This is a genomic window from Streptomyces sp. NPDC052023 (assembly GCF_044548465.1).
Classification (GTDB): Bacteria; Actinomycetota; Actinomycetes; order Streptomycetales; family Streptomycetaceae; genus Streptomyces.
This window is the reverse complement of sequence record NZ_JBIUBW010000017.1, coordinates 1-115343: the sequence shown is the minus strand read 5'-3', so window position 1 is coordinate 115343 and position 115343 is coordinate 1. Positions and strand designations below refer to the sequence as shown.

At 72.0% G+C, this 115343-nt stretch carries 91 protein-coding genes, 1 pseudogene and 1 riboswitch (1 of these 93 running past the window's edge); of the genes and pseudogenes, 61 read left to right on the top strand and 31 right to left on the bottom strand.

The window, feature by feature from the left end:
* The 12 genes from ACIHCM_RS28145 to ACIHCM_RS28090 all read left to right on the top strand — a co-directional run.
* Positions 1 to 1007, top strand: the 3' portion of a protein-coding gene (locus tag ACIHCM_RS28145) for a dihydroorotase (protein WP_399901510.1). 280 nt of this gene lie to the left of the window's left edge; the window shows 1007 of its 1287 coding nt (coding positions 281-1287); its start codon lies beyond the left edge, outside the window; the stop codon is at positions 1005 to 1007.
* Complete coding sequence (locus ACIHCM_RS28140) at positions 1004 to 1573, top strand: hypothetical protein (RefSeq protein WP_399901507.1); 570 nt, start codon at positions 1004 to 1006, stop codon at positions 1571 to 1573. The genes ACIHCM_RS28145 and ACIHCM_RS28140 overlap by 4 nt, the downstream gene beginning before the upstream one ends.
* Positions 1570 to 2712 carry a glutamine-hydrolyzing carbamoyl-phosphate synthase small subunit gene (carA, locus tag ACIHCM_RS28135; RefSeq protein WP_399901504.1) on the top strand — a complete coding sequence of 381 codons (1143 nt, stop codon included), beginning with the start codon at positions 1570 to 1572 and terminating at the stop codon, positions 2710 to 2712. The genes ACIHCM_RS28140 and carA overlap by 4 nt, the downstream gene beginning before the upstream one ends.
* A complete protein-coding gene (gene carB / locus ACIHCM_RS28130) occupies positions 2705 to 6013 on the top strand; it encodes a carbamoyl-phosphate synthase large subunit (protein WP_399901501.1) in 3309 nt (1102 codons plus the stop codon). The genes carA and carB overlap by 8 nt, the downstream gene beginning before the upstream one ends.
* Before the next feature lie 81 nt (positions 6014 to 6094).
* On the top strand, positions 6095 to 7201 hold the full coding sequence (locus ACIHCM_RS28125) for a quinone-dependent dihydroorotate dehydrogenase (RefSeq protein ID WP_399901498.1): 1107 nt from the start codon (positions 6095 to 6097) through the stop codon (positions 7199 to 7201).
* Positions 7198 to 8040, top strand: a complete 843-nt coding sequence (pyrF, locus tag ACIHCM_RS28120; RefSeq protein ID WP_399901494.1) for an orotidine-5'-phosphate decarboxylase — start codon at positions 7198 to 7200, stop codon at positions 8038 to 8040. Before ACIHCM_RS28125 ends, pyrF begins: the two co-directional genes overlap by 4 nt.
* Before the next feature lie 288 nt (positions 8041 to 8328).
* On the top strand, positions 8329 to 8652 hold the full coding sequence (locus tag ACIHCM_RS28115) for an integration host factor (RefSeq protein WP_003977346.1): 324 nt from the start codon (positions 8329 to 8331) through the stop codon (positions 8650 to 8652).
* A gap of 59 nt (positions 8653 to 8711) precedes the next feature.
* Positions 8712 to 9269 carry a guanylate kinase gene (gene gmk / locus ACIHCM_RS28110; protein ID WP_399901491.1) on the top strand — a complete coding sequence of 186 codons (558 nt, stop codon included), beginning with the start codon at positions 8712 to 8714 and terminating at the stop codon, positions 9267 to 9269.
* A gap of 51 nt (positions 9270 to 9320) precedes the next feature.
* Positions 9321 to 9593: a DNA-directed RNA polymerase subunit omega gene (gene rpoZ / locus ACIHCM_RS28105; RefSeq protein ID WP_003988945.1), complete on the top strand. Its 273-nt coding sequence runs from the start codon at positions 9321 to 9323 to the stop codon at positions 9591 to 9593.
* A 107-nt stretch (positions 9594 to 9700) separates the two neighbouring features.
* Positions 9701 to 10906, top strand: coding sequence for a bifunctional phosphopantothenoylcysteine decarboxylase/phosphopantothenate--cysteine ligase CoaBC (gene coaBC / locus ACIHCM_RS28100; protein WP_399901488.1), 1206 nt, complete (start codon positions 9701 to 9703; stop codon positions 10904 to 10906).
* Positions 10907 to 11157: 251 nt separating this feature from the next.
* Positions 11158 to 12366, top strand: a complete 1209-nt coding sequence (metK, locus tag ACIHCM_RS28095; RefSeq protein ID WP_399901485.1) for a methionine adenosyltransferase — start codon at positions 11158 to 11160, stop codon at positions 12364 to 12366.
* Positions 12367 to 12491: 125 nt separating this feature from the next.
* Entirely contained in the window at positions 12492 to 14648 is a 2157-nt protein-coding gene (locus ACIHCM_RS28090) for a primosomal protein N' (RefSeq protein ID WP_399901482.1), read from the top strand.
* A 409-nt stretch (positions 14649 to 15057) separates the two neighbouring features.
* On the opposite strand, the gene ACIHCM_RS28085 is transcribed toward ACIHCM_RS28090, so the two are convergent.
* Positions 15058 to 15600, bottom strand: coding sequence for a hypothetical protein (locus ACIHCM_RS28085; protein ID WP_399901479.1), 543 nt, complete (start codon positions 15598 to 15600; stop codon positions 15058 to 15060).
* Between the two features lie 283 nt (positions 15601 to 15883).
* On the opposite strand from ACIHCM_RS28085, the gene fmt reads away from it, so the two are divergent.
* From fmt to ACIHCM_RS28030, 11 genes are all read left to right on the top strand, one after another.
* Positions 15884 to 16816, top strand: a complete 933-nt coding sequence (fmt, locus tag ACIHCM_RS28080; RefSeq protein WP_399901476.1) for a methionyl-tRNA formyltransferase — start codon at positions 15884 to 15886, stop codon at positions 16814 to 16816.
* A gap of 69 nt (positions 16817 to 16885) precedes the next feature.
* Positions 16886 to 18304 carry an RsmB/NOP family class I SAM-dependent RNA methyltransferase gene (locus ACIHCM_RS28075; RefSeq protein WP_399901473.1) on the top strand — a complete coding sequence of 473 codons (1419 nt, stop codon included), beginning with the start codon at positions 16886 to 16888 and terminating at the stop codon, positions 18302 to 18304.
* A gap of 88 nt (positions 18305 to 18392) precedes the next feature.
* A complete protein-coding gene (gene rpe / locus ACIHCM_RS28070) occupies positions 18393 to 19079 on the top strand; it encodes a ribulose-phosphate 3-epimerase (protein WP_399901470.1) in 687 nt (228 codons plus the stop codon).
* An 89-nt stretch (positions 19080 to 19168) separates the two neighbouring features.
* Entirely contained in the window at positions 19169 to 20212 is a 1044-nt protein-coding gene (locus tag ACIHCM_RS28065) for a sugar-binding transcriptional regulator (protein ID WP_399901466.1), read from the top strand.
* 76 nt (positions 20213 to 20288) lie between these two features.
* The gene (locus ACIHCM_RS28060) at positions 20289 to 20603 is read left to right on the top strand and encodes a barstar family protein (protein ID WP_399901463.1); all 315 of its coding nucleotides are present in this window, start codon (positions 20289 to 20291) and stop codon (positions 20601 to 20603) included.
* Positions 20604 to 20735: 132 nt separating this feature from the next.
* Positions 20736 to 22181 (top strand): GuaB1 family IMP dehydrogenase-related protein, encoded by a 1446-nt coding sequence (locus ACIHCM_RS28055; RefSeq protein WP_399901684.1) that lies wholly within the window; start codon positions 20736 to 20738, stop codon positions 22179 to 22181.
* 493 nt (positions 22182 to 22674) lie between these two features.
* Positions 22675 to 24144: an amino acid permease gene (locus tag ACIHCM_RS28050; RefSeq protein WP_399901460.1), complete on the top strand. Its 1470-nt coding sequence runs from the start codon at positions 22675 to 22677 to the stop codon at positions 24142 to 24144.
* A gap of 10 nt (positions 24145 to 24154) precedes the next feature.
* A complete protein-coding gene (locus ACIHCM_RS28045) occupies positions 24155 to 24607 on the top strand; it encodes an Lrp/AsnC family transcriptional regulator (protein ID WP_399901457.1) in 453 nt (150 codons plus the stop codon).
* Positions 24608 to 24686: 79 nt separating this feature from the next.
* Positions 24687 to 25826, top strand: coding sequence for an MFS transporter (locus ACIHCM_RS28040; RefSeq protein WP_399901682.1), 1140 nt, complete (start codon positions 24687 to 24689; stop codon positions 25824 to 25826).
* A gap of 789 nt (positions 25827 to 26615) precedes the next feature.
* A complete protein-coding gene (locus tag ACIHCM_RS28035; RefSeq protein ID WP_399901454.1) occupies positions 26616 to 27404 on the top strand; it encodes a carbon-nitrogen hydrolase family protein in 789 nt (262 codons plus the stop codon).
* Positions 27405 to 27457: 53 nt separating this feature from the next.
* The gene (locus ACIHCM_RS28030) at positions 27458 to 29155 is read left to right on the top strand and encodes a flavin monoamine oxidase family protein (RefSeq protein WP_399901451.1); all 1698 of its coding nucleotides are present in this window, start codon (positions 27458 to 27460) and stop codon (positions 29153 to 29155) included.
* A 6-nt stretch (positions 29156 to 29161) separates the two neighbouring features.
* Here ACIHCM_RS28030 and ACIHCM_RS28025 read toward each other — a convergent pair whose 3' ends face one another.
* From ACIHCM_RS28025 to ACIHCM_RS28010, 4 genes are all read right to left on the bottom strand, one after another.
* A complete protein-coding gene (locus ACIHCM_RS28025) occupies positions 29162 to 30091 on the bottom strand; it encodes an LLM class F420-dependent oxidoreductase (protein WP_399901448.1) in 930 nt (309 codons plus the stop codon).
* 99 nt (positions 30092 to 30190) lie between these two features.
* Positions 30191 to 30877, bottom strand: coding sequence for a DUF5995 family protein (locus ACIHCM_RS28020; RefSeq protein ID WP_399901445.1), 687 nt, complete (start codon positions 30875 to 30877; stop codon positions 30191 to 30193).
* A 178-nt stretch (positions 30878 to 31055) separates the two neighbouring features.
* The gene (locus ACIHCM_RS28015) at positions 31056 to 32435 is read right to left on the bottom strand and encodes a uracil-xanthine permease family protein (protein ID WP_399901442.1); all 1380 of its coding nucleotides are present in this window, start codon (positions 32433 to 32435) and stop codon (positions 31056 to 31058) included.
* A gap of 42 nt (positions 32436 to 32477) precedes the next feature.
* Positions 32478 to 33695: an MFS transporter gene (locus ACIHCM_RS28010; protein WP_399901439.1), complete on the bottom strand. Its 1218-nt coding sequence runs from the start codon at positions 33693 to 33695 to the stop codon at positions 32478 to 32480.
* 112 nt (positions 33696 to 33807) lie between these two features.
* Between ACIHCM_RS28010 and ACIHCM_RS28005 the strand changes: the two genes are divergently transcribed.
* Positions 33808 to 35052, top strand: coding sequence for an ROK family transcriptional regulator (locus tag ACIHCM_RS28005; RefSeq protein WP_399901436.1), 1245 nt, complete (start codon positions 33808 to 33810; stop codon positions 35050 to 35052).
* Between the two features lie 65 nt (positions 35053 to 35117).
* Here ACIHCM_RS28005 and ACIHCM_RS28000 read toward each other — a convergent pair whose 3' ends face one another.
* The gene (locus ACIHCM_RS28000; RefSeq protein WP_399901433.1) at positions 35118 to 35873 is read right to left on the bottom strand and encodes an SDR family oxidoreductase; all 756 of its coding nucleotides are present in this window, start codon (positions 35871 to 35873) and stop codon (positions 35118 to 35120) included.
* A 300-nt stretch (positions 35874 to 36173) separates the two neighbouring features.
* Complete coding sequence (locus tag ACIHCM_RS27995; RefSeq protein ID WP_399901430.1) at positions 36174 to 38531, bottom strand: chitinase C-terminal domain-containing protein; 2358 nt, start codon at positions 38529 to 38531, stop codon at positions 36174 to 36176.
* Between the two features lie 215 nt (positions 38532 to 38746).
* Positions 38747 to 38877: riboswitch (FMN riboswitch) on the top strand.
* 145 nt (positions 38878 to 39022) lie between these two features.
* Here ACIHCM_RS27995 and ACIHCM_RS27990 point away from each other — a divergent pair.
* The 9 genes from ACIHCM_RS27990 (at position 39023) to ACIHCM_RS27950 (ending at position 46325) form a co-directional block, all read left to right on the top strand.
* On the top strand, positions 39023 to 39625 hold the full coding sequence (locus ACIHCM_RS27990) for a riboflavin synthase (protein ID WP_399901427.1): 603 nt from the start codon (positions 39023 to 39025) through the stop codon (positions 39623 to 39625).
* Positions 39622 to 40266 (top strand): nicotinamide riboside transporter PnuC, encoded by a 645-nt coding sequence (locus tag ACIHCM_RS27985; RefSeq protein WP_399901424.1) that lies wholly within the window; start codon positions 39622 to 39624, stop codon positions 40264 to 40266. Before ACIHCM_RS27990 ends, ACIHCM_RS27985 begins: the two co-directional genes overlap by 4 nt.
* Positions 40263 to 41549 (top strand): bifunctional 3,4-dihydroxy-2-butanone-4-phosphate synthase/GTP cyclohydrolase II, encoded by a 1287-nt coding sequence (locus ACIHCM_RS27980; RefSeq protein ID WP_399901421.1) that lies wholly within the window; start codon positions 40263 to 40265, stop codon positions 41547 to 41549. The genes ACIHCM_RS27985 and ACIHCM_RS27980 overlap by 4 nt, the downstream gene beginning before the upstream one ends.
* 20 nt (positions 41550 to 41569) lie before the next feature.
* Positions 41570 to 42055 carry a 6,7-dimethyl-8-ribityllumazine synthase gene (gene ribH, locus ACIHCM_RS27975; protein ID WP_399901418.1) on the top strand — a complete coding sequence of 162 codons (486 nt, stop codon included), beginning with the start codon at positions 41570 to 41572 and terminating at the stop codon, positions 42053 to 42055.
* Between the two features lie 34 nt (positions 42056 to 42089).
* Complete coding sequence (locus ACIHCM_RS27970; RefSeq protein WP_004990764.1) at positions 42090 to 42362, top strand: phosphoribosyl-ATP diphosphatase; 273 nt, start codon at positions 42090 to 42092, stop codon at positions 42360 to 42362.
* Positions 42363 to 42410: 48 nt separating this feature from the next.
* The gene (gene hisG, locus ACIHCM_RS27965) at positions 42411 to 43259 is read left to right on the top strand and encodes an ATP phosphoribosyltransferase (protein WP_399901415.1); all 849 of its coding nucleotides are present in this window, start codon (positions 42411 to 42413) and stop codon (positions 43257 to 43259) included.
* Between the two features lie 14 nt (positions 43260 to 43273).
* Entirely contained in the window at positions 43274 to 43717 is a 444-nt protein-coding gene (locus ACIHCM_RS27960) for a PH domain-containing protein (RefSeq protein WP_399901412.1), read from the top strand.
* A 206-nt stretch (positions 43718 to 43923) separates the two neighbouring features.
* Positions 43924 to 45249 (top strand): hemolysin family protein, encoded by a 1326-nt coding sequence (locus ACIHCM_RS27955; protein WP_399901408.1) that lies wholly within the window; start codon positions 43924 to 43926, stop codon positions 45247 to 45249.
* A complete protein-coding gene (locus ACIHCM_RS27950; protein WP_399901405.1) occupies positions 45246 to 46325 on the top strand; it encodes a hemolysin family protein in 1080 nt (359 codons plus the stop codon). The genes ACIHCM_RS27955 and ACIHCM_RS27950 overlap by 4 nt, the downstream gene beginning before the upstream one ends.
* 36 nt (positions 46326 to 46361) lie before the next feature.
* Here ACIHCM_RS27950 and ACIHCM_RS27945 read toward each other — a convergent pair whose 3' ends face one another.
* A complete protein-coding gene (locus tag ACIHCM_RS27945) occupies positions 46362 to 48224 on the bottom strand; it encodes an AAA family ATPase (RefSeq protein ID WP_399901679.1) in 1863 nt (620 codons plus the stop codon).
* Positions 48225 to 48657: 433 nt separating this feature from the next.
* Positions 48658 to 49323 carry a uridine kinase gene (locus ACIHCM_RS27940; protein ID WP_399901676.1) on the bottom strand — a complete coding sequence of 222 codons (666 nt, stop codon included), beginning with the start codon at positions 49321 to 49323 and terminating at the stop codon, positions 48658 to 48660.
* 151 nt (positions 49324 to 49474) lie between these two features.
* On the opposite strand from ACIHCM_RS27940, the gene ACIHCM_RS27935 reads away from it, so the two are divergent.
* From ACIHCM_RS27935 to ACIHCM_RS27925, 3 genes are all read left to right on the top strand, one after another.
* A complete protein-coding gene (locus ACIHCM_RS27935) occupies positions 49475 to 50851 on the top strand; it encodes a peptidase C39 family protein (RefSeq protein ID WP_399901402.1) in 1377 nt (458 codons plus the stop codon).
* Positions 50852 to 51013: 162 nt separating this feature from the next.
* The gene (locus ACIHCM_RS27930) at positions 51014 to 51154 is read left to right on the top strand and encodes an SCO1431 family membrane protein (RefSeq protein ID WP_399901399.1); all 141 of its coding nucleotides are present in this window, start codon (positions 51014 to 51016) and stop codon (positions 51152 to 51154) included.
* Positions 51155 to 51219: 65 nt separating this feature from the next.
* Positions 51220 to 51879, top strand: a complete 660-nt coding sequence (locus ACIHCM_RS27925) for a TetR/AcrR family transcriptional regulator (protein WP_399901396.1) — start codon at positions 51220 to 51222, stop codon at positions 51877 to 51879.
* A 50-nt stretch (positions 51880 to 51929) separates the two neighbouring features.
* Here the strand turns inward: ACIHCM_RS27925 and ACIHCM_RS27920 are convergent, their stop codons facing one another.
* Positions 51930 to 53162 (bottom strand): glycoside hydrolase family 18 protein, encoded by a 1233-nt coding sequence (locus tag ACIHCM_RS27920; RefSeq protein ID WP_399901393.1) that lies wholly within the window; start codon positions 53160 to 53162, stop codon positions 51930 to 51932.
* Positions 53163 to 53483: 321 nt separating this feature from the next.
* Here ACIHCM_RS27920 and ACIHCM_RS27915 point away from each other — a divergent pair, with 321 nt between their 5' ends.
* The 3 genes from ACIHCM_RS27915 to ACIHCM_RS27905 all read left to right on the top strand — a co-directional run bounded on the left by ACIHCM_RS27915 (position 53484) and on the right by ACIHCM_RS27905 (position 57363).
* Entirely contained in the window at positions 53484 to 54656 is a 1173-nt protein-coding gene (locus ACIHCM_RS27915; protein ID WP_399901390.1) for an acyl-CoA dehydrogenase family protein, read from the top strand.
* 468 nt (positions 54657 to 55124) lie between these two features.
* The gene (locus tag ACIHCM_RS27910; protein ID WP_399901387.1) at positions 55125 to 56246 is read left to right on the top strand and encodes a hypothetical protein; all 1122 of its coding nucleotides are present in this window, start codon (positions 55125 to 55127) and stop codon (positions 56244 to 56246) included.
* A 28-nt stretch (positions 56247 to 56274) separates the two neighbouring features.
* Positions 56275 to 57363, top strand: coding sequence for a phosphotransferase family protein (locus ACIHCM_RS27905; RefSeq protein ID WP_399901384.1), 1089 nt, complete (start codon positions 56275 to 56277; stop codon positions 57361 to 57363).
* Between the two features lie 16 nt (positions 57364 to 57379).
* On the opposite strand, the gene ACIHCM_RS27900 is transcribed toward ACIHCM_RS27905, so the two are convergent.
* Positions 57380 to 57826 (bottom strand): hypothetical protein, encoded by a 447-nt coding sequence (locus ACIHCM_RS27900; protein WP_399901381.1) that lies wholly within the window; start codon positions 57824 to 57826, stop codon positions 57380 to 57382.
* 269 nt (positions 57827 to 58095) lie between these two features.
* Here ACIHCM_RS27900 and ACIHCM_RS27895 point away from each other — a divergent pair, with 269 nt between their 5' ends.
* From ACIHCM_RS27895 to fxsA, 4 genes are all read left to right on the top strand, one after another.
* On the top strand, positions 58096 to 58536 hold the full coding sequence (locus tag ACIHCM_RS27895) for an Lrp/AsnC family transcriptional regulator (RefSeq protein ID WP_399901378.1): 441 nt from the start codon (positions 58096 to 58098) through the stop codon (positions 58534 to 58536).
* A 79-nt stretch (positions 58537 to 58615) separates the two neighbouring features.
* Positions 58616 to 60220, top strand: a complete 1605-nt coding sequence (locus tag ACIHCM_RS27890) for an amidohydrolase (RefSeq protein ID WP_399901375.1) — start codon at positions 58616 to 58618, stop codon at positions 60218 to 60220.
* A gap of 588 nt (positions 60221 to 60808) precedes the next feature.
* A complete protein-coding gene (locus ACIHCM_RS27885; protein ID WP_399901372.1) occupies positions 60809 to 61615 on the top strand; it encodes a polyprenol monophosphomannose synthase in 807 nt (268 codons plus the stop codon).
* Positions 61616 to 61673: 58 nt separating this feature from the next.
* Positions 61674 to 62228: an FxsA family membrane protein gene (gene fxsA / locus ACIHCM_RS27880; RefSeq protein WP_399901369.1), complete on the top strand. Its 555-nt coding sequence runs from the start codon at positions 61674 to 61676 to the stop codon at positions 62226 to 62228.
* 391 nt (positions 62229 to 62619) lie between these two features.
* Here the strand turns inward: fxsA and ACIHCM_RS27875 are convergent, their stop codons facing one another.
* The 3 genes from ACIHCM_RS27875 to ACIHCM_RS27865 all read right to left on the bottom strand — a co-directional run bounded on the left by ACIHCM_RS27875 (position 62620) and on the right by ACIHCM_RS27865 (position 65427).
* Positions 62620 to 62994, bottom strand: coding sequence for an RNA polymerase-binding protein RbpA (locus ACIHCM_RS27875; RefSeq protein WP_003977404.1), 375 nt, complete (start codon positions 62992 to 62994; stop codon positions 62620 to 62622).
* Positions 62995 to 63260: 266 nt separating this feature from the next.
* The gene (locus ACIHCM_RS27870) at positions 63261 to 64607 is read right to left on the bottom strand and encodes an MFS transporter (protein ID WP_399901366.1); all 1347 of its coding nucleotides are present in this window, start codon (positions 64605 to 64607) and stop codon (positions 63261 to 63263) included.
* A 52-nt stretch (positions 64608 to 64659) separates the two neighbouring features.
* Positions 64660 to 65427, bottom strand: coding sequence for a glycerophosphodiester phosphodiesterase (locus tag ACIHCM_RS27865; RefSeq protein ID WP_399901363.1), 768 nt, complete (start codon positions 65425 to 65427; stop codon positions 64660 to 64662).
* Between the two features lie 215 nt (positions 65428 to 65642).
* Between ACIHCM_RS27865 and ACIHCM_RS27860 the strand changes: the two genes are divergently transcribed.
* Positions 65643 to 67142, top strand: coding sequence for a PLP-dependent aminotransferase family protein (locus ACIHCM_RS27860; RefSeq protein WP_399901360.1), 1500 nt, complete (start codon positions 65643 to 65645; stop codon positions 67140 to 67142).
* Between the two features lie 211 nt (positions 67143 to 67353).
* Here the strand turns inward: ACIHCM_RS27860 and ACIHCM_RS27855 are convergent, their stop codons facing one another.
* Positions 67354 to 68952, bottom strand: coding sequence for a hypothetical protein (locus ACIHCM_RS27855; protein ID WP_399901357.1), 1599 nt, complete (start codon positions 68950 to 68952; stop codon positions 67354 to 67356).
* 56 nt (positions 68953 to 69008) lie between these two features.
* Positions 69009 to 69203: a hypothetical protein gene (locus ACIHCM_RS27850; RefSeq protein ID WP_393103097.1), complete on the bottom strand. Its 195-nt coding sequence runs from the start codon at positions 69201 to 69203 to the stop codon at positions 69009 to 69011.
* Between the two features lie 294 nt (positions 69204 to 69497).
* Here ACIHCM_RS27850 and ACIHCM_RS27845 point away from each other — a divergent pair, with 294 nt between their 5' ends.
* The 5 genes and pseudogenes from ACIHCM_RS27845 to ACIHCM_RS27825 all read left to right on the top strand — a co-directional run.
* Positions 69498 to 69890 carry an ankyrin repeat domain-containing protein gene (locus ACIHCM_RS27845; RefSeq protein WP_399901353.1) on the top strand — a complete coding sequence of 131 codons (393 nt, stop codon included), beginning with the start codon at positions 69498 to 69500 and terminating at the stop codon, positions 69888 to 69890.
* 324 nt (positions 69891 to 70214) lie between these two features.
* Positions 70215 to 71627 carry a HEAT repeat domain-containing protein gene (locus ACIHCM_RS27840; protein WP_399901350.1) on the top strand — a complete coding sequence of 471 codons (1413 nt, stop codon included), beginning with the start codon at positions 70215 to 70217 and terminating at the stop codon, positions 71625 to 71627.
* A 193-nt stretch (positions 71628 to 71820) separates the two neighbouring features.
* Complete coding sequence (locus tag ACIHCM_RS27835; RefSeq protein ID WP_399901346.1) at positions 71821 to 72948, top strand: glycosyltransferase family 4 protein; 1128 nt, start codon at positions 71821 to 71823, stop codon at positions 72946 to 72948.
* Positions 72945 to 74108: a glycosyltransferase gene (locus tag ACIHCM_RS27830; RefSeq protein WP_399901343.1), complete on the top strand. Its 1164-nt coding sequence runs from the start codon at positions 72945 to 72947 to the stop codon at positions 74106 to 74108. The genes ACIHCM_RS27835 and ACIHCM_RS27830 overlap by 4 nt, the downstream gene beginning before the upstream one ends.
* Positions 74105 to 74944 (top strand): annotated as a pseudogene (locus ACIHCM_RS27825) (SGNH/GDSL hydrolase family protein); the annotation flags it as partial. The gene ACIHCM_RS27830 and the pseudogene ACIHCM_RS27825, both read left to right, overlap by 4 nt.
* Positions 74945 to 75255: 311 nt before the next feature.
* On the opposite strand, the gene ACIHCM_RS27820 reads toward ACIHCM_RS27825, so the two are convergent.
* The 5 genes from ACIHCM_RS27820 to ACIHCM_RS27800 are packed head-to-tail and all read right to left on the bottom strand — an operon-like array spanning position 75256 to position 79673.
* The gene (locus tag ACIHCM_RS27820) at positions 75256 to 76125 is read right to left on the bottom strand and encodes a biotin-dependent carboxyltransferase family protein (RefSeq protein ID WP_399901340.1); all 870 of its coding nucleotides are present in this window, start codon (positions 76123 to 76125) and stop codon (positions 75256 to 75258) included.
* Positions 76122 to 76763 carry an allophanate hydrolase subunit 1 gene (locus tag ACIHCM_RS27815; RefSeq protein WP_399901337.1) on the bottom strand — a complete coding sequence of 214 codons (642 nt, stop codon included), beginning with the start codon at positions 76761 to 76763 and terminating at the stop codon, positions 76122 to 76124. The genes ACIHCM_RS27820 and ACIHCM_RS27815 overlap by 4 nt, the downstream gene beginning before the upstream one ends.
* Complete coding sequence (locus tag ACIHCM_RS27810) at positions 76760 to 77518, bottom strand: LamB/YcsF family protein (protein ID WP_399901334.1); 759 nt, start codon at positions 77516 to 77518, stop codon at positions 76760 to 76762. Before ACIHCM_RS27810 ends, ACIHCM_RS27815 begins: the two co-directional genes overlap by 4 nt.
* Positions 77519 to 77535: 17 nt before the next feature.
* The gene (locus ACIHCM_RS27805) at positions 77536 to 78357 is read right to left on the bottom strand and encodes a putative hydro-lyase (RefSeq protein ID WP_399901331.1); all 822 of its coding nucleotides are present in this window, start codon (positions 78355 to 78357) and stop codon (positions 77536 to 77538) included.
* Complete coding sequence (locus tag ACIHCM_RS27800; RefSeq protein WP_399901328.1) at positions 78354 to 79673, bottom strand: MFS transporter; 1320 nt, start codon at positions 79671 to 79673, stop codon at positions 78354 to 78356. The genes ACIHCM_RS27805 and ACIHCM_RS27800 overlap by 4 nt, the downstream gene beginning before the upstream one ends.
* 180 nt (positions 79674 to 79853) lie before the next feature.
* Between ACIHCM_RS27800 and ACIHCM_RS27795 the strand changes: the two genes are divergently transcribed.
* The 4 genes from ACIHCM_RS27795 to ACIHCM_RS27780 all read left to right on the top strand — a co-directional run bounded on the left by ACIHCM_RS27795 (position 79854) and on the right by ACIHCM_RS27780 (position 87967).
* Positions 79854 to 80573, top strand: coding sequence for a GntR family transcriptional regulator (locus ACIHCM_RS27795; protein WP_399901325.1), 720 nt, complete (start codon positions 79854 to 79856; stop codon positions 80571 to 80573).
* 69 nt (positions 80574 to 80642) lie between these two features.
* Entirely contained in the window at positions 80643 to 82169 is a 1527-nt protein-coding gene (locus ACIHCM_RS27790) for a hypothetical protein (protein ID WP_399901322.1), read from the top strand.
* Positions 82170 to 82191: 22 nt separating this feature from the next.
* Positions 82192 to 83064 carry a hypothetical protein gene (locus ACIHCM_RS27785; protein ID WP_399901319.1) on the top strand — a complete coding sequence of 291 codons (873 nt, stop codon included), beginning with the start codon at positions 82192 to 82194 and terminating at the stop codon, positions 83062 to 83064.
* Between the two features lie 109 nt (positions 83065 to 83173).
* A complete protein-coding gene (locus ACIHCM_RS27780) occupies positions 83174 to 87967 on the top strand; it encodes a hypothetical protein (RefSeq protein WP_399901316.1) in 4794 nt (1597 codons plus the stop codon).
* Between the two features lie 229 nt (positions 87968 to 88196).
* Here ACIHCM_RS27780 and ACIHCM_RS27775 read toward each other — a convergent pair whose 3' ends face one another.
* Together ACIHCM_RS27775 and ACIHCM_RS27770 are read right to left on the bottom strand one after the other, a co-directional pair.
* A complete protein-coding gene (locus tag ACIHCM_RS27775) occupies positions 88197 to 89756 on the bottom strand; it encodes an APC family permease (protein WP_399901313.1) in 1560 nt (519 codons plus the stop codon).
* A gap of 1010 nt (positions 89757 to 90766) precedes the next feature.
* Positions 90767 to 91396 carry a hypothetical protein gene (locus ACIHCM_RS27770; protein WP_399901673.1) on the bottom strand — a complete coding sequence of 210 codons (630 nt, stop codon included), beginning with the start codon at positions 91394 to 91396 and terminating at the stop codon, positions 90767 to 90769.
* A gap of 418 nt (positions 91397 to 91814) precedes the next feature.
* On the opposite strand from ACIHCM_RS27770, the gene ACIHCM_RS27765 reads away from it, so the two are divergent.
* The 5 genes from ACIHCM_RS27765 to ACIHCM_RS27745 are packed head-to-tail and all read left to right on the top strand — an operon-like array spanning position 91815 to position 99995.
* On the top strand, positions 91815 to 94898 hold the full coding sequence (locus tag ACIHCM_RS27765; protein ID WP_399901311.1) for a nitrate- and nitrite sensing domain-containing protein: 3084 nt from the start codon (positions 91815 to 91817) through the stop codon (positions 94896 to 94898).
* Positions 94895 to 95332 (top strand): roadblock/LC7 domain-containing protein, encoded by a 438-nt coding sequence (locus tag ACIHCM_RS27760; RefSeq protein WP_399901308.1) that lies wholly within the window; start codon positions 94895 to 94897, stop codon positions 95330 to 95332. The genes ACIHCM_RS27765 and ACIHCM_RS27760 overlap by 4 nt, the downstream gene beginning before the upstream one ends.
* Before the next feature lie 9 nt (positions 95333 to 95341).
* Positions 95342 to 95737, top strand: a complete 396-nt coding sequence (locus ACIHCM_RS27755) for a DUF742 domain-containing protein (protein WP_399901306.1) — start codon at positions 95342 to 95344, stop codon at positions 95735 to 95737.
* A gap of 24 nt (positions 95738 to 95761) precedes the next feature.
* On the top strand, positions 95762 to 99409 hold the full coding sequence (locus ACIHCM_RS27750) for a hydantoinase B/oxoprolinase family protein (RefSeq protein ID WP_399901303.1): 3648 nt from the start codon (positions 95762 to 95764) through the stop codon (positions 99407 to 99409).
* Entirely contained in the window at positions 99390 to 99995 is a 606-nt protein-coding gene (locus tag ACIHCM_RS27745) for a GTP-binding protein (protein WP_399901300.1), read from the top strand. The genes ACIHCM_RS27750 and ACIHCM_RS27745 overlap by 20 nt, the downstream gene beginning before the upstream one ends.
* Before the next feature lie 84 nt (positions 99996 to 100079).
* Here ACIHCM_RS27745 and glpK read toward each other — a convergent pair whose 3' ends face one another.
* From glpK to ACIHCM_RS27720, 5 genes are all read right to left on the bottom strand, one after another.
* Complete coding sequence (gene glpK / locus ACIHCM_RS27740; RefSeq protein ID WP_399901297.1) at positions 100080 to 101600, bottom strand: glycerol kinase GlpK; 1521 nt, start codon at positions 101598 to 101600, stop codon at positions 100080 to 100082.
* Positions 101601 to 101621: 21 nt separating this feature from the next.
* Positions 101622 to 102050 (bottom strand): aquaporin, encoded by a 429-nt coding sequence (locus tag ACIHCM_RS27735; RefSeq protein ID WP_399901294.1) that lies wholly within the window; start codon positions 102048 to 102050, stop codon positions 101622 to 101624.
* A 729-nt stretch (positions 102051 to 102779) separates the two neighbouring features.
* The gene (locus ACIHCM_RS27730; protein WP_399901291.1) at positions 102780 to 104435 is read right to left on the bottom strand and encodes a GGDEF domain-containing protein; all 1656 of its coding nucleotides are present in this window, start codon (positions 104433 to 104435) and stop codon (positions 102780 to 102782) included.
* Between the two features lie 225 nt (positions 104436 to 104660).
* The gene (locus ACIHCM_RS27725) at positions 104661 to 105851 is read right to left on the bottom strand and encodes a lipid-transfer protein (protein ID WP_399901288.1); all 1191 of its coding nucleotides are present in this window, start codon (positions 105849 to 105851) and stop codon (positions 104661 to 104663) included.
* Positions 105848 to 106294, bottom strand: coding sequence for a Zn-ribbon domain-containing OB-fold protein (locus ACIHCM_RS27720; protein WP_399901285.1), 447 nt, complete (start codon positions 106292 to 106294; stop codon positions 105848 to 105850). Before ACIHCM_RS27720 ends, ACIHCM_RS27725 begins: the two co-directional genes overlap by 4 nt.
* Positions 106295 to 106452: 158 nt before the next feature.
* On the opposite strand from ACIHCM_RS27720, the gene ACIHCM_RS27715 reads away from it, so the two are divergent.
* Entirely contained in the window at positions 106453 to 106989 is a 537-nt protein-coding gene (locus tag ACIHCM_RS27715) for an NUDIX domain-containing protein (RefSeq protein ID WP_399901282.1), read from the top strand.
* Position 106990: 1 nt separating this feature from the next.
* On the opposite strand, the gene ACIHCM_RS27710 is transcribed toward ACIHCM_RS27715, so the two are convergent.
* A complete protein-coding gene (locus ACIHCM_RS27710; protein WP_399901279.1) occupies positions 106991 to 109354 on the bottom strand; it encodes a glycoside hydrolase family 31 protein in 2364 nt (787 codons plus the stop codon).
* 212 nt (positions 109355 to 109566) lie between these two features.
* Here ACIHCM_RS27710 and ACIHCM_RS27705 point away from each other — a divergent pair, with 212 nt between their 5' ends.
* Positions 109567 to 111534, top strand: coding sequence for an acetoacetate--CoA ligase (locus ACIHCM_RS27705; RefSeq protein ID WP_399901276.1), 1968 nt, complete (start codon positions 109567 to 109569; stop codon positions 111532 to 111534).
* Between the two features lie 187 nt (positions 111535 to 111721).
* Positions 111722 to 112651 carry a hypothetical protein gene (locus ACIHCM_RS27700; RefSeq protein WP_399901273.1) on the top strand — a complete coding sequence of 310 codons (930 nt, stop codon included), beginning with the start codon at positions 111722 to 111724 and terminating at the stop codon, positions 112649 to 112651.
* Between the two features lie 81 nt (positions 112652 to 112732).
* Here the strand turns inward: ACIHCM_RS27700 and ptsP are convergent, their stop codons facing one another.
* Positions 112733 to 114403 carry a phosphoenolpyruvate--protein phosphotransferase gene (gene ptsP / locus ACIHCM_RS27695; RefSeq protein WP_399901270.1) on the bottom strand — a complete coding sequence of 557 codons (1671 nt, stop codon included), beginning with the start codon at positions 114401 to 114403 and terminating at the stop codon, positions 112733 to 112735.
* 78 nt (positions 114404 to 114481) lie between these two features.
* Positions 114482 to 114931 carry a PTS glucose transporter subunit IIA gene (locus ACIHCM_RS27690; RefSeq protein WP_399901267.1) on the bottom strand — a complete coding sequence of 150 codons (450 nt, stop codon included), beginning with the start codon at positions 114929 to 114931 and terminating at the stop codon, positions 114482 to 114484.
* Positions 114932 to 115343 lie beyond the last annotated feature (412 nt).

Genomic DNA, 115343 nt, shown 5'->3' with positions numbered 1-115343 from the left:
TGGCCGACACCGCCGGTGTCGTCGAGCAGGTCTGGCGGCTGGGCCGGGAGCACGGCTACTGCGACGTGCAGCCGATCGGCGCCGTCACCGTCGGGCTGGAGGGCAGGAAGCTCGCCGAGCTGGGCGCCATGCACGAGTCGGCGGCCGGCGTCACCGTCTTCTCCGACGACGGCAAGTGCGTCGACGACGCGGTGATCATGCGCCGGGCGCTGGAGTACGTGAAGGCCTTCGACGGGGTCGTCGCCCAGCACGCGCAGGAGCCGCGGCTGACCGAGGGCGCCCAGATGAACGAGGGCGTCGTCTCCGCCGAGCTGGGCCTCGGCGGCTGGCCCGCGGTGGCCGAGGAGTCGATCATCGCCCGGGACGTCCTGCTCGCGGAGCACGTGGGCTCCCGGGTGCACATCTGCCACCTGTCGACCGCCGGGTCCGTGGAGATCGTGCGCTGGGCCAAGTCCCGCGGCATCCGGGTCACCGCCGAGGTCACCCCGCACCACCTCCTGCTCACCGACGAGCTGGTACGGACGTACAACCCGGTGTTCAAGGTGAACCCGCCGCTGCGCACCGAGCGGGACGTGCTGGCGCTGCGCGAGGCGCTCGCGGACGGCACGATCGACATCGTCGCCACCGACCACGCCCCGCACCCCCACGAGGACAAGGACTGCGAGTGGGCGGCCGCCGCGATGGGGATGGTCGGCCTGGAGACCGCGTTGTCGGTGGTCCAGGAGACCATGGTCGACACGGGGCTGTTCGGCTGGGCCGACGTGGCGGACCGGATGTCCTTCGCGCCGGCCCGGATCGGCCGGGCCACAGGGCATGGACGGCCCGTCTCGGCAGGTGAGCCCGCCAACCTCACCCTCGTCGACACGGCATACCGTGGGCCCGTGGACCCCGCGGGCTTCGCCTCGCGCAGCCGCAACACCCCGTACGAGGGTCGTGAGCTGCCGGGCCGTGTCACGCACACGTGGCTCCGGGGCAAGGCCACGCTCGTCGACGGGAAGCTCACGTGACACCTGTAACCCTGCTCGCCGCCGGTAAGGAATCGGCGGAAGTGACCGACTGGGCCGCGCGTATCGGCTGGGTCGTCGGCCTCGCCCTGTTCGTCGCGCTCGTCTACTGGCTGATGCGTGAGGGCTGGAAGTGGCGCGGCACGCTCCAGAGCGACCTGCCGGAGCTGCCCGGCGCGCCGGACGAGCCCGGCGCGGCGAAACTGACGATGACCGGCCGCTACCACGGCTCCACCACAGCCGGTCAGTGGCTGGACCGCATCGTGGCGCACGGCCTGGGCACCCGCAGCCGGGCCGAGCTCACGCTGTCGGACGCGGGTCTTGACGTCGTGCGCCCCGGGGCGAGCGACTTCTTCGTCCCGGCGGCGGCGCTGCGCGAGGCCCGGCTGGACAAGGGCATCGCCGGCAAGGTCCTCACCGAGGGCGGCCTGCTGGTCGTGACCTGGGCGCACGGCGAGCGGCTGATCGACTCCGGGTTCCGCTCCGACCACGCGGCCGAGCACAACGAGTGGGTCGACGCAATCAACTCCATGATCACCACCAGCACCACGGAAGGCGCCGAACGATGACGACCTCCACAGGGGGAACCAAGAAGGTCCCCGCCGTACTCGTCCTGGAGGACGGCCGGATCTTCCGGGGCCGGGCCTACGGGGCCGTGGGGGAGACCTTCGGCGAGGCCGTCTTCTCCACCGGCATGACCGGCTACCAGGAGACCCTCACCGACCCGTCGTACCACCGCCAGGTCGTCGTGATGACCGCCCCGCACGTCGGCAACACCGGCGTCAACGACGAGGACCCCGAGTCGAAGAAGATCTGGGTCGCGGGCTACGTCGTGCGTGACCCCGCGCGCGTGCCCTCCAGCTGGCGCTCCCGCCGCTCGCTGGACGAGGAGCTGCGCCGGCAGGGCGTGGTCGGCATCTCCGGCATCGACACCCGCGCGCTCACCCGGCACCTGCGGGAGCGCGGCGCCATGCGCGTCGGCATCTTCTCCGGCAACGCGCTGCCCGACGAGGGCAGCATGCTCGCCGAGGTGCGCCAGGCGCCCGAGATGAAGGGCGCCGACCTCGCCGCCGAGGTCGCCACCGCCGAGCCGTACGTCGTCCCCGCGATCGGCGAGAAGAAGTTCACCGTCGCCGCCGTCGACCTCGGCATCAAGGGCATGACCCCGCACCGGATGGCGGAGCGCGGCATCGAGGTGCACGTGCTCCCCGCCACGGCGAGCGTCGAGGACGTCTACGCCGTGAACCCCGACGGCGTGTTCTTCTCCAACGGACCGGGCGACCCGGCCACCGCCGACCACCCCGTCTCCGTCATGCGGGGCGTCCTGGAGCGCGGCACGCCGCTGTTCGGCATCTGCTTCGGCAACCAGATCCTCGGCCGCGCCCTCGGCTTCGGCACCTACAAGCTGAAGTACGGCCACCGCGGCATCAACCAGCCGGTGCAGGACCGCACGACCGGCAAGGTCGAGGTCACCGCGCACAACCACGGATTCGCCGTCGACGCCCCGCTCGACAAGGTCTCCGAGACCCCCTACGGCCGCGCCGAGGTCTCCCACGTCTGCCTCAACGACAACGTGGTGGAGGGCCTCCAGCTTCTCGACAAGCCGGCCTTCAGCGTCCAGTACCACCCCGAAGCGGCAGCGGGTCCGCACGACGCCGCCTACCTGTTCGACCGCTTCGTGAAGCTCATGGAGGGCCAGCGTGCCTAAGCGCACCGATATCCAGTCCGTCCTGGTCATCGGCTCCGGCCCGATCGTCATCGGCCAGGCCGCCGAGTTCGACTACTCCGGCACCCAGGCGTGCCGCGTCCTGAAGTCCGAGGGCCTGCGGGTCATCCTCGTGAACTCCAACCCGGCGACGATCATGACCGACCCGGAGATCGCCGACGCCACCTACGTCGAGCCGATCACCCCGGAATTCGTCGAGAAGATCATCGCCAAGGAGCAGCCCGACGCGCTCCTGCCCACCCTGGGCGGCCAGACGGCGCTCAACACGGCGATCTCGCTGCACGAGAACGGCGTGCTGGAGAAGTACGGCGTCGAGCTGATCGGCGCCAACGTGACGGCGATCCACAAGGGCGAGGACCGCGAGCAGTTCAAGGCGGTCGTCGAGGAGGTCCGCAAGAAGACCGGCCACGGCGAGTCCGCGCGGTCCTACATCTGCCACTCCATGGACGACGTCCTCAAGGGCGTCGAGGAGCTCGGCGGCTACCCGGTCGTCGTGCGCCCCTCCTTCACCATGGGCGGCGCCGGCTCCGGCTTCGCGCACGACGAGGAGGAGCTGCGCCGTATCGCGGGCCAGGGCCTGACGCTCTCTCCGACCACCGAGGTGCTCCTGGAGGAGTCCATCCTCGGCTGGAAGGAGTACGAGCTGGAGCTGATGCGCGACAGACACGACAACGTCGTGGTCGTCTGCTCCATCGAGAACTTCGACCCGATGGGTGTGCACACCGGCGACTCGATCACCGTGGCGCCCGCGATGACGCTCACCGACCGCGAGTACCAGACCCTGCGGGACATCGGCATCGCCGTGATCCGCGAGGTCGGCGTCGACACCGGCGGCTGCAACATCCAGTTCGCGGTGAACCCGGCCGACGGCCGGGTCATCGTCATCGAGATGAACCCCCGGGTGTCGCGGTCGTCCGCGCTGGCCTCCAAGGCGACCGGCTTCCCGATCGCGAAGATCGCCGCCAAGCTCGCCGTCGGCTACACCCTCGACGAGATCCCCAACGACATCACCCAGGAGACCCCGGCGTCCTTCGAGCCGACCCTGGACTACGTCGTCGTCAAGGCACCCCGCTTCGCCTTCGAGAAGTTCCCGCAGGCCGACTCCACGCTGACCACCACCATGAAGTCGGTCGGCGAGGCCATGGCCATCGGCCGCAACTTCACCGAGGCCTTCCAGAAGGCGCTGCGCTCGCTGGAGAAGAAGGGCAGCCAGTTCACCTTCGTCGGCGAGCCCGGCGACAAGGCCGAGCTGCTGCGCGAGTCCGTGCGCCCGACGGACGGCCGGATCAACACGGTCATGCAGGCCATCCGTGCCGGCGCCACGCCCGAGGAGATCTTCGAGTACACGAAGATCGACCCGTGGTTCGTCGACCAGCTCTTCCTGATCAAGGAGATCGCCGACGAGCTGGCCGAGGCGCCCGGGCTGACCGCCGAGCTGCTCGGCGAGGCCAAGCGGCACGGCTTCTCCGACACCCAGATCGGCGAGATCCGCGGCCTGCGCGAGGACGTCGTCCGCGAGGTGCGGCACGCGCTCGGCGTCCGCCCGGTCTACAAGACGGTCGACACCTGCGCCGCCGAGTTCGCCGCCAGGACGCCGTACTTCTACTCCTCCTACGACGAGGAGAGCGAGGTGGCGCCGCGCGAGAAGCCCGCGGTGATCATCCTGGGCTCCGGCCCCAACCGCATCGGCCAGGGCATCGAGTTCGACTACTCCTGTGTGCACGCCTCCTTCGCGCTGAGCGAGGCCGGGTTCGAGACCGTGATGGTCAACTGCAACCCGGAGACCGTCTCCACCGACTACGACACCTCCGACCGGCTGTACTTCGAGCCGCTCACGCTGGAGGACGTGCTGGAGATCGTGCACGCCGAGCAGCAGGCCGGTCCGGTCGCCGGCGTGGTGGTACAGCTCGGCGGCCAGACCCCGCTGGGGCTGTCGCAGGCGCTGAAGGACAACGGCGTGCCGATCGTCGGCACGTCCCCGGAGGCCATCCACGCCGCCGAGGACCGCGGCGCCTTCGGCCAGGTCCTGCAGGAGGCCGGCCTGCCGGCCCCCAAGCACGGCACGGCCACCACCTTCGCCGAGGCCAAGACCATCGCCGACGAGATCGGCTACCCGGTGCTCGTACGGCCGTCGTACGTCCTCGGCGGCCGCGGCATGGAGATCGTCTACGACGAGACCCGGCTGTCGTCCTACATCGCCGAGTCCACCGAGATCAGCCCCTCCCGGCCGGTGCTCGTGGACCGGTTCCTCGACGACGCGATCGAGATCGACGTCGATGCCCTCTACGACGGCGAGGAGCTCTACCTCGGCGGCGTCATGGAGCACATCGAGGAGGCCGGCATCCACTCCGGCGACTCGGCGTGCGCCCTGCCCCCGATCACGCTCGGCGGCTTCGACATCAAGCGACTGCGCACCTCGACGGAGGCGATCGCCAAGGGCGTCGGCGTCCGCGGCCTGATCAACATCCAGTTCGCCATGGCGGGCGACATCCTCTACGTCCTGGAGGCCAACCCGCGCGCGTCCCGCACGGTCCCCTTCACCTCGAAGGCGACCGCGGTGCCGCTGGCCAAGGCCGCCGCCCGGATCTCGCTGGGCGCGACCATCGCCGAGCTGCGCGCCGAGGGCCTGCTGCCCGCGCACGGGGACGGCGGGGAACTGCCGCTGGACGCGCCGATCTCCGTCAAGGAGGCCGTGATGCCCTGGACCCGCTTCCGTGACACCTCGGGCCGCGGCGTGGACACCGTCCTCGGCCCGGAGATGCGCTCCACCGGCGAGGTCATGGGGATCGACTCCGTCTTCGGCACGGCGTACGCCAAGTCGCAGGCCGGCGCCTACGGCCCGCTGCCGACCAAGGGCCGCGCCTTCATCTCGGTCGCCAACCGCGACAAGCGCTCGATGATCTTCCCGGCGCGTGAGCTGGTCGCGCACGGCTTCGAGCTGCTCGCCACCTCCGGCACGGCCGAGGTGCTCAAGCGCAACGGCATCCACGCCACCGTCGTGCGCAAGCAGTCCGAGGGCACCGGCCCGAACGGTGAGAAGACCATCGTCCAGCTGATCCACGACGGCGAGGTCGACCTCATCGTCAACACCCCGTACGGCACCGGCGGCCGCCTCGACGGCTACGACATCCGTACGGCGGCCGTGGCGCGGTCCGTGCCCTGCCTGACGACCGTCCAGGCGCTCGCCGCAGCAGTCCAGGGCATCGACGCGCTCAACCACGGGGACGTGGGCGTCCGATCGCTCCAGGAACACGCGGAAGTCCTGACCGCGGCCCGCGACTAGCAGCCCCGAGGGGGACACCGGAAACGGTGTCCCCCTCTTCGCGAGGACGGCACGTCTTCGCACATGCCTTCGTGAGGACACATGTACAAGATCTTCTTCAGTCTCGTCTTCCGGCGCATGGACGCCGAGCAGGCGCACCACCTCGCCTTCCGCTGGATCCGCCTCGCCGTCCGCGTCCCCGTGCTGCGGACCTTCGTGGCGGCCGTGCTGGCCCCCCGCTACAAGGAACTGCGCACCGAGGCCCTCGGACTGCGCATGCACGGCCCCTTCGGACTCGCCGCGGGCTTCGACAAGAACGCCGTCGCCATCGACGGCATGTCGATGCTGGGCTTCGACCACGTCGAGATCGGCACCGTGACGGGGGAGGCGCAGCCCGGCAACCCCAGGAAGCGGCTCTTCCGGCTGGTGCCGGACCGCGCGCTGATCAACCGCATGGGCTTCAACAACGACGGCTCGCTCGCTGTCGCCGCCCGCCTCGCCTCGCGGGAGCCGGTCTTCAGGACGGTCGTCGGCGTCAACATCGGCAAGACCAAGGTGGTCCCCGAGGCCGAGGCCGTCCTGGACTACGTGAAGTCGGCCGAGCGGCTGGCGCCGTACGCCGACTACCTGGTCGTGAACGTCTCCTCACCCAACACGCCGGGGCTGCGCGACCTGCAGGCCGTCGACCACCTGCGGCCCCTGCTGACCGCGGTCCGTGAGGCGGCCGACCGCATGGTCACCTCCCGGCGTGTCCCCCTCCTGGTGAAGATCGCGCCCGACCTGGCCGACGAGGACGTCGACGCCGTCGCCGACCTCGCAGTCGAGCTGGGCCTGGACGGGATCATCGCCACCAACACCACCATCGCGCGCGGGGGGCTGGGCCTGACATCCGAAGCCTCGCTGGTCGGGGAGGCCGGCGGACTCTCCGGTGCCCCGCTGAAGGAACGTTCCCTGCAGGTGCTGCGCCGTCTGTACGCGCGCGTGGGGGACCGCATCACCCTCGTGGGCGTCGGCGGCATCGAGAACGCCGAGGACGCCTGGCAGCGCATCCTGGCCGGCGCCACCCTCGTGCAGGGCTACAGCGCCTTCATCTACCAGGGGCCCTTCTGGGCCCGCGCGATCCACAAGGGCCTCGCCGCACGCCTGCGCACGAGCCCCTACGCCACCCTCGCCGACGCCGTCGGCGCCGATGTGAGGAAGGCCACATGAGCCTGGAACCCTTTGGTGCGCGGCTGCGCCGCGCCATGGACGAGCGCGGCCCGCTCTGCGTCGGCATCGACCCGCACGCCGCCCTGCTCGCCGACTGGGGCCTGAACGACGACGTCGCCGGTCTGGAGCGGTTCAGCCGCACGGTCGTCGAGGCCATGGCCGACCGGGTCGCCGTCCTCAAGCCGCAGAGCGCGTTCTTCGAGCGCTTCGGCTCCCGTGGCGTCGCGGTGCTGGAGACGGCCGTCGAAGAGGCGCGGGCGGCCGGCGCGCTGGTCGTCATGGACGCCAAGCGCGGCGACATCGGCTCCACCATGGCCGCGTACGCCGAGTCCTTCCTGCACAAGGACTCCCCGCTGTTCTCCGACGCGCTGACCGTCTCGCCGTACCTCGGCTACGGGGCGCTGAAGCCGGCCGTGGAACTGGCCCGGGAGAACGGCACGGGCCTGTTCGTGCTGGCGCTGACCTCCAATCCCGAGGGCGCGGAGGTCCAGCACGCCGTGCGTGCCGACGGGCGCACCGTGGGCGCGACGGTGCTGGCGCACCTGGCCGCCGAGAACGCGGGGGAGGAGCCGATGGGCTCCTTCGGCGCGGTCGTCGGCGCCACACTCGGTGACCTCTCGTCGTACGACCTGTGCATCGGCGGTCCCCTGCTCGCTCCCGGTATCGGTGCCCAGGGGGCCACCCCGGCGGACCTGCCCGGGGTCTTCGGCACCGCCGTGCGCAACGTCGTGCCGAACGTCAGCCGGGGTGTGCTGCGCCACGGTCCCGACGTGGTCGCGCTGCGTACCGCGGCGGACCGCTTCGCGGAGGAGATCCGGGCCGCGGTGACAGCGGCCTGAGGGCCCCGACCAGGGGTTCGTGGACGGCTTGAGGCTGGATACAGCCTCAAATCCAGGGCAGTATGTCTGAAATATCCCGTCCTGACAGAGGCTGACCAGGACTTTTCCGCTGTTCTCGCTGACTCTGGCGGACTTGACCGCTAGTCTCCGACGTGTGGGGGCGCCTCCCACGCCCCCAAGGCAGTGGGGGAAGCGGGCGAGCGTGTTGCTCGTGGCTCCCCAGGTGTGGGGCGACTAGGTTCCTCACCGGTCCGTATCCGACAGTTCGACATCCGAGGTGACGTAGGCGTGGCTCTTCCGCCCCTTACCCCCGAACAGCGCGCAGCCGCGCTCGAAAAGGCCGCCGCGGCTCGCCGGGAGCGGGCCGAGGTCAAGAATCGACTCAAGCACTCCGGCGCCTCCCTTCACGAGGTCATCAAGCAGGGTCAGGAGAACGACGTCATCGGCAAGATGAAGGTCTCCGCCCTCCTTGAGTCCCTGCCGGGCGTGGGCAAGGTCCGCGCCAAGCAGATCATGGAGCGACTCGGCATCTCCGAGAGCCGCCGCGTGCGTGGTCTCGGTTCCAACCAGATCGCCTCCCTCGAGCGCGAGTTCGGCAGCACCGGTTCCTGACTCCCCCCGGACCCCGGGACTGGTCCCGGGCACCCCGGGATTGCTGGAATAATCGCTGCATGAGTGAACGTCCGCGGCTGACCGTGCTCTCCGGACCCTCCGGGGTCGGCAAGAGCACGGTCGTCGCCCATATGCGCAAGGAACACCCCGAGGTCTGGCTCTCGGTGTCGGCGACGACCCGCAGGCCACGCCCCGGCGAGCAGCCCGGAGTCCACTACTTCTTCGTCACCGACGAGGAGATGGACAAGCTGATCGCCAACGGCGAGCTGCTGGAGTGGGCCGAGTTCGCCGGCAACCGCTACGGCACGCCGCGCGCGGCCGTGCTGGAGCGGCTGGAGAAGGGTGAGCCCGTCCTGCTGGAGATCGACCTCCAGGGTGCCCGGCAGGTGCGGGAGTCCATGCCCGAGGCCCAGCTGGTGTTCCTCGCTCCGCCCTCCTGGGAGGAGCTGGTGCGCAGACTCACCGGCCGGGGCACCGAGCCGCCCGAGGTGATCGAGCGCCGTCTGGCGGCCGCGAAGGTCGAGCTGGCGGCGGAGCCGGAGTTCGACGAGACCCTGGTCAACACCTCCGTCGAGGACGTGGCGCGTGAGCTGCTAGCCTTGATGGACGTTGTGTGATCGTGATTGATCATGCATCCTGAATCTTTCCCATCCATCGGAAGGTAGAGCGTGTCCTCTTCCATCTCCGCGCCCGAGGGCATCATCAACCCGCCGATCGACGAGCTCCTCGAGGCCACCGACTCGAAGTACAGCCTCGTGATCTACGCGGCCAAGCGGGCCCGCCAGATCAACGCGTACTACTCGCAGCTCGGCGAGGGCCTCCTCGAGTACGTCGGTCCGCTCGTCGACACCCACGTCCACGAGAAGCCGCTCTCGATCGCCCTGCGTGAGATCAACGCGGGACTGCTGACGTCCGAGGCCGTCGAGGGCCCGGCGCAGTAATATTTCCTGCTTGCGGCAGACTTATCCACAGGCCCGGCGGCGCGTCCGCCGGGCCTGTGGTGTGTCATAGACGCGTACGCGGTACAGGTCGAGTCCGGGGAGAGACGGTGGACAAGCCGAAGGTCGTGCTGGGGGTCAGCGGTGGCATCGCCGCGTACAAGGCCTGCGAGCTGCTGCGGCGGCTGACGGAGTCGGGCCACGACGTGCGCGTCGTCCCCACCGCGTCAGCGCTGCACTTCGTCGGTGCCGCGACCTGGTCCGCGCTCTCCGGCCACCCCGTCTCGACGGAGGTCTGGAACGACGTCCACGAGGTGCCGCACGTCCGCATCGGCCAGCACGCCGACCTGGTGGTCGTCGCCCCGGCCACCGCAGACATGCTCGCCAAGGCCGCCCACGGCATCGCCGACGACCTGCTGACGAACACCCTGCTCACCGCCCGCTGCCCGGTCGTCTTCGCCCCCGCGATGCACACCGAGATGTGGGAGCACCCCGCCACCCAGGAGAACGTGGCGACCCTGCGGCGCCGGGGCGCGGTCGTCGTCGAGCCCGCCGTCGGCCGTCTCACCGGCGTCGACACGGGCAAGGGCCGGCTGCCCGACCCGGGTGAGATCTTCGAGGTCTGCCGCCGCGTGCTCGCCCGCGGCGCCGCCGAGCCGGACCTCGGGGGCCGCCACGTCGTCGTCAGCGCCGGAGGCACCCGCGAGCCGCTCGACCCGGTCCGCTTCCTCGGCAACCGCTCCTCCGGCAAGCAGGGCTACGCCCTCGCGCGCACCGCCGCGGCCAGGGGCGCCCGCGTCACGCTGGTCGCCGCCAACACGACCGGGCTGCCCGACCCGGCGGGCGTCGACGTCGTCCAGGTCGGCACGGCCGTGCAGCTGCGCGAGGCGGTGCTGAAGGCGGCCGCGGACGCCGACGCGGTCGTCATGGCCGCGGCCGTCGCCGACTTCCGCCCGGCGACGTACGCGGCCGGGAAGATCAAGAAGCAGGACGGCCAGGACCCGGAACCCGTCGTGCTCGTGCGCAATCCCGACATCCTCGCGGAGCTCTCGGCCGACCGCGCCCGCCCGGGGCAGGTGGTCGTCGGTTTCGCCGCCGAGACCGACGACGTCCTCGCCAACGGCCGCAGGAAGCTGGAGCGCAAGGGCTGCGATCTGCTCGTGGTGAACGAAGTGGGCGAGCGCAAGACGTTCGGCTCGGAGCAGAACGAGGCGGTGGTGCTGGGCGCCGACGGCAGCGAGACTCCGGTGCCGTACGGGCCCAAGGAAGCGCTGGCCGACGTGGTGTGGGATCTCGTCGCGGGGCGGCTCGGGTAGCCCCCGCGCGGCTCGCGGAAGGCCCGTTCCGCGCCCCCCGAATGCGTCCATCGAGGGCGTGGCGCCCCTGGCCAACATCGCCGCGCAGCGGGCAGAATGCCCGTGCCGCAGGTCACAGAGCTCCCGAGAGGCGAGACGGTGGCCCCGCGGCGAAGAGCGACCGATAAACTGTGCCTCGGACGTCGGCGGGCGCAGCCCCCGTCCCGTCCACCAATGATCAGCCAGCAGCCGCTGCAACCCCAGGGAGCGTTGTGTCCCGTCGCCTGTTCACCTCGGAGTCCGTGACCGAGGGTCACCCCGACAAGATCGCTGACCAGATCAGCGACACCATTCTCGACGCGCTTCTGCGCGAGGACCCGACGTCCCGGGTCGCCGTCGAAACCCTGATCACCACCGGTCTGGTGCACGTGGCCGGTGAGGTCACCACCAAGGCTTACGCGCCGATCCCGCAGCTGGTCCGGGACAAGATCCTGGACATCGGCTACGACTCCTCGAAGAAGGGCTTCGACGGCGCTTCCTGCGGTGTCTCGGTCTCGATCGGCGCGCAGTCCCCGGACATCGCGCAGGGTGTGGACACGGCGTACGAGAGCCGGGTCGAGGGCGACGAGGACGAGCTGGACCGGCAGGGCGCCGGTGACCAGGGCCTGATGTTCGGCTACGCCTCGGACGAGACGCCGACCCTGATGCCGCTGCCGATCTTCCTGGCGCACCGCCTGTCGAAGCGGCTCTCCGACGTGCGCAAGAACGGCACGATCCCCTACCTGCGCCCGGACGGCAAGACGCAGGTCACCATCGAGTACGACGGCGACAAGGCCGTCCGCCTCGACACGGTCGTCGTCTCCTCGCAGCACGCGAGCGACATCGACCTGGAGTCGCTGCTCGCGCCCGACATCCGGGAGTTCGTCGTGGAGCCGGAGCTCAAGGCGCTCCTCGAGGACGGCATCAAGCTCGACACCGAGGGCTACCGCCTGCTGGTCAACCCCACCGGCCGCTTCGAGATCGGTGGCCCGATGGGTGACGCCGGCCTGACCGGCCGCAAGATCATCATCGACACCTACGGCGGCATGGCCCGCCACGGCGGCGGCGCCTTCTCCGGCAAGGACCCGTCCAAGGTCGACCGCTCGGCGGCGTACGCGATGCGCTGGGTCGCCAAGAACGTGGTCGCCGCGGGTCTCGCCTCCCGCTGCGAGGTCCAGGTGGCGTACGCCATCGGCAAGGCGGAGCCGGTCGGTCTGTTCGTCGAGACCTTCGGCACCCACAAGGTCGAGCCCGAGAAGATCGAGAAGGCGATCGAGGAGGTCTTCGACCTCCGTCCGGCCGCCATCATCCGCGACCTCGACCTGCTCCGCCCGATCTACGCCCAGACCGCGGCGTACGGCCACTTCGGCCGTGAGCTTCCCGACTTCACCTGGGAGCGCACGGACCGCGTGGACGCGCTGCGCGCGGCCGCGGGGCTGTAGGTCCCGGCAGGTCCTCTTCGCCCGGCGCGAGGCCCGGTTCCCTTCGGGGGGCCGGGCCTCGTGTGCTGTGCGAGCGGACCTCGGGCCGGTGCCGGTTGTCAGTGGTGTTTGGTAAGAATGCAAGCGTGAGCAGCGAGAACGGCCGGGGGGACGGCGGCGCGGAGGGCGCGCCGCCGGAGCAGCTCGCGTTCATCCGGGAGAGCGTGCGCCAGGCCAGGACCCCCCGGGCCAAGCCCCGTACCTGGCGTGGGGCCGCGCTGGCCGAGCAGCTGCCCGTCGCGCGGGTGCTCGTGGACAAGGGCGTGCTCCATCTCGACCGCTACTTCGACTACGCCGTGCCCGAGGAGCTCGACGCCGACGCACAGCCCGGCGTGCGGGTGCGGGTGCGGTTCGGGGCCGGACGGCATCGCGTGCGGGAAGGGCGCCGTGAGGGCGGAGGCCTGATCGACGGGTTCCTCGTCGAGCGGCTGGCCGAGTCGGACTACTCGGGGCCGCTGGCGGCGCTGGCGCAGGTGGTGTCGCCGGAGCCGGTGCTGAGCGAGGAGCTGCTGGGACTGGCCCGGGCGGTCGCCGACCGGTACGCCGGGAGCCTCGCCGATGTGCTGCAGCTCGCCGTGCCGCCGCGCAGCGCCCGGGCCGAGCAGCGGCCGTCGCCCGCTCCGCTGTCGCCGCCCGCGGCACCGGACGCGGGGTCCTGGGCACGCTACGGGAACGGGGCGGCGTTCCTGGACGCGCTGGCCTCCGGCGGCGCTCCACGGGCCGTGTGGAACGCCCTGCCCGGCCCCGGATGGAGCGCCGAACTGGCCCGCGCCGTCGCGGCGACACTGGCTTCAGGACGCGGTGCACTGGTTGTCGTACCGGATGGACGGACGGCCTCCCGGGTCGACGCGGAGTTGACGGCTCTCCTGGGTGAGGGGCGGCACGCGCTGTTGACGGCCGACGCGGGTCCGGAGAAGCGGTACCGGGAGTGGCTCGCCGTGCGGCGCGGGGCGGTACGGGCCGTGGTGGGGACGCGCGCCGCGATGTTCGCGCCGGTGCACGACCTCGGGCTGGTCGCCGTCTGGGACGACGGGGACGACAGCCACAGCGAGCAGCACGCACCGCAGCCGCATGCGAGGGACGTGCTGCTGCTGCGCGCCGCCCAGGACAAGTGCGCGTTCCTGCTGGGTGGTTGGAGCTGCACCGTGGAGGCCGCGCAGCTGGTGGAGAGCGGCTGGGCGCGACCGCTGGTCGCCGTGCGGGAGCAGGTCCGGGCCGCCGCTCCGCTGGTCAGGACCGTGGGGGACCAGGATCTGGCGCGGGACGAGGCGGCGCGGGCCGCCCGGCTGCCGACCCTCGCCTGGCAGGTGGTCCGGGACGGGCTGCGGCACGGGCCCGTGCTGGTCCAGGTGCCGCGGCGCGGGTATGTGCCCAGGATGGCGTGCGCGCAGTGCCGGGCGCCCGCGCGGTGCCGGCACTGTGCCGGGCCACTGGAAGCGCGCGACGCGGGCGCGCTGCGCTGCGGCTGGTGCGCGCGCGAGGAGGACTCGTGGCACTGCCCGCAGTGCGGGGCGTTCCGGCTGCGGGCGCAGGTCGTGGGCGCCCGGCGGACCGCCGAGGAGCTGGGGCGGGCGTTTCCCGCCGTGCCGGTGCGGACCTCCGGACGGGAGCACGTGCTGGACACGGTGCCGGGGGCACCCGCACTGGTGGTGAGCACGCCGGGGGCCGAGCCCGTCGCCGAGGGCGGGTACGCGGCGGCGCTGCTGCTCGACGGCTGGGCGATGCTCGGGCGGCCCGATCTGCGGGCCGGTGAGGACGCGCTGCGGCGCTGGATCGCGGCCTCGGCGCTGGTCCGGCCGCAGGGCGACGGCGGCACCGTGGTCGTCGTCGCGGAACCGACGTTGCGGCCGGTGCAGGCGCTGGTGCGGTGGGATCCCGTGGGGCATGCGGTACGGGAGCTGGCCGAGCGGGCCGAGCTGGGGTTCCCGCCGGTGTCGCGGATGGCGGCCGTGTCGGGGCCGCCGGACGCGGTGGCCGAATTCCTGGAGATGGTCGAACTGCCTTCGGAGGCAGAGGTGTTGGGGCCCGTGCCGCTGCCCGTCACGCCGGTCGCGGCAGCTGGACGCTCACGGCGGGCCGGGGCGCCGCCCGCCGGGGAGCATTGGGTGCGGGCGCTGGTCCGGGTGCCGCCGGGGCGGGGCGCCGCTCTGGCGGCCGCGCTGAAGGCCGCGCAGGCGGCCCGGACGGCGCGGGGGAGCGGGGCGGCGGTGTGGGTGCGGATCGATCCGCCCGACATCGGGTGAGGGGCTGTGCGTCCGGCGAACATCGGGTGAGGGGCTGTGCGTCCGGCGAACATCGGGTGAGGGGCTGTGCGTTCCGGCGGGCATCGGCGCAGGGGCTGTGCTCAACGGGCCCAGCGGGTAGGCGCAGTACGCGGGTGAACCGGCGTGCGCGTAGGCGCTGGAGCGGTTGCGCGGTGGGGCCGGGCCCGGGTTTCCAAATGACTCCGGCAGATCCCGGCAGATTCCCGCTGGACTCCCGCAGATTCCCGCTGGACCCCGGCAGATCCCGGTCGTGTTCGCGCCGGAGGCCTGGGGCGGCGCCGGGGCCGCTGCCGCGCTCCCGCGCACCGGAGAGATGAGGTCCTGGCCCCGGACACGGCTGCCCTCCCGGGCGTCTCCGGGAGGGCGGGTCCGGCAGCCGTGGGGTGGGTCAGCCGTTGCGGGGGCCGGGGAAGGCGGTCGGCCTGACCTCGTCGCGGAGCGCCGGGCTGCCGGCGGTCGGCTGGGTCGGCATGGAGCGCGCCGCGGGGACCGTCGGGACCGTGGGGAGGCCGGCGCCCACGTTGACCGCGCGGGTCGCGGCCGGTTCCGTGCTCCGCTCGGCCTCGGCGGCGGCCTGTGCGGTCGCGCGGCGTGAGCCGTAGCGGCGGTGCACCGCCTGCTTGGTGACGCCGAGGGCGGAGCCCACCGCGTCCCAGGAGAAGCCGAGCGAACGGTCGAAGTCGACCGCGGCCGTGACCAGGGTCTCGACGCTGTCCCGCAGCTCCTGGGCGAGACGGACCGTCGGGGCGGGGGCGCGTCCGTAGACGACGAAGCCCGTGGAGGGGCCGGAGCGGCGCGGGCGGTAGACGTTGCCCAGCTGCGCGGTGAGTGTGCGCAGTGCGTCCACCTGCCGGCGGACCCGCTCGATGTCCCGCACCAGCAAGTGCAGGCTGGCCCGAGCCTGGGCGTCGTGGGTTGCGTGGTCGGCCATGAACAAGCCTCTCGAACCGGCGTTGAGGAGAAAGGATCGGGCCGCTGGGGCGGCCCGTTGGTCAACTCTTTCTTGACCAACGCGTTCGGGGGCCGGGGGTCACGGTGTGGGGGCGCGGGGGCATATGCGCGCGCCGTTCCGCGGGTGGTGCGCTGCGGGCTCCCGCCCACCCGTACACCGACCCCGTGGTCCGGGGGGACGAGGCCGAGCGGGCAATCGTCGGGCCGCGCAATAGACTTGTGCGTTGCCCTGCCCCACCCAGCCGAGAGGCCCGTGTCCGCACATGAAGCTCGTCTTCGCCGGTACCCCCGAGGTCGCTGTTCCCGCTCTGGACGCCCTGCTCGACTCCGGGCGGCACGAGGTGGTCGCCGTCGTCACGCGGCCGGACGCGCCGGCCGGGCGGGGGCGCAGGCTGGTCGCGTCGCCCGTGGCGGAGCGGGCGGAGGAGGCCGGCATCGAGGTGCTGAAGCCGGCCAGGCCCCGCGAGCCGGAGTTCCTGGAGCGGCTGCGCGAGATCGGCCCCGACTGCTGCCCCGTCGTGGCGTACGGCGCGCTGCTGCCCCGGGTCGCCCTCGACATCCCCGTCCACGGCTGGGTCAACCTGCACTTCTCCCTGCTGCCCGCCTGGCGCGGCGCCGCTCCCGTGCAGCACTCGATCATGTCCGGCGACGAGATCACGGGCGCCTCCACCTTCCTCATCGAGGAGGGCCTCGACTCGGGGCCCGTCTACGGCACCGTGACCGAGACGATCCGCCCCACCGACACCAGCGGCGACCTGCTGACCCGGCTCGCCTTCGCCGGCGCCGGACTGCTCGCCGCGACCATGGACGGCATCGCGGACGGCTCCTTGAAGGCCGTACCGCAGCCCGCGGACGGGGTGACTGTCGCACCGAAGATCACCGTCGAGGACGCCCGGGTCGACTGGGCGACGCCCGCCCTGCGCGTCGACCGGGTGGTGCGCGGCTGCACCCCGGCGCCCGGCGCCTGGACCACCTTCCGGGGGGAGCGCCTCAAGCTCGTGCAGGTCGCGCCGGTGCCCGACCGGACGGACCTCGTCCCCGGTCAGCTGTCCGTGGGCAAGAACAACGTGTACGCGGGCACCGGCTCGCACGCCGTCGAACTGCTGTGGGTGCAGGCCCAGGGCAAGAAGCCGATGCGGGCCGCCGACTGGGCGCGCGGGGTGCGGATCGCGGACGGGGAGACGCTCGGGGGCTGAGCCGCTGCCCGGGGCCGTCCGGCGTACGCTGGGTGCACACCGCACCACAGAAATCCGGAGCACCTTTACGTGAGCGACACCTCCCGTCGGCCCCGCAAACCCGGCAAGCCCTATCGTCGGCCCAAGAAGGATCCCGTACGCATCCTCGCCTTCGAGGCGCTGCGGGCCGTCGACGAGCGGGACGCCTACGCCAACCTGGTGCTGCCGCCGCTGCTGCGGAAGGCGCGCGAGGGCGGGGAGTTCGACGGGCGGGACGCGGCGCTGGCGACCGAGCTGGTGTACGGGACGCTGCGGCGGCAGGGGACGTACGACGCCGTGATCGCGGAGTGTGTCGACCGGCCGCTCCGGGAGGTCGATCCGCCCGTCCTGGACGTGCTGAGCCTCGGTGCGCATCAGCTGCTCGGGACGCGGATCCCCTCGCACGCGGCCGTCTCCGCCACCGTGGAGCTGGCCCGGGTCGTGCTCGGCGACGGGCGGGCCAAGTTCGTGAACGCCGTGCTGCGCAAGGTGGCGCAGCACGACCTCGACGGCTGGCTGGAGCGGGTCGCGCCGCCCTACGACGAGGATCCCGAGGACCATCTCGCCGTCGTGCACTCGCATCCGCGCTGGGTGGTCTCCGCGCTGTGGGACTCGCTCGGCGGTGGCCGGGCCGGCATCGAGGAACTGCTGGCGGCCGACAACGAGCGGCCGGAGGTGACGCTGGTCGCGCGTCCGGGGCGGGCCACGGCCGACGAGTTGCTGCGCGAGGGCGCCGCGGTGCCCGGACGCTGGTCGCCGTATGCCGTGCGGCTCACCGAGGGCGGCGAGCCCGGGTCGATCGAGGCCGTGCGGGACGGCCGGGCCGGCGTGCAGGACGAGGGGAGCCAGCTGGTCGCGCTGGCGCTCGCGAACGCCTCGCTCGACGGGCCGGACGAGAAGTGGCTCGACGGATGTGCCGGCCCCGGCGGCAAGGCGGCGCTGCTCGCGGCCCTCGCCGCCGAGCGGGGCGCCTCGCTGCTCGCCTCGGAGAAGCAGCCGCACCGGGCCGGACTGGTGGCCAAGGCGCTCGCCGGAAACCCCGGCCCGTACCAGGTGATCGCCGCCGACGGGACCCGGCCGCCGTGGCGGCCCGGCTCGTTCGACCGGGTGCTGATGGACGTGCCGTGCACGGGTCTCGGCGCGCTGCGCCGGCGGCCGGAGGCCCGGTGGCGGCGCCGGCCCGACGACCTCGACGGGTTCGCCCCGTTGCAGCGGGGGCTGCTGAGGACGGCGCTGGAATCCGTGCGGGTCGGCGGTGTCGTCGGGTACGCCACCTGCTCACCGCATCTGGCGGAGACGCGGGCCGTGGTCGCGGACGTGCTGAAGCAGTTCCCGCGGACGGAGCTGGTCGACGCCCGTCCGCTGCTGCCGGGCGTACCGGACCTCGGGGACGGACCGGACGTCCAGCTGTGGCCGCACCGGCACGGGACGGATGCGATGTATCTGGCGGTCGTGCGGCGGACGGGCTGACGCCGAGGCGTCCGGGCGGAACATCCGAAGAGCGTCCGATATCCCGACCGACGCGAACAACCGTGCAGGGACATGGCACGCTTAGGTCATGGCCGCGCAGATCAACCCGAGCATCCTGTCCGCCGACTTCGCCCGTCTCGCCGACGAGGCGCGGGCGGTCGAAGGGGCCGACTGGCTCCACGTCGACGTCATGGACAACCATTTCGTCCCGAACCTCACGCTCGGCGTGCCGATCGTGGAGTCGCTGGCCCGTGCGACGGACACCCCGCTGGACTGCCATCTGATGATCGAGGCCCCCGACCGGTGGGCCCCGCAGTACGTGGAGGCGGGCGCTTCCTCGGTCACCTTCCACGTCGAGGCGGCCGCCGCGCCGGTACGGCTGGCCCGGGAGATCCGGGCCAAGGGCGCCCGGGCGTCGATGGCGCTGAAGCCGGCCACGCCCATCGAGCCGTACGAGGATCTGCTGCCCGAGCTTGACATGCTGCTGATCATGACGGTCGAGCCGGGCTTCGGCGGGCAGGCGTTTCTCGACATCATGCTGCCGAAGATCCGCCGCACCCGTGAACTGATCGCGAAGCACGGTCTGGAGCTGTGGCTCCAGGTCGACGGCGGGGTCTCGGACGCGACCATCGAGCGCTGCGCGGAAGCGGGCGCCGATGTGTTCGTGGCCGGGTCCGCCGTGTACGGGGCCGACGACCCGGCCGCCGCGGTGCGGGCCCTGCGCGCCAAGGCGGAGGCCGCGACGAAGCACGCGGCATGGGCGTGCGACCACTGAGCCACGGTTACGTGAACGGCGCCCGTCGGGCGCCGAGCAGGGCTGATCAAGCGCGCCGTATCTGCAAGGATGAACGGCGAATCCAGAGTGTGAACAGCAGTGAGGAGATCGCCGTGTCGGGTATGTCGGCGGGCCGGTCAGCCATGCGGATGGGACCCGCAGAGCTGGTGCAGGCGGCGGCCATGGCCCGCCGCTTCTACCTCGAGGGCAAGTCCAAGATCCAGATCGCGGAGGAGTTCGGCGTCAGCCGCTTCAAGGTGGCCCGGGTCCTGGAGACCGCCCTCGAACGGGATCTCGTACGTATCGAGATCCGTGTGCCCGCCGAGCTGGACGCCGAGCGCTCGGACGCGCTGCGCGCCCGCTACGGCCTCAGGCACGCCGTCGTGGTCGAGTCCCCGGCCGAGGCCGAGGAGACCCCCGACCCCGAGAACCTGGGCGAGGTGGCCGCGGACCTGCTGGGCGAGCTGGTCAACGAGGGTGATGTGCTCGGGCTGGCCTGGGGCCGGTCCACGATCCACATGGCCGCCGCCCTCGGCAAGCTGCCGCCCTGCACGGTCGTGCAGCTGACGGGCGTGTACGACGCCGGGACCGCCGAGCGCGGCTCCGTCGAGGCCGTCCGCCGGGCCGCCCAGGTCTCCGGCGGCGACGCCCACCCCATCTACGCGCCGATGCTCCTGCCGGACGCCGCCACCGCGGCCGCGCTGCGTCATCAGACCGGGATCGCCCGGGCCTTCGAGTACTTCGACAAGGTCACGGTCGCCTGCGTCTCCATCGGGTCCTGGGAGCCCGGCATCTCCACGGTGCACGACATGCTCAGTGACGAGGAGCGCTCCCACTACGCCTCCCTCGGTGTCGCCGCCGAGATGTCTGCGCACCTGTTCGACGCCGACGGCCGCCGGGTCGGACGGGACCTGGGCGAGCGGTGCATCACTGTCAAGGCCGACCAGCTCCGCCGTATCCCCGAGGTCGTCGCGATCGCGGGTGGGCAGCGCAAGGCGGCAGCCATCGACGCGGTGCTGCGGTCGGGGCTCGTCACCAGCCTGGTCACGGACACCTCCGCGGCCGACTGTCTGATGACGGCCGGGCCGACGCCGCGGCCGGCGCTGAACCGGGCCGATCCGGACGGCCCCTGACGGAATGCCGGACGGGAGGAGCCGCGGTGCGCCGCCGCCATGGCTCGTCCCGTCCGCGACGACGATGGGTGCTGAGATGACGGATCACGTGGTCACCCTCGACCTCGACGGCGTCAGGGACAAGGCGGCCCTGATGGACCGCTGCGCCCGGGCGCTCCAGTTGCCCGACTGGTTCGGCCGCAACTGGGACGCGCTCGCCGACAGCCTCTCCGACCAGGGCGTCTGGCCCGGCGCCGCCGCCGGGAAGGGGCTGCTGGTCGTCGTGCGGAACTGGCGGCCGTACGCCGACGCGCGGCCGGCGGAGTGGGAGACCGCCCAGCAGGTGTTCGCCCAGGCCGCGGACGCCGCACCGGGCCTGACCGTGGCCCTCGCTCTTGGAGGATCCTCCTAAAGATCCCCTGACCTGCCTGGATGAAGTCACCGGGCATCGCATTCCGGCCGACATGGGACAATGAAGTACGTGCTCTTCTCCCCTGGCTGACCTGTCCGGGGGCCACCTCTGATCGACTGGGATGTGCAGCACGTGCGTTTCCTCAACGACATCCAGCCCTCGTACGACCTGACGTACGACGACGTGTTCATGGTGCCGAGCCGCAGCGCGGTCGGCTCCCGTCAGGGCGTGGACCTCAGCTCCCCGGACGGCACGGGCACCACGATTCCGCTCGTCGTCGCCAACATGACCGCCATCGCCGGCCGCCGCATGGCCGAGACCATGGCCCGGCGCGGCGGACTCGTGGTCATCCCGCAGGACATCCCGATCGACGTCGTCACCGAGGTCGTCTCCTGGGTGAAGAGCCGCCACCTGGTCCTCGACACCCCCATCGTGCTGGCCCCGCACCAGACCGTCGCCGACGCGCTCGCCCTGCTGCCCAAGCGGGCGCACAACGCCGGTGTCGTGGTCGACGAGAACCACCGTCCCATCGGTGTCGTCACCGACCGGGACCTCACCGGCGTCGACCGCTTCACCCAGCTCGAAGTGGTCATGTCCAAGGACGAGTTGCTGCTGCTCGACGCCGGCATGGACCCGCGCGAGGCGTTCAACACCCTCGACCACCACAACCGGCGCTACGCCCCCGCCGTCGACGCCGACGGCAAGCTCGCCGGCATCCTCACCCGAAACGGCGCGCTGCGCGCGACGCTGTACACCCCGGCCGTCGACGCGAACGGCAAGCTGCGCATCGCCGCCGCCGTCGGCATCAACGGCGACGTCGCGGGCAAGGCCAAGCAGCTGCTCGACGCGGGCGTGGACACGCTCGTCATCGACACCGCGCACGGCCATCAGGAATCGATGATCAGCGCCATCAAGGTGGTGCGCGGCCTCGACCCGCAGGTGCCGATCGTGGCGGGCAACATCGTCTCGGCCGAGGGCGTGCGCGACCTGATCGAGGCGGGCGCCGACATCGTGAAGGTCGGTGTCGGCCCGGGCGCCATGTGCACCACGCGGATGATGACCGGCGTCGGCCGGCCGCAGTTCTCGGCCGTGCTGGAGTGCGCCGCCGAGGCGAAGAAGTACGGCAAGCACGTGTGGGCGGACGGCGGTGTCCGGCACCCGCGTGACGTCGCGATGGCGCTGGCCGCCGGCGCGTCCAACGTGATGATCGGCTCCTGGTTCGCGGGCACCTACGAGTCCCCGGGCGACCTCCACCAGGACGCGAGCGGCCGCTTCTACAAGGAGTCCTTCGGCATGGCGTCCGCGCGTGCCGTGGCCAACCGGACCTCCGAGGAGTCGGCCTACGACCGCGCCCGCAAGGGCCTGTTCGAGGAGGGCATCTCCACCTCCCGCATGTTCCTCGACCCGACCCGCCCGGGTGTCGAGGACCTGATCGACTCGATCATCGCGGGCGTCCGCTCCTCCTGCACCTACGCAGGCGCCGCCTCCCTGGAGGAGTTCGCCGAGAAGGCCGTCGTCGGTATCCAGAGCGCCGCCGGTTACGCCGAGGGCAAGCCGCTGCACGCCAGCTGGAGCTGACCCAACTTCCTTCCGTACGGCCCCCGTTGTCCTGCCCGCCGGGAAATCGGGGGCCGTCGGCGTGTCCGGGTACCTCCCGTCCGCCCATGGAGCTCACCCTCGGGCACGCCGAGATGCGCTGGACCGGCTGCGCGGCGCCCGAAGTCGCCGCCGGCTGCCGGGAGATCGGGGCCGGCGGTCCGGCCGGAAGAACTCCGTGCGCGCGGCATCGGCGCGGCGCTGGTCCGCGCCGTCGGGGACCTGGCACGGGGCCCTGAGCGAGCCTTCGTGCAACGGTTCGCAGCCGCTGTGCAACGAACGCCCATCCCGCCCCGAGGAACGCAATGATCTTGCGGGTATACGCAAGGTTGCTGCATTACACCGGCAACGTACCTGCTCATAGGCTGTCGCCTCGTACGTGGCGTGGCGGGGACCCCGCTCGGTGGGTCCCCTGTCTCAAGGGGATGCCGCCGGTCCCCGTCGGCCTGACCGGCAGCAACAAAGGAGCCAGCGCGTGCTCGACCAAGGCGCACCCCCGCAGCACAGCAGCCAGACCGACCCCACGTCCCCCGGGGTCGGCGCGCGCCTGTTGCGCCGCAAGCCCGTGGAACGCCTGGTCGCGGAGGGCGGCCAGGGTGAGGGAGGTTCGCTGCGGCGCTCCCTCGGACTGTGGCAGCTCACCATGATCAGCATCGGTGCCACCCTCGGCACCGGCATCTTCGTGGTGCTCGGCGACGCCGTTCCGGAGGCCGGACCGGCGGTCACCCTGGCGTTTGTGATCGCGGGTCTGACGGCCCTGTTCTCGGCCCTGTCGTACGCCGAGCTCGCGGGCAGCATCCCGGTGGCGGGTTCCTCCTACTCGTACGCTTACGCAACGATGGGTGAACTCGTCGCCTGGGTCTGCGGCTGGTGCCTGGTCCTGGAGTACGGCGTGTCGGTCGCGGCCGTGGCGGTCGGCTGGGGCGAGTACCTCAACGAGCTGCTCGACGGGACCATCGGCGTCACCATTCCCTCGGCGCTGTCCTCCGCGCCGGGCGAGGGCGGGATCATCAACCTGCCCGCGCTGATCGTCGTCCTGCTGGCGATGGTGTTCCTGCTCGGCGGCGTGCGTGAGTCCGCCCGCGCCAACACGATCATGGTCGCGGTGAAGATCGCCGCGCTGGTGTTCTTCTGCGCCGTCGGCTTCATGGGCTTCAAGTCCGGCAACTACGCCGACTTCATGCCGCTCGGCATGGCGGGCGTCAGCGCCGCCGGCGCCACGCTGTTCTTCTCCTACATCGGCTTCGACGCCGCTTCCACCGCCGGTGAGGAGGCCAAGAACCCCAAGAAGGACCTGCCCCGCGCGATCATGCTCTCGCTGATCATCGTCACCGCGCTGTACGTGCTCGTCGCGGCAGTCGCCGTCGGCGCCTGGAACTGGACCAAGTTCGAGGGCTCCGACGCCTCCCTTGCCGCGATCATGAACGACGTCAGCGGCCAGAGCTTCTGGGGCACCCTGCTCGCCCTCGGCGCCGTCATCTCCATCGCGAGCGTCGTCCTCACCGTGCTCTACGGCCAGACCCGCATCCTCTTCGCGATGTCCCGCGACGGCCTGGTGCCCAAGGCGCTCGGCAAGGTCCACCCGAAGACCGGCGCGCCCCGCCTCAACACGGTCGTCGTGTCGCTGTTCTGCGGTGTGCTCGCCGCCATGATCCCGCTCGGCAAGCTCGTCGACGCCACCAGCATCGGCACCCTGTTCGCCTTCGCGCTGGTCAACATCGCGGTGATCGTGCTGCGCTACAAGCGGCCGGAGCTGGAGCGCACCTTCAAGGTGCCGTTCGGGCCGGTGCTGCCCGTTGTGGGCTTCGCCTTCTGCGCGTACAACATGTTCAGCCTCGACACCGTGACCTGGGTGGTCTTCGGGTGCTGGATGGCCGCCGGTCTCGTGTTCTACTTCCTGTACGGCTACCGCCGTTCCCGTCTCGCCGTACCCGAAGTGAAGTGAACCACCCGCAGTGCTGAACGATCTCGACGAACGCATCGTGCACGCCCTCGCCGAGGACGCCCGCCGCTCCTACGCGGACATCGGGCAGCTCGTCGGCCTGTCCGCGCCCGCCGTCAAGCGGCGCGTGGACAGGCTGCGCGCCACCGGCGCCATCACCGGCTTCACCGTCCGGGTCGACCCCTCGGCGCTCGGGTGGGAGACCGAGGGGTTCGTCGAGATCTACTGCCGCCGCAACACCTCGCCGGAGATCATCCAGCGGGGCCTCGAGCGCTACCAGGAGGTCGTGGCCGCGTCGACCGTCACCGGCGACGCGGACGCGGTCGCGCAGGTCTTCGCCTCCGACATGCGGCACTTCGAGCGGGTCCTGGAGCGGATCGCGGGGGAGCCGTTCGTGGAGCGGACCCGGTCCGTGCTCGTGCTCTCGCCGCTGCTGCGGCGCTTTTCCTCGGGATCGCCCACCTGATTGCGCCCAGGGGTCTAGCATCGGCCGCATGACGTGGCGACATTGACCTTCACCGGCCCCTGAGCCCGGCGTCCGGCGCCTGACCCGGACGCTGTACGGCTATGCCTTCCTGGACGACTTCGTCCTGCTGTACCCGGTCTACGCCCTGCTCTTCGGCGACAACGGACTGTCCCTCGGGCAGATCTCCTCCCTCTTCGCCCTGTGGTCGGTCACCGGCGTGCTCCTGGAGGTGCCCTCCGGCGCCTGGGCCGACGCCGTCTCCCGCCGGCTGCTGCTGTGGCTCGGCCCGCTGCTGACCGCCGCCGGCTTCGCCCTGTGGGTGCTCGTCCCGTCGTACGGGGCGTTCGCACTCGGCTTCGTCCTCTGGGGCGCCGGCGGGGCACTCGGCTCCGGCGCGCTGGAGGCGCTGGTGTACGAGGAACTGGACCGGCACGGCGCCGCCGGCAGCTATGCCCGCGTCACGGGCCGGGCGCGTGCCGTCGGCCTGGTGGCCGTGATGGCGGCCATGGGGCTCGCCGGGCCCGTGGTCGCGCTGGGCGGCTATCCGCTGGTCGGGGCGGCGAGTGTGCTGACCTGTCTGCTGACGGCGGCCGTGGCGACCCGTTTTCCGGAGCACCGGGACGCGGCGGCCGGGAGCGACGGCTGGTTCGCCGCCCTGCGGGCCGCCGGGCGCCCCGAACGGCCGGTCACCGCCGCCTTGCTGCTCGTCGCCGCTGTCGGCTCGGTGTGGGGCGCCCTCGACGAGTACACCCCGCTGCTGGTCCGGGACACCGGTGTGCCGGACTGGGCGGGTCCCTACCTGCTGCTGCTGATCTGGGCGGGAGCCACCGCGGGCAGTCTGCTCGCCGGCCCGGCCGAGCGTCTCGGCACGTACGGCTTCGCCGGTCTGCTCGCCGGTTCCGCGCTGGCCCTCGCCGCGGGCGCCCTCGCCCGGTCGCCGGCCGGCCTGGCCCTGGTGGCTCTCGCGTTCGGAGGTTTCCAGCTGGCGAACGTACTGGCCGACGCCACGCTCCAGCGGCGGATCGACGACGGCGCGCGGGCCACCGTCACCTCGATCGCGGGGCTGGGCACCGAGCTGGCCACGGTCGCGGTGTTCGGCGCCTACGCGGCGGTCGGCTCGGCGACCGGGCACAGCACCGCCTTCGCGGTGTTCGCGGTGCCCTACCTGGTGACCGCTGCGGCGATGGCGGTGGCCCGGCGCGGGCGTGCGCGGTCCTAGAGAGGCGGCTGCCAGGGCACCACGGTGAAGTCACCGGTGCGGTGCCGGACCCTCGGGCCCCTGTCCGTGGCCGTCGCCGGCTGTGGCCGAGCCGGTCGTGGCGACCCGCGTCGTGCACGGTGATGCCGACCCGCCCCCCTTCGCCCGGGCAGGTCGGACGCCAGTGGCTCCGCCCGAAGACGCCGGTGGCCCGCAGCGGATCGCGCCTGTCCTTCGCGGCCGGATGCGCGTCGAAGGAGCACGTGATGTCGTCGCCGGCCGGCGGAGGAGCTTGGCGCTGCCGGTGAGGGCGACCGCCTCGCGCCGCAGCGGCGCGGACGTGGCGGCGGTCCTTCGGGGGTTGCCGCTGAGCGGTCGTGGTGGAAGTCGGTCGGGGGTGCTGCCGTGCGGCCGTGGTGGGGGACGCCGCGGGCCGCCGTCCGGCGTCGGGCTCGGGTCGGTCCTCCCCGGAGGTGCTCGCCGCGGTGCGCAAGTACCGCCGTGCCCGGCAGAGCACTGCATGTACGTCGCTGCATGGTGGTCCTTTCCGCAGGTGAACCGGACAGTTGACCACCTCTCCCTGCGGCTCGCCCGCGCCACATCGGGCACAGGGCTGAGCCGCCGCTCCGCCACCCGGCGGGGGCCCGGCCCGGCCATCACCACCCGGCCGCGCAACGAATCGCCGTGTGCCGGGGAAGGGACGCAACAATCCGTCCGGCAGCGCGCAACGGCTCCTTCTTGTCCGGCCGAGCCCGCCGCCCGTACCGTCTACGTGGCCCCCACATCCATTCGTCCCGGTGAGGAACACGCATGCGCACCGCCCTGCTCCAGAGCTCCGGCCGGCCCGGCTCGACCGCCGAGAACCTGAAGGTCCTCGACGAGGCCGCGGGCCGTGCCGCCGCCGCCGGTGCGGGGCTGCTGGTCGCGCCGGAGATGTTCCTCACCGGCTACGCGATCGGCGACGACATCGCCCGTCTCGCCGAGCCCGCCGACGGCGACGCCACCGACACGATCGCCGAGATCGCCTCGCGGCACGGCCTCGCCGTCGCGTACGGATACCCGGAGCGGTCGGGGGACGCGGTCTTCAACTCCGCCCAGCTGATCTCCGCCGAGGGCACGCGCCTGGCCAACTACCGCAAGACCCACCTCTTCGGCTGCTTCGAGCGTGACCACTTCACGGCGGGCGAGCAGCCGGTCGTCCAGGCCGATCTCGACGGGCTGCGGGTCGGGCTCATGATCTGCTACGACGTGGAGTTCCCGGAGAACGTCCGCGCTCACGCTCTCGCCGGCACCGACCTGCTGCTGGTGCCGACCGCGCAGATGCACCCGTTCCAGTTCGTCGCCGAGTCGCTGGTGCCGGTGCGGGCCTTCGAGAACCAGATGTACGTGGCGTACGTCAACCGGGTCGGCCAGGAGGGGGAGTTCGAGTTCGTGGGGCTGTCCACCCTCGCCGGGCCGGACGGATTCGCCCGCACCCGTGCCGGACGCGGTGAGGAACTCGTCCTCGCCGAGGTGGACGCCGCCTTCCTCAACGCCTCCCGCGAGGCCAACCCGTATCTGAAGGACCGCCGCCCCGGCCTCTACGGGTCCCTGGTCTGACGCCCCGCCCCCAGCCCCCTGATCTTCCGTTTCGCGCAAGGAGTCCGTACCCCATGACGTCCACGGTGCCCAACGCCGTCGAGCACGCCGACGAGCAGCAGCCGCCGATCACCATGTTCGGCCCGGACTTCCCCTACGCGTACGACGACTTCCTCGCCCACCCGGCGGGCCTCGGGCAGGTTCCGGCGACCGAGCACGGCGCCGAGGTCGCGGTCATCGGCGGTGGCCTGTCCGGCATCGTGGCGGCGTACGAGCTGATGAAGATGGGCCTCAGGCCCGTCGTCTACGAGGCCGACCAGATCGGCGGCCGGCTGCGCACGGTCGGCTTCGACGGCTGCGACCCGGCGCTGACCGCCGAGATGGGCGCGATGCGCTTCCCGCCGTCCTCCACCGCCCTCCAGCACTACATCGACCTCGTCGGTCTGCAGACGCGCCCCTTCCCCAACCCGCTGGCCGAGGGCACCCCGTCGACCGTCGTCGACCTCAAGGGCGAGTCCCACTACGCCGAGACCGTCGACGACCTGCCGCAGGTCTACCGTGACGTGGCCGAGGCGTGGAACAGGTGTCTCGAAGAGGGCGCCGACTTCTCCGACATGAACCGGGCGATGCGCGAGCGGGACGTTCCGCGCATCCGCGAGATCTGGGCCCAGCTCGTCGAGAAGCTCGACAACCAGACCTTCTACGGCTTCCTGTGCGACTCCGAGGCCTTCAAGTCCTTCCGGCACCGGGAGATCTTCGGCCAGGTCGGCTTCGGCACGGGCGGCTGGGACACCGACTTCCCCAACTCCATCCTGGAGATCCTGCGCGTCGTCTACACCGAGGCCGACGACCACCACCGTGGGATCGTGGGCGGCTCGCAGCAGCTGCCGCTGCGGCTGTGGGAGCGCGAGCCGGAGAAGATCGTGCACTGGCCGTACGGCACCTCGCTGGCATCGCTGCACGAGGGCGGCGAGCCCCGCCCGGCCGTGACGCGGCTGCACCGCACCGCGGGCAACAACATCACCGTGACCGACGCGAACGGCGACATCCGCACCTACCGTGCGGCGATCTTCACCGCCCAGTCCTGGATGCTGCTGTCCAAGATCCAGTGCGACGACTCGCTCTTCCCGATCGACCACTGGACGGCCATCGAGCGCACCCACTACATGGAGTCGTCCAAGCTCTTCGTGCCCGTGGACCGGCCGTTCTGGCTGGACAAGGACGAGGAGACCGGGCGTGACGTCATGTCGATGACGCTCACCGACCGGATGACCCGCGGCACCTACCTGCTGGACGACGGCCCCGACAGGCCGGCCGTGATCTGCCTGTCGTACACCTGGTGCGACGACAGCCTGAAGTGGCTGCCGCTGTCCGCGAACGAGCGGATGGAGGTCATGCTGAAGTCGCTCGGCGAGATCTACCCGAAGGTCGACATCAGGAAGCACATCATCGGCAACCCGGTGACCGTCTCCTGGGAGAACGAGCCCTACTTCATGGGCGCGTTCAAGGCCAACCTGCCCGGCCACTACCGCTACCAGCGGCGCCTGTTCACGCACTTCATGCAGGACCGGCTGCCCGAGGACAAGCGGGGCGTCTTCCTCGCCGGTGACGACATCTCCTGGACGGCGGGGTGGGCCGAGGGCGCCGTCCAGACCGCGCTGAACGCGGTCTGGGGCGTCATGCACCACTTCGGTGGGGCGACGGACGCGGCCAACCCCGGCCCCGGCGACCTCTACGACGAGATCGCGCCGGTGGAACTCCCCGAGGACTGACGGGCGTCAGACGCCGGCCGCGCGGGCCTGCTCGTACACCCGCGCGGCCAGGTCCTTGAGCTCCTCGCCGTCCCTCGGCGTGCCCTGGAGGTCCAGCAGGACCTCCTCCAGGCCGATCCCGGCGTACGGCACCAGGTCCTCGACGATCTGCTCGACGCTGCCCTGGAAGGGCTGCCGGCCCGAGCCCTCGTACGCCTTGGCCGAGTACTCGGCGTTCACCCGCAGCACCGTCCGGATCGGCTCCGTGCGCCCGCGCTCCTCGGCCAGTTCCCGCAGCCGGCTCCACTGTGCGGCGACGGCCTCGGGGGCCGTGCCCACCGGCAGCCAGCCGTCGGCGTGGTCGACGAGCCGGCGCTGTGCCTTGGGGCTGCTCCCGGCCAGCAGGACCGGGATCGGCCGGACGGGCTTCGGGCCGACCAGGGCAGGCGCGATCTTCGTGATCCGCCCGTCGTGCGCGACGGGGTCCGGACCCCAGACCGCCCGGCACACGGCGAGCAGCTCGTCCAGGACCTTGCCGCGCTCCTCGAACGGCCGGACCGACGCCGCCGCGTACTCGTCGTGGGACCAGCCGGTGCCGAAGCCCGCGACCACCCGGCCGCCGCTCGCCGCGTCCAGGCTCGCCAGTGCCTTGGCCAGCTGGAACGGCACATGCAGCGGGGCCACCAGCACACTGCTGCCGAGCTCCGCCCGCTCGGTGGCCGCGGCGGCCAGCGTGAGCGTCACCAGGGGGTCCGCGACGTGGCGGTAGCTGTCCGGCCAGGGCAGGCCCTCGATCCCGTACAGACCCTGGGTGGCGGGCTCGGGGAACAGGGCGCGTTCGAAGACCCACAAGCTGTCGTATCCGATGCGCTCGGCCTCGCGTGCCACGCCGGGCACGTCCCTGCCGAGGTCGTACTGCCGCATCTGGGGGAGGCCGAGGCCGAGCCGGATCGCCATACGTGTGCTCCTTCGCAGTAGGGTGCCTGACAGTCAACGCACAACGGGCGCACGGGAGTTCCGCGGGTGCCGGCCGGGAGGGCCGGGGCCGCCGTGGCGTCAGCCGGGAAGCGGTGTGAGCAGCATGCGACCCGCGAAGCCCACCGCGGCGTCCAGGCGCTCGGTGAACTCCGCGGCGAGGTCGGGCAGCCGGCGCAGCGCCCACAGGGCCCGCGCGGCCGACCAGGTGGCGTCCCGGGCGCGTTCCAGGCTCCACGCGCCGAGCAGATGGGTGAGCGGGTCGGCGATCTGGAGCAGATCGGGACCCGGCATCAGGTCTTCGCGGATGCGCTCCTCCAGCGTCACGAGGAGATCGCCCACGCGGTCGAACTCGTCCTCCAGCTCGGCCGGATCGCAGTCGAGGGTACGGCAGGTGTCCACGACGGCGAGCGCCAGATCGTGCCCGATGTGCGCGTTGATGCCCGAGAGCGCGAACTGCAGCGGCCGCACGCCGGGATGGCGGCGGAACTGGAGCAGGGGCCGCCAGCAGGCCGGTGGACGCCCGTCCGCCGTGACCGCGTCGACGGCCGCCAGATAGCGCTCGGCGAACCGCACGTCCAGGGTCGCGGCGGCACGGGCGTCGGCGAAGGCCCCGGTGTCGATCCGATGGTCGACGGCCTCGGTGACGGCCAGGTAGACACGGTTGAAGACCGCCACCCCGTCCCGTGCGGGCAGGGCCGCGTCCAGCGCGCGCATCCGGGAGACGACCGCGTCCACGGGGGTGGTGAACTCTTCCAACTGCGTCATGAGGGCAGCGTCCCAGCCCTCGGCCGGCCGGCGTGGCGGCGAGCCCGGCGTTTCCCCGGAACGGGCGAACGCGGCTGCCCTCGTGGGGGAGAGCACGAAGGGGGAGCGGCACGGTGTCCGGCTCACGTGTCCGGCGTCCGGCGTCCGGCGCACCGACAAGGAGACGGCCTTCGTACGCCTACGACTTGGCGTCGTCGTAGCCGGAGGTGCCCTCGTCCAGCAGGGGCCGCTGGGTCTTGAGGTGGGCCGGGGCGAACGCCCGCAGCGCGTGGTAGCCGATGATCACGACGAGTGTGCCCAGGGCGATGCCGCTGAGCGAGAACGTCTCGGTGAACTCCATCGAGACGTTGCCGACGCCGATGATGATGCCCGCCGCGGCCGGTACGAGGTTGAGCGGGTTGCGCAGGTCCACCTTGGCGGTGATCCAGATCTGGGCACCGAGCAGGCCGATCATGCCGTACAGGATGACGGTGATGCCGCCGAGGACCCCGCCCGGGATCGCGGCCACCACCGCGCCGAACTTCGGGCACAGACCGAACAGCAGGGCGAAACCGGCTGCGGCCCAGTAGGCGGCCGTGGAGTAGACGCGGGTCGCGGCCATCACGCCGATGTTCTCGGAGTACGTCGTGTTGGGCGGGCCGCCGACCGCGGTGGACAGCATCGAGCCGACGCCGTCGGCGGCGATCGCCGTGCCGAGCTTGTCGTCGAGCGGGTCGCCGGTCATCTCGCCGACCGCCTTGACGTGCCCGGCGTTCTCCGCGACCAGCGCGATCACCACCGGCAGCGCGACCAGCACGGCCGACCACTCGAAGGCCGGTCCGTGGAAGGCGGGCAGCCCGATCCAGTCGGCGCCGGCGACGCCGGAGAGGTCCAGGCGCCAGTGGTCGGTGACCTTGCCGCTCGCGTCGACGGAGTGGATCCGGCCGAAGACGAGGTCGAAGAGCCAGGAGATGCCGTAGCCGAAGATCAGGCCGAGGAAGATCGCGATCCGGGACCAGAAGCCACGCAGACAGACGACGGCCAGACCGGTGAAGGCCATCACCAGCAGGGCCGTCCACTGGTCCTGCGGCCAGTACGTGGTCGCCGTGACGGGAGCCAGGTTGAAGCCGATCAGCATCACGACGGCGCCGGTCACGATCGGCGGCATCGTCGCGTGGATGATCCGGGCGCCGAAGCGCTGCACGGCGAGTCCCACGACGAACAGCGCGGCACCGACCACGAGCACCGCGCCGGTCACGGTGGCGCTCGTACCGCCCTGGGCCCGGATCACCGCCGCGACGCCCACGAAGGACAGGGAGCAGCCGAGGTAGCTGGGCACCCTGCCACGGGTGGCGAGCAGGAAGACGACGGTGGCGACGCCCGACATCATGATCGCGAGGTTGGGGTCCAGGCCCATCAGGACCGGCGCCACGAAGGAGGCCCCGAACATCGCCACCACGTGCTGGGCGCCGAGCCCCACGGTGCGCGGCCAGGACAGCCGTTCGTCGGGCCGGACCACCGCCCCGGGGGCCGGGGTGCGTCCGTCGCCGTGCAGTTTCCAGCGGACGCCGAGATCCATGGCAGGTGTCGCTTTCGTCGTACGTGCAGTGCCGGACCATTGTCAGGGCCGGTCGCGGGTGCTCCGTACCGGCGGGCGCCCGGTCACGACCTTGGGGCGGTCCCGGTCTCCGGAGCGCAGCACACCGGCGAAGACGGCGAGACCCGAGGACAGGAAGGTCACCAGCGCGAACGAGACCACCAGGCTGGTCGCCTGCGCCAGCGTGCCGATCGCGCTCGGGGCGATCAGGCCCGACGTGTACGTGATGGTGGCGACGCCCGCGATGGCCTGGCTCGGGTTCGGGCCGCTGCGGCCGGCCGCCGCGAAGCACAGCGGGACGACCACGGCGATGCCCAGACCCATCAGCGCGAAGCCGGACATGGCGAGCGCCGGGTGGTCCGCGAGGACGATCAGCAGACCGCCGAGGGTGGCGAGGACGCCGCCGGCGCGGACCGTGCGGACCGAGCCGTAGCGGTCGACCACCTTGTCGCCCGCGATCCTGGCGAGCGCCATGGTGAGGGTGAAGCCGGTGGTGCAGGCCGCGGCGAGACCGGCGGACGTGCCCAGCTCGTCCTCCAGGTAGATCGCCGACCAGTCGAGGCTCGCCCCCTCGGCGAACACGGCGCAGAACCCGACCGCGCCGATCAGCAACGCCGACCTCGGGGGCAGGGCGAAGCGCGGCGGGGGCTCCTCGTCCTCGGCGGGCTGGAGGTCCAGCACCCAGGTGCAGGCGACCAGGCCCAGCAGGGTGAGGCAGGCGGCGGCCAGCGCGTGGTGCAGCCGGGCGTCCGTGCCGAGGTGCGCGGCGAGCGTGCCGCCTGCGGAGCCGATCAGGGCGCCGGCGCTCCACATGCCGTGCAGCCCGGACATGATGGAGCGGCCGAGGCGGTTCTCGATCTCGACGCCGAGCGCGTTCATCGCGACGTCCGCCATGCCGGCCGTGGCGCCGAAGGTGAACAGGGCCAGGCAGAGCGCGAGCAGGCCGGGCGCGAGGGACGGCAGGGTCAGCGACAGCGTCCACAGGGCGAGCAGTCCGCGCAGGGCGGTACGGGCGCCGAAGCGATGGCTGATCCGGCCCGCGAGCGGCATCGCGAGCGAGGCGCCGAGGGCGGGGAAGGCGAGCGCGAGGCCGAGCTGGCCGGGGCTCACCCCGGCGTGGTCCTGGATCCAGGGGACCCGGGTGGCGAACGAGCCGGTGACCGCGCCGTGCACGGCGAACACGGCGGCCACGGCGTACCGGGCGCGTATCACCTCTCGGTGCTGGTGGATCACGTCTTTCATCTTCCCGCCCCTTGCCACGTCTCGGCCGACCGCGTCCGGCGGTAAATTATCAGGGACCCTGCCTGATAGATAGTGGGCGAGACGCGACAGGCGCATCTGGAAGGATCCCGGCATGCCCGCATCCCCGAGCACCGCGCGAGCCATCAACGACCGGCTCGCCCTGCGGCTGTTGCAGCAGGAAGGGCCGTTGACGGCCGGGCAGCTGAAGCAGCTGACCGGCCTGTCCCGGCCGACCGTCGCCGACCTCGTCGAACGCCTCTCCGCCGCCGGCCTGATCGAGGTGGCAGGCGAGGCCGGCGAGCAGCGGCGCGGCCCCAACGCCAAGCTGTACGGCATCGTCGCCGGCCGTGCCTATCTGGCCGCGCTCGACGTCCGCACGGAAGGGGTCTCCGTGATCGTGTCCGACCTGCTCGGCCGGGTGCTCGCGGAGGCGTCCGTGCCGATCGGCGACGACACGGGCACCGGGCCGGCGGTGGACCAGGCGGTCGCGCTGGTCGAGCGGGCGGCGAAGGAGGCCGGGGCCATGGAGGCGCCCCCGCGCGAGGGCGTTCGGGCGTGGGGGAGGCTGCACACCGTCGGCATCGGCGCGCCCGGTCTGATCGACCCGGCCACCGGGGAACTCCGCGACTCCTCCGGCCTGCCCGCCTGGCACCGGCGCCTCGTCGCGGCTCTCCAGGAACGTCTGCCGCAGGCCCGGGTCATCGTCGAGAACGAGACCAATCTCGCGGCGCTGGCCGAGCAGCGGGAGGGTGCCGCCCGGGACCGGGACACATTCGTGCTGCTGTGGCTGGGGCAGGGCACGGGGGCCGCGGTGGTGCTGAACGGATCGCTGCGGCGCGGGGCGTCCGGAGGCACCGGGGAGATCGGCTTCCTGCCGGTGCCGGGGACGGGCGGGCTGCCGTCGGCGACTGACTGCGCGGGCGGCTTCCACTCGCTGGCGGCGGCAGGGGCGATCGTGGCGCTGGCGGGGGAATGCGGGATGCGCGTGCGGGCCGAAGGCGGCGGAGCCGAGGCCGCGGAGGTGGTGCGCGGGGCCGTCGCCCTCGCGGCCGGAACTCCCGGAGCCGATGCCGACGCCGCCGCCCGGTTCCTCGACGCCCTCGCCGATCGGCTCGCCCTCGGTGCGGCCTCCGTCGTCGCCGTGCTGGACCCCGGGTGCGTGGTGCTCGGCGGGGAGGTGGGGCAGGCAGGTGGTGAGATGCTCGCCGGCTTGGTGGACGGCCGGGTGCGGCGGATGTCGCCGCTGGCCACGGAGGTGCGCGCCGGTGTGCTGGGCGGCGGCGCCGTCCTGCGCGGGGCGCTGCTGACGGCGCGGGACCGGGCCCAGGACGAGTTGTTCGCACCTCCTGGGAGGTAGGCCGGTCAGGCCCTGGGGCGCCGGTCAGGCCACCTGAGGCACGCCCTCCGGTCGTGGCCCCGGTTTCACGCCCTGCGGCCGCCCTCGATGCGCACCGCGACGTACTCCTCGAACGTGCCCTTGCCCACGGCCTGCTCCGGCGCCAGATGACCGCCGTCGCGGAAGGCCCGGTACGTCCGGCCCCACAGCGGCACGTTCACGAGGCGCCGGGGGTGGCCCGTGGCCCTGAGATAGGTGCGGGCCAGCGACTCGAACGTCCGTATCTCCGGGCCGCCCATGTCCTCGACCCGCCCGGCGGGCCCACCCGACGCCAGCTCCGCGAGCCGCGACGCGACCTCGGTGACCTCGATGGGCTGGTCCTTCAGCCCGGCCGGCAGCAGCATGACCGGCGGCCTGGACAGGGTGTCGAACAGGCGGACGAGCAGGTCGTGGAACTGCGTGGCGCGCAGCACGGTCCAGCCCAGGCCGGACTCCTCGATCAGCCGCTCCACCGCCAGCTTGGTCTTGTAGTAGCCGAAGGGCACCCGGTCGACCCCGACGATCGAGATGTAGACCACGTGGCCCACCCCGGCCCGCCGTGCCGCCGCGGTCAGATGTGCCGCCGCCTCCTCGTCGCCGCCGCCCGGAGCGCTCGCGCAGTGCACGATCGTGTCCACACCGGCGACAGCCATGTCGAGCACGGTGCCGCCCTGGCGCAGATCGACGGCGTACGGCTGGGCGTGCCGGCTGAGCACCCGCACGTCGTGCCCGTCCGCGTGCAGCCGCTCGGTGAGGACCCGGCCGAGGGTTCCGGTACCGCCGGTCACCAGGATCGTGGTCATGGTGTTCAGCCCCTTCGGACGCCGTGCGCTCCGGGGCGGAGCGCCCTTCGCCGGCGGGGGCCGAGTAGCCCTCCTGGAACGCGGCAACCGCGGGACGGCTGCTCACGGACGCGCCGGCGCACGTCGTACGAGTTCCAGCTTGTCCGGATTCGGCCCGGCTCGCAGTTCGGTGGCCGGCCCCGTGCGGAGCGAAGCCCGCGCCGCGCGAGGCCGGGGCCTTGCGGAGCGCGGGCGTTCCTGGGGAGACCCGGCGGCGGGCAAGGGCCGTCGTCACCGCCGCCGGGCCCGTTCCGAGCGGGGTCAGCAGCTGCCGAGGTCCTGCCAGACCCCCCACTCACCTGTGGTGCCGGGCTCCTCGCCCCTCGTCCACCACTTGGCCTTCCACGAGTGCCCACGATGGGCCACCGTGCTACCTCCGCCGTACTCGGTCATGGCGTTCCAGGCCGGAGCCGTGCACTGCCCGGTGCCGCCCGTCGGGCTCGCCGTCGGGGAGGGGGTCCCCGTGGGGGAGGGCGTCGGCGTGGGAGTCCCCGCCCCGGGCTCCACCAAAGTCGTCCCGCGCGCCAGATCCCCGGCCAGCGCGTACGTCTTCCCGCCGAACGTCACCGTCCAGTTCGACGGCGTCGACACCGGCAGGTAGTACACGAAGTCCAGCTCCACCGAGGCGCCCGGCGCCAGCGTCTGCCAGCCGGGGAGCTTCAGCGAGACCCGGTGGTGGTCACCCTTGAGGCCGCCGGTGTTCGGCCCGGTGTGGTCACTGCGGATCACCGAAGTGCCCCAGCCCGACTGGTCCTTGGCGTTGCCGGGGGCCGAGGTGCCGTAGTCGAACCGGAACTCCGTACCCCCGGGCAGTGCCGTGCTCGTCCGGTTCGTGATCTTCAGCTTGGGGCTGATCGGGTAGTTGGAGTCGCCGAGCGGGAACTGCCCGAACTCCACGTCGATGTTCAGCGCCTCGGCCGGCAGCTCGATCGTCGACCGCTTCGCGCCGTACGGCGAGGCGGACTTGAACCTCTCGTACATCGCGGACGTCAGCGTCGACCCCGGCTCGTACTGCCCCTTGGCCGCGTTCCACCCGTAGTCGCCGGCCAGCTCCCAGATCATCGTGCCGCCGATGCCCCGGTCGACCACGTAGTCCGCCTTGGCGCGCACGGACTGCTCGTCCTCCGTGGACAGGAAGACCTTCTTCTCGGCGTTCCACAGCCAGGGCGCGACCAGCGTGGCGTCGTACTTCCGGGCGTACGTCCCGGTCAGCGTCGTGCCGGCCGGGAAGCCGTACCGCGTGACGTAGTCGCCGACGATGCCCTTCTCCAGGTTCTTGGCGTGCCACATCGGGTTGGAACCGGCCGGCGACTCCTTGCCGTTGTCGTCCTTGTCGTGCCACAGGTTGTCGATGCCGACCGCGCCGTCCCCGCACTTGGCGAGACCCGAACCGGCCGGGCAGCTCGTGGCGGGAGCCCTGCCCCACAGGCCGTCGGCGCCGCCGGTGACGTTCTTGAACCCCCGGGTGTAGTAGGGGAGACCGATGTTGATCCGCCCGGCAGGCATCGAGCCGCGGAAGTAGTGGTACGCCCAGTCGGTGTTCAGATATCCGATGCCGCCGTACTGGGAGGTGGAATAGACGCCCGCCGCCGCGAGTTCCGCGTCCTTCCCGTCGTCGAAGAGGGAGGCGTTCGGACCGACGTACTCGTTCCAGGCGCCGTGCAGGTCGTACGACATGATGTTGACGTAGTCCAGGTACTTCTGGACCTGGAAGGTCTCCATGCCGCGCAGCAGATATCCGGAGGAGGGCGCCGCCACCGTCAGCAGATAGTGCCGGCCGTCCGCCGCGCCGGCCCGGTCGAGCTTCTCCCGCAGGGTCTTCATCAGGGCCGCGTAGCCCTTGACCAGACCGGCCCGGCGGGCGTTGGCGACGGGCCAGTCGAGCGGGTGGCCCGCGTCCTTCATGGTCGTCGGGTACTCGTAGTCGATGTCGACGCCGTTGAAGCCGTACTTCCTGAGGAAGTCGACCGCGGAATTCGCGAAGGTGTCGATGCCGGCCTGGTTGACCGAGCCGTCGGCGTTCGTGGCCATCGAGTAGAAGCCGCCGGAGCCGACCCGTGTGCCGTTGTCGTCGAAATAGCCGCCGGTCTCCGCCCAGCCGCCGACCGAGATCAGCGTCTTGACGTCCGGGTGCTGTTTCTTGAACTTGCTCAGCAGGTTGAAGTGCCCCTTGTAGGGGAGAGCCGGGTCCATCTCGGCACCGGCCACGCCCGGCCAGGACATTCCGGTCGCCGGATTGGCGGTTCCGTCCGTGCCGACGGAGATCTTGTTGCCGGAGCCGACGTGCGCGAAGGCGTAGTTGATGTGGGTGATCTTGTCCCACGGGATGTCCGACGCCAGATAGGCGGGCGTGCCGTCCTTTCCGGTGCGCCAGCCGGTGAAGTAGCCGATCACCCGGCGCTGGTGGTCGGCACCCATCTTCTCCCGGCCCGCAGTGTCGTAGACCGAGCAGTACGGGACGTTCACGCCGGGGGTCCGGTACAGCCCGTCGGGGCGGCAGGACTCCTGGTCGGCCGCATGCGAGACGGTGGCCGGAAGGCTCGCGAGGACCAGCCCGGCGACGGCCCCGGCGGCGGCGAGCAGGGCGGGTCTGGATCTGAGACGTGAGGGCGACAGCACGATCGGTTCCTCTCCACGGAGTTGCGCAGACCCTAGAGAGGACTAGACCATTGCGTCAATAGGTCTGTACCAATTGGAAAGGGTGCTCGGCGCACGGGAGTTGGGGTGGGCCTCGGCCCGTCCGGGATGTCCAGCGACAGGGCCTGTGAGCCACCCCACATCGCTCGCCCGTATGGACGCCGATCGGGCGTGGCACACTGGCCGTGTACCAGTAGCAGCGCACTCCGGGGTCGGTGAAAGTCCGAACCGGCGGTTACAGTCCGCGACCCGGTCGCCTCCAGCGGCCGGTTGACCAGGTGAAATTCCTGGACCGACGGTTAAAGTCCGGATGGGAGGCAGTGCGCGGCGAGCGGGCATTCGTGCGCGCCGCCGACCGTGATCGTCCCCTGCGGGACGAGTCCGTCCGGCGTCGTCCCCGGTGTCCTCGCTCGTGATTCTGTCGTCTCGACAGCCCCGGAGTCCGTGCCCGAAGAGGCAGGAGGACCCGGGAAGTGTTCACCGGAATCGTCGAAGAGCTGGGCGAGGTCACCGCCGTCGAGAACCTCGGCGACGCCTCCCGCTTCCGGCTCCGTGGCCCCGTCGTCACCGAGGGGGCACAGCACGGCGACTCCATCGCCGTCAACGGCGTGTGCCTCACCGTCGTGGAGCACGAAGGCGACGAGTTCACCGCCGACGTCATGGCCGAGACCCTCAAGCGTTCCAGCCTGGGCGTCCTCACCGTCGGCTCCCGCGTCAACCTCGAACGTCCCACCGCCGTGGGCGCCCGCCTGGGCGGCCACATCGTGCAGGGCCACGTCGACGGCACCGGGACCGTCCTGGAGCGCACCCCCTCCGAGCACTGGGAGATCATCAAGATCTCCCTCCCCGCGGACCTCGCGCGCTACGTCGTCGAGAAGGGCTCCATCACCGTCGACGGCATCAGCCTCACCGTCGTCGACGCCGGCGCCGACCACTTCACGGTCAGCCTGATCCCCACCACCCTCGCGCTGACCACCCTCGGCCTCAAGCAGCCCGGCGACCCGGTCAACCTCGAGGTCGACGTGATCGCCAAGTACGTGGAGCGGCTGCTCGCCGGTCAGGGAGGCACCCGGTGAACTGGCTCAACTCCGAGGCGTTCACGCTCTTCGGCCAGCACATCAAGTGGTCGGACATGATCGGCAACCTGATCGGCCTGATCGCCCTGGCTCTCGGCTGGCGCCGGTCGATCTGGACCTGGCCCGCCCAGTTCCTCTCCGGCCTCATCCTCTTCGCCGCCTTCGCCACCGCCCACCTCGCCGGCAGCGCGGGCAAGCAGATCGTCGTCATGCTCGTCGCCGGCTACGGCTTCTGGCAGTGGAACCGCGGCCGGCAGCAGGCGCAGGACGGCTCCATCGCCATCCGGTTCGCCACCTGGCGCGAGCGCGGTGCGCTGCTCGGCGCCGCGGCGCTCGGCACCCTCGCCGTCGGCGGCCTGTTCACCGCGTACCCGTCCCTGTCCTGGGACCCCTGGCCGGACGCCTACATCTTCGTCGGCACCGTCGTCGCCATGTACGCCCAGGCGCGCGGCATGGTCGAGTTCTGGTTCGCCTGGCTGCTCGTCGACCTGGTCGGCGTGCCCCTGAACTTCGCCAACGGCTTCGCCTTCTCCGGCTTCGTCTACGTCATCTACGGCGCACTCGTCCTGTGGGGCCTGCGCGACTGGTGGCTGCGCTCCCGCAAGGACGCGCGGCCCGTCCTGGAAGGAGCACCGGCATGACCGCGGCCACCGTCCTCTACGACACCGAAGACTTCGACCTCACCCTCGACCCGGTCGAGCAGGCCGTCGCCGACATCGCCGCCGGCCGCCCGGTCGTGGTCGTCGACGACGAGGACCGCGAGAACGAGGGCGATCTCGTCATCGCCGCCGAGAAGGCCACCCCGGAGATCGTCGCCTTCATGATGAGCGAGTGCCGCGGCCTGATCTGCGCCCCCATGGAGGCCGAGGAACTGGACCGGCTGCGCCTGCCGCAGATGGTCGAGGACAACACGGAGTCGATGAAGACGGCGTTCACCGTCTCCGTGGACGCCTCCGCCGCCCACGGCGTGAGCACCGGCATCTCGGCCTCCGACCGGGCCACCACGCTGCGGCTGCTCGCGAGCGGCACCGCCGAGCCCACCGATCTCGTACGGCCCGGCCACATCTTCCCGCTGCGTGCCAGGTCCGGAGGCGTCCTCACCCGCAACGGCCACACCGAGGCCGCCGTCGACCTCGCCCGCCTGGCGGGCCTGCGCCCGGCCGGCGCCATCGTCGAGATCGCCGGCGAGGACGGCCGGATGCTGCGCCTGCCCGAACTGGTCCCGTTCGCCCGCAAGCACGGCCTGACGATCATCTCCATCGAGGACCTGATCGCCTACCGCCGCAGCTCCGAGCCCACCGTCCGCCGCGAGGCCGAGACCCGGCTCCCCACCGCGCACGGCACCTTCACGGCGTACGGCTACCGCTCCACCGTCGACGGCGTCGAGCACGTCGCCCTGGTGCAGGGCGACCTCGGCGACGGCGCGGACGTCCTGGTGCGCGTGCACTCCGAATGCCTCACCGGCGATGTCTTCCACTCCCTGCGCTGCGACTGCGGTCCCCAGCTGGAGACCTCCCTGGAGCGCATCAACGCCGAGGGCCGGGGCGTGGTGGTCTACCTGCGGGGGCACGAGGGCCGCGGCATCGGCCTGCTGTCCAAGCTGCGCGCGTACGAACTCCAGGAGCGCGGCCGGGACACCCTCGACGCCAACCTGGAGCTCGGCCTGCCCGCCGACGCCCGTGACTACGCGGCCGGCGCGCAGATCCTCGCCGACCTCGGCGTGCGCAGCGTGCGGCTGATGACCAACAACCCCGAGAAGACCGACGCGCTCGTCCGGCACGGCATCGCGGTCACCGAGCGCGAGCCGATGCCCGTACAGGCGGGCGAGCACAACCTCCGCTACCTGCGCACCAAGCGGGACCGGATGGGCCACGACCTGCCCTGGCTGGACACGCCCGCCGTGACCACCTGCGGCAACCAGTAAGAGAAGAACCGAGGAGAAACGTGAGCGGCAAGGGCGCACCGGAACTGTCCGTACGCAATGTGGGTGACCTGCGGGTCGCCGTCGTCGCGGCGCAATGGCACGAAAAGGTGATGGACGGTCTGGTGGACGGGGCGCTGCGCGCCCTGCACGATCTGGGCATCGACGAACCGACCCTGCTGCGGGTCCCCGGCAGCTGGGAGCTCCCGGTCGTCGCCAAGGTCCTCGCGGGCCGCGGCTACGACGCGGTGGTCGCCCTGGGCGTGGTGATCCGCGGCGGCACCCCGCACTTCGACTACGTGTGCCAGGGCGTGACGCAGGGCCTCACCCAGGTGTCCGTCGACACCGGCGTCCCCGTCGGCTTCGGCGTCCTCACCTGCGACACCGAGGAGCAGGCCCTGGACCGGGCCGGCCTGGAGGGCTCCAGCGAGGACAAGGGGCACGAGGCCGTGACGGCGGCGGTGGCGACCGCGGCTACGCTGCGTTCAGTATCTGAACCCTGGCGTTAGGTCGCGGGGCAGAACACGTAGAGTGGGCGGCACCATGTCCAAGAAGACGTTCGAGGAGCTCTTCACCGAGCTCCAGCACAAGGCCGCCCACGGCGATCCCGCCACTTCCCGCACCGCGGAGCTGGTCGACAAGGGCGTCCATGCCATCGGCAAGAAGGTCGTCGAGGAGGCCGCCGAGGTCTGGATGGCCGCCGAGTACGAGGGCAAGGAGGCGGCCGCCGAGGAGATCTCGCAGCTGCTGTACCACGTCCAGGTGATGATGGTCGCCCGCGGGATCTCCCTCGACGACGTCTACGCCCACCTCTGAGCACCAGCCCCCACCGCACCCACCGCACGAACGAAGGAAGCCGACCTCATGCTGCGCATCGCCGTCCCCAACAAGGGTTCCCTCTCCGGCCCTGCGGCGGACATGCTGCATGAGGCCGGCTACCAGCAGCGCCGCGAGGCCAAGGAGCTGCGGATCGTCGACCCGGTCAACGACGTGGAGTTCTTCTACCTCCGCCCCCGGGACATCGCGATCTACGTCGCCTCCGGACAGCTCGACATCGGCATCACCGGCCGTGACCTGCTGATCGACTCCGGCGCGGACGCCGAGGAGATCCTGCCGCTCGGCTTCGCCCGTTCCACCTTCCGCTACGCCACCAAGCCGGGCATCATCGGCGGCCTGGCGGACCTGAAGGGCAAGACGGTCGCCACCTCCTACGAGGGCATCGTCGCCCGCCACCTCGCCGACAACGGCATCGACGCCTCCGTCGTCCACCTCGACGGCGCCGTCGAGACGGCCATCCAGCTCGGCGTGGCGCAGGTCATCGCGGACGTCGTCGAGACCGGCACCAGCCTGCGCAACGCGGGCCTGGAGGTCGTCGGCGAGCCGATCATGAAGTCCGAGGCCGTCGTCATCCGCCGTACCGGCGCGGACGGCGAGGAGCCCAAGGTGCAGCAGTTCCTGCGCCGCCTCCAGGGCGTCCTGGTGGCACGGACGTACGTGATGATGGACTACGACTGCCGCGTGGAGCAGCTGGAGAAGGCCGTCGCGCTCACCCCCGGCCTGGAGTCGCCGACCATCTCGCCGCTGCACAACGAGGGCTGGGTCGCCGTGCGCGCCATGGTGCCCGCCAAGGACGCCCAGGGGATCATGGACGACCTGTACGACATCGGCGCCCGGGCCATCCTGACCACCGCCATCCACGCCTGCCGCCTCTGAGGACACCGCACCGCATGTCGGACCTGCCCACGCTGCCCGTCACCTTCCGGCCGGGCCGCACCCGCGCCGTTCTGCTCACCGCGGCCGTCACGACCTTCGTCGTCGTGTCGACGATCGCGCTGCTGCTGGACCGGCTCGGCCCCGGAGAGCGGATCAGCTTCATCTTCACGGCCGCCCTGCTGGCGGGCGTGGCGCTGATGCTGGCCCGCCCGAAGGTCGTCGCCGACGAGAGGGGTGTCACCGTGGTGAACTTCGCCAGCACGCGCCGCCTCGAGTGGGCGCAGATCGTGCAGGTGCATCTGCGGGTCGGCGACCCGTGGGTGTTCCTGGACCTCAGCGACGGCACCAGCCTGCCCGCGATCGGCATCCAGCCCGGTATCGCCAAGGCCCAGGCCATCGCCGACGCGCGGGCGCTGCGGGCGCTGGTCGAGGCCCGCTCCGGTGAACATCGGGCCTGACGCGGCGCCGTTCACCCTGCCGTGCCGGCCGGTGTCTTGATTAATCTGTTGGCGGAGGCGTTTTCCGTGACGCCTCCGCCCCTGTTGTGCCGGCCCGGCGCACAGGGGCTCCTGCGACCCGAGGAGTGACCCTCTCCGGCGATGGACGGATCGTCCTGCAGTACCTGCGCCGCCCCCTGCCGACATAGCGCGGAGGCGGCGGCATCATGACCCTCCCCTTGCTGCTTCTGGCAGCCGCATTCCTGCTCATCCTCGCCAACGGCTTCTTCGTCGCGGCCGAGTTCGGCCTTGTGACGGTCGACCGCCCGGACGCCGAGAAGGCCGCCGCCGAGGGCGACCGACGCGCCCACCGGGTGGTCGAGTCGCTGAAGGAGCTGTCGTTCCAGCTCTCCGGCACCCAGCTCGGCATCACCATCACCTCCCTGGTCGTCGGCATGCTCGCCGAACCGGCCCTCGCCGCGCTGCTGGACGGCCCCCTCACGGCCGTCGGCATCCCCGGCGGCGCGGTGTCCGGGGTGGCCGTCGCCGTCGGCATGCTGCTGGCCTCGGCCGTGCAGATGGTGGTCGGGGAGCTCGTCCCCAAGAACTGGGCGGTCTCCCGTCCCATGCAGGTCGCGCGCTTCGTCGCCGGCCCGCAGCATCTGTTCGCACGCGTGTTCAGGCCGGTGATCGCCGCTCTGAACGCCGTCGCCAACCGTCTGGTCCGCGCCCTCGGCGTCGAGCCCACCGAGGAGCTGGCCTCCGCCCGCACCCCCGGCGAGCTCGTCTCCCTGGCCCGGCACTCGGCACGCGCCGGGGCCCTGGAACAGGACACCGCGGACCTCTTCGTGCGCACCCTCTCGCTCGGCGAGCTGACCGCGCAGCACGTGATGACCCCGCGGGTGAAGGTGAGCGCACTGCAGTCCTCGGCGACCGCCGCGGACGTGGTCAACCTCACCCGGGCCACCGGTCTGTCCCGCTTCCCGGTCTACCGCGAGCGGATCGACGAGGTCGTCGGCATGGTCCACCTCAAGGACGCGCTCGCCGTCTCCGCGCCGGAGCGGCTGCGCACCCCCGTCGGCCGGATCGCCAAGTCGCCGCTGCTGGTCCCCGAGACGCTGCCGGTACAGCCGCTGCTCGCCCGGTTGCGCAGCGAGCAGCCCATCGCGGTCGTCGTCGACGAGTACGGCGGCACGGCCGGAGTGGTCACGCTGGAGGACATCGTCGAGGAGCTCGTCGGCGAGGTCCGTGACGAGCACGACGGGCACGACCTGCCGGAACTGGCCTGCGCACCGCCGGAGGACGGCCGCCCGGCCTGGGACGCCGACGGCAGCTGCCGGGTCGACGTCCTGCGGCGCATAGGCCTCGACGTGCCCGAGGGGCCGTACGAGACGGTCGCCGGCCTGGTGGCCGACCTGCTCGGCCGTATCCCGGCCGTCGGCGACCGCGCCGAACTGCCCGGCTGGCGGCTGGCCGTGCGCCAGGTCGGGCACTACCGCGCCGAGCGGGTCCGCCTCGTGCGCACCGCCCCGGTGCTGGAGGCGGTGCGATGAGCGCGCTCCAACTGCTCTTCGCGGCGCTGCTCGTGCTCGCCAACGGCTTCTTCGTCGGCGCCGAGTTCGCGCTGGTCTCGGTCCGCCGCAGTCAGATCGAACCGCTCGGCACGACCCGGGCCCGCCAGGTGCTGTACGGCCTGGAGCGGCTGCCGCAGATGATGGCCGCGGCCCAGTTCGGCATCACCGTCTGCTCGCTGACCCTGGGCGCGGTCGCCGAGCCGACGGTGGCGCATCTGCTGGAACCCGTGTTCGCGTGGGTCCACCTGCCGCACGCGGTGATCCACCCGCTGGGGTTCGTCATCGCGCTGGCGACCGTCGTCTTCTTCCACCTCGTCATCGGCGAGATGGTCCCGAAGAACCTGGCGATGGCGGCTCCGGAGAAGGCCGCGCTGTGGCTCAGCCCCGGCCTGGTCGCCTTCGCCCGTGTCTGCCGGCCGATCACGGTCGCCCTCGGCGCCTGCGCCCAGGGTGTGCTGCGGCTCTTCCGGGTCGAGCCCAAGGACGAGGTCGAGGCGGTCTTCACCAGCGAGCAGCTCAACCGGCTCGTGGAGGACGCCGGTCAGGCCGGCCTGCTCGGCCCCGAGGAGGCCGAACGCCTGGAGGACGCGCTGGAGCTGGGCTCCCGCCCGGTCACCGACGTGCTTCTGCGGCGCGAGTCGCTGGTCACGGTCAGCCCCTCGGTCACACCCGGCCGGATCATCGAGCTGACCGCGCGCACCGGGTACTCCCGCTTCCCGGTGGCCGCGGAGACCGGGGCCTTCATGGGGTACCTGCACGTGAAGGACGTCCTCGACCTGGAGGAGTCGGAGCGAGCCGTTCCGCAGCATCTGTGGCGGCCCATGACGACACTGCGGTCCGAGCTGCCCCTGGACGACGCGCTCACCGTCATGCGCCGGGCCGCGACACACCTGGCACAGGTGGCGGACGGCTCCGGGCGGGTGCTGGGGCTGGTCGCCCTGGAGGACGTACTGGAGCTGCTGGTCGGTGAGGTGAGGGATCCGGCGCACCGGGAGCTGCCGGCCGCCCCGGCCGTGGCCGAGCCCCGCTCGGGCGAGGAGGTGCTGGCGGGCTGATCCGGCCCGCGCGCCGAAGCCGGGCCGCGGGATCCGTCACATGCCCGACGGGTCCTGCGGCCCCCGGCCCGAGAACACCTCGCCGTACGCCTGCATCAGGTCCGGCAGGCGCAGTGTCGACAGGTCCTCACGCGACAGGATCCCCGGGCAGGTCGACAACCGCAGATCCCGGTAGGCACAGCTCTTCTCGTACAGCGTCCGCAGGAACCGCCCGTTGCCCAGCTCGTCGATCCACCCCTGGTCGACGACGTGCCCCGCGATGGACCGCAGCTCGTCCAGCGACTCCTCGTCCCACGCGTCCCCGTTCTCGGCGGCCAGCACCTCTCCGATCGCGGTGAGTTCGAGGGGGCGGTACGAGGGGAAGTCGACGCGGGTCGTGAAACGGGAGGAGAGCCCGGGGTTGGCGGCGAGAAGCCGGTCCATGCCCTCCGGGTAACCGGCCAGGATCACCACCAGGTGGTCGCGGTTGTCCTCGGCCCGCTTCAGCAGCACCTGGAGCGCCTCGTCGCCGTAGGCGTCGCCCTTGCCGTAGCCCGAGTTGGACAGCGAGTACGCCTCGTCGACGAAGAGCACGCCGCCGAGCGCCGAGTCGATCAGCTCGTTGGCCTTCACGGCGGTCTGCCCGAGGTACTCGCCGACCAGGTCGGCCCGCTGTGCCTCCACGAGGTGGTCACCGCCGAGCAGCCCGAGGGCGTAGAAGACCCGGCCGAGGATGCGGGCGACCGTGGTCTTGCCGGTGCCGGAAGGACCGGAGAAGACGAAGTGCCGCTTGGGCGGCTGCACCGGCAGGCCCTGACCGGCTCGCAGCCGGGCCATGTTCAACTGTGCGGACAGGGCCTTGACCTGCCGTTTCACCGGCTCCAGACCCACCATGCGCTCCAGCTCTGCGAGCGCCTCCTCAAGTAACCCGGGGTCGGTGGGTCCGGCGGGCAGCGGCTGGGTGGGTACGACGGTCTTTTCCCGTACCGCCGGATCGATGACCGACGGCGGGGGACCGGCGGGTGGTGCGGGGTCCGGGAGTCTCAGGTCCCGCCCCTCGCTGCCGAACAGCGGATCGAGCATGTCGGGGCCGTCGACGGCGTCCTGCCCGGCGCCGGTGAGCGTGATCGAGGCGAGGTCCGCCGAGTCGTCGTAGCCGTCGCCCTCGGCGATCGCCGCGAGCCGGGCGGAGGTGTCCATGAAGGCGGGGTCGACGCGGTGCACCGCCCGGTACAGGGGGAGCGCGGCGGCGGAGCGGCCGGTGCCCTCGTGGGCGCGGGCGAGCCAGTAGCGCAGCTCCTTGCGCTGGGGCTGTTCGCTGCGGCAGCGCATCAGGGCCGCCGACAGCAGGGGCTCGGCCTGCCCGTACATCTCCAGGCGGACCCGGGCCATACCGCCGAAGAGGCCGGCCTCGATGCCGAGCAGCGGGTCGTCGAGCAGCGGGTCGGTGTGCCGTACCAACTGCTCCCAGTCCTTGACCAGATAGGCGCGGCAGGCGTGCAGGAACCGCACGTGGGGGTCGGTGTCCATCGGGGGCAGGCCCGCGAGGGCGCGGTCCAGCTCGGGCACATGGCGGCCGTCCAGCCAGTGCGAGGCGTGCGCGAGCAGCAGGTCGCGCGGGCTCTCCAGCACGGGCTGCACCCACCAGCCCAGCCAGTACCAGGAGTTGAGCGTGCGCCGGTGCCGGGTGCGCTGTTCACCGAAGCGGTCACGGTGCCGGAACATCCTCAGCAGTGCGGTCGTGGTGTCCACCCGCAGCGCGTGTAACCCGAGCCAGCCGTCGGCCATCCCGGGGTCCAGCCGCACCGCGGCCCGGAACTCCTCTTCCGCCTGCGGATACGCGCCCATGGTGTACGCGTCCACGCCGCGCAGCCAGGCCAGGTCGGCCGGGGCCTCGGGGCCCTGCGTGGCGAAGTCCATCCCGTCCCCCCACAAACCATGCCCCCGCTGGTTCGCCGCCGGGCCGTCGCCCGTCGGCCGACCGATGTCGAACCGCTGTGCTGCGGACCGGAGTTGCCGGTGGTGCGCGGAGTCGTCCACAGGTCGCACCAAGGGCATCGTACCGTCGGGTCGGTGCCCGCCGTAGGGTGCGGCGAGGGGGCTTCCCTCGAGGTGTGAGCAGAAGGGGCGCCCCGCGCATGGTGACCGAGGGTGAGCGGATCGCGCCTCGGAGCGCTCGCCGGAAGTGAATGCGGGCAGAACGAAGCCCCCGATCACGGGGGAACAACCGGGGGCTTCGCGTCTGTCGGCGACCGCGTTCGGCCGCTCATTGAGAACGTAAGTCCTGTACGGCCCCCCGGTCAAGCCGAGTTGGGGCAGTCGGCCAAGTTCAGCCGCAAGGGTCTTCACAAGTTCAGCACATTGCGGACGGCCCATCACCGTGTGTCACATTCCGGTCCGGACCAGGTGATCCCCCAGGCCCCGGCAGCACCTCGTACCCCGTGGGCACCGGGCGCACCAGCAAGTCGGCGAAGGGGCGTGAGGGGTCCTCGGCGAAATGCCGCCGTTCCGCGGGGACCCACCCGGCCCAGAACTCCCGCTGTTCCTCCCCGTCCCGCAACTGTCCCCGCGCCCATGCGTCCTCGTGCGGAAACTCCAGCCACAGCAGATGCGCCAGATGGGGTCGCAGGGCGCGCCGACCCGCACCGACGCCCTCGACGAGGATCACGGGCGCGGGCGGCAGCGGGCGAGGGGGTCCGAACGCTCGCGCCCGCCAGTCGTAGGGGGTGTAGTGCGCGGTCTCGCCCCGGCCGAGGGGCTCGACCACCTGGCCGATCAGGCGCTCGGTCCAGGCGAACAGCGCGTCGTGGCTGGCGATGTCGTCGAGGTGCAGCACGGGTGCGCCACCCAGCGCGTCCGCCAACTGCCCGCAGAACGTGGACTTTCCGGAGCCCGCGTGCCCGTCGACGCCGATCAGGCGGACGGGGCCGCAGGACGGGGGCAGGCCGCGCAGCAGGCGGGCGAGTCCGGGCAGCGCGGTGGCCGGGGCGAGGCGGTACGAAGGCGGCACGCCCCCCATCATCTCCCGGCGCATGCCAGTGGTCCCGACCAATATTGCCGGGCGTGGCATGCCCCGAAGTGCTGGCAGTGGCGGCCTCCTGCGGCCATAGTTGGCGCACACATCCGTGCACTGGACCTGCCCCGACTCGGACCCTGGGAGTCATCCCCCCATGAGCAGAGCCGAACAGCCGTCCCGCAGAGCCCTCCTGGCCGCCGCGGTCGCCGCCGCCGTCGCAGGCGGCGCGGGCCCCGCGACGGCCGCCCCCTCCGCCCCTGCCGAGGACCCGGTGACGGCCGACCCCGCCAAGGCGCCGGCCCGCCCGGTCGGCAACCGCTTCTGGACGACGTACGCCGACTGGCGCGACGGCTCCGTCCAGGGCGCCCGTGCCGTCGCCGGAACCCGCCCGGGCGTGGTGGTGGCCACACCGGCCGGCACCACGAGCTACCCGGATCCGCACACCGGCACGACCTCCACCTGGGAGTACGCGACCTGGACCTCCCCGGTCCACCACCTCGCCGTCCCCGCGACGGAGGTGATCGCCTCCTGGAACGCGCACACGCCGGCCGGCACCTGGATCCAGGTGGACCTGCGCGGCACCTACTCCGACGGCACGGACACGCCCTGGTACGTCATGGGCCGCTGGGCGGCCGGTGACCAGGACATCAGGCGCACCTCGGTGGACGACCAGACCGACGGCAGAAGCACGATCTGGACGGACACCTTCTCCGTCGACGACCCGGCGTCCGGCCTGCGCCTGGCCTCGTACCGGCTGCGGCTGACGCTCTACCGCAAGCCCGGCACCCGGCTCACCCCCACCGTCTGGCGGGTCGGCGCGATGGGCTCCGACGTCCCGGACCGCTTCACGGTCCCGGCGTCCGAGCCTCGCCTGGCCAAGGAACTGGTCGTGCCGAGGTACTCGCAGGAGATTCACAAGGGGCAGTACCCGGAGTACGACAACGGCGGCGAGGCCTGGTGCAGCCCCACCTCCTCGCAGATGATCGTCGAGTACTGGGGCGGCCGGCTCAGCAAGGAGCAGCTGTCCTGGGTGAACCCGGACTTCGCCGATCCGCAGGTGTGCCACGCGGCCCGGTACACCTACGACTACCAGTACGCCGGCTGCGGCAACTGGCCCTTCAACGCCGCCTACGCCTCGACCTTCCCGTCCCTTCAGGGCGTGGTCACCCGGCTCGGCTCGCTCACCGACCTGGAGGTGCTGATCGCGGCCGGCATCCCGGCCATAACGTCCCAGTCGTTCCTGGAGAAGGAGCTGACCGGCGCGGGCTACGGTACCTCCGGCCATCTGATGACCGTGATCGGCTTCACCGCCGACGGCGACGTGATCGCGAACGACCCGGCGTCGCCGAGCAACCAGGCGGTGCGGCGCGTCTACGACCGGCGTGAGTGGGAGAACATCTGGCTCCGCACCAAGCGCTACAACGCCTCCGGCAACGTCGTCTCCGGCACCGGTGGCGTCTGCTACCTGTACTTCCCGGCGCGGCCGACGGTCCGCCAGCGACTGGCGCTCGCGGCGGTCGGCGTGCGCTGAGATCCGGCGGGGGACGGCCGCCCACCCGCTCCGACGGCCCCCGGCTCCGCGCCGGGGGCCGTCGGCATGTGACCAACGTCTCCGTCGCAAAAGCCGCCGGCGGTGGCAAGGTGGACAGATCGGTGGGGGAGTCCCCTGTACGCACGACACCAGCGAGAGATCATGACCGCACAGTCAGCCACTGCCGCCCGCGTCCGTACCGGTGGCCCCCAGGACGACGGCCCCAAGATCGTCGAACACGTCATGGGCTGGACCCTCGTCGTGGTGCTCGCGATGCTCCTGACGCAGGTGGGACTGCTGTGACCTGACCGCGGGGCCAACCTGCCATACTGCGCATGTCCCGCCGCCCGTTGGAACCGGGGTCGAAATTGAATATCAGCCAACAGCGCGACGCAGCCCGGCCCCGGGCGCGCGGCACCGAGCGTTCGGCGGCACGCCGCGCCGAACTCATCGCCATCGGCCGGAGATTGTTCGCCGACACGTCCTACGACGCGCTCTCGATGGACGACATCGCCCGGCAGGCCCATGTCGCCAAGGGGCTGATCTACTACTACTTCCGGTCCAAGCGGGGCTACTACCTGGCGATCGTCCAGGACTCGGTGGCCGACCTGGTCACGTTCGCGGCCGGCGGCCTCGAACTGCCCCCCGTGGACCGGGTGCACCGCACGATCGACGGCTACCTCCGCTACGCCGAGCACAACCATGCCGCGTACCGCACGATCGTCAGCGGCGGTGTGGGTTTCGACACCGAGGTGCACGCGATCCGGGACGGGGTGCGTGAGGCGATGGTGTCGACCATCGCCGAGGGGGCGTACGGGCGAGGGGAGATCGCCCCACTCGCGCGGATGGGCCTGCTCACCTGGGTGTGCGGGGTCGAGGGTGCCACCCTCGACTGGATCGGCCGCCCCGGGCTGTCCCGCGACACCATGCGCGAGCTGCTGGTCAGGACCTTGGGCGGCGCCATGCGGGCGATCGAGGAACTGGACCCGTCGTACCCGGCCCCGGAGCCGGCCCGCCGGAACCTGTAGGACATGGGGCGGAGGTCCGTCCGGACTTCCGCCCCTCCTGGCGTCCGCCGCTACTTGATCGCCTTGATCAGCTCACCGTTCGCGGTGTCCCCGCTCAGCTCCCAGAAGAAGGTGCCGCCCAGACCCTGCTGGTTCTTGTAGGTCATCTTGGTCGCGATGGTCGCCGGGGTGTCGTAACTCCACCAGTTGCTGCCGCACTTGGCGTACGCGGTACCGGCCACCGTGCCGTTCGCCGGACACCTGGTCTTCAGCACCTTGTAGTCCTCGATCCCCGGCTCGTACGTCCCCGCCGCCGGCCCGGTCGCCGTGCCGCCGGGTGCCGACTGGGTGACGCCGGTCCAGCCGCGGCCGTAGAAGCCGATGCCGAGGAGCAGCTTGGAGGACGGGATGCCGAGCCCCTTGAGCTTGGCGATGGTCGCCGAGCTGTGCAGGTTCGGCTTCGGGATACCGGTGTACGAGGTCAGTGGCGAGTGCGGCGCGGTCGGTCCCGTCGCGTCCCAGGCGCCGAAGAAGTCGTACGTCATCGGGTTGTACCAGTCGACGTACTGCGCCGCCCCCGCGTAGTCGGCCGCGTCGATCTTGCCGCCGGGGGTGGCGTCGGCGGTGATCGCCGCGGTGACCAGGTTGCCGGAGCCGAACTTGGCCCGGACGGCGGACATGAGGTTCTTGAACGCCGCCCGGCCGCTGGTGTCGCAGGTGGCGCCGCAGGCGTTCGGGTACTCCCAGTCGATGTCGATGCCGTCGAAGACGTCCGCCCACTTGGAGTTCTCGACCAGGTCGTAGCAGGACTGGGCGAACGCGGCCGGGTTGCGGGCGGCCTCGGTGAATCCGGCCGACCAGGTCCAGCCGCCGAACGACCAGAGGATCTTGAGGTCGGGGTGCTTCTTCTTCAGCTTGCGCAGCTGGTTGAAGTTGCCGCGCAGCGGCTGGTCCCAGGTGTCCGCGACACCGTCCACCGCCTCGGCGGCGGTGTGGGCGCGGTCGGTGGCGGCGTAGGCGTCACCCATCGCGCACTTGCCGCCGGTGACGTTGCCGAAGGCGTAGTTGATGTGGGTGAGCTTGGCGCCGGAGCCGGAGGTCTCGATGTTCTTGACGAGGTACTTGCGGTCGTAGGTGCCCCATTCGGTGAAGTAGCCGACGACTTTGGAGCCGGCGGCCGTCTCCCCGGCCGGGGCGGCGGTGGCGGTGCCGACACCGGTGAGGAGCCCGGCGCCGAGGGCGGCGGAACAGGCGGCGGCGACAAGCGCCCGGAACCGGACGCGGGGACTGAGGCGAAGGTGCATCGGGTGTCTCCTCGTGGGGGAGAGGGGGACTGCCGATTGGCATGAACGCGATGAGGCGCTGGTGATCCGTCACAGTAGGAGGACTAGACCAGTTGGGTCAATGGTGCGGACCAATCTCCCGCGTCGGGGAATTCCTGAAGTAAGCGGTCGTTAACCGGTGACGTGATGTCCCTGATCGGGCATACTCACAGCGCGCAGCCGCTGGTCAGCAGCTTTCGTGACCCGGGAGTACGAGCATCGGCCGCATCAGTGAGACCCGGCGGAGCCGCCCACCCATGGCGTACGTCCGCCGCAGCGCCCGAAAGGGAGGAGAGCGTCGCCATGCCCGACCGCGCCCCGCAGCAGGTGGACCGGCTACTGCCCACGGACGAGGCCCGGGATCTGATCTCGCTCGTCCGCGACATCGCGCAGCGCGAGATCGCCCCGCGCGCGGCCGAGGAGGAGGACGCCGGACGCTTCCCGCGCGACGTCTTCACCCTGCTCTCGCAGTCAGGGCTGCTCGGCCTGCCCTACGACTCCGAGTACGGCGGCGGCGACCAGCCCTACGAGGTCTACCTCCAGGTACTCGAAGAGCTCGCCATGGCCCGGCTGACGGTCGGCCTCGGCGTCAGCGTGCACACCCTCGCCTCCTACGCCCTCGCCGCCTACGGCACCAAGGAGCAGCAGGTCGAGCACCTGCCCGCGCTCCTCGGCGGCGGCCTGCTGGGCGCGTACTGCCTGTCCGAGCCCGCCTCCGGCTCCGACGCGGCCTCCCTGCGGACCAAGGCCGTCCGGGACGGCGACGACTGGGTCATCACCGGCACCAAGGCGTGGATCACGCATGGCGGTGTCGCCGACTTCTACACCGTCATGGCCCGCACCGGCGAGGACGGCCCGCGCGGGATCACCGCCTTCCTGGTGCCCGGCGACGCCGAGGGGCTGAGCGCGGCGGCGCCCGAGAAGAAGATGGGCATGAAGGGCTCGCCCACCGCCCAGGTCCACCTCGACGGCGTGCGTGTCCCCGACGCCCGGCGGCTCGGCGAGGAGGGGCAGGGCTTCGCCATCGCTCTGTCCTCGCTCGACTCCGGACGGCTCGGCATCGCGGCCTGCGCGATCGGCGTGGCGCAGGCGGCGCTCGACGAGGCCGTCGCGTACGCCACCGAGCGCAAACAGTTCGGACGGCCCATCGCCGACTTCCAGGGGCTGCGCTTCATGCTCGCCGACATGGCGACGCAGATCGAGGCCGGCCGTGCCCTGTACCTCGCGGCGGCGCGGCTGCGTGACGCCGGCCGGCCCTTCGCCCGGCAGGCGGCCATGGCGAAGCTGCACTGCACCGACACCGCCATGAAGGTCACCACGGACGCCGTCCAGATCCTGGGCGGCTACGGATACACCGCCGACTTCCCGGCCGAGCGCTACATGCGCGAGGCGAAGGTCCTCCAGATCGTCGAGGGCACCAATCAGATCCAGCGCATGGTCATCGCCCGTCATCTAGCGGGTCCGGAGACGCGCTGAACTGACCCGGCCTGACCAGGGGCGCCGCCAGCCGGATCCATTCCGGGTCGTGGTGCCCCGGCAGGGTGCGGCCACGGTGGGCCCAGGTGCGCATCAGGTCGCGGTAGATGGGCGGGTCGGGGAGCGGCTGCGGCTGGGGCGGCGGCGGGATCGGAGTCTGCGTCGGGCGCGGGGCGTGCGGAAGCGATTCTGCGTACCGGGGAGCGAAAACGCGGTACTGACTCCCGGTCGTGGACGTGGTAGGGGTCGGGGTCATACCCGGGCAACGCGACGGTATGCGGACAGGTCACCCGGCTGGGTAATCGAGCGTGGGTTCGTCGCCCGTTCCGGTCGTTCCGGCCGGCCGGGTCGCTCAGGCCTCCGCCCGAGGGTGTCCGTGAACCGCTCCCCGAGCCGTCCTGTTCCGTGTCTGGCCGCCGGCAATCCCCTGACGTACCGTCAACTGCACTGTGTCCAGGGAGGTTTGCCGTGGCCGACGACCGTCCGGTACCGCTCGACGACTACCCGGTGCACCAGGTGCCCCTGTCGATGAAGCATGTCGCGACGGGGGACCGGAACGCCTACGACCGCAGCATCTTCCATGTCCTCGACCACGAGGGCCGCGCCCTGCTGATCGCCGGGCTCGGGGTGTACCCCAACACCGGGGTGATCGACGCGTACGCCACCCTGCGCATCGGCGACACGCTGCACGCCGTACGCGCGTCCGACGCCCTGGGCGACGACCGGATGCGCCTGGCGGTCGGCCCGCTGCGCACCCACGTCGAGCACCCGCTGCGGGAGTACGTGCTGAGCTGCGCCGCCGATCCGGACGACCCGGGCGGACTGTCGTACGAGATCCACTGGTCGGCGGACTTCCCCGCCCTCTGGGAACCGCACCACCAGCAGCGGCGAGGTGGCCGGCTCACGCTGGAGGGGAAGCGGTTCGTGCAGGCGGGCCGCTGCGTCGGCTGGATCCGGGCCGGCGGTCGGGAGATCCGGCTCACCGCGGGCCGGTGGACGGGCACCCGCGACCGCAGCTGGGGAGTGCGGCCGATCCCCGGTGAGGACGGCGGGCGGTTCGCCGAGGAGTACCCGGCCGAGGGGTTCCACTGGGTCTGGTGCCCGGTCCGCTTCGACGACCGGTTCCTGATGGTGATCGTGCAGGAGGACGCCGACGGGTACCGGACCCTGAACGACGCCACCGTTGTGCACCCCGGCCGCCGGGACCACCAACTCGGCTGGCCCCGGCCGGAGATCACCTATCGCTCCGGCACCCGGCACCCCGAGCACGCCCTGATCCACCTCGGTGACCCGCACAAGCCGCTTGAGCTGGAGGTGGAGATCCTCACCTCGTCCCCGCTCGCCGTGGGCGCCGGCTACCCGCCCGCCGGCGACTGGCAGCACGGCACCTGGCGCGGCCGCGACTGGACCGACCGCCGCGCCTACGACCTCGCCGACCCGGCCGCACAGCCGCTCGCCGCGTACGGCGTCACCGACCACGCGGCCCGCTTCCGGCTGGACGGCGAGGTGGGGCACGGCCTCTTCGAGCACGGCTCGTTCGGCCGGCACGACCCGAGCGGGTTCACCGGGTTGGACTCCGTCGCGCCGTAGCGTCCGCGTCCCCGGACGGGAGGAACTCATGACACCTCGCCCCCGCACCACCACCCGGGACCCGGAGGACCTCGCCCGCCGCCTCACCGCCTGGCTGGACGCCCGGCTGCCCGGCGCCAGGGCGGTCGGCATCACGGTCCCCGTGTCGAACGGCATGTCCAGCGAGACCCTGCTCTTCGACATCGAGCACCCCGAACCGCCGCTGCGTGCCTGCGTGTTGCGGCTCGCGGCGGACCCGGCGGCGTACACCGTCTTCCCGGTCTACGACCTGGCCCGTCAGTACCGCACCCTGCGCCTGGTGGCCGAGCACACCGACGTCCCGGTGCCCCACGCGCTGTGGCTCGAGGAGGACCCCGATCCGCTCGGCGCGCCCTTCTTCGTGATGGAGCGCGTCGCGGGGCGCGTCCCGCCCGACGTCATGCCGTACACCTACGAGGGCAACTGGCTGCACGCCGCGAGCGACGCCGAACGTGAGCGCCTGGAGGCCGCCACGGTCGGGCTGCTGGCCCGGCTGCACGATCAAGTGCCGCTCGGCGAGATCGAGTTCCTCGCCCTTCCGGGTGAGGGTGACGCGCTGCGCCGGCACGTCGGGGCGCAACGCGCCTACTACGAATGGGTCGTCGACGGGCTCGCCCGCTCACCGCTCATCGAGGCCGCGTTCGGCCGGCTGGCGCAGCTGTGGCCGAGCGATCCCGGCACACCCGTGCTGAACTGGGGTGACGCCCGGATCGGAAACGTCCTCTACGACGGCTTCGACCCCGTGGCCGTCCTCGACTGGGAGATGGCAGCCCCGGCCCCGCGCGAGGTGGACCTCGGCTGGACCGTCTACCTGCACCGGTTCTTCCATGATCTCACGGTCGCGTCGGGGCAACGCGGGCTGCCGGACTTCCTGCGCCGGGACCGGATCGAGGCGCGCTACGCCCGACTCACCGGTCACACACCTCAGGACATGGACTTCTACACGCTGTACGCAGCCCTGCGGCACGCGATCGTGATGCTGCGCATCGCCTACCGTCAGGTCCACTTCGGAGAAGTCGCCGCCCCGGCGGACCCGGACACACTGATCCTGCACCACGGCAGCCTGCGGGCCATGGTGCAGGGCAGCTACTGGGGTTGAGACCGGGCGCGGTGGATCAGGCGGCGTGACGCCGCATGACAGGGACCCGCATGGGGCGCGAGCCAGGGCCGCCGACATGGGAGAAGGGCTGCGTCCGCCAGTCCAGCCCCTGAGGGAGCGTCAGCAGCAGGGCGGTGTCCTGCTCCTGGGGCTCGACGGACTCGTCCGCGGGGCGCGCGTCGTCGGCGCGCCGGCCCGTTCCGGCGCAGACCGTGAGTCCGAACGGGTTCCACGGTGAGGCGCACAGCGCGTGCTCCGGGAGGACGTCCTCGTCCGCGAGCAGGGCGATCGGCTGTGCGCAGTCCGGGCAGATCACCCGGTACATCTCGAAGGTGTCGTACGCGTCGAGTTCGTCGGCTTCCTCGGCGCCGAAGGCGTCGGGTTCGACACCCTCCGGCGTGGGCTCGACGACCGGCTGCTGACGCTTGGGCGCGGTACGACCAGGGCGCTTAAGACTCTGCATGGGATTCTCCCCCTCGGGCTGGGCCGTGAAGGCGCTGCGGCCTCGACCACAGCAAGCACTTCCCAACCGCTCTCGGGGGTAATCACGACTTCATTACGGAGGCCGTTCGAAGCCTGTGGCGTTCGTCACATGCCGCTCGCAGATGCCGTGCGTGGCGCATTTGTCCCCCGAGTGGCTCACCGGCCGGCCACCGGGGACATCACGAACCGGGTATGACCTGCGCCGCTGAGGTATCCCCTGAGGTCAGGCGCACTGTAGGTTCTTGCGCCATGGAGGAGCTGGACCGACAGATCGTGCAGCTGCTCGTCAAGGACGGGCGGATGAGTTACACCGACCTGGGCAAGGCCACCGGGCTGTCCACGTCGGCCGTGCACCAGCGGGTGCGCCGGCTGGAGCAGCGCGGCGTCATCCGCGGGTACGCCGCGGTCGTCGACCCGGAGGCGGTCGGGCTGCCGATGACCGCCTTCATCTCGGTCAAACCGTTCGATCCCAGCGCCCCCGACGACATCGCGGACCGGCTCGCCGACGTGCCCGAGATCGAGGCCTGCCACAGTGTCGCCGGCGACGAGAACTACATCCTCAAGGTGCGGGTCGCCACGCCGCACGAGCTGGAGGAACTGCTGGCGCGGGTGCGGTCGCTGGCGGGGGTCTCGACGCGGACGACCGTCGTACTGTCCACGCCGTACGAGTCGCGGCCGCCCCGGATCTGAGCCGCCCCCCGTCTCGTACCCGGTGATCCCGGGGCACCTGTGTGCACCGGGCATCGCATGAGGCGAGAGACTGTCTGCCATGAGTGAACGCACCGCCCCGGCCCAGACCGTCCTGCTCCGCCGCGGAGAGGTCCACAGTCCCGCCGACCCGTTCGCGACCGCGATGGTCGTCGAGCGCGGCCAGGTCGCCTGGGTCGGCTCCGAGGGCGCCGCCGACGCCTTCGCGGACGGTGTGGACGAGGTGGTCGACCTCGACGGCGCCCTGGTCACCCCGGCGTTCACCGACGCCCACGTGCACACCACCTCCACGGGCCTGGCCCTGACCGGCCTCGATCTGTCCGGCGCCGGCTCCCTGGACGAGGCGCTGGCCCGGGTGCGGGACTTCGCCGCCCGCCGCCCCCACGACCGCGTTCTGCTCGGGCACGGCTGGGACGCCGCACGCTGGCCCGGTGGCCGCCCGCCGACGCGCGCCGAACTCGACGCGGCCACCGGCAACCGCCCCGTGTACCTCAGCCGCATCGACGTCCACTCGGCGGTCGTCAGCACGGCCCTGCTCGACCTGGTGCCCGGACTGGGCCGGCCGGACGACGCCCCCCTCACCCGCGACGCCCATCACGCCGTACGCGCCGCCGCGTTCGCGGCCGTGACGCCCGCCCAGCGATCCGAGGCCCAGCGCGCCGCCCTCGCGCACGCCGCCTCCCTCGGCATCGGCTCGGTCCACGAGTGCGCCGGCCCGGACATCTCCTGCGAGGACGACTTCACCGGCCTGCTGCGGCTCGCCGCCGAGGAGCCGGGGCCGCGCGTCGTCGGCTACTGGGCCGAGCGCGACGTCGACAAGGCGCGTGAGCTGGGCGCGCTGGGCGCCGCCGGGGACCTGTTCGTCGACGGCGCCCTCGGCTCGCACACCGCCTGCCTGCACGAGCCGTACGCCGACGCGGGCCACACCGGCACCGCCTACCTGGACGCCGACGCCGTCGCCGCGCACGTGGTCGCCTGCACCGAGGCAGGCCTCCAGGCGGGCTTCCACGCCATCGGCGACGCCGCCGCGACCACCGTCGTCGAGGGTGTGCGGGCCGCCGCCGAGAAGCTCGGCCTCGCCCGGGTCCGCGCCGCCCGCCACCGCGTCGAACACGCCGAGATGCTCACCCCCGAGACCGTCGCCGCCTTCGCCGAACTCGGCCTCACCGCCTCCGTCCAGCCCGCCTTCGACACGCTGTGGGGCGGCACGGACGGCATGTACGCCCAGCGCCTCGGAGTGGAACGCGCCCGCCTGCTCAACCCCTTCGCGGCGATGCTGCGCGCGGGTGTACCGCTGGCGCTCGGCTCCGACAGCCCGGTCACCCCCCTGGACCCGTGGGGCACGGTCCGCGCCGCGGCCTTCCACCGCACGCCCGAGCACCGGGTCTCCGTCCGCGCCGCCTTCACGGCGCACACGCGGGGCGGCTGGCGGGCGATCGGACGGGACGACGCCGGCGTCCTGGTGCCGGGCGCGCCCGCGGACTACGCCGTGTGGCGCACCGGCGAACTCGTCGTGCAGGCGCCCGACGACCGGGTCGCCCGCTGGTCGACCGACCCGCGCTCCGGCACGCCCGGGCTGCCCGACCTGAGCCCCGGCTCCGACCTGCCGGTCTGCCTGCGCACCGTCGTGGGCGGCCGGACCGTGTTCGTGGGGCCGAGCGAGTGATCTCCCGGGGTGGCGCGACGCAGATCGGCGCACCGAACCGTGTCTCACGACCTGCGTATCCACCGGGCCGACCCGTGCTCGGCGCGAAGACCCGCAGGTCATACGGCTATTGACAGGCGGCGGCCCGGGGCGGGTAGGTTCGGCCGAGTCCACCACGGGACGCCCGACCGGGCATCGTCCGCACACTCGTCGCGGCGCCGCTGGGTCAGGGACGGTGTACCGCACCGGGGCACCGTCACTGGGAGCCAGGCACAGCGACCGCGCCACGGCGGGGGATCGTTCCGGCCAGGTCGGCACGGTGTGACCCGGATGGGGCCCGGGCGCTCAGTAGACAACGGCTTCAGGTCGATCCGCAGCCAGCGGGTCCCAGGTCGGCCCGAAGGGCGCCGGGCTCCCATCCGCAGGCATCCGACCCGCACTCACCCCTCGCCCCTCACCGCCCGGCTGCGGCGGGCCCGCCTTCGAGGCCGAAGAGCCATCCTTACCCCACGCCGGCGGAACCGACGCCACCATACGATCGTCCTATCGCGTCGGTGCAGGCGGCGGCCACTATGGTGGACCTCTGCGGACTGACTTGAAGGGGCAGCAGTGAACGACGGCGAGGGGAACCGCGCGGCAGAGGCCCAGGGGAGGCGCTTCGGCCCGCTCGGCACGGCCTTGGTGATCATTCCGACCTACAACGAGGCGGAGAACATCAAGACCATCGTCGGCCGGGTGCGGGAGGCGGTTCCCGAGGCCCACGTGCTCGTGGCCGACGACAACAGCCCCGACGGCACCGGCAAGATCGCGGACGAGCTGGCCACCGGTGACGAGCAGGTCCATGTGCTGCACCGCAAGGGCAAGGAGGGCCTCGGGGCCGCCTACCTCGCGGGCTTCCGCTGGGGCATGGAGCACGATTTCGGCGTACTGATCGAGATGGACGCCGACGGCTCCCACCAGCCCGAGGAACTGCCCCGGCTGCTGACCGCGCTCAAGGGCGCCGACCTGGTGCTCGGTTCCCGCTGGGTGCCCGGCGGCCGGGTCGTCAACTGGCCCAGGTCGCGGGAGTTCATCTCCCGTGGTGGCAGCCTGTACTCGCGGGTGCTGCTGGACGTCCCGATCCGGGACGTGACCGGCGGCTACCGCGCCTTCCGCCGCGAGACCCTGGAAGGCCTGGGCCTCGCGGACGTCGCCTCGCAGGGCTACTGCTTCCAGGTCGACCTCGCCCGCCGCGCCGTCAAGGCCGGGTACCACGTCGTCGAGGTCCCGATCACCTTCGTGGAACGCGAACTCGGGGACTCCAAGATGAGCCGCGACATCCTGGTCGAGGCGCTGTGGCGCGTCACGACGTGGGGTGTGGGCGAGCGCGTCACCAAGCTGATGGGCAAGGGCGGGCCAGGGCCGTCGCGGTCCTAGCTCGGTCGCGGGCCGCCCGCTTATCCCGCGCTGAACGGGTGCCAGGCACACTGGGGGCATGACGACTGGCGCAACGAACCCTCCTCACTCCGCACGGCCCCGGCGGTCGCGGCTGCGTACGTTTCTGCCGCTGGGCATCGCCGCGTGGCTGGTGCTGGAGATCTGGCTGCTGACCGTGGTCGCGGGCGCGGCGAGCGGGTTCATGGTGTTCCTGCTGCTGGTCACCGGGTTGGTGCTGGGCGGGGTGGTCATCAAGCGGGCGGGACGGCGCGCCTTCCAGAATCTGAACGAGGCGCTGCAGCGCGGCGTGCCGCCGTCGAGCGGCGGTGGCAGCGGCCTGATGATGCTGGGCGGCCTGCTGCTGATGCTGCCGGGCCTGATCTCGGACGCGGCCGGCCTGCTCCTGCTGCTTCCGCCGGTCCAGAAGGCCGTCGGCCGCTACGCCGAGCGCACCGTGGACCGCAAGCTCCGGGGCGCGACACCCGGTAGCTTCGGCGACGCCTTTCAGCAGGCCCGCATTCACCGCCCGGACGGCAAGGTCGTGCAGGGTGAGGTCATCAGGGAGGAGCGGTGCGATGCTCCCCAGGAGCCGCGCCCGCCGCTGAACCGCTGAGAAGCGTTGCGCCGGTGGCAACACCGGCCGAGGTCAGGCGCCTACCGTCCGGAACGCGTGGGTCCGATCACGTCGGCCGGGATCACGTCGGCGGGCAGGAACGCCTGGGTCCGGCTGACCGGCCGATTCCGGCGGGACTTCGCTTCACCCACGCGCGCACGGAAGCCCACGGCCACCTGCGCTCACCGACGGCCACGGACACTGCGACCGTCACCCATGGCCGCAGGCTCCCCCGGTCACCACCGATGGCCGGGCACCCGGAAGTCACCACCGATGGCCGAGGGCACCTGCGGGAAGTGGGAACGACCGCGGGCGCCGTACGCACACTCACGTACGGCGCCCGCGGTCGATTTGGGGTGCGTTGGAAAACCCCGCCGAAGCCGCGCGGGATCTACGCGGACTTGCGGCTGTCTCGGGGGTGCACCGCGATGTTCATGGCGCCGGAGCGCAGAACGGCGAGACGCTCTTCGAGGACCTCTTCGAGCTCCTCACGTGTGCGCCGCTCCATCAGCATGTCCCAATGCGTACGCGCCGGCTTGGCCTTCTTCTCCTCCGGGCCGTCGCCATCCACGAGGAGTGCCTGGGCCCCGCAGACCTTGCACTCCCACTCCGGCGGGATCTCCGCCTCGACCGAGAAGGGCATCTCGAACCGGTGCCCCTTCTCGCATGCGTACTCCACGGCCTGGCGCGGAGCCAGGTCGATGCCGCGGTCCGTCTCGTAGCTGGTCACCACGAGGCGCGTGCCGCGAAGAGCTCGCTCACTCATGAATCGTGCCTCCCGGGCTTGTCGCCCACAGGACAGGTGTCGCTGTCGTCGTCATCCGGTCAACGTCCGGTCGGCGGTAAAGATTCCCGTTCGGAAGCCCGTTCCGGGTCATGCGTCGCCGTCGTAGCCGCCCATGTTGTACCCACCAGCGCCCGGTTTGTCACATCTGATAGCAGATGTCACCCAGCGTTTCGGCATCTTTGACGCGCAGTAACGGTACGCCTGGCAGGCCAAACGCGTACACTACAGCCCTTTCGCCTTGAGTGCTAAATCCGTTCGGGGAGTGGGTTCCCCGCATCCGCGACGGCACGCCGCACCGGCACTCGCGCCAGCAGTACGAAACCGATCACGAAGAACGCCACCAGCGAGATGATGGCGTCCCGGTAGCTCCCGGTCAGCTGATAGGTGAGCCCGAACAGCAACGGCCCCAGCCAGCTCATCCCACGGTCGCTCAATTCGTACGCCGAGAAGTACTCCGCCTCCTTGCCCGGCGGGACCAGGTGGGAGAAGAGCGAGCGGGACAGGGCCTGGCTGCCGCCGAGGACCAGCCCGATGCCGGCCGCGAGGACGAAGAACCACACCGGCGCGCCGGCGGGCAGGAAGTACCCGGCGGCCAGGATCACCGTCCAGGCGACCAGCGAGCCGAGGATCGTGCGCTTCGCGCCGTACCGCCGGGCGAGCCGGCCCAGCGCCAGCGCGCCGAACACCGCGAGGACCTGGACCAGCAGGACCGCGCCGATCAGCGTCGACTGCTCCAGACCCAGCTCCTTGGAGCCGTACACCGACGCCTGGGTGATCACTGTCTGGATGCCGTCGTTGTAGACGAGGTACGCCAGCAGGAAGTACAGGGTGAGCGGATGGCGGCGCATGTCGCGGACCGTCGCCGCGAGCTGCCGCCATCCGGTGACCGCTCTCTCGCGCGCGGGGGAGCGGCGGTCGCGCAGACGCCGCAGCGGAATCAGTGCGAAGGCGCCCCACCACAGGCCTGCCGAGGCAAGGCAGATGCGCACGGCCATGCCCTCCGTGAGCCCGAAGCTGTCGTGGGCGAGGTACAGGACCAGGTTGAGGACCAGGACCAGCGCGCCCGCCGCGTACCCGAAGGCCCACCCGCGCGAGGAGACCGCGTCGCGCTCCTCGGGTGGGGCGATCTGCGGCAGATAGGAGTTGTAGAGCATCATCGCCACGGACTGCGCGGCGTTCGCGACGACCAGCAGGACGCCGCCGAGCAGATACCGGTCGCCGTCCAGCAGGAACATGCCCGCGGTGGCCCCGGCACCGACGTAGGCGGCGGCGCCCAGGAGGGGCTTCTTGCGGCCGGTGCGGTCGGCGGCGGCGCCCACCAGGGGCATGACCAGCACGGCCACGATCACCGACAGGGACACCGAGTACGCGAAGAAGGAACCGGCGCGCACCGGGATGCCCAGCGGATGCACGAAGCCGTCCGCGTCCGCGGCCGACTCGGCCACCGACGTCAGATAGGGGCCCAGGAAGACGGTGAGCACGCTCGTCGAGTAGACGGAGCAGGCCCAGTCGTAGAAGTACCAGCCGCGCTGCTCGCGCCGCCGTCCGGCCGCGTCGTCGGCCGCCGGTGTCCGCACGGTGTCGGTGCCCACCCGTGCCCTCGCCTCCCCGTGAAGTGCCCGTGCGCGTGCGCCGCCCGGGGCGTCAGACCCAGACGCCCCGGTCCTCCATGACCTTGCGCAACGTGTCGATGTGATCGGTCATGATGCCATCGACGCCGAGGTCCAGGAGCCGGTGCATGTGGTCCGCCTCGTTGATGGTCCACACGTGCACCTGCAGGCCGCGCGCGTGGGCGGTGCGCACGAACCGGTGGTCCACGACCCGGATGCCCGATTGCGTCTCGGGCACCTGGGCGGCGACGGCGGAGCGGCGCACCATGGCCGGCACGCCCCAGGAGCGCAGTCGGAGGTTGAGCACCCCACGGGTGCCGTACGACGTCGCCAGGCGCGGCCCGGCCAGGCGCTGGGCACGCACGACGCGGGCCTCGGAGAACGAGCCGACGCAGACCCGGTCCCAGGCGTCGGTGCGGCCGATCAGCTCCAGGAAGGGGTGGAGGGCCGACTCGGCCTTCAGGTCGACGTTCCAGCGCACCTCGGGGAAGGTCTCCAGCAGTTCCTCGAAGAGCGGCACCGGCTCGCTGCCCGCGACCCGTGCCTGGCGCACGTCGTCCCAGGGCAGGTCGGCGATCCGCCCGGCCCCGTCGGTCACCCGGTCCAGCGTCGCGTCGTGGAACGCGACGATCCGCCCGTCCCGCGTGACGTGGACGTCGGTCTCGATGTACCGGTACCCCATCTCCACCGCGCGCCGGAACTGAAGCGTGGTGTTCTCGAGGCCGTCCGCGGCGCCGCCCCGGTGGGCGAAGGCGATCGGGCCGGGGTGGTCGAGGTAGGGATGACGTATGTGCGTGCTCACGGACGCAGTATGGCGCGCCGGGGTTGACCGATGGCAACGCCGGTGCTGCCGCAGGATGCCGAGGGGGCGGCGAACGCGTCAGCGCCGGTCGCGACGCGTCGGCGTGGCCGCGTTGGGAGGGCCCCCTGTTGGTGCCAGTGGCCTGGCGCGTGGCACCCTGTGACGGGGAGAACAATGCCACTCGGGGCCGATTCGGGGAAGGTGGACTGATCGTCATGGGGCAGTGGACCTCGGCGGTGGGTGCGGCGCAGCTGGCCCGGCAGCTCCAGTCGCAGCAGGACCGTCCGGCGGGCCCGGGTTCGCGCCGGCCGCCCGCCTATCGCGCGCTCGCCGACGGCATCCGGCTGCTGGTGCTGGAAGGGCGCGTGCCCGTGGCGGCGCGGCTGCCCGCGGAACGGGAGCTCGCGCTCGCCCTGTCCGTCAGCCGCACGACGGTCGCCGCCGCCTACGAGGCGCTTCGTGCCGAAGGGTTCCTGGAGTCCCGGCGCGGCGCGGGGAGCTGGACCGCCGTCCCGGCCGGGAACCCGCTCCCCGCGCGCGGGCTGGAGCCGCTGCCGCCCGAGGCTCTCGGGTCGATGATCGACCTCGGCTGTGCGGCGCTGCCCGCCCCCGAACCCTGGCTGACCCGCGCCGTCCAGGGCGCCCTGGGGGAGCTCCAGCCGTACGCGCACACGCACGGCGACTATCCGGCCGGGCTGCCCGCGCTGCGTTCGATGCTCGCCGAGCGCTACACCGCGCGCGGGATCCCCACCATGCCGGAGCAGATCATGGTGACGACCGGTGCGATGGGCGCCATCGACGCCATCTGCCACCTCTTCGCGGGCCGGGGCGAGCGCGTCGCGGTCGAGTCGCCGTCCTACGCCAACATCCTGCAGTTGATGCGCGAGGCGGGCGCCCGGCTGGTGCCCGTGGCGATGGCCGAGGGGCTCGGCGGGTGGGACATGGACCGCTGGCGGCAGGTCCTGCGGAACGCCGCGCCGCGTATCGCCTACGTCGTCGCCGACTTCCACAACCCGACCGGCGCGCTCGTCGACGAGGACCAGCGCCGGCACCTGGTGGAGGCGTCCCGGTCGGCGGGCACCGTGATCGTCGCCGACGAGACGATGAACGAGCTGTGGGTGGACCCCGACGTGGAGATGCCTCGCCCGGTGTGCGCCTTCGACCCGGCCGGGTCCACCGTCATCACGGTCGGCTCCGCCAGCAAGGCCTTCTGGGCCGGGATGCGCATCGGCTGGGTGCGGGCCGCGCCCGACGTCATCCGCAGCCTGGTCGCCGCACGCGCGTACGCCGATCTGGGCACGCCGGTGCTGGAGCAGCTCGCCGTGCACTGGCTGTTCGGCACCGGCGGATGGGAGCAGGCCGTGGACCTGCGGCGTGGGCAGGCGCGCGACAACCGGGACGCGCTGGTGGCCGCGGTGCGGCGGGAACTGCCCGACTGGGAGTTCGAGGTGCCGCGGGGCGGGCTCACGCTGTGGGTACGGACCGGCGGACTGTCGGGTTCGCGCCTCGCCGAGGCGGGGGAGCGGGTCGGCGTACGCGTGCCGTCCGGCCCGCGTTTCGGCGTGGACGGCGCCTTCGAGGGCTATGTGCGACTGCCCTTCACCGTGGGTGGCGCGGTGGCGGAGGAGGCGGCGGTACGACTGGCCGCGGCGGCACGGCTGGTACGCAGCGGCGGGACGGTGGGGGCGGAGGCACCGCGGACGTTCGTGGCGTAGCGCCGGGCGGAGGCGGGCTGTGGGGCGTGGCCGGTGGCCGCGTGTGTGTGGGCGGGTCCGTGCGCGCTGTCCGGTGCGGTCGAGGGCCGCGCGCCTGGGCGGCAGTGGCGGCTCTCCTGAGCTGCGTGCGGGTGCGGCAGTGGGGTGTGCTCGCGACCGGCGTGCGGGTGCGGGCCGGCGGTGTGACTCCTCCGTGCTGCCGGCGCCGGATTCAGGAACTCTCCGCCACTGCCGCCGCCTCCGCCGGCACCGGCTCGGGCTCGGGTGCCGCCGGGACCGGGTCCGGCTTCGCGTCCGCCGGGGTCGTGCGGGGCGGAAGCAGGTCCAGTACCGCCTGACGGTGCGCGTCGCTCGTCGCGTCGTCGTACGGGTCCGGGGTCGCCGGGACCTGCAGGCGCAGGACCGGGCCCGTGCCCAGGCGGGCGTAGCCGCGGCCGGCGGGGACGTGCGCGACCGGGGTGGTGTGCGGGGGCGCGCCCAGGATCGTCGTGAGCTGCTCCCTGGTGGCGGGGCCGAGGACCACCCGCGCGCGGGTGTGCTGCCGCACCGGGTCGCTCAGGGCGTCCAGGCTGTCGAACTGTTCGGCGACGACCACGGTGACGTTGGCGGCTCGGCCGTGCCGGAGCGGTACCTGGAGCAACGACTGGGGGTCCTTGTGGCCGTCGGCGGCGGCCACCAGGGCGAGCGCCGCCGGGCGGTCCAGCAGGATCCACAGCGGCCGCTTCGTGTCGTCCGGCGCCGGGTGGCCCGCCTGACGCGCGCGGTTGACAGCGATCAGCCGGCGTTCGGTCTCGGTCGCGGCCCACTCCAGGCTCGCCAGTGCCCCGGTCAGCGCGCACTCGACGGCGAGGACACCGTCCCGGCCGATCAGGCAGGCGTACTCGCCGGTGCCGCCGCCCTCGACGACGAGGACGTCGCCGCGCTGCAGGGCCTGGAGCGCCACGGAGCGCAGCAGGGTCGAGGTGCCGCTGCCCGGCTGCCCGGTGACCAGCAGGTGGGGTTCGGTGGAGCGGATCCCGGTACGCCACACCACCGGGGGCATGTCGCGCCGCTCCTCGCCGTGGACCAGCGGCAGCGTGCGCTGGACCTCGCTCGCGTCGGTGAAGCCGAGGACCGTCTCGCCGGGTGCCGTCACGAACCGCTGGGCGGCGATGTCTGTGGGTAGCGGCGCGAGGACCGTGACCGTGAGCTGGTTGCCCTCCTCGTCCCACATGAAGTGGTACTCGCGGTCACGGCCCGCCTTGGCCGTCAGCAGATGCTCGACACGCGCGCGTGCCTCCGGCTCGCTGTCCGGAAAGTACGCCGGATACCCGACCACCAGGTGTGAGATCCGGCCGGCGCCGTCGAACTCGTACTCCGGGAAGGTCTTCTCCCAGTCCCCGCCGTGGGCGTACAGGGGTGCCGGGTCCTCGGCGACGGAGAAGAACGGGACCAGAGCCTCGTACAGCGACTGCAGGCGCTGCGTCTGGGCCTCGTCCGGCCCCTCGGGGGCCGGGGGCGTCCGGTCGCGGCCCTGCCAGGCTGCCGCCGCCATCAGGGCGACGGCGGCGAGCAGCGGCCCGTACGGTGCGAGCGCCACGGCGAGGATCACCGAGGCCACCAGGAACAGCAGATGGCCACGCTTGTCCTTGGGCGTCTCGGCCCACTTGCGCCGCCCGGCCGCCGCCAGCCGGCGCAACCCCCGGGTGATGGTGATCAGCGGGTGCAGGACGTCGGTGGCGCTGTCGGCCGCCGTCCTGGCCAGCTCCCGGGTCCGGGCCAGCTGCGCGCCGCCGTTGCTCAGAATGCGGGGAAGAGGGCGCCGGGCCACTGCTGTCTCCTGGAGGTGCGTGCGGGCGGGGTGGTGGGTCCGGGGCGGGCGGGGGGTCAGAACTTGATGCCCCCCAGGAGACCCGCCAGGCTCTCGCCGCCCGCCTTGATGCTCGGGGCGATGGCCGTGCTCGCGAGGTAGAAGCCGAACAGGGCCGCGATGCAGGCGTGGGACGCCTTGAGTCCGTCCTTGCGGAAGAAGATGAAGACGACGATGCCGAGCAGGACGACGCCTGAGATGGACAGAATCATGAGGTCTCCTGGTGTCGAGGGGGACAGTCACCATGAGTACTTCCCTGTTCACAGGATGTATCTATACGATAAAAGGTGCAACTGGGTGAAATGTGGTCGATATCGTCCGTACGGCGGAGCTGTGGCGGTCCGGGGCGCTGGGAGCTTGCGCCCGGCGGGTGCATTGGTGATCTTTGCCTCGGGCGTGGCCCGTCATGTCGCCGCACAGCCAGTACGCTGGCGATTCACCCATAGGGCCCAGCAGTGCGGTTAGCTGTAGTTCGTACGCGTACGTAGTGAGAGGCGGTCCGGCCGATGACCGAAGCCCCCGACCCCGAGGTCGTGGAGCTCGCGACCAAGATCTTCGATCTGGCCCGGCAGGGGCAGACCGAGGCGCTCGTGGCGTACGTCGACGCGGGCGTTCCGGTCAACCTCACCAACGACCGCGGCGACTCCCTCGTGATGCTCGCCGCCTACCACGGGCATGCCGGGACGGTGCGCGAGCTGCTCGCCCGCGGCGCCGAGGCGGACCGCGTCAACGACCGGGGGCAGACGCCCCTCGCCGGGGCGGTCTTCAAGGGCGAGCAGGAAGTGATCAAGGCCCTGCTGGACGGCGGCGCCGATCCGGCCGCGGGCACCCCGTCGGCCGTCGACACCGCCCGGATGTTCGGCAAGGCGGAGCTGCTGGAACTGTTCGGCGCACGCTGAGACACCACCCCCGGCCAGGCAGGACAGGCCTCCTGGCCGGGCAGGACACGGAAAACGGGGGAGGCGGTACCTGGCCGCCGGAAATATCGGTCGCGGCATCGAGAAGCGCCGGGTCATCATGACGTCGTGGTTCACGGACGTGAGGGCTGGGCAGGTGTTGCCGCACCGCGCGGGCCGTGACGCGGCCCGCATGGGCCACCGACGAGAGGCAGAGGAAGATGGTCTACAGCAAGCAGAAGACGGCGGGCGCCCCGACGTGTTGTCACGCGGCCAGGTAGAGCACGTTTCCCGGTTGCGTCGACGCTTGATGTGAGGCTGTTTCCCATGTTCGATCCGGTCATAGCGCCCAGCGGTACGCTGCTCGGCCTGCTTCAGCGGGGCCGCGGCGACGGCACGCTGCACGCGCTCACCGCCCCCCGTCCCGAGGCGCTCGCGGCGCTGAACCACTGTGTGCTGCGCGACCCCCGCCGCGACTGGCAGGTGGAGAACCGCTCGCTGTACTACGCCCGCCTCTACCTCGACCTGAACGGCGAGCTGGACGCGATCGAGGCGCATCTCTTCGCCCCCGAGGACGTCCTCGACGACGACGAGTCCCGCACCGGACTCGCCCTCTCCGTCCTCGGCCACCTCGCGTCCTACGGCAGGCACGACGCGCTCGCCCTGCTGCGCAGGTACGCCGCCCAGGGGTCCAACTGGGCCTGGGCCCTGGACGAGCTGGCCCTGCGCGACGACGATGCCGGGCTGCGCACCCTGGCCGTCCCCGTGCTGGCCCGCTTCCCTGCGGACGCCGAGGGCGAGGCCGAGCTGGCCGCCGCCGTGCGCGACGCCTTCGAGCCGCGGCCCTGGCGGCTGTGGGCCGACGATCCGCGCGCGGCGATCGGCGCGCGCGTGCGTGCCGCCCAGGAGACCGGCTGCTTCGACCGCTGGCAGCGGCAGATGCGGCCGGGTGGGCCCCGCCCGGGGTGGAGCGTGCAGGCCGTGTTCGAGTGGGCCCAGCAGGGCGTCGAACGCGGCGTCGCGCTGCACGTCCCGGCCGCCCGCTGTCTCACGGCAGTCGCCGGCCCCGAGGACCGGCCCGAGATCGTCCGCGCCGCCCAGGACGGCACCGAAGGCGCCCGCTGCACCGCGCTGCGCTACCTCGCCGACGGCAACGATCCCGAGGCGCTCGACCTGATCGAGGCGGCCGTGGTCACCGGCACGCCGCCCGTCGTGGAGGCAGCCGTCGAGGCCTTCGAGCGGATGCGCAGTGTGGCCGCCGTCGACCGGGCGCGCGGCTGGGCACGCCGCCCCGATCCGCTGGGCGCCGCCGCCGGACGCGTGCTCGCCTGCCGGGGCGGCGCCAAGGACAGCGACCTGGTCCTCGGCGCGATCCGGGAGGCCGTGCGGGGCGAAGGGCCCGACGCGCCGACCCTGTGGACGCTCGTGGACGGCGCGGGACGCCTCGGCATCGGCTGTGCCGCACCGGTTTTGCGCCATGTCTACCGCGAGACCGGCTCGTCCCATCTGCGGGGCAGGGCCGCCCGTGCGCTCGCCGCCACCGACCCCTCATTCCCCTCAGGTTTCGGCGTCGAATGCCTCTGGGACTGCGAGGAGACCACCCGGGAGCTCGCCGCCCGGCACGCCGAGACCGGAGACACCCGCGTCGTCGAGCAACTGCGCAGGCTCGCCTCCGACCCCGCCGAGGAGGCGGAGGTCCAGACCGCGGTACGCAGCCGGATCGGCCCCGAAGCCATGTGAACGCCACCCTCCCCCCTCGCGGGGTGACAGGGAGCCGGACCGCCCTCCGGGTGAACGGCAGTCGACCCGGAGGTCAGGAGCGTGTGGCCGCGGGCTGACGCGCTCGGGTGCGCAGCGCAACGCTCATGGATCGTTCCCCGTTCGGAAAGATCGACGTTGACGCGGCCACGTCCAGCGTGGCGACAACAGCCCTATGCGTGTCGTCATCGTGACCGAATCCTTTCCCCCCGATGTGAACGGCGTGGCCCACTGCGCGCTCCAGACCGCCCGACACCTCGTCGATCGCGGTCACGCTCCCATCGTCGTCGCCCCGGCCCCCGCGCCCGGGAACAAGGCGGACGCCCTCGCGCCCTGCCCCGTCGTCCACATCCCGTCCCTCCCGCTCCCCGGCTACCCCCAGGTCCGGGTCGCCCTGCCCAGCCGGCGCCTGGCCGCCGCGCTGATCTCGCACCAGCCCGACATCGTGCACCTCGCCAGCCCCTTCATCCTCGGCGTCCGCGGCATGGCCGCGGCGGCCCGGCTCGGCGTGCCCGCCGTCGCCATCTACCAGACCGACCTCGCCGGATACGCCCGCACCTACGTGGGCGCCGGTGAGGCCGCGGCCTGGCGGCGCATCCGCTCCGTGCACTCCGCCGCCGACCGCACCCTCGCGCCCTCCAGCGCCTCCCAGGGCGACCTGGAGACCCACGGCGTCCCCCGGGTGCACCTGTGGCAGCGCGGTGTCGACACCGCCCGCTTCCGCCCCGAACTGCGGGACGAGGCACTGCGCCGCGAACTCGCCCCGAACGGCGAGCTGATCGTCGGCTATGTCGGGCGGCTCGCGCCCGAGAAGCACGTCGAGCTGCTCTCCGGGGTCTGCGGGCTGCCCGGCGTGCGCGTGGTCGTCGTCGGCGACGGACCGAGCCAGCCCGGCCTGGCCGAGGCGCTGCCCGGGGCGGTCTTCCTGGGCCGCCGTACCGGTGACGACCTCGCCCGGATCTTCGCCTCGCTGGACGTCTTCGCCCACACCGGGCCTTTCGAGACCTTCTGCCAGACCGTGCAGGAGGCCATGGCCAGCGGTGTCCCCGTGGTCGCGCCCGCCGCCGGCGGCCCGAAGGACCTGGTCGACCACGGGCGCACCGGGATCCTGGTGCCCCCGCGCGACGCGGACGCCCTCCGGGACGCCGTGGCCGCCCTGGCCGCCGACCCGGCGCTGCGCACGTCCTTCGGGACCACCGCCCGCGCCACCGTCGAGGGCCGCACCTGGGCGGCCATCGGCGACCAGCTGATCGAGCACTACGAAGCCGTCCTCGACGCGCGCAAGCCGGCGGTGGCGGCATGAACACGTCCCTGCGCATCGTCCGGCTGGCGAACTTCGTCGCCCCCGCGTCCGGCGGCCTGCGCACCGCGCTGCGGGAGCTGGGCAAGGGCTTCAAGCTCGCGGGCCACGACCCGGTCCTGATCGTGCCGGGCGAGAGGTACAGCGACCGGGACACCGAGCAGGGCCGGGTGATCACCCTGCCCGGACCGGTGCTGCCCGGCACCGGCGGCTACCGCGTTCTCCTCGACAAGCGCCGCGTCGCAGCCCTCCTGGAGCAGCTCGGCCCGGACCGCCTGGAGGTCTCGGACCGTACGACGCTCAGGTGGACCGGCAAGTGGGCGCGGCGTGCCCGGGTGCCCGCCGTGATGGTCTCCCACGAGACCGCCGACGGCGTCCTGCGCACCTGGGGCCTGTCGGAGAACGTCTCGCGGCGCGCCGCCGACGCCCTCAACGTCCGCACGGCCCACACCTACTCCAAGGTCGTGTGCACCACCGAGTTCGCCGAGCGGGAGTTCATCCGGATCGGCGCCCGCAACGTCGTTCGGGCGCCCCTGGGCGTCGACCTGATGAACCGGCGCCCCACCCTGCGCGACGCGGCACTGCGCGACACCCACGCGCGGGCGGACGAGAAGCTGCTCGTGATGTGCTCGCGGCTGTCCGTCGAGAAGCGGCCCGGCACCGCCCTGGACGCCCTGGAGTCGCTGCGCCAGCGCGGTGTGCGCGCGGTGCTCGTGGTGGCAGGCAACGGGCCGCTGCGCCCGGGCCTGGAGAAGCGGGCCCAGGAGCGCGACCTGCCGGTGACCTTCCTCGGGCACGTCGCCGACCGCAGCCTGCTCGGCGCGCTCCAGGCCACCGCGGACGTGTGCCTGGCTCCCGGGCCGGCGGAGACGTTCGGACTCGCCGCGCTGGAGGCCATGGCCTGCGGCACGCCCGTGGTGGCGAGCGCCTCCTCCGCGCTGCCCGAGGTCATCGGGTCCGCCGGTGCCACCGCGGCGGACAACGGGGACGCCTTCGCCGACGCCGTGGAGATGCTGCTCGACCGGCCCGAGCGGGAGCGCCGTGAGACGGCACGCGCGCGTGCGGAGTGCTTCGGCTGGGGTACCGCGGTGGACGCCTTCCTCGCCGCGCACGACGCCGCGGTGCCCGAGCGCCCCTTCGCCCGTGCGGAGGGCGCGGCATGAGAGCCGTCCGTTACGTCGCCCTCGGGGACTCGCTGACCGAGGGGGTCGGCGATCCCGTGGGGAATGGGTGGCGCGGCTGGGCCGCGCTGCTCGCCGGCGGCCTGTCCGAGCCGCCCGCCGATTTCACCAACCTCGCGGTCAGCGGGGCGCAGACCCGCGACGTGCTGGAGACCCAGCTGCCCGCCGCACTGGACCTGCGGCCGGACGTCGCGTCCGTCCTCGTCGGCGTCAACGACACGCTGCGCCGCACCTTCGACATCCACCACATCACCGAGCGCCTCGACAAGGTCTACGCGGCCTTCACCCGGCAGGGCACGGCCGTCCTGACCGCCTGCCTGCCCGACCCCGGCACGATGCTGGGACTGCCCGGGGTGCTGGCCAACCCGCTGGCCCGGCGGCAGCGCGCGGTGAACACCGTCGTCCACGCGCTCTCCGAGCGGTACGGGGCGGTGCATCTGCACGCGGCCGAGGGGGACTGGGTGGGCGACCGGGCCATGTGGTCCTCGGACCGGCTGCACCCGGGGGAGCGGGGGCACCGGCAGCTGGCCGTCCGGTTCCACGGGCTGCTGGCGGACGCCGGGATCGCCACGGGCGACGCGCCCGCCGCCGAGCCCGAGTTCCCGCCGCCCACCAAGTCGGCCAGCCTGCTGTGGCTCGCCACGGCGGGCACCGCCTGGGTGCTGCGGCGGTGCAACGATCTGCTGCCTCAGCTGCTGCGACTGGCCGCCGTCGAGATGCGGCACCGCGCGCGCGGCACCTGCGCCCGGCTCGATCTGCGGTCGGCGACCGCGGTGTCGATGGCGCTGGCGGCGCTGTCGGCTCCGGAAGCGCGGCCGGGACACCGTCCCGAGCCCGGGAAACTCGTCCTGCCCGATGGGCTCTCGATGCCGGGCCAGCGGACGGGGCCGGACCAGCGGGCGGTCGTGAACCAGCGGGCGGTCGTGAACCAGCGGGCGGCGACCGAGCAGCGGCCGGCGCCGGGCCGGCGACCGGGGGCCGAGCAGACGCCGCCGCCAGGACAGCGGGCCGTCGCGGAACAGCGCGCGGTGACGGAGCAGCGGTCCGTCGCGGAGCAGCGGCCGGTCGCCGAGCCGCAGCCGGAGCCGGAGGCGGCGTAGGGCCGGACTCCCACGGGTGTCACGGTGTGTCAGCGACGGCGTACCGCCACGAAGCGCACCGGTGTGCCCGGCACCGCCTGTGCGGCCGCCGGGAGGTCGGCCGTGCGGACCACCGCGACGACGGGGTAGCCGCCGGTCGTCGGGTGGTCGGCGAGGAAGACGACCGGCCGGCCGTCGGGCGGGACCTGGACCGCGCCCAGGACCATGCCCTCACTGGGGAGTTCGCCCGGACGGGCCCGCTCCAGGGCGGGCCCTTCCGTGCGCAGCCCGATGCGGTTGCTCGCGGCGGACACCCGGTACGCGCGCGACGTGAACATTCGTACGGCCTCCCGCGTGAACCAGTCGTCGCGGGGACCGAGCGTCACCCGTAGCACCAGCTCCGCCGGCGGCGCCGGCTGCGGAGCGACGTCCACGCGCGTGTGGGGGCGGCTCATCCGCCCCAGGGGGAGTACCGCGCCGTTCGTGAGGGGCGGCGGGCCGAGCCCCGACAGCAGGTCCGTGGAGCGGCTGCCGAGCACCGGCTCGACGGCGATGCCGCCGGAGACCGCCACGTAGCCGCGAACCCCGCGCACCGCCGCGCCGACGTCCAGGACAGCGCCCGCGGGCACCCGCACCGGCGCGCCCCACGCGACCGGCCGCCCGTCCACCGTGACCCGGCAGGGCGCGCCCGTGACCGCCACGGTGACCGTGGAACGCGGCCGGACGGCGCAGCCGTCGAGGGTCGTCTCCACAACGGCCGCCTCGGGCGGATTGCCGGCCAGCCGGTTCGCGAGAGCCGCCGCGGGCGCGTCCAGGGCCCCGGAGCGCGGCACGCCGAGGTGGGCGTGACCGGGGCGGCCCAGGTCCTGCACGGTGGTGAGCGCCCCGGCCCGTACGACGGCGAGCGCGCGGTCCGTCATCGGTGCCCCACCGGACCCTGGTGACCGGCGCGCACCGGGACGAACCGCACGCGCGTGCCCGGAGCCAGCAGGGCGGCCGGCACGCGCGCGTGGTCCCACAGCACCGCGTCCGTGCTGCCGATCAGCTGCCAGCCTCCCGGAGACGTGTGCGGGTACACGCCCGTGTAGGGGCCGGCCAGCGCCACGGCACCCGCTGGGACGGCGGTGCGCGGTGTCGGGCGGCGCGGGACCTCGTAGCGCGGCGGCAGACCGGTCAGGTAGCCGAAGCCGGGGGCGAAACCGCAGAAGGCGACCCGGAACTCGGTCCCGGCGTGAATGCGCGCCACCTCCCGTTCGCTCACCCCCCACAGGGCGGCCACGTCCGCGAGGTCGGGGCCGTCGTAGCGCACCGGGAGTTCGACGGCCTTCCCCGCACGCGGGGGAGCGGGGGGCACGTCGGCGGCCGTCAGCTCGGATGCCAGGCGGAGCGCGTCGGTCAGGCCGTCGAGGAGGACGGTACGGGCCGCGGGCACGATGTCGCGGACCATGAGCGACCCCTCGGCGCGGCGGCGCAGCAACTCCGCGTGCAGAGCCTGCGCCTGGTCGCCGGAGGAGACCTCCACGAGCAGGCCGTCGTCGCCGACCGGCAGCACCCTCATGCGAAGGCCTCCACCCGGACACCGGCCTCTTCGAGCTGCCGGCGCACCCGCCGGGCCAGCTCCACCGCGCCGGGAGTGTCCCCGTGCAGGCACAGGGACCGCGCGCGTATCCCGATGCGGGCCCCGGAGTGGGCGACGACCGTCCCGGAACGGGCCAGGCCCACCGACCGTGCCACGACGGCCTCGGGATCGGTCACCACGGCGCCCTCCAGGCCTCGCGGCACAAGGGTGCCCTCGTCGGTGTACGCGCGGTCCGCGAACGCCTCCGGGACCGCCGGGAGTCCCGCCTTGCCGGCGAGCGCCAGCAGCCGCGAGCCGGGCAGCCCCAGCACGGGCAGCGAGCCGTCCGCGAGGAGCACGCCGTCGACCACCGCACCGGCCTGCTCCTCGTCGTGCACCACGCGGTTGTAGAGGGCGCCGTGCGGCTTGACGTACGCCACCCGGGCCCCGGCCGCGCGGGCGAACACCTCCAGGGCACCGATCTGGTAGGCCACCTCGGCCGCCAGCTCGGCGGGCGGCACGTCCATCGCGCGCCGCCCGAACCCGGCCAGGTCGCGGTAGGAGACCTGAGCGCCGATCGTCACCCCGCGCGCGGCTGCCAGCTCGCACACCCGCCGCATGGTGGCCGCGTCCCCGGCGTGGAAGCCGCAGGCCACGTTGGCGCTGGAGACGACGGACAGCAGCTGCTCGTCGTCGGTCAGCCGCCAGCGGCCGAAGCCCTCGCCGAGGTCGGCGTTCAGATCGATCGCGGTCATGGGGTCCCCTTGGCTGCTCAGGCCACGCGGTACTGGTCGTCGCGGGCGTCGGTGAGGAACATCTGGCCCGGTGCGTGGGTGAGGGCGAACGGCGGGCGGGAGGCCATCACCGCCGCCTGCGGAGTCACCCCGCAGGCCCAGAACACCGGGATGTCGTCCGGATCGGCGGTCACCGGATCGCCGAAGTCGGGCCGGTCGAGGTCGTCGATGCCGAGCGCCGACGGGTCACCGCAGTGCACGGGGCTGCCGTGCACCGCCGGGAGCAGACTGCTCTCCCGGATCGCCGCCCCCAGCCGCGAGGGCGGCACCGGGCGCATGGACACCACCATGGGCCCGCTCAGACGCCCCGCCGGACGGCACTGACGACTCGTCACGTACATCGGCACGTTCCGTCCCTGCTCGACATGGCGCAGCGGCACCCCCGCTGCGGACAGTGCCCACTCGAAGGTGAAGCTGCACCCGATCAGGAACGACACCAAGTCGTCCCGCCAGTGCGCGAGGACGTCCGTCGGTTCGTCCACCAATGCGCCGTCCTGCCAGACCCGGTAGCGCGGGAGGTCGGTGCGCAGATCCGCGCCGGCCGCGAGCACGGTCGTCCAGGAACCGGCGTCCGTGACGTCCAGGACCGGGCACGGCTTGGGATTGCGCTGGCAGAACAGCAGCATGTCCCAAGCCCATTCGGCGGGCACCGCGATCAGGTTGACCTGGGTGTGGCCGGCGGCGACCCCGGCCGTGGGGCCGGTCAGTCCCGCGCGGAAGCGGGTCCGGGCCGCTTCCGGGGTCCACGCGCGCGCGTGCTCGTCCACGAGGGTCAGGGGGCGGTCGTCGGCGCGCTTCACACCAGCTCCTTGCCACGCGTCTCGGGCAGCCCCAGCAGCGCCAGCGCCGCGAGTCCGTAGCCGATCGCACCGAAGACCAGCGCGCCGCCCACACCCCAACTGTCCGCCAAGAAACCGACGGTGGTGGGGAAGACCGCGCCGACGGCCCGGCCGGTGTTGTAGGTGAAGCCCTGCCCCGTGCCGCGCACGGCGGTCGGGTACAGCTCGCTGAGGAACGAGCCGAAGCCGCTGAAGATCGCCGACATGCAGAACCCGAGCGGGAACCCCAGTACGAGCACGAGGGTGTTGGCGCCGCCGGGGATGTTCGCGTACGCCAGGATGCAGACCGCCGACAGAAGGGCGAACAGCCAGATGTTACGCCGCCGGCCCAGCTTGTCGGTGAGGTAGCCGCCCGTGAGATAGCCGGCGAAGGCGCCGGAGATCAGGAAGGTCAGATAGCCGCCGGTGCCCACCACGGACAGGTCGCGCTCCGTCTTGAGGTACGTCGGCACCCAGGTCGCCAGCGTGTAGTAGCCCCCCTGGACGCCGGTCGAGAGCAGCACGGCGAAGAACGTGGTGCGCAGCAGGCCCGGCGTGTCGGCCGTGCCTCGCTTGAAGATGGCCGCGAATGACCCTTTTTGCGGGCTTTTCTCCCGTGCGGCAGTCGCCCCAGGAGCGTCGTGGACGCGACGCCGCATCCAGATGACCAGCAGCGCCGGCAGCGCGCCGGTCCAGAACATCACGCGCCAGGCCAGGCCCTCGTCGAGGAACGAGAAGACCAGCGTGTAGACGATCGCGGCCAGGGCCCAGCCGACGGCCCAGGAACTCTGGATCACGCCGAGCGTGCGTCCCCGGTGCCTGGCGCTCGCGTACTCGGCGACCAGGATCGCGCCGACCGCCCACTCGCCGCCGAAGCCCAGGCCCTGCAAGGCCCTGAAGACCAGCAGTGTCTCGTAGTTGGGCGCGAAGCCGCAGGCCACCGTGAAGACGGCATACGTGACGACCGTGATCATCAGCGCCTTGACCCGGCCGATCCGGTCGGCCAGTACGCCCGCGAGGGCGCCGCCGATCGCGGACACGACGAGCGTGACGGTGGTGAACAGGCCCGTCTGACCGCTGTCCAGGCCGAAGTACGCGGCCAGGGCGACCATGCTCAGCGGGAGGGTGAAGTAGTCGTACGAGTCCAGCGCGTAGCCGCCGAAGGCACCGGCGAAGGCGCGGCGGCCACGCGGACCGAGTGCGCGCAGCCAGCCGAACGCGCCGTCGCCGTCGTTCCGTTCACTCTTTTCCGGGCGGGCGTCGGTGGTCGGGGCCTGCGGTGGAGGGGTCGTGCTCATGGGCACCTCGCAGAGGGGGGACGGAGGGTGCTTGCGGACTGAGCCGTGCCGTGCGGAAGCGTGGCGGCGCCGCCGCCGTGAGGGAGGGGGCGGCGCCGTTCGTAGCAACGTAGAGGATCGTTCAACGATCCCTCAATACTCGTGTTGTTTCGTTCTGGTATCTGCGATTGAATTCCGGGCATGGCAGAGCAGCTGACGGGACTGGCCGGCGACCGGGCCCTCCTGGGGCGCACCAGCACCGCCGAGCGTGTGTCGGACATCCTCAGGAGCCGTATCGCCGAGGGCTATTTCCCGCCCGGCGCCCGGCTGTCCGAGGACAGCATCGGCGGGGCGCTCGGCGTCTCCCGCAACACCCTGCGCGAGGCCTTCCGGCTGCTCACCCATGAACGTCTGCTGGTGCACGAGCTGAACCGGGGCGTCTTCGTCCGGGTCCTGGCCGTGGAGGACGTCGAGGACATCTACCGCACCCGCCGTCTGGTCGAGTGCGCCGTCGTCCGGGGGCTCGGTGAGCCGCCCTACGCGCTCGACGGGCTCGCGTCGGCCGTGACGGAAGGGCAGCGGGCGGCGGTCGAGCATGACTGGAAAGGCCTGGGTACGGCCAACATCCACTTCCACCGCGAGCTGGTCGCCCTCGCCGCCAGCGAGCGCACCGACGAGCTGATGCGCAGCGTCTTCGCCGAACTGCGGCTCGCCTTCCACGTCGTCGACGACCCGCGGCGGCTGCACGAGCCCTACCTCACCCGCAACCGGCAGATCCTGCAGGCCCTTCAGGCGGGTGACAGGCGCGAGGCGGAGCGCCTGCTGGAGGTGTACCTCGACGACTCCCTGAAGCGGGTCGTGGAGGTCTACCGGAGGCGGGTGGGCGACGACACCCAGGACGTCTCCCGCGGTCCCGCGTGACCGTCGTGACGCCGGGCGGCATCTGCGTCGTTTGGGCTGTTGTCAGACCGAGGACCTAATCTGTGCACCGTGACTTCGCCTGCATCGACGGACAGCGTTCCGCCCCAGTTCAGCGCGGGGCCGCGCCCAGCCCTGGGCCCGGCCGCCGACGAGGGACTGGCGCGGCGGCTGCGCGCGCTCGCCTGCACCGCGCCGCTGCACGACCTCGACGCGCGCAAGGCCAACCTCGCGGGTGAGTACTCGGTCTACGGCATGGCGGAGGTCGCCCTCGCCGCGATCGACCTCGTCACGCTGAACATGGACTTCGACACAGGCGCCGACCACGACCAGGTGGTGGCCCGGCTCGTCCCGCGCATCGCGGCGCAGGCGCCGCGGCGGCCGGCCGCCGAGCATGAGCGAGTCGCGCGCTGGGTCCTGGAGAACCTCATCAACGTCGGCAGCGTGGACCGCGGATTCCGTACGGTTTACGGCACCTTCGCACCCGATGGGGCATATGTCCGGCGGGACTACGACTTCAAGCTGATCGAGGAGGTGCCAGGGCCCGGCGGCAGCGTCTACCTCCGCACGACCGACGAGGCGGTGAACGTCCTCGTCGGCGCCCTGGACACCGATGTCACCAGCGCCCAGATCGCGGCCGAGGTCAAGCTGGAGGTGCTGATCAACCGCGGCCGGCTGGCCGATGCGCAACTGGCCGCCGAGCAGGCGCGGTACCGCACCGTGCAGTACTCGGAGACGCTCCGCCGCGCCCTGGAGGCGACCAGGCGCAACGTCCGCGCCGTCGACTGGCTCAGCACCGTGCCCGACATGATCGCCGAGGCACTCGACCACGTAGCCGACCGGTACCGGCACGAGAACGCGATCCTGACCAACATCCGCAGGGCCCGGGACGAGTCGGAGGACCCCGAGCACAAGCGGCGGGCCGCCGAGCTGGTCGACATCGTCAAGGACTGCATCCGGCGGCACACCCAGTTGCAGTCGCGACTGCTGGAGGCCGGGCCCCTGTTCCGCGCCGAGCAGGACCGCCAGGCCTTCGCGACGCCGATGTCCACGGCGGGCATCGACCTGTACGGGCACCTGGTCGCGCCGGTGCTGCCGCTGCCGCTGGAGCAGGCGATCCGTGTCACCGACGCCTTCTTCGCGAAGGGCACAGGCCTGCGCAAGCCGGTGACCGTCCGGGTCGGGGACCTGGTCGACATACTCCTGACGCCGCCGGTGGAGCGCGAGCACCTCGGGGTGGAGATGCCGGAGCCCGACCTGATCGCCACACCGGACGACAGCCGGTTCAGCGAGGACCAACTGGCCGCGGCGAACGCGCTGCTGGACCTTCCGGCGGACGCGCCGAGACGCTTGTCGGGGCTCCTGGCCCAGGCCCGCCGGACCGATCCCGAGCTGCCGTACCTGGTGGCGCTGATGGCGGTCCACGCGGCCAGCCCGCCGGTCGGGACGGCGTATCGGCAGGGCGAGCAGAAGCTGCTGTTCTCCGTGGACGACGGGACGGAGCTGGACGATCCCGAGTTCGGCGGGGCCGACCTGATCGTCGGCACGGCCCTGCTGGACGCCGCGGGGATGACGGCGGACCGGACGGAGGCCGCGTGATGACCATTGAGGAGTTGCAATCGTGAGCGAGCACGTGGAGCCGGAGGGCGCGGGGACGGCGGTGAGCGCCGGCGTCACGCCAGCCGACGCCGCCGACGCGGCGCGGCTCGTCGCCTTCGGGCTGCAGCCGAAGCTGCTGCCCGCGCGCGACCAGGAGTACGCCGACCTGCTGCGGCGGTATCGCGAGCACCCGGCGTTCGCGCGGCTCGCGGACGCCGTGGCCACCGGGCTGGGCCTGGTCGTACTGGAGGTGTCCGCGCGTGCGGGGATGGCCGTGACCGCCGCCGAGGACTCCGTGTTCGCCGTGCGGATGGGCGACTACGCGCGCCGTACGGCAGCCGACTCCGGCGACCGGTTCCTGCACGGACTCGCGCATCTGGCCGTCGCCGCGATGGCGTTCCCGCGCCCCGAGGACCTCGCCGACGACGGCTACATCGGCCGTGTGACGGTCAACGGTGTCGACGCCTTCGTACGGCAGGCCTGCCGGCGGCTGGAGGAGCGGGCCGCGGAGCAGGGGGAGAACACCGACCCCGCGACCGACGCGCCCAGCCTGGAGGCCGCCTGGCGTATCTGGGTGAGACGCAGCGCCACCGGTGCCACCAAGGACGCACGGCGCCTCGCGGGGTCCACGACCGGCATCGTCGGCAAGGCCGTGGCCTTCCTCACCGACTCCGGCTTCCTGCAGCGGACGGGCGACGACAACGGCGGTACCTACCGCACGACCGCCCGCTACCAGCTCCAGGTGCGGGACATGGCCGGAAGCGCTGCCATGGCCGAGCTGCTGGAGCTGGGGGTCGTCCCGGTGACCGACGGCACGCCGACGCTGCTGCCCCCGGAAGAGGGCGACGACCTGGACCTGGTGGCCGATGCCGGACTGCCGTTCCACTCGGCCTGAGCCTCCGCGCCGCGCCTGATCCTCCGCGCCGCCGACTGATCCTCCGCGCCGCGCCTGAACTTCCTGATCTGCCGAAGACTTATCTGCCGAAGACTTACGAGAGTCCGCCATGTACGAGCTGTCCCGGGTCCGCCTCTACTCCATCGGGCCCGCCGGTGCGCGCTACGCCGACACCGTGCTTGACCTGCGCGGTGTCGGCGAACCCGTGCCCGACCCCGCGCCGACGCAGGCGGAGTTCTTCGAGGAGGAGCCGGTCGGCCCGCCGCGCCGTCCCGCGCCCGCCGGGGTGCTGTTCCTGGAGAACGGTGGCGGCAAGTCCGTGCTGCTCAAGCTGATCTTCTCGGTGATGTTGCCGGGGCACCGGAACACGCTGGGCGGCGCCAGCTCCGGTGTGCTGCGCAAGTTCCTGCTCGCGGACGACTGCGGGCATGTCGCGCTGGAGTGGCAGCACGTCCTGACCGGCGAGTGCGTCGTCGTCGGCAAGGTGAGCGAGTGGCGCGGGCGTCAGGTCTCCAACGACCCTCGGAAGTTCGCCGAGGCCTGGTACTCCTTCCGGCCCGGACCGGGGCTCACCCTGGACAACCTGCCCGTCGCCGAGGCCACCGCCGTACGGCCCTCCGTGGAGGGCCAGTCGGGCGCGCAGGGACGGCGGCGCACCATGAAGGGGTTCCGGGACGCGCTCACCGACGCCGGGAAGGCGTATCCACACCTCGAAGTGCACTGGGAGGAGATCCACGAGCGCTGGACCGAGCACCTCGGAGACCTCGGCCTCGACCCCGAACTCTTCCGCTACCAGCGGGAGATGAACGCCGACGAGGGCGAGGCAGCCGGTCTCTTCGCGGTGAAGAAGGACTCCGACTTCACCGACCTGCTGCTGCGCGCGGTCACCGACACCCGCGACACCGACGGCCTCGCCGACCTGGTCAGCGGCTTCGGGAACAAGCTCGGGCGGCGGGCCGAACTGATCGCCGAGCGGGACTTCACCGCGGGGTCGGTCGATCTGCTCGGGCGGATCGTGGAGGCAGCCGAGACCCGCACACGCGCGCGGGACATCCACGCCGGTGCCGAGCGGCGGACGCGCACGCTGGCCCGGCGCCTCTCCGCGCGCGGCGCCCAGGAGCGGGTCCGGGCCGCCGACCTCGCCCAGCGGGTCACGGCCGCCGCCTACGCCGTCACCCACGCCGAGTCCGCGCGCGACCGCAGCGCCCTGATCGCCGCCGAACTCGCCTACCGGCACGCGTCCCTGGCACTGGCCGCGGCCGAGAAGTCGGCGGCCGCGCAGAAACGTGAGCTCGCCGACGCGCGCACCCTGCACTCGGCCTGGCAGGCCGCCGAGGCCGTGCTGCGCCACCGCGCCGCCGCCGACCGGGTCGCGCGCGTGGCCGCCGCGATCCAGGAGGCAGAACGCGACGCGGCTCCCGCGCTCGCCGCGCGGACCAGGGCAGCCGTGGACCTCGTACGGGCCCTGCACACCGCGGCCCAGAGCGCCGAGGCGCTCGCGAACGAGGAGGAGGAGCGCTCCGCCGCACTCCAGGAGGTCAGCGACCGCGCGTACCGGGACTCCACCACCGCCGCCACCGAGGCGCAGCGCGCCCGCAGCGAGGTGGGGCACCTCCGGCAGCGCCTGACCGAGGTCGAGCAGGAGACCGCCGAGGCGGTGCGCGCGGGCTGGCTCGACGACAGCGCTCCCGACGCCGACCCGGCCCGTGCCGCCCTCGCCGCCAGCGACGCGGAGAAATCTGCGGTGGCCGCCTGGGACACGGCACGGGAGGCGTCCCGCCGGGCGAGCGAGCACGCGCGGGAGGCGGCGTCCGCAGAGTCGCGTGCCGAGCTGACGGCGGCCCGCGCGGCGGATGCGGCGACCGCGGCGGAGCGGGCCTACGAGGGTGAGTGGCGCACCGCCGAGGCCCTGGCGGCGGAGGAACGGCTCGCGGAGCTGCTCAGCCTGCCCCTCACGTCCGGCGGCGCGGCGTCGTCCGGCGGCGCGGCGTCCGGTGGCGTGCCCGCGCCGCGAGCGGGTGCCGACGGCGCGACGGGAGCCGGGTCCGGGCGACCCGGCTCCGGCGAGCCGGCGCCCGCCGACGCGTCGGAGCCGGCCGAGGACACGGACGGGCGAGCGGCGGGCACGGACCCGGCCTCCCGGGCGTCCCACCCGCGCCACGGCACCCCCAGGACCCCGCGCCCTGTCGCCGAAGGTGCTCTCACCCCCGAGGAACTCGACCGGTTCGCCGACGCGTTGCGCGAACTGCTCGACGACACCGTGTTCTCGGCCGAGCGCCAGCTCTTCGAGCTGCGCACCGCCGCCGCCGACGACGCCCGCATCCTGGGCGCGCTCGGCGACGGAGGGTTGCTGCCGCCCGGCCCGGACGTGCTGGCGACCGTGGAGTTCCTCGGCGAGCACGGCATCCCGGCCCTGCCCGGCTGGCGCTACCTCGCGCAGGCCGTCGACCCCGCCGACCACGCGCGCGTGCTGGCCGCCCGGCCCGAGCTTGTGGACGGTGTGATCATCACGGACCCGGCCTCGCACGTCCGCGCGCGGGAAGCGCTCGGCGATGCCGCGCTGCTGCCCCGCTCCGCCGTGGCGGTCGGCACGGCGGCCGCCCTGCTCGCGCCCACCCCGGCCCCCGGCACATCGAGCGACGGCGACGTCTTCCTCGTACCGCCGAACCCCGCCATGCACGACGAGCATGCCGCCGACGAGGAGCGGCGGGCGTTGCGCGCGCGGGCGACCGAGCGCGACGAGGAGATCCGCGCGCTCGCGGCCCGGCTCGGCAAGGACCGCGAACTGGCCGCACGGCTCGCGTCCTGGCGTACGGGCTGCCCGGCCGGGCGGTTGGTGGAGCTGACGCGGGCGGCGCGCGAGGCGCGGGCCTTCGCCGAGGAGACCGAGGCCGAGCTGGCCGAGGCACGTGCCACACGGGCCGAGACCGAGGAGGCCGCCACGGAAGCCGCACAGGTACGCGAGGAGCGGCAGGAGGCCGCGCAGAAGGCCCGGCGCTCCGCCGACGCCCTCGCGGGGCTCGCCTTCCGGTTGCGCGAACGGGCCGGCTGGCAGGTCAAGCTGCGCGAACTCACCGACGAGGCCGCCGAGTCCGAGGCTCTCGCACAGACCTGCCTGGAGCGGGCCCGCGCCGCCGACGAGGACCGGCGTGCCGCCCAGCGGGCCGCCGACGACACCCGCCGCACCGCGCGTGCGCTGCGCGCCGAGCGCTCCGAGATCGCCGGCGCACCCGACGACGTACCCGAGGACGACGCGGACGCGCCCAAGGCTGCCCTGCCCGCTCTGCGTGAGGCGTACCGGGCGGCGTCCCAGGTGTACGAGAAGGTCGGCGTCGGCGCCGATCTGCGGGCCGAACAGGCGCGGGCGGAGAGCGACGAGAGCGCGGCGCGCGCGGAGCTGGACCGGCTGAGCAACAAGGTCCGCACACGCGCGGAACAGCTGCTTCAGTCCCCCGACGGTTCCGACGGGCCGTCCCGGCAGGCCGCCGCCGCGCGCGCGGAGGAGCTGGTCCAGCTTCTGGAGACCCGGATGTCCAGCGCGAGCGAGCAGCTCGGCCGGCTGCGCGGCGAGGCCGAACGGCACGCTCCCGCAGAGGGCGAGGCGCACACCGAGCTGCCCGGTGACCTCCAGCCGCGCGACGCCGAGCACGCACAGACACTGCTGCGTACGGCCACTGGCGAACTCGCCTCCCGCGCCGAGGCGCTGACCCAGGCCCGGGAGGCGCACACCGAGCTGCTCGACGCGCACCGTGCGGCGGAGGACGCGGCGAGCGGCTTCGACGAGATCGCCGCGCTGCTGCGGGACCTGCTGCGCGAGCACGCCGGTGACGAGGAGCAGGACGCGCCGGAGCCCTATCCGGGCGGCCTGGAGGACGCCCGGCAGTCCGCCGCCGAGGCCCGCCGCTCGCTGCGCGGCTGCGCCGGCGACCTGTCCGCCGCCGAGGCCGCCGTGCGCGAGGCGAGCGACATCCTCGTCCGGCACGCCAACTCCACCCGCTACGAGCAGGTACGCACGCCCGCCCGCCAGCAGATCCGCGAGCTGCCCGCCTCCGCACTGCCCGAACACGCGCAGAAGTGGGCCGGCGCCTTCGCGCCCCGGCTGAGGGTCCTCACCGACGAACTGGAGCAGCTGGAGCGCAACCGGGACTCGATCGTGGACCGGCTGCGCGGGCTGGTCGAGTCGGCGCTGGCCACCCTGCGGTCCGCGCAGCGGCTGTCACGGCTGCCCGAAGGACTCGGCGAGTGGTCGGGGCAGGAGTTCCTGCGGATCCGCTTCGAGGAGCCCGACCAGGCCACCCTCACCGAGCGTCTCGGCGAGGTCGTCGACGAGGCGACCCGGGCCGCCGTCAAGAAGAACTCCGACCTGCGCCGCGACGGTATGTCCCTGCTACTGCGAGGCGTGGCCGCCGCCCTCCAGCCCAAGGGCGTCGCCGTCGAGATCCTCAAGCCGGACGCCGTGCTGCGTGCGGAGCGCGTACCCGTCGGGCAGATGGGCGACGTGTTCTCCGGCGGCCAGCTGCTCACCGCGGCCATCGCCCTGTACTGCACGATGGCCGCGCTGCGCTCCAACGACCGGGGCCGGGCCAGGCACCGGCACGCCGGCACCCTCTTCCTCGACAACCCGATCGGCCGCGCCAACGCCACGTACCTGCTGGAACTCCAGCGAGCTGTCTCGGACGCCCTGGGCGTGCAGCTGCTGTACACCACCGGCCTGTTCGACACGACGGCGCTGGCCGAGTTCCCGCTGGTCATCCGCCTGCGCAACGACGCCGACCTGCGGGCGGGCCTGAAGTACATCAGCGTCGAGGAACACCTCCGGCCGGGGCTGCCGCAACAGCCCCGTTCCGGCGAGACGGTGCACAGCGAGATCACGGCGACGCGGATGTTCAAGAGGCCCGTCTAGCCGGCCGAACCTGCGCCCGGGTCGTTGCTGTCGAGAATGCGCAGGTTCACCGGCGCGAGTGCCGTGGACGCCGGGGCGTGGCCAGTTTCCGTACGTCGTCGCCCCGGACGTCACTCGGCCCCGCCCCCAGCACGGACAGGGCGACCGACGGACCCATGGCGAGCCGGGCGGCCACGACGCGCCCGCGGTGCCGTGTCGCCGACGATGAGTAGTCGAACTCATGCCTCCGTCAGTCGGCGGTGGGAGCCGTGGCCGGAGCGGCGGGCGCGCTCTCCAGACGGTGTTCGGCCAGAACGCCCGTGCGGTGCCGCTGGACGAACCAGTAGTAGGCGAAGCCGCCGCCCGCGATGACCGCGACGAACAGCACGGCACCCCATTGGAGATACCAGTGGAAGGGCGCCGAGGCGTTGTAGACCGAGGCCCGCGGCCAGATCAGGTTGACGGTCATGGCGGCGCCCCACAGCACGGCGGCGATGTTGACCGGCAGGCCCCAGCGGCCCAGCGAGAAACGGCCCTCGGCGGGCTGCCACCTGCCGCGCAGCCGGGCCACCAGCATGGGCACGGTGACGCCGAGATAGGCGAGGTAGATCATGACGATGCCAATGCTGGTGACGACGGTGAAGATCTGCGGCTGGCGGATGTTGACCACCAGGATCGCCAGCGCCAGGACCCCGATGACCACGGCCGGCAGCACGGGCGTCCGGAACCGCGGACTCACCCGCGCCAGCAGCGCGGACGCGGGCAGGTTGTTGTCCCGGGCCATCGCGAACGCCAGCCGGATCGCCGCCGTGTGCACGGCCAGCGCGCACACGGTCACCGCGATCAGCACGCACCACAGCATCGCCTTGCCGGCCGTCGGGCCGAGCACGTCGAGCACGATGTACTGGAGGCCCTGGGTCGACAACTTGTCCCCGTTCAGCGCCGAGACGCTCATCAGCGCGAGGAGCAGCACGAGCCCGCCCAGCGCGAAGGACGCGACGATCGCCCTGATGATGGCCCGCGGCGCGTTGCGGGACGGGTCCAGGGACTCCTCGCCGAGCGAGGCGGCCGTGTCGAAGCCGTACATGACGTACGCCGACGCCAGCGACGCCACCAGGAACGCTCCCAGGTAACCGGCCGAGTGACCCGACCCCGTACCGGCCGTCTCCAGCACGACCTGCGGGCCACGCGTGATGTTCACCGCCAGCAGCACGATCAGTACGACGGTGGCGATCAGCTCGATGAACACGCCCGCCGTGGTGATCCTCGCCATCAGCTTGACGCCGAAGGCGTTCACCACGGTGGTGAACAGGATCAGCACCGCGGCCAGGATCACCGCGTTGGTCGCCACGTCGTAGGTGCCGGTGCCGTCCCCCACGAACTGGAAGGCCGAGGAGATCTGCGGAAGCGTCAGCTGATACGCCAGGGCGACGGCCGCGATCGACACGATCGAGGCGACCAGCATCATCCAGCCCGCGAGCCAGCCCAGATGCGGATTGCCTATCCTCTTCGACCAGTTGTAGACCGAGCCCGCGACCGGGTAGCGGGCGGCCAGCTCCGCGAAGCACAGGGCCACCATGAACTGACCGGCGAAGACCAGCGGCCATGACCACCAGTAGGCGGGGCCGCCGCTGCCGTATCCGAAGTAGAACAGCTGGAAGGTGCCGGTCAGGATCGAGATGTAGCTGATCCCGGCGGCGAAGGTGTGGAAGTTGCCGAGGGTGCGCTTGAGTTCGGGGCGGTAGCCGAACTCGGTGAGTTCGGCGTCGTCCTGATGATCCGGGTCGACGGGTTTCTGCGTCGTCGTCATCGGCGGACTCCTGGTGGCCTTGGGGACGAGGGAGGCAGGCTAGGGGGTGAACAGCCCTGTGGCGAGGGTGCGGTGTGGCACTTGCGTGGTCTCACCATTGCCGGTGACGCGCTCGCCGGCGAGGACCGGCCCCGAGCCCACGGCGTGATCAGGGTGCGGACCCCGCCGCTGATTGCGGCATGTCTGGGCTGAGCAGTGCGGGCGCCGATGTGGCGGCGCGGCCGGCCTGCAGCAGGTGGGTGCAGCCACCGGCGAGACCAGTCAGCGGTCCCTGGCCACCGTCGTCAGCGGGGCTGGCATGCGCCGCGACGGCACCTCGTCGGCGGGACCGGCCGGACCTGAAGCCGCGCCAGCGGGGGACCGGCCTGGGCTCGGAGCCGTCGTCAGCGGGGCCGGCCCGGCCTCGAAGCCACCGCCAGCGGGCAGGCCTGGGCCTCGGCGGCACCCTCGTCGGCACGACCGGAGTGCCGCGATCGCCCCCTCGCGGCGCCACCGGCATGCGCCGCGGAGGCAGCCTTGCCGGAGCGGCCGGCCCGCACCGCAGTGCGCCCTCACCGGCATGACCGGCCCGCGCCGCACGGGGCCGTCAACCGCACGACCGGCCCGCGCTGCACGGCGCTGTCACCGGCACGACCGGCCCGCGCCCCCACGGAGCCGTAAACGGCGTCGCACCCACCACGACCGCACCGCGCCGACGTCGTGCGCAGCGGCATCGGCGCCCCCCAACACGGCACGCCAGCCACGACCGGGACGCCGATACGGTGCGCGCTGTCGAGGGCGACCCCGAGGTGCCGACGGGGAGTGGACTCCTCGCGTTCTACGAGCGACAAGGACGCACGACCGCCGTTCTCGCAGTGAACCGTGCGCGGCCGTTCATGGGGCCCGGCGTGAACGGGACCGCGGGGCCGGCGGGGAGAGCGCGGCGTCCTCACAGAGCCCCGGCACCCGCAAGGCCGACCAGCTGTCCCGGTCGGCCTTGCCGACCTGACCCGACCTGCCGATCCGATGGCTCAGGGGTGCGACAACTGCCCAGCGCCACCCCGCCCGTGTATCCGCTCCTGCGTCCGCTCGGCTGCCCGTGCCTGGCGCCTGGCCCGGCGGCGTTCGCGCCGCAGCGCCCGTGCCGTGCTGCTCGGCATCGACACCACCCCGTTGCGCTGATTCCAGACCTGACGTGTGACCCACACGTCGAGCACACTCCACGTGGCCGCGACGGTGCTGGCGATGCTGCTGAGCACCATCGGAAACGCGAGCCAGGAGCCGGCGAGGGTGCACAGGAAAGCCACCATCGCCTGTATCAGCGTCACGGCGACGATGAGCACCGCTCGCACGGCCGCCGTCCGCACCGGGTCCGGCAGCCGACGCCGCTTGGCGGGCTCCTCGATCCACAAGGGCCGGTAACCGGGCCGCCCTTGAGAGGTGCTCCCCTCCGAGGGCCGGGCCGCGCTCGCGTATGCCGCCGTTCCCCCGGTCCCGGCCTGCCCTCCGCGCTGCTCTGTCTGCTCCGTCGTCAGGTCCCTCTCCAGCACCGCCGGTCCGCCCGTCCGAATATCGTGATCCGGTGCCTCGGCGCCCCGCTGCGCCGTCACTTGTGCGACTGAACCCTTCGCGGGTGCCCCTTGCCGCTCCGCCGTGCCCATCACCGTGTCACTCCCCACCGCCAGCAGACCCATTGCCCCGGTCCGAAGACCCGACTCCCCATTGGCTGCCCGGCTTGCGCTGTTTTACGCCGCCCGGGTACAGGACGCGGCTCCTGTGGCCGATTCCGCCCCCATTTCCTGTAGAGAAGGACGAACGGTGCGCCTCGAAGATTCCCAACGCACGAAAAATTCCGGCCAAACACCCAGACTTGCCGATCGGATCCCGCTTCACCGGGGGCGCTGGATCGGGGGCGGCAATCTCCTGCAATGAACGGACAACTCCCCCTGCCCGGCAGGCGCCCGGAAGCTTGCCCTCCGGAACCGTCTTCGAGTTACGGGTGCGTCGGTAGTAGGCTCGCGCCGTTTGTTGACGCACATGTGTACCCCCTGCCGGTGGGGGGTCGAGCTGGGGGAGGCCATGCGCTTTCGCGGGAAGTCCATCCGCCGGAAGATCGTGGCGCTGCTTCTCGTGCCGTTGCTGGCCCTGAGCGCGATCTGGGCGTTCGCCACGGTACTCACGGGCCGCGAGGCGGCACAGCTGTTCAGCGCTGCGTCGGTCGTCGAGAAGATCGGCTATCCGGCCGAGGACACCGTCCGGGTCCTTCAGCAGGAACGACGCCAGACCCTGGTCTATCTCGCCGACCCGCGAGCCTCCGACGGGCTCGCCGCGCTCCGACGCAGCCGCGCCGCCACCGACGCAGCCGTCGCCACGGTTCGCAGGAACGCCGCCGATGCGGAGGTGCGTGACGACCTCGGGGAGACCATGGGCGAGCGGCTGACCGCCGTCCTGGACGCGTTCGACGGCATCGAGTCCCTGCGTCAGAGCGTGGAGGACGGCACGGTCAACCGCTCCCAGGCCCTCGACCTCTACAACCGCCTGGTCGACCCGTGTTTCGTCCTCCTCGGCGACCTCCACGTCGTCGACAACGTGGAGATGGACACTCAGTACCGCGCGCTCGTCAACGTGGTCCGGGCCCGTGAGCTTCTCTCCCGTGAGGACGCCCTCCTCGGCTCCTCCCTGGTCGTCGGCAAGCTCTCCCGCGCCGAGATGCGTGACATCTCCGACCTCGTGGCTCAGCGGAACGTCCTCTACGACGCCAGCCTGCCGATGCTGCCCAGCTCGGAACGCGAGCGGTACGAGCGCTTCTGGAAGAACGCCGCCACCACGCCACTGCGCGTGGCCGAGGAGTCCGCGGTGGCCTCGTCCTCGGGTGACGCAGGCGGCGTCTCGGCGCAGACGTGGGACACCACGGCCGGGAACGTGCTCGACGAACTCGGACACCTCGACGACGAGGCGGCAGACCGCTACCAGGACCGCGTCCGCCCGATCGCCACCGGCATCATCGTCAAGGCGGTGGTGGCCGGTGTCCTCGGCCTGGTCGCCGTGCTGCTCTCGCTCATCGTTTCCATACGCATCGGCCGGGAACTCATACGCGACCTGCGCCAGCTTCGTCTCGAAGCCCACGAGGCCTCCGGCGTCCGGCTCCCCAGCGTGATGCGCCGCCTGTCCGTGGGTGAGCAGGTCGATGTGGAGACCGAGGTCCCGCGCTTGGAGTTCGACAGGAACGAGATCGGCGAGGTCGGCCAGGCTCTCAACACCCTGCAGCGCGCCGCCGTCGAAGCCGCCGTCAAGCAGGCCGAACTCCGTGCCGGCGTGTCCGAGGTCTTCGTGAACCTCGCTCGCCGTAGCCAGGTGCTCCTGCACAAGCAGCTCACCCTGCTCGACACGATGGAGCGCCGGACCGAGGACACCGAGGAACTCGCCGACCTCTTCCGACTCGACCACCTCACGACGCGTATGCGGCGGCACGCCGAGGGCCTGGTGATTCTCTCCGGCGCCGCGCCCTCCCGGCAGTGGCGCAAGCCCGTCCAGCTGATGGACGTCGTCCGGGCCGCCGTCGCCGAGGTCGAGGACTACGAACGCATCGAGGTCCGCCGCCTGCCCCGCATCGCTGTCACCGGCCCGGCGGTCGCCGACCTCACCCACCTCGTGGCCGAACTCCTGGAGAACGCCACCGTGTTCTCCCCGCCGCACACGGCAGTCCAGGTCCTGGGCGAGCGCGTGGCCAACGGCTTCACCCTGGAGATCCACGACCGAGGTCTCGGCATGGCGGCCGAGGCCCTGCTGGACGCCAACCTCCGGCTTGCCGAGACCCCGGAGTTCGAGCTGTCCGACACCGACCGGCTCGGGCTCTTCGTGGTCAGCCGACTCGCCCAGCGGCAGAACGTCCGGGTCTCGCTGCAGCCCTCCCCGTACGGCGGCACCACGGCCGTCGTCTTCATCCCCGACTCGCTGCTGACGGACGAGGTACCGGACACCAACGGCGTCGGCTTCCGTCTGGACCGTCCGCGCCCCTCCAGGGAGTCCGAGCTCGAGGAGAGCCGCAGGACGGCGCTCTCCCAGGCGCCGGTTCAACTGCCCGGACTGCCTGCCGCGTTGCTGGATGGGCCGGTCGAGTTGGAGGGCCCCGTAGACCTTGACGTCATCGGCGACTTCCCGGGCGCACTCGACGGTGAGGAGAGCGAACGCGGGGGCCTGTTCCGCCCGCGCCGCGGCCTCACCCCTGCCGACGGGGACATGGCGTCCAGGTCCGAGGCCCGTGGCATACCTGAGCGCACCGAGGTCGACGATCATGTCAACCCCCCGGTGCCACTGCCCCGGCGCCGCGCACCCAAGCTGGTCAGCTCGCACGGTCGGCCGGTCACCGAGCAGCGCTTCCGGCGCCCGGAAGCAGACGAGGAGCACGCGACCGGCCCCGGCCCGCGGCGCCCCGAGCAGGACCGCACCCCGCCCCTGCCGACCCGCCGCCGTGGCGGCTCATCCCTCGGCCGTGCCGCAGGATCCGCCGGCCACCTCGGCGACCCGGAGGAGTCCGCGAAGCGCGACACCGGCGAGCCCTTCGAGGGCCCAGCCACGATCCTGGGTGGCAGTTCCAAGGCGCCTGACCTGTCCGACCCACGGGACCCGTCGGAGGCCAGGGACGCCTCTGCGACAAGGGGTTCCGTAGAGGCGACGGGTTCCGCGGAGGCGACGGGTTCCGCGGAGGCGACGGGTTCCGCGGAGGCGACGGCCTTCCGGGGGCGGCCCAGCCCCCTCCCCGACGACACCGCCACCCGCACCCCGGCAGCCGGGCGCAGTCCCCAGGGGGCCGAATCCGCGCTACGCCGGATCAGCGATGCCGGCGAGCCACAGGACCATGGTCCCGGCCAGGACGGCACCCCAGGGCGCCCGAGCCCCGGCGAGCCCGGGTCCGAGGCGGCAGGCAGTGGCGCCCTGCCCCGCCGCGTCCGCCAGGCCAACCTGGCGCCCCAGCTGAAGCAGGACCCGGGCCGCCGTACCGAGGACCGGGCGGCGCCCGTGGAACGGGACGCCGACGAGGTCCGCAGCCGTATGGCCTCGCTCCAGCGCGGCTGGCAGCGCGGCCGCCAGGAGAACGCCGCGGGGGACGACGCCCCGCGCGGCACAGCACCACAGGGAACGACAAAGGGGGACGGTCGATGACCGCACCGAAGGCGACCGGCCACACCGCGAACGGTAAGTCCGGCGAGCTCAACTGGCTCCTCGACGACCTGGTGGACCGCGTCGCGAGCATTCGCAAGGCCGTCGTACTCTCCGGCGACGGTCTGGCGACGGGAGTCTCCAAGGACCTCACCCGGGAGGACGGCGAGCATCTGGCCGCCGTCGCCTCCGGGTTCCACAGCCTCGCCAAGGGCGTGGGCCGGCACTTCGAGGCGGGCAGCGTCCGCCAGACGGTCGTGGAACTGGACGATGCCTTCCTGTTCGTCACGGCCGCCGGTGACGGCAGCTGCCTCGCCGTTCTGTCCGATGCCGACTCGGACGTCGGCCAGGTCGCCTACGAGATGACGCTCCTCGTGAAGCGGGTCGGCGTGCATCTCGGCACTGCTCCGCGCACCGATCTGCCCTCGGGCGGGTAGTGGGATGGCATGAGCGCAGACGGTCAGGCAAGAAGCCACTGGTTCGACGACGAAGCAGGACCGGTCGTCCGTCCTTACGCCATGACGCGGGGCCGCACCAGCCATGCGGCCCAGCACCGCCTCGACCTGATCGCGGTGGTCGTCACGGAGCCCCATGTGGACGACCCGGAGACGGACACGACCCTGTCCCCCGAACACGTGGACATAGTCGAGATGTGCCGTGACATGCCGCAGTCGGTCGCCGAACTCGCAGCCGGGCTGGACCTGCCCATCGGTGTGGTGCGGGTACTCGTAGGAGACCTGACGGACGCGGAACTCGTTCATGTGACACGGCCGGTGCCTCCGGCCGAGCTGCCGGACGAGAGTGTCCTGCGCGACGTCATCAACGGCCTCCGGGCGCTGTGACCAGCGCGGAAGCGAGGTGGAGACGTGACAGGCTGGCAGTTCTGGGTCGACCGGGGCGGCACCTTCACCGACATCGTCGCGCGGCGCCCGGACGGACGGCTGATGATCCACAAGCTGCTGTCCGACAATCCGGCACGGTACTCCGACGCGGCCGTCGCCGGCGTACGCGAACTCCTCTCCGGCTCCGGGGACGCCATCGAAGCGGTGCGCATGGGGACCACGGTCGCCACCAACGCGCTCCTGGAGCGCAAGGGCGAGCGAACACTTCTCGTGATCACACGCGGCTTCCGTGACGCCCTGCGGATCGCCTACCAGAACCGCCCGCGGATCTTCGCCCGCCGCATCGAGCTTCCCGAGCTGCTCTACGAACGGGTCGTCGAGGTCGACGAGCGCATCGCCCCCGACGGCACCGTACGGACCGCGCCCGACCTGGAGGCCCTCGCCGAGCCCCTCCGCCGGGCCTACGACGACGGAATCCGCGCCGTCGCCGTGGTCTGCATGCACAGCCACCTGCACCCCGCCCACGAGCAGGCGATCGGGGAGCTGGCCGATCGCATCGGCTTCCCCCAGATCTCGCTGTCCAGCGAGGTCAGCCCCCTGATGAAACTCGTCCCGCGCGGAGACACCGCCGTCGTCGACGCCTACCTGTCGCCGGTGCTGCGCCGCTACGTACGGCACGTCGCCGACGAGCTCGAAGGCGTCCGGCTCATGTTCATGCAATCCAACGGAGGCCTTGCCGAAGCGGGGCAGTTCCGCGGCAAGGACGCCATCCTGTCGGGGCCGGCGGGCGGCATCGTCGGCATGGCGCGCATGTCGCAGCTGGCCGGCTTCGACCGCGTCATCGGCTTCGACATGGGCGGCACCTCCACCGACGTGTCCCACTTCGCCGGGGCCTACGAACGCGTCTTCACCACTCAGATCGCCGGTGTACGGCTGCGTGCGCCCATGCTGGACATCCACACCGTCGCGGCCGGCGGCGGCTCGATCCTCCACTTCGACGGCTCCCGCTACCGCGTAGGGCCGGACTCTGCGGGCGCGGACCCCGGCCCCGCCTGCTACCGCGCGGGCGGCCCCCTCGCCGTCACCGACGCCAACGTCATGCTCGGCCGCATCCCACCCGATCACTTCCCCCACGTGTTCGGCACCGACGGCGACCAGCCCCTCGACGCGCCCTTCGTCCGCGAGCGCTTCGCCGACCTCGCGCGCGAGATCCGCGAGCGGACCGGCGACGACCGCACGCCCGAGCAGGTCGCCGAGGGCTACCTGCAGATCGCCGTCGCCAACATCGCCAACGCCGTCAAACGGATCTCCGTGCAGAAGGGCCATGACGTCACCCGCTACGCCCTGACCACCTTCGGCGGTGCGGGCGGGCAGCACGCGTGCATGGTGGCCGACCTGTTGGGCATCCGCACCGTCCTGGTACCTCCCATGGCCGGTGTGCTCTCCGCGCTCGGCATCGGGCTCGCCGACACGACCGCCATGCGGGAACAGTCCGTCGAAGCACCATTGGAAGCCGCCTCCATGCCCGGCGTCACCAAGACGGCCGACGACCTGGAGTCCGCGGCGCGCGCCGAACTCCTCGCCGAGGACATCCCCGAGGACCGCATCGAGGTCACCCGGCGCGCCCAGCTCCGCTACGACGGCACCGATACGACGCTCACCGTCGAACTCACCGGGCCCGACACCATGAAGCAGGCCTTCGAGGCATGTCATCGCGCCACGTACTCCTTCACCCTGGACCGCCCGGTCGTCGTCGAAGCCCTCTCCGTGGAAGCCACCGGCATCACCGAACCCCCCGATCTCTCCGCTCTCGCTCCCTACGAGGCCGCCCGCGCGGGCCGCCCCGCCGCCCCTCACACCGTCCGCCTCCACAGCGGCGGCGCCTGGCGCGACGTACCCCTTCACCGCCGCGAGGACCTGCCCCCGGGCGACGCCGTCACCGGGCCCGCGATCATCACCGAGGCCGGCGCGACGACCGTCGTGGACGACGGCTGGCGGGCCGCGGCGACCGACGACGGGCATCTGGTCATGGAACGCGCGGCGATTACAGAGAGTTCCGAACTGGACACGAAAGCTGATCCGGTTCGCCTCGAGGTCTTCAACAACCTGTTCATGTCCATCGCCGAGCAGATGGGCGCCCGCCTCGAATCCACGGCGCAGTCCGTCAACATCAAGGAACGCCTGGACTTCTCCTGCGCCCTGTTCGACCCGGACGGAAACCTCGTGGCCAATGCCCCACACATCCCCGTCCACCTGGGATCCATGGGGACCAGCGTCAAAGAGGTCATCCGGCGGCGGGGCACCGGCATGCGGCCGGGGGACACCTACGCCGTCAACGACCCGTACCACGGCGGCACCCATCTCCCCGATGTCACCGTGATCACCCCGGTCTTCGACACCGGAAAGCCGCCGGACACGGAGGGTGACCAGATCCTTTTCTATGTCGCTTCCCGCGGCCATCACGCGGAGATCGGTGGCATCGCCCCGGGCTCCATGCCCGCGGGCAGCCGCACCATCGAGCAGGAGGGCGTCCTCTTCGACAACTGGCTGCTCGTCGAGAACGGCCGCTTCCGGGAGGAGGAGACGCACCGTCTGCTCACCGAGGCGCCTCACCCTTCGCGCAACCCCACGACCAACCTCGCCGACCTGCGTGCCCAGATCGCCGCCAACCACAAGGGCGTCGAGGAAGTCACCAGGATGATGGAGGACTTCGGCCTCGATGTCGTCCAGGCGTACATGCGGCACGTCCAGGACAACGCGGAGGAAGCGGTGCGCCGCGTCATCGACGCCCTCGACGACGGTGAGTACGCCTACGACACCGACTCGGGCGCCGTGATTCGCGTACGCGTGCGCGTGGACCGCGGAAACCGCTCCGCCACGGTGGACTTCACCGGTACGTCACCGCAGCTGGACAGCAACTTCAATGCGCCGTACTCGGTGGTCAACGCGGCCGTCCTGTACGTCTTCCGCACGCTGGTCGACGACGACATCCCCCTCAACGACGGCTGCCTGCGCCCGATCCGCATCATCGTGCCGTCGGGCTCGATGCTCTCGCCCGCGCCGCCCGCCGCCGTCGTCGCCGGCAACGTGGAGACCTCCCAGGCCATCACCGGCGCCCTCTACGCCGCGCTCGGGGTGCAGGCGGAGGGCTCCGGAACGATGAACAACGTCACCTTCGGCAACGAGCGCCACCAGTACTACGAGACCCTGGCCTCCGGATCCGGAGCGGGCGACGGCTTCCCCGGCGCGAGCGTCGTGCAGACCCACATGACCAATTCCCGGTTGACCGACCCCGAGGTCCTGGAGTGGCGCCTGCCCGTCCAGCTGGAGGAGTTCGCGGTCCGGCGGGGCAGCGGCGGTGCGGGGCGGTGGCGCGGCGGGGACGGCGCCGTCCGCCGAATCCGGTTCCACGAGCCGATGACCGTCTCCACGCTCTCCCAGCACCGCAGGGTTCCCCCGTACGGCATGGCAGGCGGCGAGCCCGGTGCCCTGGGCGCCAACCGCGTCGAGCGCGCGGACGGCACGATCACCACACTCGGCGGCAGCGACGCCACGGACGTCGGACCCGGCGACGTGCTCGTCATCGAGACCCCCGGCGGCGGAGGCTACGGGCCACCGCCCCCCGACCCCCATCAAGCAGGAGAAGAGATCGATGATCTTCGGGCGATCTGAGCGCGGCAAGCCCCCGGTCGAGCCCGTCACGCTCAAGATCCTGGTGGCCGGCGGCTTCGGGGTGGGCAAGACCACCCTCGTCGGCGCGGTCAGCGAGATCCGGCCGCTACGCACCGAGGAACTGCTCACCGAAGCCGGGCGTCCGGTCGACGACACCAGCGGCGTGGAAGGCAAGCTCACCACGACGGTGGCCATGGACTTCGGCCGCATCACACTGCGCGAGGACCTCGTCCTCTACCTCTTCGGCACACCCGGTCAGCAGCGGTTCTGGTTCATGTGGGACGAGCTCTCCGAGGGCGCGCTCGGCGCCGTCGTACTCGCCGACACCCGCAGGCTGGAGGACTGTTTCGCCGCCGTCGACTACTTCGAGCGGCGCTCCATACCGTTCGTCGTCGGCGTCAACTGCTTCGAAGGCGCGGACCGTTATCCGGTGGAGGACGTACGGCAGGCCCTCGACCTGGACGAAGGCGTGCCCCTGGTGCTGTGCGACGCCCGTGACCGGGAGTCGGTCAAGGACGTCCTGATCGGCGTCGTCCAGCACGCCATGGCTCTGGCGGCGGAGCGCCGCCAGGCCGTGGCGACCTGACGGACGCGCGCGGCCCGTACCCCCGCCGACCGGGGTACGGGCCGCTGCCCATGGATGCGGCGGCACCCACCCACGCGCGCGTGCCTAGCTGTCGCCGTCCTCCAACCAGCCGAAGCTCTTCTCCACCGCCTTGCGCCAGTTGTGGTACTCGCGATCACGCACCGACGCCTCCATGGCCGGCGTCCACTCCGCGTCCTTCTGCCAGTGCGCCTTGAGCTCGTCGAGGTCGTTCCACACGCCCGTCGCGAGCCCGGCCGCGTAGGCCGCGCCCAGACACGTCGTCTCGGACACCTTGGGGCGGATCACGGGCACGCCGAGGACGTCTGCCTGGTGCTGCATCAGGAGGTTGTTCTTCGTCATGCCGCCGTCCACCTTCAGGGTGCTGATGTGCACGCCCGAGTCCTGGTACATGGCGTCGACGACCTCGCGCGTCTGCCAGCTCGTCGCCTCGAGCACAGCACGCGCGAGGTGCCCCTTGGTGACGTAGCGGGTCAGCCCGGCGACCACCCCGCGCGCGTCGGATCGCCAGTACGGCGCGAACAGGCCCGAGAACGCGGGCACGATGTAGGCGCCGCCGTTGTCGTCGACACTCGCCGCCAGTGTCTCGATCTCGTCGGCGGTACGGATGATGCCGAGCTGATCGCGGAACCACTGCACTAGCGCGCCCGTTATCGCGATGGACCCCTCCAGGCAGTAGACCGGTGCCTCACTGCCGATCTTGTAGCCCATCGTCGTCAGCAGCCCGCTCTTGGACGGCACCGGCCGGCTGCCGGTGTTCAGCAACAGGAAACTGCCCGTGCCGTACGTGTTCTTGGCCGACCCCACGTCGTAGCACGCCTGCCCGAACACGGCTGCCTGCTGGTCGCCCAGCGCGGACGCCACGGGCACGCCCGCGAGCTGGCCCACGGCCGTGCCGTAGACCTCGGCCGAGGACCTGATCTCGGGCAGTACGGACTCGGGCACATTCATCGCGGAGAGGATGGAAGGGTCCCATTGGAGGGTCTCCAGGTTCATCAGCATGGTGCGCCCGGCGTTGGTGACGTCGGTGACGTGCCGGCCGCCGTCGGTGCCGCCGGTGAGGTTCCAGATCAGCCAGGAGTCGATCGTGCCGAAGGCGATCTCACCCTGTTCGGCGCGGGCCCTGAGACCGGGTACGTTGTCCAGCAGCCAGGCCGCCTTGGGCCCGGAGAAATAGCTGGCCAGCGGCAGACCCGTCTGCTCACGGAAACGGTCCTGGCCGTCCGAGCCGCCCAGTTCGCTGCACAGGGCGGCGGTGCGGGTGTCCTGCCACACGATGGCGTTGTGCACCGGCTTTCCTGTGGCGCGGTCCCAGAGCACCGTCGTCTCACGCTGGTTGGTGATGCCGAGCGCGCTCAGCTGGTCGGCCCGCAGCCCCGCTTTGGCGATCGCCCCGGCGACAACCGCCTGCACCTTCGACCAGATCTCGGTCGCGTCGTGCTCGACCCAGCCGGGTTTGGGGAAGATCTGCCGGTGCTCTCGCTGATCCACGGCGACGATCGCGCCGTTCCGGTCGAAAATGATGCAGCGGCTTGACGTGGTGCCCTGGTCGATCGCGGCCACGTACTTCTCGGCGTTGTTCGTCATGGCTTTCCCCTTGGGCTCGGTTCAGACAGCTGTGCTGTAGGTAGGGCCGGCGAGCGCTCGTCCCACGAGTGGCCCTACGACCGGAATCCACGCGTAGCCCCAGTCGGGGGTGTTCTTGTCCGGGATCGGCAGGAAGGCGCGCACGATGCGTGACCGCAGGTCGCGAGCCGGGTTGATCGCACAACCGGCCGGCCCGCCGGGGGAGAGGCCGATGCGGTCGACCAGCAGCGAGACGATCAGCGCGGTCGTTCCGATGAGCTGCCCGGGCAGGCAGCCCCGGACCCTGCCCCATCTGCCGGTGTCGGAGGCGATACCGAACGTGACAGCCGGACGGAGATGTCCACTGGCTTTCACCTGCCTGAGCGTCACAGCCGCGCACATACCGGCGCCGAAAAGGGTCAGGATCGCGGTGCCGATGACTTCGCCGACGAAGATGTCTCCGCTGCTCATGGCGGCTCCTAGGCCCGTGGACGGGGCGCTCGGCCCGGTCCTCCGTGCAGGTGCGTCGCGTTGCTCCCGTGCCGATCAGCCGGAGCCTGGGAGGGTCCCGCGCCCCGCCGGCGTCCGTGACGAGCGTGCCGTCGCAGCCGACCCGGCCGAGGGAGCGGGCCCCGGCGCGCACGCCCTTACGGCTCCGCGCCGGAATGCGCCGAGAATGCAGGGCGATGTCGGCTGACACCCGAAGTGTTCACCGGCGCTCAGGGGGCGTCAAGGTCGCCGACGGCACCCATTCACGGCTCACTCCCGCTCCGGCGCGCTGGCCCGCGCCACCGCGGTGCGAGCACACGTACGACGGCGCTGGGCGGGTGTGGTGGTGGCCGTTTGCGGCGGTGGGGCGGCGTGGTGCTGGGCGCTCCGCTTTGTGGGAGCGGTCGGTCTGGTGGTTGTCGCTCCGGTTTGCGGCGGTGGTCGGGTCTGGTCGTGGCCGCTCCTCCTGCTTGCGGGGGCGGGCGGGGCCGGTCGTGGCCGCTCGCCCTTGGTGCGTCGGGCGGGTCTGCTGGTGGCCGCACCGACAGGAGGCGCCGGTTGCCCGGGGCAGTGCCCCCACTGACAGGCGGCGCCGGGCTGCCTTTCGCGTGCCCGCACGGACAGCGGCGCCGGGCTGCCCAGGGCGTGCCCGCACCCGCAGGTGACGCCGTGCCGCTCGGGAGGGAGCCGCACCTCCCCCCGCAGCTCCCCTCAGCCTCTGCCGGGCTCCCCAACGGCGCACCCGGCCTCGCTCGGCGCCTGGTCTGCCCGGCCACGCAGGATCTCGTGGCCGGGCAGACCCGGGTGGCCCAGCACCCAGCTCGCCCCCCTCAGCGCCTTCGCGGCCCTCTTCAGGGGCGCGAGGCAGGCCGCCGCCTCCCGGTGATCCGTGACGCTGCCCGGCGGGCACAGCACGGTGGCGAGGGACAGCGTCACCGGCAGGCCACCCGCAGACCACGGCATGTCCAGGACCGAGGCGGCGAGCGGATCAAGCCCCTCCGGATCCCCGAGGACCAGGAAGTCGTCGCCGCCGATGTGGCCCACCCGGGTGTTCCCGGATGCCGCGATCTGCAGCGCTCGCCCCACCGACCGGATCAGCTCATCACCCGCCGCGAACCCGGCACCGTCGTTCACCTGCTTGAAGTGGTCGACATCCAGCCAGCTCAGGGCGAAGGACCGGCCTCCCGCGATACGCCGGTCCACCTCACCGGTGATCGCGTCCGAGCCGGGCAGCCGTGTCAGCGGATTGAGCCCGGCCGCCTCCTCGACACGTGTCTCGGCCAGTGCCCGGACCAGATCCGCCAGTCGTACGACGCCCACACACCGCCCGTAGGCGTCGACGACGGCCACATCGTCCGACGTACGGTCCCGCCCGCCGTCCGCGACCACCTCCAGCACCTCCCAGGCGGTGGCGTCGACGCCCACGATGCGTGGTGGATCGCCGAGCTTGGCGGCGGGCCGGTCGGCGTACAGCGCGTGCCCGTAGCGGCCCGACATGGACAGCAGGAAGCGTGAGCGGTGCACGGACCGCACGGGCACCCCGTCCCGGTCCACGAGCAGCACCCCGGACACATCCGGCGACCCGGTCAGCAGCGCCCGCACCTGGGCCGCGGACGCATTCGCGGGCAGCAGCGCGGCCGGCCGCACGAACTCCCGCACCAGCGGTCCCGACGGCGACGACGCCCCGACGTCGGGGGAGCGGGGTGGAACGTACACATCCGTGGCCGGCAGCCTGGCCGGCGGCGCGAACAGCTCCCCTTGCGCCAGCTGCGCTCCTGCCGACAACGCTGCCGCGAAATGCAGTTCGGTCTCCACGCCCTCCACGCACAGCAGCGCCCGCAGCTCGTCGCACAGCGTCCGCATCGCACGCACCGCGGCAGGCCTGGCCAGCAGTGACGCGTCGAGCTTCACCAGGTCGGGCCCGAGATCCGTGAGCAGCCGCAGGGGCACATCTCCGTCCCCGACGCCGTCGGCGCTGATCCGGAAGCCCTGCTCCCGCAGCGCGGCCACCGCTTCCAGCAGCGCCTGGTGCGGCACATGCGTGTACGGCGGACCGACGTCGATCGTCACCTCCCAGGGCATGCGGCCCGCCGCACACACGGCGGCGTGCAACGAGGTCAGCCCGCCGAGGTCCGCGAGCGTCCCGGCGAAGACGTTGACGTGCAGCGGCAGCATCGACTCCTGGCGAACCGCCGCACGGACGGCCAAGACGGCCAACCGGCCGTCGAGTTCGGGATCCCGACGCGCCTCGGCCAGGATGTCGCCGGCCTCCGGGCGGGCGAGTATCTCCAGTGCCGCGACCCCTCCGGTGGACAGATTGACCACCGGTTGGAAAGCGAAGCGGAGAGTGTCCGACCAGGAGCGCACGGGAGCATGATGGGCGCCATTGGAGAGCGCTGAGGCCCAGTTCATGAGACGTTCACGCGGGATTCCGGGGCGATCACACAGCGTACCCACGGACTGCACAGATGCTGTGTGACGAGGCGTCATCAGCGATGTGACGGTGGCGACCGTGGTGCGGGGAGCCACGTGTCCCATCCCCGCCCCGCGCACGCACCGGCCGGTCCGCTCTCCCGGTGGACGAGTCGTTCCTCACCGCACCGCGATCACCGCGGACCCGTGCCCGAACAGGCCCTGGTTGGCGGTGATCCCCACACGTGTCCCCGCAACCTGCCGATCTCCCGCCCGCCCCCGCAACTGCCATGCCACCTCGCAGACCTGAGCGATCGCCTGGGCCGGGACGGCCTCTCCGAAGGACGCAAGTCCACCGCTCGGGTTGACTGGTATGCGCCCGCCGGGTGCCGTTTCGCCGTCCCGCAGCAGCTTCGCGCCCTCGCCCTCTCCACACAGCCCCAGGTCCTCGTACCACTGCAACTCCAGCGCCGTTGACAGGTCGTACACCTCGGCGAGGGACAGGTCCTCGGGCCCGACGCCCGCCTCCTCGTAGGCGGCGCGGGCGATCGACGCCCGGAACGTCTCGGCGGCGGGCTCCACCGCCACCGCGGAGTCCGTGGCGATGTCCGGCAGGTCCAGGACGGCACTGGGGTAGCGGGGCGTCACCGTGGACACCGCCCGGATCCGCACCGGTTTCGCCACCCCGTGCCGACGCGCGAACTCCAGGCTGGACAGCACCACGGCCGCCCCTCCGTCCGACGTCGCGCAGATGTCGAGGAGCCGCAGTGGATCGGCGACCACCGGTGAGGCGGCGACCTCTTGCGCCGTGACGTGCTTGCGATAGCGCGCGTTGGCATTCAGCACGCCGAAAGCCGCGTTCTTCACCTTGACCTGGGCGAAGTCCTCCAGGGTGTCCCCATGGACGGCCATCCGCCGCCGGGCGTACAGCCCGAAGTACGTCGGATTGGTCGCTCCGAGCACCCGGAACCGCAACCAGTCCGGATCGTCCGGCCGGTCACCCCCCGCGGGCCGGAAGAAGCCCTTGGGCGTGGCGTCGGCACCCACCACGAGCACCACGTCCGCGAGACCCGCGAGGATCTGTGCCCGCGCGGTGCTGATGGCCTGAGCCCCCGAGGCGCACGCCGCGTACACGCTGGTGACCCGCGCTCCCTGCCAGCCCAGGGCCTTGGCGAAGCTCGCCCCTGCCACATAGCCGGGGTAGCCACCACGCACGGTGTCCGCGCCGACGATGGAACCAACTTGCCGCCACTCCAGCCCGGCCTCGGCGAGCGCCGCGCGTGCCGCCGCCGCCCCGTACTCGACGAAACCCCGCCCCCACTTGCCCCATGGGTGCATCCCCGCCCCCAGGACCGCCACATCTGCGGTCATGTCGTCACCCCCGTCGGCCGCCAGTGCCACGTCGTCCAGGTCGTCTCCGCGTCCTCGTGCAGCACGCCGGGAACGACCTCCACCTCCATGCCCACCGTCAGATCGGCGACGGTGACTCCGGGAGCCGCCTGCCCCAGCACCACCATCCGCTCGGACTCCAGCTCCACAGCGATCAACGCGTACGGCTCCCATGGAAGTTCCGGATCGGTCACGTAGGGTGACGGAGGCCGATACCGGCTGTCCGTGTACGACCAGATGCGCCCCCGCCGTGACAGGCGCAGTTCCTCCAGATCGCCACCGGCGCACAGAGGGTTGCGGCAGTGGACGTCCTCGCGAGGGAAGAAGATCGCGGCGCAGTCCGAGCACCGCGTGCCCAGGAGGCGGAAGTCGTCGCCGTCACCGGTGAACCAATCATCGACCGCGGGCTTTCGTTTACGCGACAAGATCCCTCCCGGCACGATAACTGACGATGTGTCAGAGTGTGCCAGCCGACCCGAGGAAGCGGTATGGGCTGCGTCGGGACGTGCGGTGAAAGCCTGGCAGGTGCTGATCAGCCACCCGGGAGGAGACGCTCCAGGCATGATCCGCTACAGTCCGCCGCGTGTCCGAAACTCAGCACTCCGTCCCCAACTCCGCGCCGGGCTCCCACTGTTCGAGCTGCGGATCGCCCTACGGAGAAGGCGTCTCCGGCTGGCCCCGCACCTGCCCGGCGTGCGGCACGGCCGCCTACCGCAATCCGCTGCCGGTCGCGGTCGCACTTCAGCCTGTGTACGACACCCAGGGCACCGCTCTGGTCGTGATCACCCGAACCGTCCCGCCCGCGCGCGGGGGCATCGCACTGCCCGGCGGTTATCTCGACGACCGTGAGGACTGGCGGCAGGCACTCGTCCGCGAGCTCAGGGAGGAGACCGGCATCAAGGCCCCGAGCCGCGACGTCCGGCTCGTCGACGCGATGAGCTCCCCCGACGGTCATCTGCTGCTGTTCGGCGCCCTTCCCGAACGCCCCGCCGACCGCCTGCCCGAGCCCACCACCACGGACGAGACGGAGGGCTGGCACCTTCTGCGCCGGCCCGAGGAACTCGCCTTCCCGCTGCACACGCTCGCCGTGAAGGCCTGGTTCGAGGGCCGGTACCTCTGAATCAGCGCTCGCCGAGCCCGCGCACCCGCACCGGGTGGGGCGGTTCCTCGCCGCCCTTCCCCTCCCGCTCCACGGCCACCCGCCCGCCTTCCCAGCGCGCGAGGTAGCGCTCGATCCCGGGTTCCTCCCACCCCTCCCCGGCATCCCGCACCACCTGCCCGGCGCCGGTCCGCCCCGGGGCCGGAGCCCATACCTCCAGTTCCAGCCCACCATCCGTGCCGCGCGTGGGAATCACCGCACCCGCGCGCGCGAGTACCGGGATCCGCGACAACGGGGCGTCGACAAGAACCTGAGCCGGGCCCTCGTACACCTGCTCGGTGGCGATGTCGTACCAACGGCCCCGCGGCAGCCGCACCGCACGCCGGTCCGCGCCGGGGTCGAGCACGGGCGCCACCAGGAGACAGTCGCCCAGCAGGAAGGCGTCCTCGCAGTCACGCAGCGCCCGGTCCTCGGGCGAACCCCACCACACCGGCCGCACATACGGCGCCCCGGTGCGGCGTGCCAGATGCGCCAGCGTCACGAAGTACGGCAGCAACCGACGGCGTTCGAGCAGCGCCACGCGCGCGTGCTCCAGTACCTCCGCACCGAACTCCCACGGCTCCCTGCGCCCCGCCCGCAGGCTCGCGTGCGTGCGGAACAGCGGCAGATACGCGCCGAGCTGGAACCAGCGCAGATACAGCTCCGCAGAGGGGCTTCCGTCGAAGCCGCCCACATCCGGTCCGGAGTACGGCACCCCACACAGCCCCAGCCCCATGACCAGCGAGAGCGACGCGCGCAGTCCCGGCCAGCCGGTGGCGACGTCCCCGGACCAGCTGCCGCCGTAGCGCTGCATGCCGACCCATCCGGACCGCGAGAACAAGAACGGCCGCTGCCGCGGCGCCAGCTCACGCAGCCCTTCGTAACCCGCCCTGGCCATGCACAGCGCGTACACGTTGTGCGCCTCGCGATGGTCGCCGCCCCGGCCCTCCAGGTCGTGCCGTGCCGACCGCGGCAGCGTCATCTCACCGAACGCGGCGAACGACGTCGGCTCGTTCATGTCGTGCCAGAACCCCGAGAAGCCCTGCGTCAGCCGCTCCTCGTAGAGGCCACCCCACCACTTGCGCACGCGCGCGTGCGTGAAGTCCGGGTACACGACCTCCCCGGGCCACACCACACCGTGCACCAACTGTCCCGACCCGTCCCGCACGAAGGCATCGTCGGCCACGCCGCTGTCGTACACCTCGTTGCCCGCTTCGGCCTTCACCGCGGGGTCGACGATCGACACCAGCCGGATGCCCTCCCGGCGCAGCTCCTCGGCGAGCGCCGGCAGCCCGGGGAACCGTTCCTGGTCCACGGTGAACACCTGATGGGCGTCGTAGTGATCGATGTCCAGATGCACCGCGTCGAGCGGCAGACCCCGCTCCCGATACCCCGTGACGATCCGCCGCACCTCCTGAGCGCTGCCGAACCCCCAGCGCGCGTGGTGGTGTCCGAGCGCCCACGCCGGTGGCAGCGCCGGCGCTCCGGTGAGGGAGGCCCAAGCGAGCAGCACGCGCGCGGGGGCGCCCACTATGACCCAGCAACGCAGCGGACCCCCGTCCATGCGCACTTCACAGGTGCCCGCCCGGTCGTGGCCGGAGCCCGCACCCTCCTCGCCCTCCCGCAAGGTCACCGTGCCGTCCCACGAGCTGTCGTGGAACACCAGATGCGTGCCCGCGTCGGCCACCACCAGCTGCACCGGCATCGTGATGTACAGGGGATCGTCGCCGGGCACGAAGGCGCGCCCCTGGTCGGTGTTCCACAGCCGGTACGCGCCGTCCCGCAGCCGGGGCCCCGAGGACCGCCCGCCGAGTCCGAAGAAGCGCGCGTCCGAGGCCACCTCGGAACGCTGCATCCAGCGGGCCGGTCCGCCCTCCACCGGCTCCCACCACCGCGGCGGCAGATCCCGGCGCAGCGTGACGCCACCAGGGGTACGCACCTCGACGGCGCCGTTTCGGGACACCACGACCGTGACCCGTTCCGCCACGACCCGCCAGCCGCCGTCCTTGTCCGGCTCCAGCACCGCCCGGGGATCAGGCTCCGGACAGCGGCCCGCGAGCGCGTACGACGGCTCGGGCCCCGCACCGTCCCAGCCCCAGAAGACGGCCCCGTTCACCGCGACGGTGATCCGCAGCTCGGAGCGGCTGAACCGCAGAACGCCACCACCAGGGCCGGGCGTCGCCTCCCGCACCTGCCCGGGCACCCGCGCGCGTTCCGCCCCCCGCGTGGGCAGGCCGACGGCGTCCGCACGGCGCCTGCGCCACGCCGCACGTACGGTACGCAACCCTTGTGCCGCCCCCACGAAACCGACCGCCTTCATCGAACGCACCAGGTCACGACCGTCCATGCTGCTCACCTTGCCACTGACCCGCGTATTTGCGTGTGCCGTTCAACTGCCGTTCACCCGTGCCAGAGCCACATCTTCACGACACGGACTATGTGGGCGGCACCCTGGTGCAGAAGTCGATCACATGGCATCGTCCGTGTCAGCCGCGTCACGCGCACACCCCAGCACGTGCGCGAGCGACGCACACGACGCGCACAGTCCGGGAGCCGCCCATGTCGACCGTGAACCCCCAGCCGCTCTGGCAGCCAGATCCGGAACGCATCGCCCAGGCCCAGATCACCAGGTTCCAGGCGTGGGCGGCCGAACACCACGGCGCCCCGAGCGAGGGCGGCTACGCCGCGCTGCACCGCTGGTCGGTCGAAGAGCTGGACACATTTTGGAAGGCCGTCACGGAGTGGTTCGGCGTGCGGTTCTCGACGCCCTACGCGCGCGTGCTGGCGGACCGGGCGATGCCCGGTGCGCAGTGGTTCCCCGGCGCGACCCTGAACTACGCCGAGCACGCCCTGCGAGCGGCCGCGAACCGCCCGGACGAACCGGCCCTCCTGTGCGTCGACGAAACCCAGGAGCCACGTCCGGTCACGTGGTCCGAACTCCGCCGCCAGGTCGGCTCACTGGCTGCCGAACTACGCGCCCTCGGCGTACGCCCGGGAGACCGCGTCAGCGGCTACCTGCCGAACATCCCCGAAGCCGTCGTCGCGCTCCTCGCCACCGCCGCCGTGGGCGGCGTCTGGACGTCCTGCGCCCCCGACTTCGGCGCGCGCAGCGTCCTCGACCGCTTCCAGCAGGTGGAACCGGTCGTCCTGTTCACCGTCGACGGCTACCGCTACGGCGGCAAGGAACACGATCGCCGCGACACCGTGGCCGAACTGCGCCGCGAACTGCCCACCCTGCGCGCGGTCGTCCACATCCCGCTCCTCGGCACCGCCGCCCCGGAAGGCGCCGTGGAGTGGTCGGCCCTGACGAAGGCGACCACGGAACCCGCGTTCGAACAGGTGCCCTTCGACCATCCGCTCTGGGTGCTGTACTCCTCCGGCACGACCGGCCTCCCCAAGGCCATCGTCCAGTCCCAGGGCGGCATCCTCGTCGAGCACCTCAAGCAGCTCGGCCTGCACTGCGACCTGGGCCCGGAGGACCGCTTCTTCTGGTACACCTCCACCGGCTGGATGATGTGGAACTTCCTCGTCTCCGGCCTGCTGACGGGCACCACGGTCGTCCTCTACGACGGCAGCCCCGGCTACCCCGGCACCGGCGCCCAATGGAGCATCGCCGAACGCACGGGGGCCACCCTCTACGGCACCTCCGCCGCGTATGTCATGGCCTGCCGCAAGGCGGACATCCACCCGGGCCGGGACCACGACCTCGCGCGCGTGCGGTGCGTGGCCACCACCGGCTCGCCCCTCCCACCGGACGGCTTCCGCTGGCTCCACGACGAGGTACGAGACGATCTGTGGATCGCCTCCGTCAGCGGCGGCACGGACGTGTGCTCCTGCTTCGCCGGAGCAGTGCCCACCCTGCCCGTGCACATCGGCGAACTCCAGGCCCCCGGACTCGGCACAGACCTGCAGTCCTGGGACCCGAGCGGCAACCCCGTGACCGACGAGGTCGGTGAGCTCGTCGTCACCAACCCGATGCCGTCCATGCCCATCTACTTCTGGAACGACCCCGACGGCGGCCGGTACCGCGACAGCTACTTCGACACCTACCCAGGTGTCTGGCGCCACGGCGACTGGATCACCGTGACATCCCGAGGATCCGTGATCATCCACGGCCGCTCCGACTCCACGCTCAACCGGCAAGGCGTGCGGATGGGATCGGCCGACATCTACGAGGCCGTGGAAAGGCTGCCCGAGATCAAGGAGTCCCTCGTCATCGGCATCGAGCAGCCCGACGGCGGCTACTGGATGCCTCTCTTCGTGCATCTGGCGCCGGGAGCCGTCCTCGACGAGACACTGCTGAACCGCATCAAGCAGACCATCCGCGAGCACCTCTCCCCGCGCCACATCCCCGACGAGATCATCGAGGTGCCCGGCGTCCCACACACCCTCACCGGGAAGCGCATCGAGGTCCCGGTCAAACGCCTGCTCCAGGGCACCCCGCTGGAAAAGGCGGTCAACCCCGGCTCGATCGACAACCTCGACCTGCTCCACTTCTACGAGGACCTGGCCCGCAAGCGAAGCTGACTCCGGCGCACGATCAGCCCCAAGCACGGCCTCGGACTCACCCAGCGCAACGCCGAGATCCGAGGCCGCTGCTTGCCGATAGGGCCCTGACGTGCAACTTTCCCCGCCGCAGACCCGGTGCAACTCCCATTGTCAGTGCCTCCGATTACTGTGAGTGAGCATTGATCGACTGCGCTCAGGGGGAAACATGGCTCACACCGACCACACGACCATGCGAAGCGTCCTGCACCGCGAGATCGCCGGCACCATCGGCCTGCTCACGGACGAATACGACTTCCGGGCCATGCGGCGCTACCGCAGCTTCCAGTTCGAGGACCACGAAACCTACCTCGAGCAAGTGGAGGCGCTGCTCAAAAAGCGCGCCGCGCAGGGCAGCCACACCACCGTCGCCCTCTTCGACCCGCAGGAATACGCGGACTTCTGCGAAGGCCGGGGCCTCGACCCCGACCTCCCGTCGAGCCGCGCGCGCTTCACCGCCGAGCTGGCGGCCACCGGACCGACCGTCCCCTACGAGGGCCAAGAACTCGCCGACCTCGTCCCGGTACTCGTGGACGAAGCCGTACGGCAGGCGACCTGGGAATACGCCTCGACACTCCTTGCCCGCGTCGGCGCCTGCGCAACCTGTGGTGAGGACATCGGCCGCACAGCCTTCGCCCGGGCCTCGAACCTGCTCGCCCGGATCCTCGACACGGCGCCACCCGGCAGCCGGCACCTGGTCTGCAGTGTCTCCGGCACACCGGAAACCCTTGTCGCCGCCCTCCACGTGGAACAGGACACCGAGGGCACCACACAACTGGACGAGGCCGAGGTTCTCGAGTTCACCACGGTCCTGGCGCTGGGCATCGCCACCCGGAGTCCCGGTGGACTGGTGACGCGAGCCACCGCCCCCGGCGCGCCGGACCGCGTCTACGGCTGGCGCCTGCGCGGAGGCGGCCTCGAACCCCTGACCGCCGGTGAGGTCTTCGACGCCTATTGCACCGATGTCGAATCGGGTGAGCTCATTTCCCCGGAGTCAGGGGTCGACTACTGCGCCCCGCCCGACCTGGGAGCGGACGCGCGGAGCGGAGAGGCCGGAGATGAAGGAGGGGAGGGGCCAGGGGCGGCGCATCGCCACTGACCATGCGCCCACCCCACCAAGCAAAGGGGGCGCCCCACGGGTGGGTGGAGCGCCCCGGGAAGGCGAACCGTTCGAAGCCGCCTACTCGCCGGACAGCACCGCCTGAGCCGCGTGGCGCGCCTCCTCGGCGGTGTCGGCCGCGCGAGCGGCGGCCGCAGCCCGCTCGCACTGCGCCAACGTGTACTTCGCCAGCGTCGCCCGGACATAGGGAATCGACGCCGCACCCATGGAGAGGGAGGTGACGCCCAGACCGGCCAGCACACACGCGAGCAGCGGATCGGACGCGGCCTCCCCGCAGACACCACAGCTCTTGCCCTCGGCCTTCGCCGACTCGGCGGACAGCGCGACCAAGTCGAGCAGCGCGGGCTGCCACGGATCCTGAAGCCGGGACACCGCGCCCACCTGACGGTCGGCGGCGAAGGTGTACTGCGCGAGGTCGTTCGTCCCCAGGGACAGGAACTCGACCTCCTGCAAGATCGAACGTGCCCGAAGAGCAGCCGACGGGATCTCCACCATGGCGCCGAACTTCGCCCGCAGCCCGGCCTCCCTGCACGCGTCCGCGAACGCCTTGGCGTCGGTGCGGTCCGCGACCATCGGAGCCATCACTTCGAGGTAGACCGGCAGTCCCTCGGCCGCCTTCGCCAGCGCGGTCAGCTGGGTACGCAGCACCTCGGGGTGGTCCAGCAGCGTCCGCAGACCCCGTACACCGAGCGCCGGGTTCGGCTCGTCGGCCGGCGTCAGGAAGTCCAGCGGCTTGTCAGCACCGGCGTCCAGCACTCGCACGACGACCCGGCCCTCGGGGAACGCTTCCAGGACCTGCCGATACGCCTCGACCTGCTTCTCCTCGGCCGGCGCCGTCTTGCTGTCGTCCAGGAAGAGGAACTCCGTGCGGAACAGACCCACGCCCTCGGCACCGGCCGCCACCGCGGCCGCGATGTCCGCAGGACCGCCGATGTTGGCGAGCAGCGGCACCTTGTGACCGTCGGACGTGGCCCCCGGCCCGGTAGACGCGGCCAGCGCGGCCTTGCGCTCAGCGGCTGAGGCTTCCAGCTGCGCCTTCTTCTCGTCCGTCGGATCAACGAAGATCTCGCCGGTGCTGCCGTCCACAGCGATCATCGTGCCCTCGGCCAGCTCACCGGCTCCCGGCAGCGCCACCACGGCCGGCACGCCGAGCGCTCGCGCCAGGATCGCGCTGTGGCTGGTGGGCCCACCCTCTTCGGTGACGAAACCGAGGACCAGAGTGGGGTCCAGCAGAGCCGTGTCCGCAGGCGCGAGGTCACGTGCGACCAGGACGTAGGGCTCGTCGCTGTCCGGCACTCCCGGCATCGGCACACCGAGCAGGCGTGCGACGATACGATTCCGCACGTCATCGAGGTCGGCCACACGCCCGGCAAGGTACTCACCGGCACCGGCAAGCAGATCCCGGTACGCGGCGAAGGCGTCGTACACCGCGCGCTCCGCGGTGCTGCCGACGGCGATCCGCCGGTCCACGTCCGCCATCAGCTCGGGGTCCTGAGCCATCATGGCCTGCGCCTCGAGCACCGCCTGTGCCTCGCCCCCCGCCAGATTGCCACGCGCCATGAGGTCGGCCGCCACCGCCTCCACGGCTTGCCGGGCGCGCCCCTGTTCGCGACCAGCCTCCTCGGCCGGGATCTGCTTGGCAGGCGGTTCGAGCACCGCCGTTCCCATGTGCCGAACCTCGCCGATCGCCACCCCGTGGCTCACGCCGACGCCTCGCAGCGTTGTCTCCATCTCACCCGTCTCCGATAGTGCGGCGGACCCCGCCGCCGCGGTGATTGTCCTACCAGCCGTCATACGACGACCCTGCCGTTACTTCCAGGCGAAGAGACTGTCGCCCGCCTTGACGTCGCCGTCCTCACGGAGTTCGGAGAGAGCCTCGGCCGTGGCCTCCAGCGCCACGATCGGGCACACCGGCGACTTGCCGGCGGCCTCGACGGCGGTCGGGTCCCAGCGCACGATGCCCTGACCACGGGTCACGGTATCGCCCTTGTTCACGAGCAGTTCGAAGCCTTCGCCGTTGAGCTGCACGGTGTCGATGCCGAGGTGGGTGAGCACACCGTGTCCGTCAGCGTCCACGACAACGAAGGCGTGTGGATGGAGGGAGACGATGACTCCGTCCACGGGTGCGACGGCCTCGGAAGGCTCACGCACGGGGTCGATGGCGGTACCCGGGCCGACCATGGCCCCGGAGAAGACCGGATCCGGCACAGCGGCCAGTCCGACGGCGCGTCCGGCGAGCGGGGACGTCACGGTGGTCATGGGAAGCCTCCCAGAGTGGAGATTCATATATGAGCCGTCACTGCCTGTCCCGGACGGCCCACTGTTGAGCAGGGTATGTCATGGGAAGTCCCGGTTCGCCCGAGAGCTCCCTTTAGAGGTCTAGACCACTAGCCTAATGGATTTGCGCGCGATCCGTGGCCCCCTGTACAGTCGTACTCCTGCTTGAGGCTGAGTGATGCGAACGCGCATCGTTGCCCGGCAGCACCCAACTTGTCAGACCTTATCTCGGGTCTCCTTCTGCATGTCCGCAGAATGGTGGTCAGAGAGACGAAAAAAGCCTGATAGAGTTTGGAAACACCGAAGGGAAGCGCCCGGAGGAAAGCCGCGAGAGAGAATCTCGGGTGAGTACAAAGGAAGCGTCCGTTCCTTGAGAACTCAACAGCGTGCCAAA

Excerpts from the sequence above, each read along its gene's own strand:
- carA (WP_399901504.1), top strand. The coding sequence starts at position 1,570 with ATGACGACCTCCACAGGGGGAACCAAGAAGGTCCCCGCCGTACTCGTC.
- ACIHCM_RS28125 (WP_399901498.1), top strand. The coding sequence starts at position 6,095 with ATGTACAAGATCTTCTTCAGTCTCGTCTTCCGGCGCATGGACGCCGAG.
- pyrF (WP_399901494.1), top strand. The coding sequence starts at position 7,198 with ATGAGCCTGGAACCCTTTGGTGCGCGGCTGCGCCGCGCCATGGACGAG.
- gmk (WP_399901491.1), top strand. The coding sequence starts at position 8,712 with ATGAGTGAACGTCCGCGGCTGACCGTGCTCTCCGGACCCTCCGGGGTC.
- ACIHCM_RS28085 (WP_399901479.1), bottom strand. The coding sequence starts at position 15,600 with ATGGCCGACCACGCAACCCACGACGCCCAGGCTCGGGCCAGCCTGCAC.
- fmt (WP_399901476.1), top strand. The coding sequence starts at position 15,884 with ATGAAGCTCGTCTTCGCCGGTACCCCCGAGGTCGCTGTTCCCGCTCTG.
- rpe (WP_399901470.1), top strand. The coding sequence starts at position 18,393 with ATGGCCGCGCAGATCAACCCGAGCATCCTGTCCGCCGACTTCGCCCGT.
- ACIHCM_RS28060 (WP_399901463.1), top strand. The coding sequence starts at position 20,289 with ATGACGGATCACGTGGTCACCCTCGACCTCGACGGCGTCAGGGACAAG.
- ACIHCM_RS28035 (WP_399901454.1), top strand. The coding sequence starts at position 26,616 with ATGCGCACCGCCCTGCTCCAGAGCTCCGGCCGGCCCGGCTCGACCGCC.
- ACIHCM_RS28030 (WP_399901451.1), top strand. The coding sequence starts at position 27,458 with ATGACGTCCACGGTGCCCAACGCCGTCGAGCACGCCGACGAGCAGCAG.
- ACIHCM_RS28025 (WP_399901448.1), bottom strand. The coding sequence starts at position 30,091 with ATGGCGATCCGGCTCGGCCTCGGCCTCCCCCAGATGCGGCAGTACGAC.
- ACIHCM_RS28020 (WP_399901445.1), bottom strand. The coding sequence starts at position 30,877 with ATGACGCAGTTGGAAGAGTTCACCACCCCCGTGGACGCGGTCGTCTCC.
- ACIHCM_RS28015 (WP_399901442.1), bottom strand. The coding sequence starts at position 32,435 with ATGGATCTCGGCGTCCGCTGGAAACTGCACGGCGACGGACGCACCCCG.
- ACIHCM_RS28010 (WP_399901439.1), bottom strand. The coding sequence starts at position 33,695 with ATGAAAGACGTGATCCACCAGCACCGAGAGGTGATACGCGCCCGGTAC.
- ACIHCM_RS28005 (WP_399901436.1), top strand. The coding sequence starts at position 33,808 with ATGCCCGCATCCCCGAGCACCGCGCGAGCCATCAACGACCGGCTCGCC.
- ACIHCM_RS28000 (WP_399901433.1), bottom strand. The coding sequence starts at position 35,873 with ATGACCACGATCCTGGTGACCGGCGGTACCGGAACCCTCGGCCGGGTC.
- ACIHCM_RS27980 (WP_399901421.1), top strand. The coding sequence starts at position 40,263 with ATGACCGCGGCCACCGTCCTCTACGACACCGAAGACTTCGACCTCACC.
- ACIHCM_RS27970 (WP_004990764.1), top strand. The coding sequence starts at position 42,090 with ATGTCCAAGAAGACGTTCGAGGAGCTCTTCACCGAGCTCCAGCACAAG.
- hisG (WP_399901415.1), top strand. The coding sequence starts at position 42,411 with ATGCTGCGCATCGCCGTCCCCAACAAGGGTTCCCTCTCCGGCCCTGCG.
- ACIHCM_RS27960 (WP_399901412.1), top strand. The coding sequence starts at position 43,274 with ATGTCGGACCTGCCCACGCTGCCCGTCACCTTCCGGCCGGGCCGCACC.
- ACIHCM_RS27955 (WP_399901408.1), top strand. The coding sequence starts at position 43,924 with ATGACCCTCCCCTTGCTGCTTCTGGCAGCCGCATTCCTGCTCATCCTC.
- ACIHCM_RS27950 (WP_399901405.1), top strand. The coding sequence starts at position 45,246 with ATGAGCGCGCTCCAACTGCTCTTCGCGGCGCTGCTCGTGCTCGCCAAC.
- ACIHCM_RS27945 (WP_399901679.1), bottom strand. The coding sequence starts at position 48,224 with ATGGACTTCGCCACGCAGGGCCCCGAGGCCCCGGCCGACCTGGCCTGG.
- ACIHCM_RS27940 (WP_399901676.1), bottom strand. The coding sequence starts at position 49,323 with ATGGGGGGCGTGCCGCCTTCGTACCGCCTCGCCCCGGCCACCGCGCTG.
- ACIHCM_RS27935 (WP_399901402.1), top strand. The coding sequence starts at position 49,475 with ATGAGCAGAGCCGAACAGCCGTCCCGCAGAGCCCTCCTGGCCGCCGCG.
- ACIHCM_RS27930 (WP_399901399.1), top strand. The coding sequence starts at position 51,014 with ATGACCGCACAGTCAGCCACTGCCGCCCGCGTCCGTACCGGTGGCCCC.
- ACIHCM_RS27920 (WP_399901393.1), bottom strand. The coding sequence starts at position 53,162 with ATGCACCTTCGCCTCAGTCCCCGCGTCCGGTTCCGGGCGCTTGTCGCC.
- ACIHCM_RS27915 (WP_399901390.1), top strand. The coding sequence starts at position 53,484 with ATGCCCGACCGCGCCCCGCAGCAGGTGGACCGGCTACTGCCCACGGAC.
- ACIHCM_RS27905 (WP_399901384.1), top strand. The coding sequence starts at position 56,275 with ATGACACCTCGCCCCCGCACCACCACCCGGGACCCGGAGGACCTCGCC.
- ACIHCM_RS27900 (WP_399901381.1), bottom strand. The coding sequence starts at position 57,826 with ATGCAGAGTCTTAAGCGCCCTGGTCGTACCGCGCCCAAGCGTCAGCAG.
- ACIHCM_RS27895 (WP_399901378.1), top strand. The coding sequence starts at position 58,096 with ATGGAGGAGCTGGACCGACAGATCGTGCAGCTGCTCGTCAAGGACGGG.
- ACIHCM_RS27890 (WP_399901375.1), top strand. The coding sequence starts at position 58,616 with ATGAGTGAACGCACCGCCCCGGCCCAGACCGTCCTGCTCCGCCGCGGA.
- fxsA (WP_399901369.1), top strand. The coding sequence starts at position 61,674 with ATGACGACTGGCGCAACGAACCCTCCTCACTCCGCACGGCCCCGGCGG.
- ACIHCM_RS27875 (WP_003977404.1), bottom strand. The coding sequence starts at position 62,994 with ATGAGTGAGCGAGCTCTTCGCGGCACGCGCCTCGTGGTGACCAGCTAC.
- ACIHCM_RS27860 (WP_399901360.1), top strand. The coding sequence starts at position 65,643 with ATGGGGCAGTGGACCTCGGCGGTGGGTGCGGCGCAGCTGGCCCGGCAG.
- ACIHCM_RS27850 (WP_393103097.1), bottom strand. The coding sequence starts at position 69,203 with ATGATTCTGTCCATCTCAGGCGTCGTCCTGCTCGGCATCGTCGTCTTC.
- ACIHCM_RS27845 (WP_399901353.1), top strand. The coding sequence starts at position 69,498 with ATGACCGAAGCCCCCGACCCCGAGGTCGTGGAGCTCGCGACCAAGATC.
- ACIHCM_RS27840 (WP_399901350.1), top strand. The coding sequence starts at position 70,215 with ATGTTCGATCCGGTCATAGCGCCCAGCGGTACGCTGCTCGGCCTGCTT.
- ACIHCM_RS27835 (WP_399901346.1), top strand. The coding sequence starts at position 71,821 with ATGCGTGTCGTCATCGTGACCGAATCCTTTCCCCCCGATGTGAACGGC.
- ACIHCM_RS27830 (WP_399901343.1), top strand. The coding sequence starts at position 72,945 with ATGAACACGTCCCTGCGCATCGTCCGGCTGGCGAACTTCGTCGCCCCC.
- ACIHCM_RS27820 (WP_399901340.1), bottom strand. The coding sequence starts at position 76,125 with ATGACGGACCGCGCGCTCGCCGTCGTACGGGCCGGGGCGCTCACCACC.
- ACIHCM_RS27815 (WP_399901337.1), bottom strand. The coding sequence starts at position 76,763 with ATGAGGGTGCTGCCGGTCGGCGACGACGGCCTGCTCGTGGAGGTCTCC.
- ACIHCM_RS27810 (WP_399901334.1), bottom strand. The coding sequence starts at position 77,518 with ATGACCGCGATCGATCTGAACGCCGACCTCGGCGAGGGCTTCGGCCGC.
- ACIHCM_RS27800 (WP_399901328.1), bottom strand. The coding sequence starts at position 79,673 with ATGAGCACGACCCCTCCACCGCAGGCCCCGACCACCGACGCCCGCCCG.
- ACIHCM_RS27795 (WP_399901325.1), top strand. The coding sequence starts at position 79,854 with ATGGCAGAGCAGCTGACGGGACTGGCCGGCGACCGGGCCCTCCTGGGG.
- ACIHCM_RS27780 (WP_399901316.1), top strand. The coding sequence starts at position 83,174 with ATGTACGAGCTGTCCCGGGTCCGCCTCTACTCCATCGGGCCCGCCGGT.
- ACIHCM_RS27775 (WP_399901313.1), bottom strand. The coding sequence starts at position 89,756 with ATGACGACGACGCAGAAACCCGTCGACCCGGATCATCAGGACGACGCC.
- ACIHCM_RS27770 (WP_399901673.1), bottom strand. The coding sequence starts at position 91,396 with ATGGGCACGGCGGAGCGGCAAGGGGCACCCGCGAAGGGTTCAGTCGCA.
- ACIHCM_RS27765 (WP_399901311.1), top strand. The coding sequence starts at position 91,815 with ATGCGCTTTCGCGGGAAGTCCATCCGCCGGAAGATCGTGGCGCTGCTT.
- ACIHCM_RS27760 (WP_399901308.1), top strand. The coding sequence starts at position 94,895 with ATGACCGCACCGAAGGCGACCGGCCACACCGCGAACGGTAAGTCCGGC.
- ACIHCM_RS27755 (WP_399901306.1), top strand. The coding sequence starts at position 95,342 with ATGAGCGCAGACGGTCAGGCAAGAAGCCACTGGTTCGACGACGAAGCA.
- ACIHCM_RS27745 (WP_399901300.1), top strand. The coding sequence starts at position 99,390 with ATGATCTTCGGGCGATCTGAGCGCGGCAAGCCCCCGGTCGAGCCCGTC.
- glpK (WP_399901297.1), bottom strand. The coding sequence starts at position 101,600 with ATGACGAACAACGCCGAGAAGTACGTGGCCGCGATCGACCAGGGCACC.
- ACIHCM_RS27735 (WP_399901294.1), bottom strand. The coding sequence starts at position 102,050 with ATGAGCAGCGGAGACATCTTCGTCGGCGAAGTCATCGGCACCGCGATC.
- ACIHCM_RS27725 (WP_399901288.1), bottom strand. The coding sequence starts at position 105,851 with ATGACCGCAGATGTGGCGGTCCTGGGGGCGGGGATGCACCCATGGGGC.
- ACIHCM_RS27710 (WP_399901279.1), bottom strand. The coding sequence starts at position 109,354 with ATGGACGGTCGTGACCTGGTGCGTTCGATGAAGGCGGTCGGTTTCGTG.
- ACIHCM_RS27705 (WP_399901276.1), top strand. The coding sequence starts at position 109,567 with ATGTCGACCGTGAACCCCCAGCCGCTCTGGCAGCCAGATCCGGAACGC.
- ACIHCM_RS27700 (WP_399901273.1), top strand. The coding sequence starts at position 111,722 with ATGGCTCACACCGACCACACGACCATGCGAAGCGTCCTGCACCGCGAG.
- ptsP (WP_399901270.1), bottom strand. The coding sequence starts at position 114,403 with ATGGAGACAACGCTGCGAGGCGTCGGCGTGAGCCACGGGGTGGCGATC.
- ACIHCM_RS27690 (WP_399901267.1), bottom strand. The coding sequence starts at position 114,931 with ATGACCACCGTGACGTCCCCGCTCGCCGGACGCGCCGTCGGACTGGCC.